The sequence below is a fragment of the Nocardia sp. NPDC050799 genome, from assembly GCF_040654015.1.
Taxonomy (GTDB): Bacteria; Actinomycetota; Actinomycetes; order Mycobacteriales; family Mycobacteriaceae; genus Nocardia.
Genome location: NZ_JBFAHF010000007.1, coordinates 1 through 115,343 on the forward strand (window position 1 = coordinate 1; position 115,343 = coordinate 115,343).

102 protein-coding genes, 3 tRNA genes and 1 other RNA gene (1 of these 106 running past the window's edge) are annotated in these 115,343 nt (G+C 68.2%); 47 read left to right on the forward strand and 59 right to left on the reverse strand.

Features of this window, described 5'->3' with window-relative positions; translation table 11 throughout:
- Nucleotides 1–1,223: NB-ARC domain-containing protein (locus AB0H42_RS09365; protein ID WP_357052298.1), on the reverse strand; the 1,223-nt coding region annotated here is incomplete at its 3' end.
- A gap of 50 nt (nucleotides 1,224–1,273) precedes the next feature.
- Nucleotides 1,274–1,735: a hypothetical protein gene (locus tag AB0H42_RS09370; RefSeq protein ID WP_357052301.1), complete on the reverse strand. Its 462-nt coding sequence runs from the start codon at nucleotides 1,733–1,735 to the stop codon at nucleotides 1,274–1,276.
- Nucleotides 1,736–2,118: 383 nt separating this feature from the next.
- Here AB0H42_RS09370 and AB0H42_RS09375 point away from each other — a divergent pair, with 383 nt between their 5' ends.
- Nucleotides 2,119–2,676, forward strand: coding sequence for a hypothetical protein (locus tag AB0H42_RS09375; protein WP_357052304.1), 558 nt, complete (start codon nucleotides 2,119–2,121; stop codon nucleotides 2,674–2,676).
- A 170-nt stretch (nucleotides 2,677–2,846) separates the two neighbouring features.
- Here the strand turns inward: AB0H42_RS09375 and AB0H42_RS09380 are convergent, their stop codons facing one another.
- Nucleotides 2,847–3,476: a hypothetical protein gene (locus tag AB0H42_RS09380; protein WP_157120272.1), complete on the reverse strand. Its 630-nt coding sequence runs from the start codon at nucleotides 3,474–3,476 to the stop codon at nucleotides 2,847–2,849.
- 358 nt (nucleotides 3,477–3,834) lie between these two features.
- Between AB0H42_RS09380 and AB0H42_RS09385 the strand changes: the two genes are divergently transcribed.
- The gene (locus AB0H42_RS09385; protein ID WP_357052307.1) at nucleotides 3,835–5,133 is read left to right on the forward strand and encodes a hypothetical protein; all 1,299 of its coding nucleotides are present in this window, start codon (nucleotides 3,835–3,837) and stop codon (nucleotides 5,131–5,133) included.
- A gap of 683 nt (nucleotides 5,134–5,816) precedes the next feature.
- Nucleotides 5,817–6,074 carry a helix-turn-helix transcriptional regulator gene (locus tag AB0H42_RS09390; RefSeq protein ID WP_357052310.1) on the forward strand — a complete coding sequence of 86 codons (258 nt, stop codon included), beginning with the start codon at nucleotides 5,817–5,819 and terminating at the stop codon, nucleotides 6,072–6,074.
- A 79-nt stretch (nucleotides 6,075–6,153) separates the two neighbouring features.
- On the opposite strand, the gene AB0H42_RS09395 is transcribed toward AB0H42_RS09390, so the two are convergent.
- Nucleotides 6,154–6,627, reverse strand: a complete 474-nt coding sequence (locus tag AB0H42_RS09395; protein WP_357052313.1) for a DUF1772 domain-containing protein — start codon at nucleotides 6,625–6,627, stop codon at nucleotides 6,154–6,156.
- Between the two features lie 51 nt (nucleotides 6,628–6,678).
- Complete coding sequence (locus AB0H42_RS09400; protein ID WP_357052316.1) at nucleotides 6,679–7,086, reverse strand: DUF4267 domain-containing protein; 408 nt, start codon at nucleotides 7,084–7,086, stop codon at nucleotides 6,679–6,681.
- An 87-nt stretch (nucleotides 7,087–7,173) separates the two neighbouring features.
- Here AB0H42_RS09400 and AB0H42_RS09405 point away from each other — a divergent pair, with 87 nt between their 5' ends.
- Nucleotides 7,174–7,764: a TetR/AcrR family transcriptional regulator gene (locus AB0H42_RS09405; protein ID WP_357052319.1), complete on the forward strand. Its 591-nt coding sequence runs from the start codon at nucleotides 7,174–7,176 to the stop codon at nucleotides 7,762–7,764.
- Between the two features lie 18 nt (nucleotides 7,765–7,782).
- On the opposite strand, the gene AB0H42_RS09410 is transcribed toward AB0H42_RS09405, so the two are convergent.
- A complete protein-coding gene (locus AB0H42_RS09410) occupies nucleotides 7,783–8,169 on the reverse strand; it encodes a DUF1304 domain-containing protein (protein WP_357052322.1) in 387 nt (128 codons plus the stop codon).
- A 308-nt stretch (nucleotides 8,170–8,477) separates the two neighbouring features.
- Between AB0H42_RS09410 and AB0H42_RS09415 the strand changes: the two genes are divergently transcribed.
- Entirely contained in the window at nucleotides 8,478–8,918 is a 441-nt protein-coding gene (locus AB0H42_RS09415; RefSeq protein WP_357052325.1) for a VOC family protein, read from the forward strand.
- Nucleotides 8,919–9,057: 139 nt separating this feature from the next.
- Here the strand turns inward: AB0H42_RS09415 and AB0H42_RS09420 are convergent.
- From AB0H42_RS09420 to AB0H42_RS09440, 5 genes are all read right to left on the reverse strand, one after another.
- Nucleotides 9,058–9,133, reverse strand: a tRNA-Thr gene (locus AB0H42_RS09420).
- 57 nt (nucleotides 9,134–9,190) lie between these two features.
- Complete coding sequence (locus AB0H42_RS09425) at nucleotides 9,191–10,381, reverse strand: DNA polymerase III subunit delta' (protein ID WP_357052806.1); 1,191 nt, start codon at nucleotides 10,379–10,381, stop codon at nucleotides 9,191–9,193.
- A 105-nt stretch (nucleotides 10,382–10,486) separates the two neighbouring features.
- Nucleotides 10,487–10,993: a DinB family protein gene (locus tag AB0H42_RS09430; RefSeq protein ID WP_357052327.1), complete on the reverse strand. Its 507-nt coding sequence runs from the start codon at nucleotides 10,991–10,993 to the stop codon at nucleotides 10,487–10,489.
- A 69-nt stretch (nucleotides 10,994–11,062) separates the two neighbouring features.
- Nucleotides 11,063–13,981 (reverse strand): type I DNA topoisomerase, encoded by a 2,919-nt coding sequence (topA, locus tag AB0H42_RS09435; RefSeq protein ID WP_357052330.1) that lies wholly within the window; start codon nucleotides 13,979–13,981, stop codon nucleotides 11,063–11,065.
- A gap of 950 nt (nucleotides 13,982–14,931) precedes the next feature.
- Nucleotides 14,932–15,138, reverse strand: a complete 207-nt coding sequence (locus AB0H42_RS09440) for a cold-shock protein (protein ID WP_011206895.1) — start codon at nucleotides 15,136–15,138, stop codon at nucleotides 14,932–14,934.
- A gap of 432 nt (nucleotides 15,139–15,570) precedes the next feature.
- Here AB0H42_RS09440 and AB0H42_RS09445 point away from each other — a divergent pair, with 432 nt between their 5' ends.
- Nucleotides 15,571–17,934, forward strand: a complete 2,364-nt coding sequence (locus AB0H42_RS09445) for a DEAD/DEAH box helicase (RefSeq protein WP_357052333.1) — start codon at nucleotides 15,571–15,573, stop codon at nucleotides 17,932–17,934.
- Between the two features lie 211 nt (nucleotides 17,935–18,145).
- On the opposite strand, the gene AB0H42_RS09450 is transcribed toward AB0H42_RS09445, so the two are convergent.
- The 7 genes from AB0H42_RS09450 to ssd form a co-directional block, all read right to left on the reverse strand.
- The gene (locus AB0H42_RS09450) at nucleotides 18,146–18,598 is read right to left on the reverse strand and encodes an Rv3654c family TadE-like protein (RefSeq protein ID WP_357052336.1); all 453 of its coding nucleotides are present in this window, start codon (nucleotides 18,596–18,598) and stop codon (nucleotides 18,146–18,148) included.
- Nucleotides 18,595–18,909 carry a TadE family type IV pilus minor pilin gene (locus AB0H42_RS09455; protein WP_357052339.1) on the reverse strand — a complete coding sequence of 105 codons (315 nt, stop codon included), beginning with the start codon at nucleotides 18,907–18,909 and terminating at the stop codon, nucleotides 18,595–18,597. Before AB0H42_RS09455 ends, AB0H42_RS09450 begins: the two co-directional genes overlap by 4 nt.
- A gap of 92 nt (nucleotides 18,910–19,001) precedes the next feature.
- Nucleotides 19,002–19,202: a DUF4244 domain-containing protein gene (locus AB0H42_RS09460; protein WP_357052809.1), complete on the reverse strand. Its 201-nt coding sequence runs from the start codon at nucleotides 19,200–19,202 to the stop codon at nucleotides 19,002–19,004.
- A 117-nt stretch (nucleotides 19,203–19,319) separates the two neighbouring features.
- Nucleotides 19,320–19,916 carry a type II secretion system F family protein gene (locus AB0H42_RS09465; RefSeq protein WP_357052342.1) on the reverse strand — a complete coding sequence of 199 codons (597 nt, stop codon included), beginning with the start codon at nucleotides 19,914–19,916 and terminating at the stop codon, nucleotides 19,320–19,322.
- A 181-nt stretch (nucleotides 19,917–20,097) separates the two neighbouring features.
- Nucleotides 20,098–20,919, reverse strand: a complete 822-nt coding sequence (locus AB0H42_RS09470) for a hypothetical protein (RefSeq protein ID WP_357052812.1) — start codon at nucleotides 20,917–20,919, stop codon at nucleotides 20,098–20,100.
- The gene (locus AB0H42_RS09475) at nucleotides 20,919–22,118 is read right to left on the reverse strand and encodes a TadA family conjugal transfer-associated ATPase (RefSeq protein ID WP_357052345.1); all 1,200 of its coding nucleotides are present in this window, start codon (nucleotides 22,116–22,118) and stop codon (nucleotides 20,919–20,921) included. Before AB0H42_RS09475 ends, AB0H42_RS09470 begins: the two co-directional genes overlap by 1 nt.
- Entirely contained in the window at nucleotides 22,115–23,221 is a 1,107-nt protein-coding gene (ssd, locus tag AB0H42_RS09480; protein WP_357052349.1) for a septum site-determining protein Ssd, read from the reverse strand. The genes AB0H42_RS09475 and ssd overlap by 4 nt, the downstream gene beginning before the upstream one ends.
- Before the next feature lie 365 nt (nucleotides 23,222–23,586).
- Between ssd and AB0H42_RS09485 the strand changes: the two genes are divergently transcribed.
- The gene (locus tag AB0H42_RS09485) at nucleotides 23,587–24,420 is read left to right on the forward strand and encodes an HAD-IB family hydrolase (protein WP_357052352.1); all 834 of its coding nucleotides are present in this window, start codon (nucleotides 23,587–23,589) and stop codon (nucleotides 24,418–24,420) included.
- Between the two features lie 456 nt (nucleotides 24,421–24,876).
- Here AB0H42_RS09485 and AB0H42_RS09490 read toward each other — a convergent pair whose 3' ends face one another.
- From AB0H42_RS09490 to AB0H42_RS09510, 5 genes are all read right to left on the reverse strand, one after another.
- Nucleotides 24,877–25,623, reverse strand: coding sequence for an oxidoreductase (locus AB0H42_RS09490; protein WP_357052355.1), 747 nt, complete (start codon nucleotides 25,621–25,623; stop codon nucleotides 24,877–24,879).
- 88 nt (nucleotides 25,624–25,711) lie between these two features.
- The gene (locus AB0H42_RS09495; RefSeq protein WP_357052358.1) at nucleotides 25,712–27,355 is read right to left on the reverse strand and encodes an ABC transporter ATP-binding protein; all 1,644 of its coding nucleotides are present in this window, start codon (nucleotides 27,353–27,355) and stop codon (nucleotides 25,712–25,714) included.
- A gap of 37 nt (nucleotides 27,356–27,392) precedes the next feature.
- Nucleotides 27,393–28,355, reverse strand: a complete 963-nt coding sequence (locus AB0H42_RS09500; protein WP_357052361.1) for an ABC transporter permease — start codon at nucleotides 28,353–28,355, stop codon at nucleotides 27,393–27,395.
- Nucleotides 28,356–28,369: 14 nt separating this feature from the next.
- A complete protein-coding gene (locus tag AB0H42_RS09505; RefSeq protein WP_063125523.1) occupies nucleotides 28,370–29,296 on the reverse strand; it encodes an ABC transporter permease in 927 nt (308 codons plus the stop codon).
- Nucleotides 29,297–29,336: 40 nt separating this feature from the next.
- Nucleotides 29,337–30,887, reverse strand: a complete 1,551-nt coding sequence (locus tag AB0H42_RS09510) for an ABC transporter substrate-binding protein (protein WP_357052815.1) — start codon at nucleotides 30,885–30,887, stop codon at nucleotides 29,337–29,339.
- Between the two features lie 340 nt (nucleotides 30,888–31,227).
- Here AB0H42_RS09510 and acs point away from each other — a divergent pair, with 340 nt between their 5' ends.
- The 4 genes from acs (at nucleotide 31,228) to AB0H42_RS09530 (ending at nucleotide 36,330) form a co-directional block, all read left to right on the forward strand.
- On the forward strand, nucleotides 31,228–33,183 hold the full coding sequence (acs, locus tag AB0H42_RS09515; protein WP_357052365.1) for an acetate--CoA ligase: 1,956 nt from the start codon (nucleotides 31,228–31,230) through the stop codon (nucleotides 33,181–33,183).
- Nucleotides 33,184–33,559: 376 nt separating this feature from the next.
- Entirely contained in the window at nucleotides 33,560–34,774 is a 1,215-nt protein-coding gene (gene nhaA / locus AB0H42_RS09520) for a Na+/H+ antiporter NhaA (RefSeq protein WP_357052368.1), read from the forward strand.
- A 37-nt stretch (nucleotides 34,775–34,811) separates the two neighbouring features.
- The gene (locus AB0H42_RS09525) at nucleotides 34,812–35,312 is read left to right on the forward strand and encodes a phage holin family protein (RefSeq protein WP_357052371.1); all 501 of its coding nucleotides are present in this window, start codon (nucleotides 34,812–34,814) and stop codon (nucleotides 35,310–35,312) included.
- A gap of 49 nt (nucleotides 35,313–35,361) precedes the next feature.
- Nucleotides 35,362–36,330, forward strand: a complete 969-nt coding sequence (locus tag AB0H42_RS09530; protein WP_357052375.1) for an alpha/beta hydrolase — start codon at nucleotides 35,362–35,364, stop codon at nucleotides 36,328–36,330.
- A 95-nt stretch (nucleotides 36,331–36,425) separates the two neighbouring features.
- Here the strand turns inward: AB0H42_RS09530 and AB0H42_RS09535 are convergent, their stop codons facing one another.
- The 4 genes from AB0H42_RS09535 to nth form a co-directional block, all read right to left on the reverse strand.
- Nucleotides 36,426–37,619, reverse strand: a complete 1,194-nt coding sequence (locus AB0H42_RS09535) for a MarP family serine protease (RefSeq protein WP_357052378.1) — start codon at nucleotides 37,617–37,619, stop codon at nucleotides 36,426–36,428.
- On the reverse strand, nucleotides 37,616–38,248 hold the full coding sequence (locus AB0H42_RS09540; protein ID WP_357052818.1) for a CoA pyrophosphatase: 633 nt from the start codon (nucleotides 38,246–38,248) through the stop codon (nucleotides 37,616–37,618). The genes AB0H42_RS09535 and AB0H42_RS09540 overlap by 4 nt, the downstream gene beginning before the upstream one ends.
- Before the next feature lie 68 nt (nucleotides 38,249–38,316).
- Entirely contained in the window at nucleotides 38,317–38,976 is a 660-nt protein-coding gene (locus AB0H42_RS09545; RefSeq protein ID WP_357052382.1) for a TlpA disulfide reductase family protein, read from the reverse strand.
- The gene (gene nth / locus AB0H42_RS09550; RefSeq protein WP_357052821.1) at nucleotides 38,973–39,743 is read right to left on the reverse strand and encodes an endonuclease III; all 771 of its coding nucleotides are present in this window, start codon (nucleotides 39,741–39,743) and stop codon (nucleotides 38,973–38,975) included. Before nth ends, AB0H42_RS09545 begins: the two co-directional genes overlap by 4 nt.
- 169 nt (nucleotides 39,744–39,912) lie before the next feature.
- Here nth and AB0H42_RS09555 point away from each other — a divergent pair, with 169 nt between their 5' ends.
- Nucleotides 39,913–40,152: a hypothetical protein gene (locus AB0H42_RS09555; protein WP_081877169.1), complete on the forward strand. Its 240-nt coding sequence runs from the start codon at nucleotides 39,913–39,915 to the stop codon at nucleotides 40,150–40,152.
- A 178-nt stretch (nucleotides 40,153–40,330) separates the two neighbouring features.
- Nucleotides 40,331–41,005 carry a Crp/Fnr family transcriptional regulator gene (locus AB0H42_RS09560; protein ID WP_030524212.1) on the forward strand — a complete coding sequence of 225 codons (675 nt, stop codon included), beginning with the start codon at nucleotides 40,331–40,333 and terminating at the stop codon, nucleotides 41,003–41,005.
- Between the two features lie 180 nt (nucleotides 41,006–41,185).
- Here AB0H42_RS09560 and AB0H42_RS09565 read toward each other — a convergent pair whose 3' ends face one another.
- The 3 genes from AB0H42_RS09565 to AB0H42_RS09575 form a co-directional block, all read right to left on the reverse strand.
- A complete protein-coding gene (locus AB0H42_RS09565) occupies nucleotides 41,186–41,986 on the reverse strand; it encodes an MBL fold metallo-hydrolase (protein ID WP_357052385.1) in 801 nt (266 codons plus the stop codon).
- A gap of 83 nt (nucleotides 41,987–42,069) precedes the next feature.
- Nucleotides 42,070–42,555 (reverse strand): RidA family protein, encoded by a 486-nt coding sequence (locus AB0H42_RS09570; protein WP_357052388.1) that lies wholly within the window; start codon nucleotides 42,553–42,555, stop codon nucleotides 42,070–42,072.
- A gap of 5 nt (nucleotides 42,556–42,560) precedes the next feature.
- Nucleotides 42,561–42,725 (reverse strand): DUF4177 domain-containing protein, encoded by a 165-nt coding sequence (locus AB0H42_RS09575; RefSeq protein ID WP_357052391.1) that lies wholly within the window; start codon nucleotides 42,723–42,725, stop codon nucleotides 42,561–42,563.
- A 168-nt stretch (nucleotides 42,726–42,893) separates the two neighbouring features.
- On the opposite strand from AB0H42_RS09575, the gene AB0H42_RS09580 reads away from it, so the two are divergent.
- Entirely contained in the window at nucleotides 42,894–43,913 is a 1,020-nt protein-coding gene (locus AB0H42_RS09580; RefSeq protein ID WP_357052824.1) for an ArsA-related P-loop ATPase, read from the forward strand.
- Nucleotides 43,910–45,049, forward strand: a complete 1,140-nt coding sequence (locus AB0H42_RS09585) for an ArsA family ATPase (RefSeq protein WP_357052394.1) — start codon at nucleotides 43,910–43,912, stop codon at nucleotides 45,047–45,049. Before AB0H42_RS09580 ends, AB0H42_RS09585 begins: the two co-directional genes overlap by 4 nt.
- Before the next feature lie 97 nt (nucleotides 45,050–45,146).
- Here AB0H42_RS09585 and AB0H42_RS09590 read toward each other — a convergent pair whose 3' ends face one another.
- Entirely contained in the window at nucleotides 45,147–45,470 is a 324-nt protein-coding gene (locus AB0H42_RS09590) for a WhiB family transcriptional regulator (protein WP_030524217.1), read from the reverse strand.
- 349 nt (nucleotides 45,471–45,819) lie between these two features.
- Here AB0H42_RS09590 and AB0H42_RS09595 point away from each other — a divergent pair, with 349 nt between their 5' ends.
- The gene (locus AB0H42_RS09595) at nucleotides 45,820–48,207 is read left to right on the forward strand and encodes a transglycosylase domain-containing protein (protein ID WP_357052397.1); all 2,388 of its coding nucleotides are present in this window, start codon (nucleotides 45,820–45,822) and stop codon (nucleotides 48,205–48,207) included.
- A gap of 22 nt (nucleotides 48,208–48,229) precedes the next feature.
- Here AB0H42_RS09595 and AB0H42_RS09600 read toward each other — a convergent pair whose 3' ends face one another.
- Nucleotides 48,230–48,694 (reverse strand): GatB/YqeY domain-containing protein, encoded by a 465-nt coding sequence (locus AB0H42_RS09600; protein WP_030524219.1) that lies wholly within the window; start codon nucleotides 48,692–48,694, stop codon nucleotides 48,230–48,232.
- A 203-nt stretch (nucleotides 48,695–48,897) separates the two neighbouring features.
- Between AB0H42_RS09600 and AB0H42_RS09605 the strand changes: the two genes are divergently transcribed.
- Nucleotides 48,898–49,860 carry a metallophosphoesterase gene (locus AB0H42_RS09605; protein ID WP_357052400.1) on the forward strand — a complete coding sequence of 321 codons (963 nt, stop codon included), beginning with the start codon at nucleotides 48,898–48,900 and terminating at the stop codon, nucleotides 49,858–49,860.
- 86 nt (nucleotides 49,861–49,946) lie between these two features.
- Nucleotides 49,947–50,020 (forward strand) — tRNA-Pro (locus AB0H42_RS09610).
- 345 nt (nucleotides 50,021–50,365) lie between these two features.
- Here AB0H42_RS09610 and AB0H42_RS09615 read toward each other — a convergent pair.
- Nucleotides 50,366–50,947, reverse strand: a complete 582-nt coding sequence (locus AB0H42_RS09615) for a helix-turn-helix domain-containing protein (RefSeq protein ID WP_357052404.1) — start codon at nucleotides 50,945–50,947, stop codon at nucleotides 50,366–50,368.
- 106 nt (nucleotides 50,948–51,053) lie between these two features.
- Here AB0H42_RS09615 and AB0H42_RS09620 point away from each other — a divergent pair, with 106 nt between their 5' ends.
- Nucleotides 51,054–52,331 (forward strand): FAD-dependent monooxygenase, encoded by a 1,278-nt coding sequence (locus tag AB0H42_RS09620; protein ID WP_357052407.1) that lies wholly within the window; start codon nucleotides 51,054–51,056, stop codon nucleotides 52,329–52,331.
- Nucleotides 52,332–52,892: 561 nt separating this feature from the next.
- Here AB0H42_RS09620 and AB0H42_RS09625 read toward each other — a convergent pair.
- Complete coding sequence (locus tag AB0H42_RS09625; RefSeq protein WP_357052410.1) at nucleotides 52,893–53,084, reverse strand: hypothetical protein; 192 nt, start codon at nucleotides 53,082–53,084, stop codon at nucleotides 52,893–52,895.
- A 600-nt stretch (nucleotides 53,085–53,684) separates the two neighbouring features.
- On the opposite strand from AB0H42_RS09625, the gene AB0H42_RS09630 reads away from it, so the two are divergent.
- Nucleotides 53,685–55,043, forward strand: a complete 1,359-nt coding sequence (locus AB0H42_RS09630) for a serine hydrolase (RefSeq protein WP_357052413.1) — start codon at nucleotides 53,685–53,687, stop codon at nucleotides 55,041–55,043.
- 21 nt (nucleotides 55,044–55,064) lie between these two features.
- Here AB0H42_RS09630 and AB0H42_RS09635 read toward each other — a convergent pair whose 3' ends face one another.
- The 3 genes from AB0H42_RS09635 to AB0H42_RS09645 form a co-directional block, all read right to left on the reverse strand.
- Entirely contained in the window at nucleotides 55,065–56,099 is a 1,035-nt protein-coding gene (locus AB0H42_RS09635; protein ID WP_357052417.1) for an aspartate-semialdehyde dehydrogenase, read from the reverse strand.
- Nucleotides 56,100–56,102: 3 nt separating this feature from the next.
- Nucleotides 56,103–57,368, reverse strand: a complete 1,266-nt coding sequence (locus tag AB0H42_RS09640; RefSeq protein ID WP_357052420.1) for an aspartate kinase — start codon at nucleotides 57,366–57,368, stop codon at nucleotides 56,103–56,105.
- A 179-nt stretch (nucleotides 57,369–57,547) separates the two neighbouring features.
- Nucleotides 57,548–58,129 carry a dihydrofolate reductase family protein gene (locus tag AB0H42_RS09645; RefSeq protein ID WP_357052423.1) on the reverse strand — a complete coding sequence of 194 codons (582 nt, stop codon included), beginning with the start codon at nucleotides 58,127–58,129 and terminating at the stop codon, nucleotides 57,548–57,550.
- Nucleotides 58,130–58,363: 234 nt separating this feature from the next.
- Here AB0H42_RS09645 and AB0H42_RS09650 point away from each other — a divergent pair, with 234 nt between their 5' ends.
- Both AB0H42_RS09650 and AB0H42_RS09655 read left to right on the forward strand, forming a co-directional pair.
- Nucleotides 58,364–58,549, forward strand: a complete 186-nt coding sequence (locus AB0H42_RS09650) for a DUF1918 domain-containing protein (protein ID WP_030524229.1) — start codon at nucleotides 58,364–58,366, stop codon at nucleotides 58,547–58,549.
- Between the two features lie 174 nt (nucleotides 58,550–58,723).
- Nucleotides 58,724–59,182 (forward strand): SRPBCC family protein, encoded by a 459-nt coding sequence (locus AB0H42_RS09655; RefSeq protein WP_357052426.1) that lies wholly within the window; start codon nucleotides 58,724–58,726, stop codon nucleotides 59,180–59,182.
- 88 nt (nucleotides 59,183–59,270) lie between these two features.
- On the opposite strand, the gene AB0H42_RS09660 is transcribed toward AB0H42_RS09655, so the two are convergent.
- The 3 genes from AB0H42_RS09660 to AB0H42_RS09670 form a co-directional block, all read right to left on the reverse strand.
- A complete protein-coding gene (locus tag AB0H42_RS09660; protein ID WP_357052429.1) occupies nucleotides 59,271–60,122 on the reverse strand; it encodes an ion transporter in 852 nt (283 codons plus the stop codon).
- Nucleotides 60,123–60,290: 168 nt separating this feature from the next.
- A complete protein-coding gene (locus tag AB0H42_RS09665; RefSeq protein WP_357052432.1) occupies nucleotides 60,291–61,925 on the reverse strand; it encodes a GMC oxidoreductase in 1,635 nt (544 codons plus the stop codon).
- Nucleotides 61,926–62,024: 99 nt separating this feature from the next.
- Entirely contained in the window at nucleotides 62,025–62,789 is a 765-nt protein-coding gene (locus AB0H42_RS09670) for a sulfite exporter TauE/SafE family protein (protein ID WP_357052435.1), read from the reverse strand.
- 366 nt (nucleotides 62,790–63,155) lie between these two features.
- On the opposite strand from AB0H42_RS09670, the gene leuA reads away from it, so the two are divergent.
- Both leuA and AB0H42_RS09680 read left to right on the forward strand, forming a co-directional pair.
- A complete protein-coding gene (gene leuA / locus AB0H42_RS09675; protein WP_357052438.1) occupies nucleotides 63,156–64,958 on the forward strand; it encodes a 2-isopropylmalate synthase in 1,803 nt (600 codons plus the stop codon).
- 160 nt (nucleotides 64,959–65,118) lie between these two features.
- On the forward strand, nucleotides 65,119–67,476 hold the full coding sequence (locus tag AB0H42_RS09680) for an AAA family ATPase (protein ID WP_357052441.1): 2,358 nt from the start codon (nucleotides 65,119–65,121) through the stop codon (nucleotides 67,474–67,476).
- Here the strand turns inward: AB0H42_RS09680 and AB0H42_RS09685 are convergent.
- Nucleotides 67,470–68,387 (reverse strand): LysR family transcriptional regulator, encoded by a 918-nt coding sequence (locus AB0H42_RS09685; RefSeq protein WP_357052827.1) that lies wholly within the window; start codon nucleotides 68,385–68,387, stop codon nucleotides 67,470–67,472. The genes AB0H42_RS09680 and AB0H42_RS09685 overlap by 7 nt on opposite strands.
- A 93-nt stretch (nucleotides 68,388–68,480) precedes the next feature.
- Here AB0H42_RS09685 and AB0H42_RS09690 point away from each other — a divergent pair, with 93 nt between their 5' ends.
- The 5 genes from AB0H42_RS09690 (at nucleotide 68,481) to AB0H42_RS09710 (ending at nucleotide 74,295) form a co-directional block, all read left to right on the forward strand.
- Entirely contained in the window at nucleotides 68,481–69,452 is a 972-nt protein-coding gene (locus tag AB0H42_RS09690) for an EamA family transporter (protein ID WP_357052444.1), read from the forward strand.
- 189 nt (nucleotides 69,453–69,641) lie between these two features.
- On the forward strand, nucleotides 69,642–71,369 hold the full coding sequence (locus tag AB0H42_RS09695) for an FAD-dependent oxidoreductase (RefSeq protein ID WP_357052447.1): 1,728 nt from the start codon (nucleotides 69,642–69,644) through the stop codon (nucleotides 71,367–71,369).
- A gap of 280 nt (nucleotides 71,370–71,649) precedes the next feature.
- Nucleotides 71,650–72,888, forward strand: coding sequence for a MurT ligase domain-containing protein (locus AB0H42_RS09700; protein WP_357052450.1), 1,239 nt, complete (start codon nucleotides 71,650–71,652; stop codon nucleotides 72,886–72,888).
- On the forward strand, nucleotides 72,885–73,595 hold the full coding sequence (locus AB0H42_RS09705) for a glutamine amidotransferase (protein WP_357052453.1): 711 nt from the start codon (nucleotides 72,885–72,887) through the stop codon (nucleotides 73,593–73,595). Before AB0H42_RS09700 ends, AB0H42_RS09705 begins: the two co-directional genes overlap by 4 nt.
- Before the next feature lie 55 nt (nucleotides 73,596–73,650).
- On the forward strand, nucleotides 73,651–74,295 hold the full coding sequence (locus tag AB0H42_RS09710; protein WP_357052456.1) for a hypothetical protein: 645 nt from the start codon (nucleotides 73,651–73,653) through the stop codon (nucleotides 74,293–74,295).
- 27 nt (nucleotides 74,296–74,322) lie between these two features.
- Here the strand turns inward: AB0H42_RS09710 and recR are convergent, their stop codons facing one another.
- Both recR and AB0H42_RS09720 read right to left on the reverse strand, forming a co-directional pair.
- Nucleotides 74,323–74,931 carry a recombination mediator RecR gene (gene recR / locus AB0H42_RS09715; RefSeq protein WP_357052459.1) on the reverse strand — a complete coding sequence of 203 codons (609 nt, stop codon included), beginning with the start codon at nucleotides 74,929–74,931 and terminating at the stop codon, nucleotides 74,323–74,325.
- Between the two features lie 18 nt (nucleotides 74,932–74,949).
- On the reverse strand, nucleotides 74,950–75,279 hold the full coding sequence (locus tag AB0H42_RS09720; protein ID WP_063125551.1) for a YbaB/EbfC family nucleoid-associated protein: 330 nt from the start codon (nucleotides 75,277–75,279) through the stop codon (nucleotides 74,950–74,952).
- A 140-nt stretch (nucleotides 75,280–75,419) separates the two neighbouring features.
- Between AB0H42_RS09720 and AB0H42_RS09725 the strand changes: the two genes are divergently transcribed.
- Nucleotides 75,420–75,968: a hypothetical protein gene (locus AB0H42_RS09725; protein WP_357052463.1), complete on the forward strand. Its 549-nt coding sequence runs from the start codon at nucleotides 75,420–75,422 to the stop codon at nucleotides 75,966–75,968.
- A gap of 127 nt (nucleotides 75,969–76,095) precedes the next feature.
- Here the strand turns inward: AB0H42_RS09725 and AB0H42_RS09730 are convergent, their stop codons facing one another.
- On the reverse strand, nucleotides 76,096–76,530 hold the full coding sequence (locus AB0H42_RS09730) for an SRPBCC family protein (protein WP_030524247.1): 435 nt from the start codon (nucleotides 76,528–76,530) through the stop codon (nucleotides 76,096–76,098).
- A gap of 388 nt (nucleotides 76,531–76,918) precedes the next feature.
- Between AB0H42_RS09730 and AB0H42_RS09735 the strand changes: the two genes are divergently transcribed.
- Together AB0H42_RS09735 and AB0H42_RS09740 are read left to right on the forward strand one after the other, a co-directional pair.
- The gene (locus AB0H42_RS09735) at nucleotides 76,919–78,355 is read left to right on the forward strand and encodes an FAD-binding oxidoreductase (RefSeq protein ID WP_357052830.1); all 1,437 of its coding nucleotides are present in this window, start codon (nucleotides 76,919–76,921) and stop codon (nucleotides 78,353–78,355) included.
- Nucleotides 78,352–79,668 (forward strand): class I SAM-dependent methyltransferase, encoded by a 1,317-nt coding sequence (locus AB0H42_RS09740; protein ID WP_357052466.1) that lies wholly within the window; start codon nucleotides 78,352–78,354, stop codon nucleotides 79,666–79,668. Before AB0H42_RS09735 ends, AB0H42_RS09740 begins: the two co-directional genes overlap by 4 nt.
- 8 nt (nucleotides 79,669–79,676) lie before the next feature.
- Here AB0H42_RS09740 and AB0H42_RS09745 read toward each other — a convergent pair whose 3' ends face one another.
- The 4 genes from AB0H42_RS09745 to AB0H42_RS09760 form a co-directional block, all read right to left on the reverse strand.
- Nucleotides 79,677–83,336 carry a protein kinase gene (locus AB0H42_RS09745; RefSeq protein ID WP_357052833.1) on the reverse strand — a complete coding sequence of 1,220 codons (3,660 nt, stop codon included), beginning with the start codon at nucleotides 83,334–83,336 and terminating at the stop codon, nucleotides 79,677–79,679.
- A 657-nt stretch (nucleotides 83,337–83,993) separates the two neighbouring features.
- Nucleotides 83,994–86,144 (reverse strand): 3-hydroxyacyl-CoA dehydrogenase NAD-binding domain-containing protein, encoded by a 2,151-nt coding sequence (locus AB0H42_RS09750; RefSeq protein ID WP_357052469.1) that lies wholly within the window; start codon nucleotides 86,142–86,144, stop codon nucleotides 83,994–83,996.
- A gap of 116 nt (nucleotides 86,145–86,260) precedes the next feature.
- Nucleotides 86,261–87,472: an acetyl-CoA C-acetyltransferase gene (locus tag AB0H42_RS09755; protein WP_357052472.1), complete on the reverse strand. Its 1,212-nt coding sequence runs from the start codon at nucleotides 87,470–87,472 to the stop codon at nucleotides 86,261–86,263.
- Nucleotides 87,473–87,769: 297 nt separating this feature from the next.
- Nucleotides 87,770–90,373, reverse strand: coding sequence for a DNA polymerase III subunit gamma and tau (locus AB0H42_RS09760; protein WP_357052475.1), 2,604 nt, complete (start codon nucleotides 90,371–90,373; stop codon nucleotides 87,770–87,772).
- Nucleotides 90,374–90,512: 139 nt separating this feature from the next.
- Here AB0H42_RS09760 and AB0H42_RS09765 point away from each other — a divergent pair, with 139 nt between their 5' ends.
- Nucleotides 90,513–92,792, forward strand: a complete 2,280-nt coding sequence (locus AB0H42_RS09765) for an MMPL family transporter (protein ID WP_357052478.1) — start codon at nucleotides 90,513–90,515, stop codon at nucleotides 92,790–92,792.
- Nucleotides 92,789–93,481: a TetR/AcrR family transcriptional regulator gene (locus tag AB0H42_RS09770; protein ID WP_357052481.1), complete on the forward strand. Its 693-nt coding sequence runs from the start codon at nucleotides 92,789–92,791 to the stop codon at nucleotides 93,479–93,481. Before AB0H42_RS09765 ends, AB0H42_RS09770 begins: the two co-directional genes overlap by 4 nt.
- 1 nt (nucleotide 93,482) lies before the next feature.
- Here AB0H42_RS09770 and AB0H42_RS09775 read toward each other — a convergent pair whose 3' ends face one another.
- Nucleotides 93,483–94,394: a neutral zinc metallopeptidase gene (locus AB0H42_RS09775; protein WP_357052484.1), complete on the reverse strand. Its 912-nt coding sequence runs from the start codon at nucleotides 94,392–94,394 to the stop codon at nucleotides 93,483–93,485.
- A 309-nt stretch (nucleotides 94,395–94,703) separates the two neighbouring features.
- On the opposite strand from AB0H42_RS09775, the gene AB0H42_RS09780 reads away from it, so the two are divergent.
- The 3 genes from AB0H42_RS09780 (at nucleotide 94,704) to AB0H42_RS09790 (ending at nucleotide 97,085) form a co-directional block, all read left to right on the forward strand.
- The gene (locus AB0H42_RS09780) at nucleotides 94,704–94,823 is read left to right on the forward strand and encodes a helix-turn-helix domain-containing protein (RefSeq protein WP_357052836.1); all 120 of its coding nucleotides are present in this window, start codon (nucleotides 94,704–94,706) and stop codon (nucleotides 94,821–94,823) included.
- 166 nt (nucleotides 94,824–94,989) lie between these two features.
- Nucleotides 94,990–95,343: a hypothetical protein gene (locus AB0H42_RS09785; protein ID WP_357052487.1), complete on the forward strand. Its 354-nt coding sequence runs from the start codon at nucleotides 94,990–94,992 to the stop codon at nucleotides 95,341–95,343.
- Between the two features lie 134 nt (nucleotides 95,344–95,477).
- Nucleotides 95,478–97,085, forward strand: a complete 1,608-nt coding sequence (locus tag AB0H42_RS09790; RefSeq protein ID WP_357052490.1) for a DUF2207 domain-containing protein — start codon at nucleotides 95,478–95,480, stop codon at nucleotides 97,083–97,085.
- Nucleotides 97,086–97,142: 57 nt separating this feature from the next.
- On the opposite strand, the gene AB0H42_RS09795 is transcribed toward AB0H42_RS09790, so the two are convergent.
- Nucleotides 97,143–98,420 (reverse strand): ROK family protein, encoded by a 1,278-nt coding sequence (locus AB0H42_RS09795; protein WP_357052493.1) that lies wholly within the window; start codon nucleotides 98,418–98,420, stop codon nucleotides 97,143–97,145.
- Between the two features lie 688 nt (nucleotides 98,421–99,108).
- Between AB0H42_RS09795 and AB0H42_RS09800 the strand changes: the two genes are divergently transcribed.
- The 3 genes from AB0H42_RS09800 (at nucleotide 99,109) to AB0H42_RS09810 (ending at nucleotide 102,061) form a co-directional block, all read left to right on the forward strand.
- Nucleotides 99,109–99,483: a hypothetical protein gene (locus AB0H42_RS09800; RefSeq protein ID WP_357052496.1), complete on the forward strand. Its 375-nt coding sequence runs from the start codon at nucleotides 99,109–99,111 to the stop codon at nucleotides 99,481–99,483.
- Between the two features lie 104 nt (nucleotides 99,484–99,587).
- Nucleotides 99,588–101,357, forward strand: coding sequence for a hypothetical protein (locus AB0H42_RS09805; protein ID WP_357052499.1), 1,770 nt, complete (start codon nucleotides 99,588–99,590; stop codon nucleotides 101,355–101,357).
- Complete coding sequence (locus tag AB0H42_RS09810; protein ID WP_357052502.1) at nucleotides 101,357–102,061, forward strand: ESX secretion-associated protein EspG; 705 nt, start codon at nucleotides 101,357–101,359, stop codon at nucleotides 102,059–102,061. The genes AB0H42_RS09805 and AB0H42_RS09810 overlap by 1 nt, the downstream gene beginning before the upstream one ends.
- 24 nt (nucleotides 102,062–102,085) lie before the next feature.
- Here AB0H42_RS09810 and AB0H42_RS09815 read toward each other — a convergent pair whose 3' ends face one another.
- The gene (locus tag AB0H42_RS09815) at nucleotides 102,086–102,658 is read right to left on the reverse strand and encodes an HhH-GPD-type base excision DNA repair protein (protein WP_357052506.1); all 573 of its coding nucleotides are present in this window, start codon (nucleotides 102,656–102,658) and stop codon (nucleotides 102,086–102,088) included.
- 227 nt (nucleotides 102,659–102,885) lie between these two features.
- Between AB0H42_RS09815 and AB0H42_RS09820 the strand changes: the two genes are divergently transcribed.
- Entirely contained in the window at nucleotides 102,886–103,692 is an 807-nt protein-coding gene (locus tag AB0H42_RS09820) for a methyltransferase domain-containing protein (protein ID WP_357052839.1), read from the forward strand.
- Between the two features lie 18 nt (nucleotides 103,693–103,710).
- Here the strand turns inward: AB0H42_RS09820 and AB0H42_RS09825 are convergent, their stop codons facing one another.
- Together AB0H42_RS09825 and ffs are read right to left on the reverse strand one after the other, a co-directional pair.
- Nucleotides 103,711–104,997 carry an aminotransferase class I/II-fold pyridoxal phosphate-dependent enzyme gene (locus tag AB0H42_RS09825; RefSeq protein WP_357052509.1) on the reverse strand — a complete coding sequence of 429 codons (1,287 nt, stop codon included), beginning with the start codon at nucleotides 104,995–104,997 and terminating at the stop codon, nucleotides 103,711–103,713.
- A gap of 222 nt (nucleotides 104,998–105,219) precedes the next feature.
- Nucleotides 105,220–105,314, reverse strand: an RNA gene (ffs, locus tag AB0H42_RS09830) — signal recognition particle sRNA small type.
- 145 nt (nucleotides 105,315–105,459) lie between these two features.
- On the opposite strand from ffs, the gene AB0H42_RS09835 reads away from it, so the two are divergent.
- On the forward strand, nucleotides 105,460–106,548 hold the full coding sequence (locus AB0H42_RS09835; protein ID WP_357052512.1) for a hypothetical protein: 1,089 nt from the start codon (nucleotides 105,460–105,462) through the stop codon (nucleotides 106,546–106,548).
- 41 nt (nucleotides 106,549–106,589) lie between these two features.
- Here AB0H42_RS09835 and AB0H42_RS09840 read toward each other — a convergent pair.
- A tRNA-Ser gene (locus AB0H42_RS09840) sits at nucleotides 106,590–106,678 on the reverse strand.
- Between the two features lie 145 nt (nucleotides 106,679–106,823).
- On the opposite strand from AB0H42_RS09840, the gene AB0H42_RS09845 reads away from it, so the two are divergent.
- Entirely contained in the window at nucleotides 106,824–107,561 is a 738-nt protein-coding gene (locus AB0H42_RS09845) for a hypothetical protein (RefSeq protein ID WP_357052515.1), read from the forward strand.
- A gap of 24 nt (nucleotides 107,562–107,585) precedes the next feature.
- Here AB0H42_RS09845 and AB0H42_RS09850 read toward each other — a convergent pair whose 3' ends face one another.
- A complete protein-coding gene (locus AB0H42_RS09850; protein WP_357052518.1) occupies nucleotides 107,586–108,929 on the reverse strand; it encodes a wax ester/triacylglycerol synthase domain-containing protein in 1,344 nt (447 codons plus the stop codon).
- Between the two features lie 109 nt (nucleotides 108,930–109,038).
- Nucleotides 109,039–109,296 carry a DUF397 domain-containing protein gene (locus AB0H42_RS09855; RefSeq protein ID WP_357052521.1) on the reverse strand — a complete coding sequence of 86 codons (258 nt, stop codon included), beginning with the start codon at nucleotides 109,294–109,296 and terminating at the stop codon, nucleotides 109,039–109,041.
- A gap of 396 nt (nucleotides 109,297–109,692) precedes the next feature.
- Here AB0H42_RS09855 and AB0H42_RS09860 point away from each other — a divergent pair, with 396 nt between their 5' ends.
- Genes AB0H42_RS09860 through AB0H42_RS09870 form a run of 3 tightly spaced genes read left to right on the forward strand, consistent with a single transcriptional unit; the run spans nucleotide 109,693 to nucleotide 111,957 of the window.
- Nucleotides 109,693–110,244, forward strand: coding sequence for a DUF309 domain-containing protein (locus AB0H42_RS09860; RefSeq protein WP_357052524.1), 552 nt, complete (start codon nucleotides 109,693–109,695; stop codon nucleotides 110,242–110,244).
- A gap of 5 nt (nucleotides 110,245–110,249) precedes the next feature.
- Nucleotides 110,250–111,179: a tRNA glutamyl-Q(34) synthetase GluQRS gene (gene gluQRS, locus AB0H42_RS09865; protein ID WP_357052527.1), complete on the forward strand. Its 930-nt coding sequence runs from the start codon at nucleotides 110,250–110,252 to the stop codon at nucleotides 111,177–111,179.
- 46 nt (nucleotides 111,180–111,225) lie between these two features.
- Nucleotides 111,226–111,957: an RDD family protein gene (locus AB0H42_RS09870; RefSeq protein WP_357052530.1), complete on the forward strand. Its 732-nt coding sequence runs from the start codon at nucleotides 111,226–111,228 to the stop codon at nucleotides 111,955–111,957.
- Nucleotides 111,958–111,969: 12 nt separating this feature from the next.
- On the opposite strand, the gene AB0H42_RS09875 is transcribed toward AB0H42_RS09870, so the two are convergent.
- On the reverse strand, nucleotides 111,970–112,494 hold the full coding sequence (locus AB0H42_RS09875; protein WP_357052533.1) for a DUF4190 domain-containing protein: 525 nt from the start codon (nucleotides 112,492–112,494) through the stop codon (nucleotides 111,970–111,972).
- Between the two features lie 37 nt (nucleotides 112,495–112,531).
- On the opposite strand from AB0H42_RS09875, the gene AB0H42_RS09880 reads away from it, so the two are divergent.
- Complete coding sequence (locus tag AB0H42_RS09880) at nucleotides 112,532–113,305, forward strand: queuosine precursor transporter (protein ID WP_357052536.1); 774 nt, start codon at nucleotides 112,532–112,534, stop codon at nucleotides 113,303–113,305.
- Between the two features lie 313 nt (nucleotides 113,306–113,618).
- On the opposite strand, the gene tgt is transcribed toward AB0H42_RS09880, so the two are convergent.
- Nucleotides 113,619–114,872 (reverse strand): tRNA guanosine(34) transglycosylase Tgt, encoded by a 1,254-nt coding sequence (tgt, locus tag AB0H42_RS09885; protein ID WP_357052539.1) that lies wholly within the window; start codon nucleotides 114,870–114,872, stop codon nucleotides 113,619–113,621.
- Between the two features lie 89 nt (nucleotides 114,873–114,961).
- Nucleotides 114,962–115,343, reverse strand: partial view of an ABC transporter ATP-binding protein gene (locus AB0H42_RS09890; RefSeq protein WP_357052542.1) — the end only. The gene runs 1,526 nt beyond the window's last position; 382 of the gene's 1,908 nt are visible here — the last part of the coding sequence; its start codon lies beyond the right edge, outside the window; it ends in the stop codon at nucleotides 114,962–114,964.

The following is a 115,343-nucleotide window of genomic DNA, read 5'->3' on the forward strand; positions in this document are numbered from 1 at the left end:
AGACCCCGCCAAACAGGCCAGGTGGCCGGGTCTTCCCAGTCGGGTAGCGCAGCGTGCAGGAGGTCGACGGCGCGGGTGTGGGCATTGCCGATCTTTTCGGTACTGCGGTGGGGATCGTCGGGGTCGGGGGTGCGGGCTACCGCTTGGACGAGCCGGTGGATCGATACCGTGGCGGTGGCCGGGTCCGGGGTGATCATGCTGTAGGCGGTGAGCACACCGAGCGTTCCGTCTAGGGCGAGGGGCTCTGCCAAATCTTGGATCAGCGTAAGAGGGATGGCGTCGGGGCTGTACCAGGCCAGGGTGCGGAGGAGGTCGGCGGCGACAGGTTCGGCGGCGGTGATGCGGTCCAGGCCGACTCGCCAGATCCGGGCGATGGTGCGTTCGGCGTCGGCACCGACCGCGGTCCGGTCGTACATAGCGGCCGGGTATTCGGCGAGCAGGCGCAGGTATGTCCGTGGTGTGGTGAGCGGGTTCTGCGCCATGTACGCACCGGCCTGTTCGATGGCCAGAGGCAGGAACCCCAGCTCGGCACACAACTCGGCCGCCCCATCGCAATCGCGGGGGCCGGACGCGGTGAGGATGCCGGTGAGCAGAGCCAGCGCCTCCTGCGCATCGAGCACGTCCAGCCGTACGACCGTGGTGGCCGGCTGCCACCCCGAGGCCAGACGACTGGTGATCACGATGCGGCCGGTTCCGGCGCGGGCCAGGACCTCGGCGATATCGGCGGGGTCGGCGACGTTGTCGAGGATCAGCAGCCACCCGGAATGAGTGGCCAGCCATTGCAGGGCGCGGTCGGCCAGCTGTTCGACCTCCAGCGCTTGTGCCAGGGCGGGTTGCAGTGCGGCAGCGAATTTCGCCAACCCCTGCTCGACACCGGCAGCGGTATCGGCGGTGATCCACCGCACCGGACTGTGACCGTGGAGACGGGTCGCAGCCCAATGCGCGACCAGGGTGGTCTTGCCGATCCCGCCCAGGCCGTGCACCGCCTGCACCACCACCTGGCCCGGAACCGACAACACGGCATCGAGCCGGTCGAGTTCGTGTGCGCGGCCGACGAACTTGGCGCCCGGCTTCACGGGCAGGTTGTCCAAACCTGGCGGGGCGTCGACCTCGGCGATCGGCCGCCACGCCTCCTCCGGCAGATGCACCACCGGCCGAGACCGATCCCCCACCTCCATGAAGGTGACATCGCCATGGAACTGGTTCCCGGTCAAAGAGATCATCGCGCCGCCGCCGGCGGGGGCCGGGGCGGAAGGCGCGGGGGGACCGGGAGTCAGGGCCGCGCCGTATCGGGGTCCGGCGCCTCCGGAAAACCCGCACGCACCCCGCTGATCCTCACCGCCCCCGCGATCTCACTACCGGTCACCCGCACACCGTCCCCGGCAGAAGCGATATCGGAGATCTCCAGCACCGCGGCCACCAGACCGGACACCTCCGCGCCCACCACCTGCGGGTGATGCTGCTGCACCGCCTGCAGGACCGCGACCGCCGACGCCCCCAACTCCGCATCACCGGCCGCGCCGGCATCATCGAGGTCCTCGGCCAGCGACGCCCGCTTCGACTCCGACTCCGGCTTGCGCTCCACCCCCGACACATCCACACCGCGGTACTTACGCGAGATCAAGTCCTTCAACCCGAGGTAGGCGTCCTTCACCACCTGCGCCGCGGTATCACTCACCCCCGCCGCCGCACCCGCCGCGATCGCCGAAACCACCACTGCCGTCACAGGATCCATCCCGCGATCTTCCCATCCACACCACCACCAGACACCGACAAACCAGCACAACGCCCTACGACCACCGCGGCGCGGCCTTGGCAACCAACCACCATGCGACGCACCCTCGATGGTGTCCAGGAAAAGGGCATTTCTGGACGGAGGCGAGGCAACGATGATCGCTGACCAGCGATGATCAGGGCCACAGTGTCCAAGAGCGCATCGTTTTACGACACCCGGCGGCCTCGCACCGCAACGGGCGGGCCCGAGCTCAAAGAAGCGGCCCGGCGGAGGATAGGCGCTCTACCGTGAGGGGCGCGCTCGGCAGCCCGAGCGGATCAGGGCGAAACCCGTTGCTCTACAAGCGTGCCCACGCCCGCGCGTCGACGCTTAGGATTACCGGCATGGCCGCGGTGATCACGACTGTCGGGCTGGCGTTCCTCGGGTACCTGGCGACTTACCTCAACGGCCTACGGCTGGCGCAGAAACAGGCACGGCTGACGCGGGTCAACCTTCAGCTGAGCGAATTCTACGGACCCCTGTTCGCCCTGATGGAGGCCAACAGCCGTGTCTATGACACCTTCTCTGAGCGATACGCCCGACCCGACGGCCGCGATCCCTTCCGTCACGACATCCCGCCGACCGAGCACGAACTCGCCGAGTGGCGCACATGGGCCGGCACGGTCTTCATACCGAACATCCAGGCCATGCGCGATGTGGTGGTCAGCAAGGCCGACCTGCTGATCGAAGAGGAGATGCCGCAGGTTCTGCTCGACCTCTGCGCGCATGTATCCGGGTACGAGATCACCGCCGCCGGCTGGGCGCACGGCAATTACGACGAGCACCTATCGCTCATCCCCTTCCCTGGTCAGGAACTGCGTCGATACACCCGCGAGCGGTTCGCGCTCCTGAAAAGCGAGCAGGCGCGACTCCTGGGTCATCGAACTCGGCCGCGCCGTTGAGCGACCGTCTCCACCTCCACTCAAGTGGGTGTCCATAAAAGGGGGTGTATTTGATCAAATCTCCGGGAAATATATCGATGAACAGCGATTATGCCGGTCTTCAGTGTCCACCAATGCATCGTTTTACGACACCAGGTCGACCAGCTCAGCAGCGGCCGTTCAGCTGGGGCTCAGTAGATAGTGAATACGAACGAATACCAGTCTCCGGAGATACTTTCGAACTGTTGGGTGCCACTCCCCAGTGGCTCGGCGCCAGGTGAGTAGACCCAGCCGGAAACCGTGGAGCCCACATATCCGTCGGCGTCGTAGAAGTAGACGCGTTCATCGGGCGCGCGGTGAACCAAACTGATTTCGAGCCCGGCGAGACTCAAGTCCTGTCGGGTATGTGGTCTATCCTCGCGCAGCATCTCGATCGCGACCTTGTCCATCTCCGGGCGTGCGGAATCGAAGCCCGCCGGCTGAAAGACCGAACCGGCGACCAGCCCCGCGAGCACAATCACCGGCACCACGGCGATCTTCCAGGACCACCGATGCTCCCTGCCGAGCAGATACAACGTCTTGATTGCCCACACCAGCAGGGAAACACCCAGGAGAAGCCCGCCGGCCAACAGGGCAACAAGCTGGTCGGGCCCGGTCAGATTCTGAACGAACGGAGCCCAGTCGAGGTGGACGCACATCAGAACCGCAACACCGAGAGCTGTCCCCGCCAAGACCACGGAACCCGGGGCGGTGGCAGTGCCACGTTCGACCTCGGTATGCCCGAGCTGCGCACCTGATGTTTCGATCGGGGGCCTCCTCACCTCTACGACCGTGACCTCACGCCCGATTCGCGTTCGGCGTCTTCAACCGCACTTTACGGCGGGATAAGCCCACTGACCGGACCGCTACAGGGCAGAGCGTTCGCCCGGCCCCTCACCCTCCGGGTGCTGCTGCGTGCAGCACTCGCTCAACCTCTCACCGACCTGCGCCCGCATCCCGACCTCGACACCACCTGACCACACGAGCTGGACGTGTCTCAAAACCTTGGTATTGAGACGAACTCTCATTCACCGTGCGCGGGGGGTTACGGGCAGACCACCGCGGGGCAGTCCGCTGATGCCCGACCAGGAAATCAGTACTGACGGGCGGAGCGTCGGATGACAGTTGTAGGTTGCGACCGTGGTGATCTACGACGACAACGCCCGCCCCCGGGTCGTAGTCCAGGGGTTCGATTCCTCCCACCCGTTCGCAGCAGTTCTAGAGAAGTATGCCGGCATGGTCGATTACCACGACGGTATGCAGCCTTTGCGTTGGCAGAGTCGTGACGCGCTGGTCAGCATGGGTCGCCCGGACGTCCTTCGCAGCGATTCCAGGCATCTGCGTGTGATTCAAATCGGGGGCACTCCGATAGGTGTGCGGCAGTACGAAAGGAACATGAGCTACCCGGGGATCGATCTGCCGTTCGGCGAGGATACGTCCTACGGTGAGGAGCTTGAGCTCCCTGACGACGTTGAGGGCGAGTGGAGACATCTGACCCGCACGCAGCTCGTGCCGGCGCTCAAAGAGATGAAACAGCGGCCGGGGTTCCGATGGCGAGATGAAGATGAGACCCGCGCCTGTACCCCTTTCGTGCGCGACCTCGACGGTTTAGCCTTCGCGATGCGCTACAGGCCCCACGACGGGCCCCTTGACTGCATCTACCTACCTGAGGACGCGATCGAAGACTTCACGCCTTGGGTTCTCGCTGCATTCAAAGACTGGGCTGTAGACGCACCAGGCATCTTTCCTGCCGAGCCTGAGTGGGTGGCAGATCCCCAGTGGATGACTCCGGCGGAGATAGAGGCGGCGGCCACTCTTGCTGGCTGCCAGGCCGAAGCCTACAGGGTCGCTCAGGAGATGGAACTGAAGGTCACCACCGCCGAAGCGCATTTTACGGAAGCGAGAGAAGCTGCCGACGCCACCACACGAGTGCTTCTGACTGGCACGGGGGACGGTCTCGTCAACGAGCTCGAAGCGCTGTTCACGCGGCTCGGGTTCTCCGTCCTCAACATGGACGGGCAGGGGAACCGGGAGAAGCGGGAAGACCTTCGGGTGAGTTGGGAGTCGTGGACTGCGATAGCTGAAGCCAAGGGCTACACAGCTGGAGGTAAACCGGGCGACCTGCCGAAGATTGAGCGTTTCGCAGGGCTGTACGCCGTGGAAAACCGCGAATTGCCCGCGGCCAAGTGGTACATCGTGAACCAGTTTCGCGATCGTGACCCCAGCACCCGTCGGCCACTCATGCGCAACCACAGCGCAGACGTCGAAGACTTCGCCCAAGGAGGAGGGCTTGTGCTCGACACACGCGACCTGTTTCTTCTCGACAAGGCCGTAACGTCGGGACAGGTCAGCCAGGATGTGGCCCGACAAACCCTCATGAAGTCGGCCGGGTTTTTCGAGCTACCTACCACTCTGACCGAAGGACCCGAGAGCGAGTAGCTCCTGCCCTCGCCGGGTGTCACACCGTAGCGCCCCACGTGGACCGGTGTTAGGGGTCGGGGAACATCGGCGGGAAATCCGGCGCTAAGCAGTTATGGCAGATAGTGACATACTATGTGCGGTAATTCGGACGCCGACCTGGGCGGATGCTCCGCACGGGCGATGCCGACTCCGGAAACTAGGGGTCCCGGTAGTAACCGCCGAAAATTGGGCGGATATGGATACAGTCCCTGGTCAGGGGGGCTGCGGTCATCACCGAGGTGGACCCGGGATAACAGCCCGATATCCGGGGTAGTGCATCTGCCTACCTGCGGCTATAGCGCTCCATCCGTGCGCGAAGCTGCCCCGTTATCTATGCCAAGCCCCATATCCGTTGTTTCTTCGGCGGTTACTACCGGAACCCCGGCAGCCACGGCGAGAATGGGACAGCGGCCGGACGCCGGGGAGGGGTAGTGACGTGCCTTCGATGAGGTCTTTCGTGGTCGGATCGGCTCCGGGTCACGCCCTTCACCCATTCGGCCGCCGGCTTGTCAAATGGTCCATTCAGAGTGGAAATTGTTCTATATGGACTTTCCAGAGCCTCACCCAGGGCCGATGCGTAGATCAGCTTCGGAATCGCGCGAAAGTGACATCGCCCCATCAGACATTTGCATCATGTCCGTTCGGACCTCAGAATAGTCCGTATGGGTTCAAAACAGGCGGCTTCGGCGATCAACCGGGCAGTGGGGGCCGAGCTCCGGGCCGCCCGGGCGCGACGCGACTTCACGCGACAGCAACTCGCGGCGCTGACCGGCCTCGCCGTCAGCACAATCCAGCGATTCGAAAACGGCGAGCGCTCGCCGGATATGCAGCAGCTGCACGCACTGTGCACCGCACTGGAGATTCCGATGCGGGAATTCGTGGAGCTGGCACTCAAGGGAATCGAACCGGCCGGCGAGTGACCGGTCCGGCCGGTTCCGCCGACAAGCGCGGGTGGCCGGGCGGACATTCGTCCCGCCCGGCCACCCGGAAACATCGCACTCAAGCAATGACCAACGTGACGAGCAATGCGACCAGAGCGAGGGCCTGCAGGATCACCCGGGGGTAGAGAATGCTGTCCCACCGATCCTGCAGCGCACGGGCGTTCGGCGGAATCACACCGGATCGAGCGGCGGCCTTCTGTGCCGTATTGATCGGCTTGGCGATCCGCACATAGAGAACGAGCCACACCGCGAGGGCGAGTACGGCGAGCCCCGCGGAAACAGCGGCACCGGCAGCACCGGTCAGGGCGGCGACGACCGCGGCCCCCAGCGCCGCCACCACTCCGGTGACGCCGACCGGCGGCATACGCGAATCCGCGTAGTAATGCCCCCAGCCCGCACTGAACGTCATGGTGGCGTCGTCGAGCCGGCGATAGACCGACCGCATGACCAGCGCACCCAAGACATCGGTGCCGTACACGACGGCATTGGCGAGAACCGCTACGGCGGCGAGGATCTGAATGGACATGGACATGGCGGGCTCCTGGGTCTTACGGATTTCAGCTGGTAATGGTCGATTCGGCAGTTACGCCGGAATGGGGGCGGACGCAGCGGACTCGCGGATGAGCAGCAGTCCGGTGACGCCCACGAGCAGTGCCGTGAGGCCGTGGACCCCGAATGCGGTTGCCGTGGAGCCGTCGTAGGCCAGCACGGTGGCCATATCACCGACCGGGATCAGGGCCACGACAAGCATGACGACCCCCAGCGCGAAACGCTGCCCGAGCGCCAGCAGCGCGAGGAGCAGGATCCCGCTGACCGTGTCGCGTACACCCTTCAGATTCAGGAATGCGGCGGCGTCACCGGTCGGCCGCGCGGGCAAGCCGAATCCGGTGGCGATCGACTCGGGAGCGATCAAGTAGTTGATCCCGATGTAGAGGATGAACGCTGCCCCGATCAGCGACAGTGCGGTGGCGATACGCCGAGTGGTGATCATTGTTGCTCCGAAATCTAGCAGTGCTATGGGATGGAGCAACGATAACTCAGCGCCACCCCCTTGTCTAGCGGTGCTAGAGTTTCGAGCATGAGTATTCAGAAAAGACGGGAGCGGGAGCGGGCGGAACGCCACCGGCTGATCATCGATACCGCGCGCGAACTGGCGGAGACCGAGGGCTGGGACGCGGTGACCGTCCGTAAGCTGGCCGACCGGATCGAATACAGCCAACCCGTCCTCTACAGCCACTTCGCCGGCAAACGTGCCATCGTCACGGCCGTCGCCGAGGACGGCATCGCCGAACTCGCCACAGCCCTGCACCGCGCCCGGACCACCGCCGAGTCGGAGGCCGACGCACTGGCGGCCCTCGCCCGCGCCTACATCGAATTCGCCACCGAGCATCCCGCCGTCTACGACGCCATGTTCGCCATGTCCACCGATCTGAAGTTCGGCCCCGAGGCCACCCAAGTCCTACGCGACGCGTTCGCCGAACTGGTCGCCGCACTGGCCCCCTTCGCCGGCGACCACGACGTGGAAACCTTCACCGAAACCGGCTGGAGCGCACTGCACGGCCTGGCCACCCTCGAACGCGGCCAACGCCTGCGCCCGGGCCTGCGCGAAAACCGGCTGGAAATCCTCAGCCGGCTATTGGAGCAGGCCGGCTCCGCGCAGCACTCGTAACCCGCCGGGACCGTCCGCTCAACCGAAGAGCGCCCAGATCACCCCGAGCGCAACGGTCACCAGCGGCGCCGCCCCCTGCTTGACCGCCGACGCGCGCTTGTCCGGCGACGAGAGCAGCAGCACCAGCGCGGCACCCAGCATCGCCCCGGTACCGGCGAAGATCAACGCCACCCCGATACCTCGGTTCCCGGCTGCCGCCACCACGATCCCCACCGCGGCGATAGTCGCCAGGAACAGGTTGTAGAAGCCCTGATTGAAGGCCAGCTCCCGGGTCGCCGCCGCTTCCTCGGCACTGGTGCCGAACACACCCCGCGCCGCACCGGTCCACGCGAACGACTCCAAATACCAGATGTAGACATGGAGTAGCGCCGAAACCGCCGCGAACACTGCAATAGCGATGAGCACGAGCACCGACACTAGTCCACAAGCCAACCCGACCAGCGGTTATCGCCGCAGCACCACCCAGCGGGTCGGTCGACTGTGGCGCCGGCGAACACCGACGCCGCAGCCATCGCTCCCCTTCCAGGCCGCGGCGCCCCCGGCCACCCTGTCTGAAACGGTGCAAAACGTTCGCCGCAGGGTGATCACGGCTGAGTTCGTCCACAATGTGCACGTGGCATCCAACGAGCCCGCCGGCTGCGGTGTCATGTGCCGGCTCCGTCCCAGGGGCAGATGCGGGCACCGTCGCCGCGCTACACCAAAGGAAACCTGACATGGCGATTCAACGTATGGACAACGTCCTGATCGTGGTCGAGGACTTGGACGCGGCCATCGCGTTCTTCGTCGAACTCGGTATGGAACTGGAGGGCAAAGGACCACTCGAATGGCGTGGGGCGGAACGCGTCATCGGGCTCGACAACGTCCGGCAGGACGTCGCCATGCTGCGGATCCCGGACGGTCCCGGCCGAATCGAGCTGGCCGAGTTCCACAAGCCGAAGGCCATCACCCCCGAACCGAAAGACGCACCGGCGAACACGCTGGGTATCCGTCGCGTCATGTTCGCCGTCGACGATATCGACGATGTCATCGCCCGCCTGCGCCACCACGGCGCCGAACTCGTCGGCGAGGTGGTGCAATACGAGAATGTCTACCGGCTCTGTTACGTCCGTGGCCCCGAAAGCATCATCGTGGGGTTGGCCGAACAACTCAGCTGAAAATTGCCGCGGGGCGCCATCACCGGGTTCGGCCCGCCGAGCGCCTCCAGAGCCTTTGTGAAGGGCCGGCCATGACCCTGCCCGGGCGGACCGGAGACGAAAAAGGCCCTTCCCTGTAACTGGGAAAGGGCCTCTGACCTGGAGCCGCCTAGGAGAATCGAACTCCTGACCTTTTCATTACGAGTGAAGCGCTCTACCGACTGAGCTAAGGCGGCGTGCCTTTCGGCGTGGCGAGTCTATCGTCTCCGACCTGGGAACGCGAAAACGGCTGGTCAGAAGGTTTGGGCGATGAGGGTGGCGGCCATGGCGGCCACCGCGAAACGGGGCTTGACGTTCTGGTCGAGAGCCTCGCGGCAGGCGAGCACGGCGTCGATGGAGCGCAGCAGGCCTTCGGGGCGGACGCGCTGGGCCAGCTCGCGGGCGCGGTCGGCCATATCGGGGTGGGTCATGGTGATACCGGCGGGATCGCCGAAGGCGATGGCGAGGGCGTCGCGGTAGAGGCCGGCGATATCGAGGAGAGCGCGGTCGAGGGCGTCGCGGCCGGTGCGGGTGGCGCGGGATTTCTGGCGGCGTTCGAGGTCCTTGAGGACGCCGGCCGAACCGCGGGTGGCACCGGCGGCGCCTTTACCGGTACCGCCGGCACCGAGGGCGGTGGCCAGTTCTTCGCGTTCGCGTTCGTCGCGCTCGGCGCTGAGCTGTTTCGCCTCGTCTTCGGCGGCCTTCACCAGTTCGTCGGCGGCGAGGTAGGCGGTGCCACGGGCCACCGCGGTCACGACGTCCAGGGCGCGACGGCGGCGGGCGCGGGCCTCGTCGTCGGTGGCGAGGCGGCGGGCGCGGCCGATATGCCCGCCACTCACTGCGGCCGCCCAGTCGGCCGTTTCCGGATCGAGGCCGTCGTGTTCACGCAGGACCTGGGCTATCGCCGGAGCGGAGGGGGTGATCAGGTGGACGTGCCGGCAACGGGATCGCAGGGTGACGGAGATGTCCTCGGGATCCACCGAAGGGGCGCACAGCAGGAACACGGTCCGCTGGGGCGGCTCTTCCACCACCTTGAGCAGTACGTTGCCCGCGGCTTCGGTGAGCCGGTCGGCGTCCTCGATCACCACCACCTGCCAGCGGCCGGTGCTGGGGCGCCGGGCCGCGATCTGCACGATCCCGCGCATCTCCTTGGTGGAGATGCTCAGGCCCTCGGGGACCACTCTCCGGACATCGCCGTGCGTGCCGGCCATGGTGGTGGTGCAGGCGTGGCAACGGCCGCACCCGGGCTGTCCGGGATCGGTGCACTGCAGCGCGGCCGCGAAGCACAGCGCGGCGACCTCACGACCGGATCCAGGAGGGCCCGTGAACAGCCACGAATGCGTCATGGCGCCCTCGGCCACACCGGATCGGCCCGCGACCGCGGCGGCGGTCAGATCGGCGGTCACCGAATCCTGACCCACGAGACGCTCGAAGACACCCACCACGCTCACACCCTAATACGCTCGACCCGGCCACGACCGGCCACCGGGGCACACCAGTACAGGTGCTCCCACCGTCCTGCTCTCGGCTGCCGGAATTCTCCGGCCGGACTACCCGGCGCGCTGCGCGGTGGTGTTCGCCCCGTCCAATTGTTCGCGGATGATATCGGCGTGCCCGCTGTGGTGGGCGATCTCACGGAGGATGTGCAGGATCAGGAACCGCGCGGACCACCACACCCGGCCGGGCACCCACGGGTTGGTGGGTGTGGGAATCGAGGCGTCCAGATCGTCCACGGCGCGGACGATCTCGGCGGTGTTCGCGGCGACGCGCTCCCATTCGGCAAGCAGACCGGTGACCGTCTCGTCGTCCCCGATGACGTATTCGCCCGCGTAGTCCTCGAGCTTCGTTTCGGCGTTCTCGTCCCGCTCGACCAGCACCTTCGTCCAATCCCGCTCACAGCGGATGATGTGGTGCAGCAGGCCGCCGAGGGTCAGTTCGCTGGCGGTGGTCCGCTGCCGCGCCTGCTCGTCGTCGATACCCCGCAGCGTTATCCGGAACATCTCACGCTGTTCGTCGAGCAGTTGGACGAGATCTTCGCGTTCCCGGCTACCGGGCATCGGCGCTCCTTGTCATCGGACGGTATCCGCGCGCGACGTTACTGCGACGGTCCGACAGGCAACCGCCATTTAGTCTTCGCTCTGGGAAGACGACCGGGCCGCGGACTGCTTCGCCGGGGCCTTCTTCGCGGGAGCCTTCTTGGCCGCGGTCTTCTTCGCGGCCGCTTTCGCGGTGGTCGTTTTCTTCGCCGCGGTCGTGGTCTTCTTGGCGGCGGCCTTCTTGGCCGGAGTCTTCTTGGCGGGAGCCTTCTTGGCCGCCTTCTTCACCGGGCCGCGCGCCCGCCGGTCGGCCAGCAGTTCGGAAGCGCGTTCGTCGGTGATGGATTCGACTTCGTCGCCCTTGCGCAGGCTGGCGTTGGTCTCACCGTCGGTCACGTAGGGCCCGAAGCGCCCGTCCTTGATGACCATCGGCTTCCCGGTGGCGGAATCGTTGCCGAGTTCCCGGAGCGGCGCGGCTGCCGCGGCCTGTCTACCTCTGCGTTTGGGTTCGGCATAAAGTTTGAGGGCCTCGTCGAGGGTCACATTGAAGATCTGATCCTCGGTGGCCAGCGACCGCGAATCGGTGCCCTTCTTCAGATACGGCCCATACCGGCCGTTCTGCGCGGTGATCTCCTCGCCGGAGGCCGGGTCGTTGCCGACCACGCGCGGCAGCGACAGCAGTTTCAACGCGTCCTCGAGCGTGACCGTGGCCGGGTCCATCGATGTGAACAGCGACCCGGTGCGCGGTTTCGGCGCGTTCTTCTTCGCGGTCTTCTTGGCCGCTTGGTCCTCGTCGGTCTCCGGCAGGATCTCGGTGACGTACGGGCCGAAACGTCCTTCCTTGACCACGATTTCGTGCCCGTTGCCCGGGTCGTTCCCCAGGGTGCGCCCCTCCTGCGGAGTGGAGAAGAGTTTTTCCGCCACCTCCGGGGTGAGCTCGTCGGGCGGCAGGTCATCGGGGAGATTGGCGCGCTGGGAGGTCGGCTCGGCATCCGGATTGTCGGGGTCGGCGACCATACGTTCCAGGTACGGCCCGTACCGGCCGACCCGCACCACCACATCACGACCCGCGTCGTCGCTGAAGAGCTTGATGGAGTTGATCAGGCGGGCATCGATATCGTCGAGCCGCTCCCCGACCATCCGCTTCAGACCGCCGGACCGCGCGACCGAGCCCTCGGCGCCGTCGTCACCACCGAAGTAGAAGCTGGACAACCAGTTTCCGCGTTGCGCCCGGCCGCCGGCGATGGCGTCCAGATCGTCTTCCATGGCAGCGGTGAAATCGAAATCGACCAGGCGGCCGAAGTACTGCTCCAGCAGCCCGGTCACGGAGAAGGCCACCCAGGACGGCACCAGCGCACTACCGCGTTTGTAGACGTAGCCGCGGTCCAGGATGGTCTTGATGATCGACGAATAGGTGGACGGCCGCCCGATGCCGAGTTCCTCCAGCGATTTGATCAGCGAGGCCTCGGTGTAGCGGGCGGGCGGGTTGGTGCTGTGCCCGTCGGGGTTCAACTCGACGGCGGTGACGCCCTCGCCCTCGGCGAGCTGCGGCAACCGGGTTTCGGCGTCGTCGGACTGGCCGCCGGCCTCCTCGTCGACACTTTCCACATAGGCCTTCAAGAAGCCCGGGAAGGTGATGGTGCGACCCGAGGCGGAGAACACGCATTCCTCGCCGGTGCCGGCGGTACCGGTGATCCGCAGAGTGAGGGTGGTGCCCCTGGCGTCGGCCATCTGCGAGGCGACGGTGCGCTGCCAGATCAGCTCATAGAGCCGGAACTCGTCGTTGTCCAGCCGCGCGTGCAACTGGCCCGGGGTGGCGAAGGTGTCGCCCGCGGGACGGATGGCCTCGTGCGCTTCCTGCGCATTCTTCACCTTCCGGGTGTACTGCCGGGCGGTGGGATGCACGAATTCGGCACCGTAGAGCTGGGTGGCCTGGGTGCGCGCGGCATTGATCGCCGACTCCGACAGCGTGGTCGAGTCGGTTCGCATATAGGTGATGTAACCGTTCTCGTACAGCCGCTGCGCGGTGCGCATGGTGCGTTCCGAGGTGAACCGCAGCTTGCGGCCGGCCTCCTGCTGCAGCGTGGAGGTCATGAACGGCGCATACGGTTTGCGGGTGTAGGGCTTGGACTCGGCGGAGGTCACCACCAGGTCGGCGCCGTGCAAAGCCTCGGCCAGGCGGCGGGCCCGGACCTCGTCCAGGACCAGCGCCCGGGAATCGGCCTTGAGCCGGCCGTCGGACCCGAAATCGCGGCCGGTGGCGACCCGCGAGCCGTCCACGTCGACGAGGCGGGCGGAGAAGACGCGTGGATTGGCGGAGTCGGCTTCGCCGCCGGCATCCAGTCTCGCGGCGATATCCCAGTACTCCGCCGACCGGAACGCCATCCGTTCCCGCTCGCGCTGCACGATCACCCGGGTCGCCACGGACTGTACCCGGCCCGCCGACAGCCGCGGCATGACCTTCTTCCACAGCACCGGACTGACCTCGTAGCCGTACAACCGGTCCAGGATGCGCCGGGTTTCCTGCGCGTCGACCAGGTCGTTGTCCAGGTCGCGGGTGTCGGCGGCGGCCGCGCGGATCGCCGGCTCGGTGATCTCGTGGAAGACCATCCGCCGGACCGGCACCTTCGGCTTCAGCGTCTCCAGCAGATGCCAGGCGATGGCCTCGCCCTCGCGGTCGGGGTCGGTGGCCAGATACAACTCGTCGGCGTCGGCCAGCAGACCCTTGAGTTCGGTGACCTTGCTCTTCTTCTCCGGGCTGACGACATAGATGGGTTCGAAGTCGTTGTTGACGTCCACCCCGAGCCGCGCCCAGTCCTGGCCCTTGTACTTGGCCGGGACATCGGCCGCACCGCGCGGCAGATCCCGGATATGGCCGACCGATGCCTCGACCGTATAGTCCCGCCCCAGGTAGGGCGCGATTTTGCGGGCCTTCGTCGGGGATTCGACGATGACGAGACGACGCACGGGACGACCCGCCTCGGCTGCGTTTCGGTCTCGTGTTGCCACCGGCGAATCCCTTTCCTTCTCGACCCGCTGAACACTGCTCGGTACGCAGGACGCGGCTGATTGAGCAGATGGTGACGCCTTACATCACCACCAGTCACGTTTATACCTCGACGCCGCGCGTGGTCGAACGGTTGCGACCATCGGGCGATGGCGCGTCGATGCCGTTCAGTATGCAGGGCCGCGCCGACAGTCGGCACGCACGGTGCGTCACGAATCCCCGCAGTATCGACTTGACCGGTGTGCGCGGAGGCCGATCCGCCTCCGGTCCGCGCGTGGCGCGGAGCACGTTCGACGGATACGAGTGGCGAGAGATGGGAGTGCCCTGCCCCACGGCGGCACGCCACCCTCCGGTCCCGGTCGGCGCCACACTACCCGCCGAGCATACGGCAGGTGCCGGCCCCGGAAAGCCCGCGTCCACAATAGATACGAAACGTCCCGGAAAGCACGCCGTATGGCACCGCCGCGCGCGGAGAGCGCGGGTTCAGCGGACGCACCGTCACACGGATGTCGCCCCGGTTCGGCTGCGCTGATATGCCGAACGCGCACGGCGGACGGGCCGCCGGGCGATAGACATACCGGCGCGGCGTCCACCCGGGGGCCGCCTGGACTCACGAACGAAGCGTCTACCCGGGGGTCGTTCGATCGCACGACGGGAGCCGATGCCAACGAACGCACGGCCGGAGCGAATGCGGAGGTACGCAAAGAGCGCACGGCCGGAGCGAACGCGGAGGTACGCAAAGAGCGCACGGCCGGAGCGAATGCGGAGGTACGCAAAGAGCGCACGGCCGGAGCGAACGCGGAGGTACGCAAAGAGCGCACGGCCGGAGCGAACGCGGAGGTACGCAAAGAGCGCACGGCCGGAGCGAACGCGGAGGTACGCATACTCCACATATAGTTCGTCCCTCGCTCCCGTTACGGGAGGCGAGGGACGGACTGGGAGGTGGACTCGCTCAGCTGAGCGCGCGAACTCCGGTGGCCTGGGGGCCCTTGGTGCCCTGGCCAACCTCGAACTCGACCTTCTGATTTTCTTCGAGGGTACGGAAACCCGAACCCTGGATCTCGGAATAGTGGACGAAGACGTCCGCAGAACCGTCTTCGGGCGCGATGAAGCCGAAGCCCTTCTCCGCGTTGAACCACTTCACAGTTCCCTGTGCCATTCTGTTCCTTCTCTTTTCTTACTCGGAACGGCGGACAACTGGGTTTCGTCCACCGGGCCTGTTGCGGTCGGCGCTACTCTGGACTCCTATGGGGGCCAACGTATGCCATTCGCAACATCGATCCTGCCAGGGTTAGGACTTTGCATCCGTCCCTCGAACACAGAAGCTTGCGACCGAGAACCAGTGAACCATGTCTTTGGGAAATTCAACAGCGGAGTTACCGACAATTTGCAAAAAAAATGATCTCGCGAATGCGGGGGTAAGGGATAGGCCGCCCGATTCCGAACCTCCGGTATGTTTGCCTTCCGATAACCAGCGTCCGGACCGCGTACCCGGTTGTGACCCAGATCGCTATTGGGTATCGAACCCGCAGGTGACACGAGGCGGACGGTGGTGTTTCACATTGTCCGAAGACCCGGAAGGCGCCCAGGCATGACCCGAGAGACCCGGACCGATCAGTCCTATGGGCGATCGTTGCTGAATCGTGTCCTCGATGGCGTTCCGGCCACTGATTCGCGTCTGACCCATATCGCCGAGGTACCCGGCCGGGCCGCCACACCGGCCGATTGGCCGGCCTGGTCGGCGCCGGAAGTCGTGAACGCGCTGCGCGCGGAAGGTATCGAGGCGCCGTGGAGTCACCAGGCGGCCACCGCCGACCATGCCGCCCGTGGACAGCACGTGGTGGTGGCGACCGGGACGGCGTCCGGAAAATCGCTCGGCTACCAGCTCCCCGTTCTCACCGCACTGCACGAGGACCAGCGGGCGACCACGCTGTACCTCGCCCCGACCAAGGCACTGGGCGCCGATCAGCTTCGAATGGTCGGTGAACTCACCCGGCACGGATCCCTGCGCCGGATTCCCGTCGCCGCCTACGACGGCGACACCCCCACCGAGATCCGGCAGTGGGTGCGCGCCGAGGCCCGCTGGTTGTTCACCAACCCGGACATGCTGCACCTGAGCCTGCTGCGCTCGCATCGCAGCTGGTCACGCTTCTTCCGTCAGCTGCGCTATGTGGTGGTCGACGAGTGCCACGCCTACCGGGGACTGTTCGGTTCCCATGTGGCACTGATTTTGCGCCGACTGCGCCGGCTGGCGGCCCACTACGGCGCCGATCCGGTCTTCGTCCTCTGCTCCGCGACGGCCGCCGAACCGGCCGCGGCAGCGTCCAGGCTGGTCGGCGCCGACTGCGTGGCGGTGACCGAGGACGGGTCGCCGCGCGGGCCGCGCACCGTCGCGTTCTGGGAACCGCCGCTGCTCACCGCAGTGACCGGGGAGAACGGTGCGCCTGTCCGGCTCGGCGCCACCACAGAGGCGGCCCGTATCACCGCCGACCTGGTCCTGGAGGGAGCGCGGACGCTGACCTTCGCGCGGTCGCGCCGGGCAGCCGAGCTGATCGCCGTCCACACCCGGCAGCGCCTCACCGAAATCGACCCCGACCTGACAGACCGTGTCGCCGCCTACCGCGGTGGATATCTACCCGAGGACCGGCGGGCCTTGGAAGCCGGGCTCTCGAACGGGTCCCTGCTGGCCGTGGCGACCACGAATGCCCTGGAACTCGGGGTGGACATCGCCGGGCTGGACGCCGTGGTCCTGGCCGGATTTCCCGGCACGGTCGCCTCGTTCCGCCAGCAGATCGGCCGGGCCGGACGCCGGACGCAAGGCGCACTGGCCCTGCTGGTGGCCCGCGACGACCCCCTGGACACCTATCTCGTGCACCATCCCGAAGCCCTGCTGGACCGCCCGGTGGAAGCGAGCATCATCGATCCCTCGAACCCGTATGTACTCGGTCCGCAACTACTCTGCGCGGCCATGGAATTGCCCATCGCCGACACGGAGGCCCGAGCATTCGGCGCCCCCGGATTACTTACGGAATTAGCAGGTCAGGGGCTTGTCCGGCGACGAGAAGCCGAGGGCGGTAGCCGGTGGTTCTATACGGGCGCCGAACCGCCGCACGACCAGGTCGACGTCCGCGGCGGCATCGGCACCCAGGTCGCGATCGTGGTGGCCGAGACGGGACGCTTCCTCGGCACGGCGGACGCCGGAAGGGCCCCGGCCACCCTGCACGAAGGTGCCGTCCACCTGCACCAGGGCGAGAGCTATGTGGTCGAGGAACTGGACCTCGATGGCGGTGCCGCCCTGGTCCGCGCCGATGCCCCGGGCTGGACCACCAGCGCCCGCCGGATCACCTCCCTCACGCTGGACGCGGTGCGTGAGAGCACGACCTCCGGCGAGGTCACCGCGGCTTTCGCGGACGTGACGGTACGCAGTCAGGTGGTGGGCTACCTGCGCACCCTGGTCACCGGGGAGGTCCTCGACCTGGTTGAACTCGACCTGCCCGAGCAGACTCTGCCCACCACCGCCGTGCTCTACACCGTGACGCCGGAACTGCTGGACCGAGCCGGGATCGACGCCGCGGCGGTACCTGGCGCGTTGCATGCCGCCGAACACGCGGCGATCGGACTGTTGCCGCTGGTGGCGACCTGTGACCGATGGGATATCGGCGGGGTTTCCACAGCTCAGCACGCCGATACCGGTCTGCCTACGGTTTTCGTCTACGACGGGCAGCCCGGCGGGGCGGGGTTCGCCGAGCGCGGCTACACGATGCTGCGGCGCTGGCTCGCCGCCACCCTCGCGGCGGTCGAGGCGTGTTCCTGCCGTAGTGGGTGCCCATCCTGCGTGCAGTCGCCCAAGTGCGGGAACGGCAACGATCCCCTGGAGAAAGCCGGGGCGATCCGGTTGTTGAACGCGATTCTCACCGAGCTGACGGGCCGGGAGCGTCACGACGTTGCCGGGTGAGCCGGAGCGGCCGCAGTAACGCCGGTCAGGCCGTCGAATTTAAAGGATAAGCATCATATTAACTGTATTGTTGCTAAAGGACCGGTCGGTAGCTACAGAGACCCCTTTCGTATCAATTCCGGAACAAAAGATGAATGCGAGTAACGGACCATTAATTGCCGTCGCTAAGTGAATACCGAATTCTTCGTTAACAAAATTCGGTATAGGCCGATCACGTCGCTTCTCCGACCGGCCCGGCTCGCGCAACCGCTCGTATACTCCGCGTCCCGAACGGACCCAACGGTACTTTTTCTTCGACCGTGATCACGGCATCCCAGCCGTCTATCTCGCACCGTGCGAGATGAGCCGCCATTCGCCGGCCGAGTGATTCCGCCGCCGCACATCCGGCTTCCGCGCCATTCCACAGTTCCCCCGCGGCGGCCAGGGCGGCGAGATCCGCCGCGGCCTGCGCCCGGTGCCGCGCCACGACCACCCCACCGAACTGGACGACGAGCACGGTCACCACGACCAAGCCCGCCAGCGCCAGACATGCCGTGACCGTCGCTGAGCCCTCCTCTCCTGCCGGATGCCGTGCCCGATACCCAATACTCGGGGGCCGAGCCGCCCGTTCCGCACGCACGCAGCCCGCACACCGAGTCGGCGACGTTCGGCCTCGGTGGCTCACGGACCCGGATCCGGCTCGGTCGCGGCCACCGCCTCGGCGTGCAGCCGGAGAACGGGTAACAGCGGAGTATCGGACGCTACGACGGCGATCACCCGACCGCCCTCGTAGCGCACCGAGATCTCCGCCCCCTCCGGCGCTACCCGGCGCGCGGCGACCTCCGCGGCACCGCGATCGCCACGGGCCGCCAACCGGGCCGCCTCACGCGCGGCATCCACACACCGCACCTGGGTCACCGCCGCGAGTACCGCGCCGACGCATAACGCGGCGGTCGCGGCGATCGCGGCGAGTGCAATCGCCGCTTCGACGGTCACCGACCCGGTCTCGCCGGTCACCGGGCGCCGGAACGCACCGACGGCCCTCTTGCCGTCGACGGCGACGCCGCCCGGTGAACCGACCGGATACCTCAGACGCTGGTGTTCAGCGCCTTCTCGATGATCCCGGTCAGCGCGTCGGGGATGCTCTCGCCGGTCACCACGGTGTACAACACCGCGCCGAAAGCGGCCGCGGCTATGGTCCCGATCGCGTATTCGACGGTGCTCATCCCCTCCTCCTCCGACACCACGCGCAGCAGCCGGTTGTTCGCCCTTCGCCATGCTCCTCGCATCAGATCCCGTGCGTTCCACATCGTCGTTCGGCTCATCAGCATCCCGACCCCCTCTCTCCTCGGCTCGCACAGCCGTTCCGTACGAGCACATCTCGATATCCGCCGCCGGCCGCGGAGTCACAGCAGGCCCCCGCCGAGCACCCCACCCGCCAAGCCGATGATCACCGGCACTATGCCGAGGCAGATGAACGCCGGTAGGAAGCACAGGCCCAAGGGTCCGCCGATCAGGACGCCGGCCCGTTCGGCCCGCGCGGTCGCCGCTTCCTCCACCAGGGTGCGGCGCTCCTCGGCGAGTTCGCCGATGGCCGCGGCCAGTGACGAACCCGAGCGGGCCGAGCGCCGCGCCAGCCGGGCGAGCGCGTCGAATTCGGGAGCGCTCGGGCCGCCGGCCTCGGCGGGAGCCCACGCCACGGCCGGGTCGGCACCGAGGGCGAGCAGATCGGCCACCCGTTGCAGCCGATCCGACAGCGAATCGGCTGCGGCCGGCGCGACCGCACGCAGCGCGGCGGCGGTCGGCAAACCAGCCCGTAGACAGGCGGCCAGCAGATCGAACAGCGTCGCGATCGCGACCGGATCGGTGGCCGCGACGGGTTTCCGGGATCGCACCCGCCGGGGAGGTATGCCGGGGCTCAACCGGGCAACCGCCGGAGCCGGGGCCGGTACCAGCAGTATTGCTGCCGACAGCAGGAGGAACGGCCAGCCATGGATCGCCATCGCTTTTCCTTTCGGTGGCGTTCGATGAGGACGACCAGGCGGACATCGATCCGCGCAGTCCGTGTCCGCCGAATCGGATTCGGTACATCTGCCCGAGTCGCCACTTCGCATACCGGGGCGTCCCCGCCGGAAGAAGGACCACGTGGCGGCACGTCGGATGGAGTCGGCGGCATGTCCGGGTTCACCGCGGGGCCACCCTCCTGGTGATCTCGTCCGCCCAGAGCAGCCCGGCACAGGCCAGGCCGGCGCCGAGTGGCAGGAGAAAGCGGCCCGCCGGGGCGACGAACAGCACCTGGAGCGGATGGGCACCCATCAACTGCCCCAGACCGATACCCAGCACCGGTAGCACCGCCAGAATCGCCGCGGTGGCGCGAGCACCGGCCAGCGAAGCGTCGGTCCGGGTCCGAAATCTCATCCGGGCGGCGAGATCGGCGCGGGCCGCCGCCAGGAGTTCGGCCAGAGCCAGACCGTGCCGCTCGGCGACCTGCCAGGCATCGGCCACGCGGCCCAGTTCGGCGGCGATCACCGAATCGGGACGGAGCAATCCCTCCGCACCGGACCCACCCAGCCTGCTGCGCGCCGAACCGACCGCGAAGGCCGCCGCCGCGACACCGCCGCTCTCCCGGGCGGCGGCTGCGGCCGCGGCACTCGGGTGCGCGCCCACCCGCAGTTCGGAGACCACGGCCTCGAGCCCGTCGAGGAGGTGCTCGCACTCGATGCGGTGCAGACGAGCCCGACGGGAGCGGCGCAGCCGCACCGCGACAGTGCCCGCGACGAGCAGCGCGGCCAACAGGCTGCCGCTCCCCAGCGCGAACGCCGACACACATCCGATACCACCTGCCCCGCGAACCAACCACCGCATCGGAAGGGCCGGGGCCGTACGGGCTTCGAACACCCTGCCGAATCGCCGCCTGCCCGCGTGACCCGGTACGAACAACAGCGCCAGAGCAGTACATCCCAGTGCCGCCGCGACAGGGCCGACTGCTATCACGACCGGGAACATCACCCGGCCCGTTCCGCGAGTACGGCGTGCAGCACCCCGGCGGCGGGTGCCGGACCGGCCGCGCGCCATGCCGGGCGGATCTCCACCCAGCCGGCGTTGTCCCGCTGCACCACCCCGATTTCCGCGAGATACCGGAACCCGTCGGCTCGCCGCCGGACGTGCAGTACCACGTGCACGGCAGCGGCCAATTGACTGTGTAGCGCCGGCCGATCCATCCCGCCCAGCCCGGCCAGCGCCTCGAGCCGCGCGGTCACCTCCCGGATCGAGTTGGCGTGGATCGTTCCCGCACCGCCGTCGTGCCCGGTGTTCAACGCGGTGAGCAGGTCGACGACCTCCGCACCGCGCACTTCGCCGACCACTATGCGATCGGGACGCATACGCAAGGCCTGCCGGACCAGATCACGCAACGTGATCTCCCCCGCCCCTTCGATATTGGGCGGCCGGGCCACCAGCCGGACCACATGCGGATGCGGCGGTGCGAGTTCGGCCGCGTCCTCGACACAGATGATGCGCTCTTTCTGGTCCACCTCGGCGAGCAGTGCGGAGAGCAAGGTGGTCTTCCCCGCACCGGTGCCCCCGACCACGAGGAAGGCCAGACGAGCGCGAACAATCTGTTGCAGCAGAACTTTCGCGCCGGACGGCACCGCGCCGGATCGGGAGAGCGCATCCAGACCCTGGGTCGCCGGACGCAGGATCCGGAGCGACAGGCAGGTGCCGCCGCGAGCGACGGGGGCGAGCACGGCGTGCAGCCGGACACCGAAGCTCTGCCCCAGTACCAGTTCCCGGCCGGACAGCTGCCCGTCGACCCACGGCTGGGCATCGTCGAGGCGACGACCCGCCGAGAGGGCCAGGCGCTGCGCCAGCCGCCGGACGGCGGCTTCGTCGGGAAAGGTCATCGATGTCCGTTCGACCCCGCGGCCCCGATCGATCCACACCGCGTCCGGAGCGGTGACCAGCACATCGGCGACCGCGGGATCGTGCAGTAGCGGTTCGAGCACGCCTGCTCCGGTGAGTTCGGTCTGTAGCAGCCGCAGGGCGCGCAGCAGATCGGTATCCCCCAGCATGCCGCCGGCTTCGGCGCGGATGGCCGCTGCGACCCGTGCGGGTTCGGGCTCCGCGCGGTCTCCGGCCAGCCGTTCCCGAACCCGTTCCAGCAGTTCGGTCGTCACCACCCCCGGGTGTTCGGTTCCGGCGCTCATCCGGCCCGCCGCGAATCGGGTGGGCTCAGCACCGCCAGTACCGCATCGCAGGCGTCCCGCAAGGGCCCGCGCCGTAACCGCAGACCCCGGCGTTCGAGCCGCGCGGCCAGACCCGGTTGCGCCCGGACCGCAGCCAGCAGCGGCAGTTCCAGCACGGCGGCGATATCGTGGCCACGCAGGTTGCCGGGCGCCGGACCGCGCACCACCAGGCCGCGGTTGGGGTTGCGCTGCGCGATCCATTCCGCCGCGGCACCGGCTGCCGCCACCGCGCGCAACTGCGCGGGCACGACGAGCACCACGAGATCGGCGGCATCGAGTATCCGGTCCGTATGCGAACCGCGCTCGCTGGAGATATCGCACACCACGAGATCGCCCGCGCCCCGGGCGGCTTCGACGACAGCGTGCACGGCGGCCGCGCCGATAGGACCGGTCCGGCCCCGGCCTCGGCCGCTGGACAGCACCGACAGCCCGCCGCCCGCGGCTGGGAGCGCATTGTGCAGTTCCGCGGCGGCGACCCGGCCGTCGTCCACGACCAGATCCGGCCAGCGCAGGCCCGGCGCGCCCTCGATGCCGAGCAGCAGATCGAGGCCGCCGCCGCGGGGCGCGCCGTCGACCAGCACCGTATGCGGCCGGAACCCGGCGGTGGCCGAGCGCAGCGCGGTCGCGGCGGCGAGGACGGACGCCCCGGCGCCGCCGCCCGCGCCGGCCAGGGCGATCACGACTCCGCCGTCGGTGCGCTGTTCTCCGTATTCGGCGAATTTCTCGATGAGCTCTACCGCGGCGGCCGGGAGCGCGATCACCCGTTCGGCGCCGAGCACCGCGGCCGCCTGCCAGTCGGCCAGTCCGGGTTCACCGTCGGTGACGGTGACCACGCCGCTGCGCCGCGGGGGCGCCGTGCTCGCGGACACCACGGCGGCCTCGGTGTCGAGTACCACGAGTGGTGCCGCCGACCAGGGATGCCTGCCGGCCGGCGCCTCGGCTTCGTCGATTCGCCGGCCGGCCGCGGCGGCGACCCGGCGCACTTCCTCGCGTAACCGGTCGTCCCGGATGAGCACCAGCACCGCGGGTGGCTCCCCGGCGGTGGGCGTCGCGTCGTGATCCATGGACCCCAGCCTGGCCCGTTCGGACCTGCTGGAACCGGTGGCTGCGGCGATTGTGGACAACTCGCGGGCTGTGGAGAACTTTTCGGAGCCGGCGATCGTCCCCTGGATAGAGGACGGCCCCAGCCGGGGGGGGAGGAGGCTGGGGCCGTCGGGGTTCAGCCCCGGGGGGTCGGGCTGAACACGCCTGGAACATGTCCAGGTGCCAGCAATACTACACCCAAGAACGGGCCGGAACGCAAGCCCGACGACAAAGAAGTTGCACAGGCCACCCTCACTCCCCTCCGGGTGGGAAAACCGCTGGTCAGTCCGTATACAGGCGCATAGCGGGCACGACACGCGACGCGCTGATGCCTATCCTGGATCGGGTGACGGGCTCCGGTGAAACGACACCATCTCCCGGCGATCGGCACCACGAGAACGGCCGCATCGCCGCCTTCTTCGATCTGGACAAGACGGTGATAGCCAGATCGAGCACTTACGTGTTCAGCAAACCGTTTTTCGACCAGGGCCTGATCAACCGACGGGCCGTACTGGAGAGCAGTTACGCCCACTTCTTGTTCCTGCTCTCCGGCGCCGACCACGATCAGATGGAGCGGATGCGGGCGCACCTCACCGATATGGTCGCCGGCTGGGATGTCGCCCAGATCCGGTCGATCGTGGCGGAGACCCTGCACGAGCTGGTGGACCCGCTGATCTACGCGGAGGCCGTCGACCTCATCGCCGACCACCGCATTCGCGGACACGACGTGGTGATCGTCTCCGCCTCGGGTGAGGAAGTGGTGGCCCCGATCGCCGAAGCGCTGGGCGCCACCCATACCGCCGCGACCCGGATGGAGGTCGTGGACGGCAAGTACACCGGTGCGGTCGATTTCTACTGCTACGGCGAAGGAAAGGTCACCGCGATCGAGAAGCTCGCCGCGGCTGAGGGTTACGACCTCACGCGCTGCTACGCGTATTCCGATTCGATCACCGATCTGCCGATGCTGACCGCGGTCGGGCACCCCACCGCGGTCAACCCCGACCGCGGTCTGCGCCGCGAGGCGACGAACCGGGGCTGGCCCGTACTCGGCTTCTCCAACCCGGTCTCACTGTGGTCACGCTTTCAGTCGCCGTCGAAAACCGTGGCCACGGGACTCGCCGTCGCGGTCAGTGCGCTTGTCGCGGGAGCAGTGACCTACCGACTGCTGCGACGACGATGAACATCCTCACGACCTGGACTTATAGCATAAGACTCCGACCGTTGTGCCCGATTTCCATTTGTTCCACGAAGTTGCGTCAGCCCTTGATGTGAGTGCAGTCACAGTGTAAAAATGGAGGCACGGAAGGAAGGAAGGCCAAGGCGGAGCCGGAAGAGAAGGCTCAGTCTCCCGACCCACCCTTCCCAGCACGGACGCCCGGTACCCACGCGGAGCTCGCCGCTACAAGGGCAGAAGCGTTGTGGGCCTGCGAAATCCGGTCCGTTGCCGGCGATGGCCTCGCATAGCTGCGGGGATGAGCTGCTGCGGAGCCCGGAGGAACGCCGAGGCCGGAGAACACAACCCAATTCAGCACGCATGGTAACCAGGTAGTCCGTGCTCGCGGGCGGTGAGGTCGCACGACCAAGCCGCCCGCTTTGACGTTCGAGGCAGATCTACCCGCGGGCGCATGCGCCCTGATCAGCCGGCAGCGGCGTCCGCTATCGATGTCGCTTCGCGCGCGCCGTCCTCGAGCGCGCCGCAGCAGAAAAGCACCCAGCCGCCGACGCCCTCGGCGGTGCCCGACCCGAATCCGGCCGCCGCGTCCAGATAGGCCTGGCGCCGGCGCAGCCAGAACACCTCGGGCACGCCGAGCGAGCGAGGGTCGAGCCCACTGGCCACCGTCACCAGCCGGGAGGCGGCCCGCGCGACCAGTCCGTCGGCCGAACCGAACGGTTTCAGGGTCAGCAGCTCACCGTGCACCACGGCCGCGGTGACCGGTGCGGGCGCGGAGGTGGTGAGCAGCGTCTGCGCCAGCACGTCCAGGCGCCCGGCGACGCCGCCGTCGGCCCGCGGACGACCCAATTCGTTCTCCTCGGCGACCAGGTCGGCGGCCGCCAGCAGATGCAACCGGGCCAGTGCCTGCAGCGGCGCGCGTTCCCAGATGCCGACCAGGTTGCGCAGCGCGTCGCCGTCGAGTGCCTGCCCCACCCGCAACGCACCGGTCAGGATCGGGTCGCTGATCGCGCCGTCGGCCGGCAACTCCGTACTGCCGCCGGCCAGCGCCGCCGACGAGCGGGCGGCGCGCACCGAGGCCTCGGCGGCGGTGGTGGCCCAGCCGCGGCGGTTCGCCCGGTGCCGGTGGACCTCGGCCAGCGCGTCACGGGCCTTGTCGGCGGCGGCCCGGACCCCGGGCAGTTCGATGAGCGGCGCGAGCGGATCGGTCACGGATCAGCACGCTACCGCCGCCGGATCACGGCTCGAGCGCCGGCCCCGCAGGCGAGAACCGCCTCGCCGGCGGCGGTAGCGGCCCGCTTCAGCCGGTGAGCAGTTCCCGGCCGGGGATGGCCTCGAGCAGGCGGCGGGTGTACTCCTCGCGCGGGGATTCGAAGATCTCCCCGACCGGCGCCGCTTCGACGATTCGGCCCCGGTGCATCACCAGGACCTCGTCGGCGAGCTGACGGACCACCGCCAGATCGTGGGTGATGAACAGATAGGTCAGGCCCAGTTCGTCTTGGAGCCGGGTGAGCAGATCGAGGATGTTCTGCTGGACCAGGACGTCGAGCGCCGAGACCGCTTCGTCGCAGACCAGTAGTTCGGGTTTCAGGGCCAAGGCGCGCGCGATGGCGACGCGCTGCCGCTGGCCGCCGGAGAGCTCCTCGGGATAGCGGTCCAGCACGCTACTGGGCAGCGCGACGTGTTCCAGCAGTTCGCGGACCCGGCTCTGCCGTTCGGCGCGGGTGCCGATCCCGTGGGTTCGCAGCGGTTCGTCGATACAACGATGGATCGAGTACAGGGGGTCCAGCGAGGCGTATGGGTTCTGGAAGATCGGTTGCACCCGGCGGCGGAACCGGGTCTGCTCACGCCCCTTCAGGCGGCCGATATCCCCGCCGTCGAAGACGACCGACCCGGAGCTGGGTTCGAGCAGACCGAGTACCAGTTGCGCGACCGTGGACTTGCCGGACCCCGACTCCCCGACCAGCGCGGTGGTGCGCCCGCGGTGCAGCGTGAACGAAACTTCCTCGACAGCCACGGATTCTCCGGATCGCCACGGCACCGAACCACGGGCCCGATAGCTCTTGGTGAGCCGGTCGGCCACCAGGACGGCATCCCCGGTGGCGAGTTCGCGAACTCGCTCCGGCCGTCGGGCGGACGCCAGGGACGGCGCCGATTCGACCAGTTTGCGGGTGTACTCGTGCCGCGGGTCACGCAACAGTTCCAGTGCGGGCCCCGACTCCACCACCCGGCCGCGATACATCACCACCAGGTGTTCGGCGCGTTCGGCGGCCAGGCCGAGATCATGGGTGATGAGCAACATCGCGGTCCCGAATCGGCCGGTGAGGCTGTCGATATGGTCGAGGATCCGGCGCTGCACGGTGACATCGAGAGCGGAGGTGGGTTCGTCGGCGATCAGGAGCCCGGGGCGTCCCGACAACGCCATCGCGATCAACGCGCGCTGCCGCAGGCCGCCGGACAATTCGTGCGGGTACTGGTCGACCCGCTGCTCCGGGTCCGGTATCCCCGCGGAGCGCAGTAGTTCCACCGCCTGATCCCGGGCGGCGCGGCCGCGGGCGATACCGTTGGCCGCGAGGGTTTCCCGGATCTGGAATCCGATCTTGTGCACCGGATCGAGGTTCGACATCGGGTCCTGCGGAACGAAACCGATTCTCGTACCCCGCACCTCCACCAGTCGTGATTCGGCCGCACCGGTCAGTTCCGTGCCGTCGAATTCGATACTGCCCGCGACGATCCGGCCGGCGCGCGGGAGCAGGCCGATGATCGCGTGCGCGGTGGTCGATTTCCCGGAACCGCTCTCGCCGACGATGGCCACCGTCTCCCCGGGGTACACCGTGAGGTCGACGCCGCGTACCGCGTCCACCCGGTTGTCCCCGTCTCCGAACGCGATCCGCAGATCCCGGATCCGCAGCAGCGGACGCTCCGCCCGGGCGTCGTCGGTCATATCTGCTCCCCGCCTCGAATCCGCTCGCCCACAGTGGTCACCTCGACGCCCGGCCTTTCGGATCCAGGGCGTCGCCGAGTGCGTCACCGAGCATGATGAAACCGAGAACCGTCAGCGCCAGCGCGGTGGCCGGATAGAACAGGATCAGCGAACCGCCGCGCAACTGCTGCTGACCGGTGGCGATATCGGCACCCCAGGAGACCTCGGTGGGCGGCAGGCCGACACCCAGGAACGACAGTGTGGCCTCGGTGACGATGAAGACCCCGAGCCAGATCGCGGTCACCACGATCACCGGGCCCAGCGAGTTCGGGAGCACGTGCCGGACCAGGATGCCGAGGCGGGAGACGCCGAGCGCCCGGGCCGCCAGTACGTATTCGCTGTTCTTCGCGGCGATCACCGCGCCGCGGGCGATCCGGGCCGCCTGCGGCCAGGTGAAACCGGCGAGGGTGACGATCACCAGCCCTACCGTGCGCGTGGTCGACAGCTGCATCAGCACGATGGCGGCGAGCATCAGCGGGACGGCGTACACGATCTCGGAAATCCGGGATATCACCGAATCGAGCAGGCCGCCGTAGTAACCGGCCAGCGCGCCGAGCGTCGCGCCGATCAGCACGAACAGCAGCGCCGCGCCGACCCCGACGAGAACCGAGGCCCGCGCCCCGTAGACGGTACGGGAATAGATATCACAGCCCTGCAGGTCGAATCCGAACCAGTGCGCCGAACTGGGCGGCAGCAGACTGTTGTCGACCACGCAGTAGCGCGGGTCCTGATCGGTGAACAGCCCCGGAAAGACCGCGACCACCAGGACCAGGGCGATGAGCGCCATCGAGACCAGGAACAGCGGATTGCGGCGCAGACCGTGCCAGGCCTGCCCCCAGAATCCCCGCGGCGCGCCCGCCACCCGCACTCGATCGGTGGTTTCGACGGTGACGACGTCCGCCGCGGCGACCCAGCGTTGCCGGTCGGGCCTGATCGGGCGGGCCGGCTTCTCATCGGACATGACCGCACTCCTGTTCAGGCATAGCGAATCCGCGGATCGAGCACGGCGTACAGCAGGTCCACCAGCAAGTTGGCGAGCAGGAACACCACGATCAGGACCGTGACGAACGAGACCACCGTCGGGGCTTCCCCCCGGACGACCGCCTGATAGAGGGTGCCGCCGACGCCCGGGATGTTGAAGATGCCCTCGGTCACGATCGCGCCGCCCATCAGCGCGCCCAGATCGGCGCCCAGGAAGGTGACCACCGGGATGAGCGAATTGCGCAGGATGTGCACCCGGACCACCCGGCGTCGCGGCAGGCCCTTGGCGGTGGCGGTACGCACATAGTCGGCGTCCCGGTTCTCGGCCACGGCGTTGCGGGTCAGCCGCAGTACATAGGCGAAGGACAACGAGCCGAGCACCAGCGCCGGCACGATCAAGCGACCCCAGCTCGCATCGGCACCGACGGTAACCGGCGCGATCCCCCATTCGACGCCCAGCAGGTACTGCGCCAGGAAACCGAGGACGAACACCGGCACCGCGATCACCACCAGGCTCAGCACCAGCATGGTGGAGTCGAACAGCTTGCCCTTGCGCAGCCCGGCCAGCGTCCCGAACAGCACGCCGAACACTGCCTCGAACAGCAGCGCCAGCAACGTGAGCCGGATGGTGATCGGAAAGGCGCGGGCCAGTTCGTCCTTCACCGAACGCCCGGAGAACGTGGTGCCGAGATCGAAGGTGAAGATGCCCTTCAGGTAGTAGAAGTACTGCACCAGGAAGGAGCGGTCGAGGTGGTAGCGCGCCTTCAGCTGCGCCTCCAGCGCGGGCGTGAGGGTGCGGTCACCGGCCAGCGCGGCGACCGAGCCGCCGGAGATCTTGTAGATCAGGAAGTAGATGAGCAGGGTCGCGCCGAAGAACACCGGGATCATCTGCAGCAGCCGCCGCACTACATACCACGCCATGGGCACTCCTGCGGTCGGGGCGAGGATTCGCGGGCGGCGGTCATATCAGCTCGATGTTCTCGAAATCGGCCAGGCCGTTCCAGCCGAAGACCACACCGCGCACCCGCTCGGAGTACCCGGCCGAGTTGACGTAGTCGAAGATCGGGATGGTCGGCATATCGCGCAACAGCAGCGTCTGCGCGCGGCTCACCAGCGCCCACGACTCGGCCTCGGTGGACGCCGCCTCGGCGGCCGCGACGAGCGCGTCGAATTCCGGGTTGTGGTAGTCGAAATCGTTGGTCTCGGAGTTGCTCAGGAAGCCCGGTTCCAGGAACTGCAGCATGGTCGGATAGTCGCCCTGCCAGCCCGACCGGAACGCTTTGCCGACGGTCCGCGTGGTGATCTGATCGCGCAGTTGTTTGAACGTCGGCAGGGCCGCGCCCACGGCTTCGATACCGAGGGTGTTCTTGATGCTGTTGGCGACCGCGTCCACCCACGCCTGATGGTCGCCGTCGGCGTTGTAGGCGATCTCGAAACGCCCGGACCACGGTGCGATCTCGTCGGCCTGCGCCCACAGCCGGCGCGCCTCGTCGGGGTTGTAGTCCAGCAGCTGCGCACCCGGCAGATCACCGTCGTAGCCCGGGAGCACCCGGGAGGTGTAGTCACGGGCGGGGGCGCGGGTGCCCCGGAAGATTTTGTCGCCGATTGCCTGCCGCTGGATGGCCATGGAGAGCGCGTGCCGGCGCAGCCGGCCTTCCTCTCCGCCGAAATGCGGTAGACCCGGCTGGGTCCCGATCCACTGGTTCTGCGCGGTCGGGGCCGAGACCGCCCGCTCCCCCAGATCGTCGTCCACCACGGTCAGCGCGCTGGAGGGGACCGTATCCAGCACATCGAGGTTGCCGGCCAGCAGATCGGCGTAGGCGGCGTCGAAGTCCGAATAGAACACGAAGGTCAGGCCCTTGTTACGGGCCGGACGCCCACCCCGGTAGCTCTCGTTGGGCACCAGGTCCAGTTTCACGTCGTGCTGCCACGCGTCGGCGGCCGCGAAGCGGTACGGCCCGTTACCGATCGGTCGCTGCCCGAACGCTTCCATATCCGGGTACGCCGCCGCGGGCAACGGATAGAACGGGGCATAGGCCAGCCGGGTCCGGAAGTCGATGGTGGGCTCTTTCAGGGCGACGGTGAAGGTGAGATCGTCGAGAACCCGCAGCCCCGACATGGTCCGCGCCCGGGGCGGGTCGGCCTGTACATCCTCGAACCCGGCGATCGGCGCATAGGTGTAGCTCTGCAGCTGCGCATTGGTGATCAGGGCGCCGTAGTTCCAGGCGTCGACGAACGAATGCGCGGTCACCGGGGAACCGTCGGAGAACGTCCAGCCGGGTTTCAGCCGGATCCGGTAGAACTGCTGATCGGTGGTCTCGATGGATTCGGCGACCTCGTCGTGCAGACTGCCGTCCGCCGCGATGCGGCGCAGTCCGGCGAACAACCGGTCCACGATGCGCCCGCCGCCGTTCTCGTTGGTATTCGAGGGGACCAGCGGGTTCTGTGGTTCGGAACCGTTGACCGCGATCGCTTCACCGAGAGCCGGTGTCACCGTGCAGGCCGGAAGCACCGTCGCGCCGACCAGAACGAGTACCAGGGCGGCCGCCCGCAGCACCCACGACGATCCCCTCACACGCCCTCCCGGCTCGTCACGACCACGGCCTCGGCACCCCGCAGAGTTGTCAGCAGACTATAGGGCCCGTTGCGCGTTCCTGCCGGGTTCGTGAACTCTCGTATCGACGGCGCGACCGCCGGGACCGCGCCGCGGGGCGGCCGTTCGTCGGCCGCCGACTGCCGCTCACCGGGCACCGGCGACCATTCGTCCCGGGATCACCTCGACGGGCCGGAGCGAGAGTCTAGGGTCACATATGGCCCCTTATGGTGCAGGTAACGCGAAGGAAGTGACTCAGATGACCGAAACCGCCGATCACCCGGACGCCTACCCGCCGAGTGCGGAGTTCGCTGCCGCGGCGAATGTCGATGCCGGTATCTACGAGCGGGCTGCGCAGGACCGCGAAGCGTTCTGGGCCGAGCAGGCCGACCGCCTGCACTGGCACGAGCGGTGGAACCAGGTACTCGACTGGACCGACGCACCGGTCGCGAAATGGTTCGTCGGCGGCCGGCTCAATGTCGCCTACAACTGCGTGGACCGCCATGTGCTGGAGGGGCGCGGCGACAAGGTCGCGCTGCATTGGGAGGGCGAGCCGGGCGATTCCCGCACCATCACCTATTCCGATCTGCTCACCGAGGTGAGCCGGGCCGCCAACTACCTGACCGAACTCGGGCTGACCGCGGGCGACCGGGTCGCGATCTATATGCCGATGATCCCCGAGACCATCGTGGCGATGCTGGCCTGTGCCCGTCTCGGGCTGCCGCATTCGCTGGTCTTCGCCGGTTTCTCGCCCACCGCGCTGCGCCAGCGGATCGACGACGCCGAAGCGCGCCTGGTCATCACCGTCGACGGTCAGTGGCGACGCGGTAATCCCGCACCGCTGAAAGAAGCCGTCGACGAGGCACTGCTCGCCAAGGGCGATGTGCCCTCCAGCGTCGAACACGTCCTGGTGGTCCGCCGGGTCGGCACCGAGGTCGAGTGGACCGAGGGCCGCGACCTGTGGTGGCACGAGACGGTCGCGCAGGCCGATCCGGTGCACGAGGCGAAGGCCTTCGACGCCGAACATCCCCTGTTCATCCTGTACACGTCGGGGACCACGGGTAAACCCAAGGGCATCCTGCACACCAGCGGCGGCTACCTCACTCAGACCAGCTACACCCACCGGGTGGTCTTCGACCACAAACCCGAAACCGATGTGTACTGGTGCACCGCCGATGTGGGCTGGGTGACCGGGCACAGCTATATCGTCTACGGCCCGCTGGCCAACGGCGCCACCCAGGTGCTCTACGAGGGCACGCCGAATTTCCCCGACGAGCACCGGCACTGGCAGATCATCGAGAAGTACGGCGTCACGATCTACTACACGGCGCCGACGCTGGTGCGCACCTTCATGAAATGGGGCCGCCAGATCCCTGACGCGCACGATCTGTCCAGCATCCGCGTGCTCGGGTCGGTCGGCGAACCCATCAACCCGGAGGCCTGGCGCTGGTACCGGGACGTGATCGGCTCCGGCACCGCCCCGATCGTGGACACCTGGTGGCAGACCGAAACCGGCGCCATCATGATCTCGCCGCTGCCCGGTATCACCGCGACCAAACCGGGCGCCGCCATGACCCCCGTGCCCGGTGTCTCGGCCACGGTGGTCGACGAAGAGGGCAAGACCGTGCGGCGCGGCGAGACCGAAGCCAACGGATATCTGGTCCTGGACCAGCCGTGGCCGTCGATGCTGCGGGGTATCTGGGGCGATATGGAGCGGTACCGGGCCACCTACTGGGATCGTTTCGCCGACCAGGGCTGGTACTTCGCCGGCGACGGCGCCAAACTCGATGTCAACGGCGACCTCTGGGTACTGGGCCGGGTCGACGATGTGATGAATGTTTCCGGTCATCGCATCTCCACCGCCGAAGTGGAATCGGCGCTGGTCGGGCACTCCGGTGTGGCGGAGGCGGCGGTGGTCGGCGCCAGCGACGAGACGACCGGTCAGGGCATCGTGGCCTTCGTGATCCTCACCGCCGAGGCCACCGATACCGGGACCGCGATGGTCGACGAACTCAAGGCCGAGGTGGCCCGCGAGATCAGTCCGATCGCCCGCCCGCGCGAGATCCATGTGGTGCCCGAACTGCCGAAGACACGCAGCGGCAAGATCATGCGGCGGCTGCTGCGCGATGTGGCCGAGGGCCGGGAACTCGGTGACACCTCGACCTTGGTCGATCCGCAGGTCTTCGAATCCATCCGGGCCGGCCGGGCCGACTGACCGAAACCGATCCGGGCGCCCGCCCACGCGAACCTACGGCCTTCTCCGGCCGGTCGGCTTCCGTGGCCGGCGCCCGTTTCGGTTTCGGAACGCGTGCCGTCGACCGTTCACAGAACGGCGACCACCGAGGCCGGCAGCGCCGCGAACCCATCCGGGCCGATCGAAGTGCACATCCACATGCATCTCCTGTCTTCACCGGATGGTCGGCATCCGTAACCGGGGTCCCGAGGGCCCCGATCCGTAGCGCCGGAGGCGACGCCAATAGAATTGCGGAAGGTGTGCCGGGAAGTCTGGTCGGCGAGATTGGGCGCGCGTCTACGGAAGGATTCTTTCACGGCGGGCGCGGTAGACGTCCGTGCGACCGAAAGGTTTCCCCGTGGTCACCAACTCCCGGTTGGAACTCGCCCGATATCTGCGCACCGAAACTGTCGGTGGCGCACTGCTGCTCATCGCGGCCGCGGTGGCGTTGCTCTGGGTGAACTCGCCGTGGGGCCAGAGCTATCTCACGTTCACCGAAACCCACCTGGCCGTCCCGCCGCTGCACCTGGACCTCACCCTGGCGGACTGGGTACAGGACGGGCTGCTCGCGGTCTTCTTCTTCGTGGCCGGTCTCGAACTCAAACGCGAACTCGTCGTGGGCGAACTCGCCGACCCCAGACGCGCCGCGCTCCCGATCATCGCGGCCGTCGGTGGGGTGGTGACTCCGGCGATCATCGCCTACACGGTGGGCTTCGGGGTCGACGGAATGGACCGCGGCTGGGCGATTCCGGTCGCCACGGATATTGCCTTCGCCCTCGCGGTGCTGGCCATGACCGGTTCCCGGATCCCGGCCGGCGCACGAGTCTTCCTACTGAGCCTGGCCGTGGTCGACGATCTGATGGCGATCGTGCTCATCGCGGTACTGTTCACCACCGGATTGGCTTTCACCTGGCTGGCGGCCGCGCTGGCCTGTTGCGCGGGCTGGTGGATCGCACAGCACAAACGGTGGACCTCCCCGCTGATCTATATCCCGTTGGCCCTGGTCTGCTGGTATGCGCTGCACGAAGCGCATATCCATCCGACGCTGGCGGGCGTGGCCTGTGGCCTGCTCACCCGGGTCCGTCCGGACGAGAGCGAAGCCGAAGCTCCGGCCGCCCGCTGGGAACACCGGTTCCAACCCATTTCGGCCGGGCTGTGCGTACCACTGTTCGCGCTCTTCGCGGCCGGGGTGCCGATCAACGCGGAAGTCTTCGGCGATCTGTTCACCGACCGGCTGTCGCTGGCGATCATTCTCGGTCTGCTCATCGGCAAGACCACCGGCATCTTCGGGATCAGCTGGTTGGCCGTCCGCACCGGAATCGCCGAACGGCCTGCGCATCTCGGTTATCGGGACATGTTCGCCCTGTCGGTGCTGGGCGCGATCGGGTTCACCGTTAGCCTGCTGGTGGCGGAACTGGCACTGGAGGACTATCCCGATTCCGCCGAACTCGCCAAGGCCGCGGTCCTGGTGACGTCCATGGCCGCATCGCTGGCCGGTTCGGCGCTACTGTTGCGGCGTGGGCGTGTCCACCGAGCACGGCGCGACGCGGATGCGCTAGAACCAGAACAGTAAGACCGAGCAGGACCGGGACAGGGAGAGGGTCGACCACGTGAGTGTCACACAGGGCGGTAACGGAGACGGTGTACGAGGCGGCACGGTCACCTCGATTCCGCTGTCCGAGATCGACCCGCACGCATCGGCCAGTTTCGGCAGTCTGGTCCGCGACGCCTCCGAGCAGGTCTCGACCCTGGTCCGCGCCGAGGTGGCCCTGGCCAAGGCCGAGGTCACCGGTGAGATCAAGAAGGGCATGCAGGGCAGCGTCTTCTTCATCGGCGCCCTGACCGTGCTGCTGTTCAGCAGTTTCTTCTTCTTCTTCGCCGTGGCCGAGACCCTGGACATCTGGCTCACGCGGTGGGCCGCGTTCTGGATCGTCTTCGCGCTCATGATCCTGGTGACCGCGCTGCTGGCGTTCCTCGGGTACCGCAAGGTGAAGAAGCTGCGCGCGCCGGAGAAGACCATCGATTCGCTCAAGCAGACCCGTACGGTCCTGCCCTCCGGGTTCGGCAGCCACGACGAGCCCAGCGCGCTGGAGAAGACCACGCAGCGGTAGGCGGGACCGGCACACCGCGACGCCCCGGCGTTCACTACGCTCGGACGGCGTGGCGTCGAACTTTCCACCGGACCCGTCCAGCGTGCGCTTCGGCGGCCCCTGGACGCACCGCGATGTGCACGCCAACGGGATACGCCTGCACATCGCGAGTGCCGGACCGGAGCATCCGGACGCGCCGCTGGTCGTCCTGCTGCACGGGTTCGCGGACTTCTGGTGGTCGTGGCGCCATCAGCTCACCGCACTCGCCGAACTCGGCAACCATGTGGTCGCGGTCGATCTGCGCGGCTACGGCGACAGCGACAAACCGCCGCGCGGCTACGACGGCTGGACGCCGGCCGGTGATATCGCCGGGCTGATCCGCGCGCTCGGGCACACCGGCGCGACCCTGGTCGGGCATGCGGACGGTGGCCTGGTCTGCTGGGCGACCGCGGTCCTGCACCCACGGCTGGTCCGGTCGATCGCGGTGGTGTCCTCGCCGCATCCGGCGGCCCTGAAGAGTTCGCTACTCCGGGACAACTCCCAGCGGCGAGCGTGGTTACCGGAGTTCCTGCGCGACCAGCTTCCCCGCTACCCCGAGCACCGGCTCACCCGCGACGACGGTGCCGGAGCCGTGCGGATCCTGGCCGGCCGCGGCGCGCGGTCCTGGGCGCGCACCGCGGAATTCGCCGACAGCGCGAACCGGATGCGTTCGGCCATCCAGATTCCCGGGGCCGCCCACTGCGGGCTGGAATACCGGCGCTGGGCCTTCCGCAGCCAGTGGCGGGCCGACGGTCGCCGGTTCATGGCCGTGATGCGTCAGCCGATCGATATCCCGGTGGTCTCCATGCGCGGCGAATTCGACCGCTACATCCTGCCCGCCACCGTGCACCGCGGCCCGCAGCTGTCGCCGCACCGCCGGGTGGTCACCATCCGGGACGCCGCGCATTTCGCGCATCTGGAGAACCCGGACGCGGTCACCGCGGAGATCGCGAAACTGCTCGCCGGGACGGACCGGCAAAGCCCGGGTCGTTACGCCTGAAGGCTTCGCGGGACCGCCGCGCCTCCGGCGGCGTGCCGGCCGACCAGGCCGGCGTCGTCATGCCGAGGCGCGCCCGACCCGGCCGGCTCCCGGCGTCAGCTCAATACGCAGGGGCCGGTGTCCACCGGCGAACCGGCCGAGGGTGCGATATCGATACGCTCCCGGACCTCGTCGAGGGTGAGCACGTAACCTGTGTCGTCGTCGGTGACGGCAGCGCCGAACACCACGCCCAGTACTCGGCCCTCGGTATCGACCAGTGGTCCACCCGAATTCCCGGCCCGCACCGAGCCGCGCACGGTGTACACCTCACGCTCCACCGTGCCGTCCCGGTAGATGGTGGGGCCGGTCAGGTCCAGCGTCTCGCGCACCCGGGCCGCGCTCGCCGTGTACCGGCCACCGCCCGGATAGCCGAGCACGATCGCGCTCTCACCCGATCCGGCCGGCTCCGGGGCCTGCGGAATGACCGGCGCGACCAACCCGGGCACCGACAGCACCGCGATATCCATGGACGGGTCGAATTCGACGACCGTGGCATCCAGCGGTCCGGCCGCGGAATCCACCGTCACGCTGGTGGTTCCGGCCACCACGTGCGCATTGGTCATCACCCGCTCCGGCGCCACCACGAACCCGGAACCCTCCAGCGCCCGCTGACAGCTCGGTGCCACACCGCGGATACGCAACACGCTCTGCTGCAGGGAACCGGCGACCGGGCTGGCCAGCACACTGGGATCCGGCGGTTCCACCGCGGCGATGGGCGCGCGCCCGAACGGGCCGATCACATCCGGCAGGCCCGAGGTGTTGAGCAGTTTGGAGAACTCGTTGGGTAAGTGGCGCAACCAGTCCGGGGCGACCCGGTTGACGTCGGCGAGTACGCGGGAACTGTTGATCGCCGAGGCGATGGCGGGCTGCGACGAGGTCGCCAGCGGCAGCGCCAGCAGCCAGGCCGTCACCAGCACGGCGCCGGTCTGCAGCACCGCGCCGACCGCGCTGTCGGCACTGCGCGCGAACGGATGGGTCATCCCGCTGCGCGCCGCCCGGCCCAGCACCATGCCGGCGACCTCACCGACGATCACCAGCAGCACGATGAGCAGGACCCCGGCCAGTACCCGGCTGCGGCCCTCGTCGATGTGCACGAGAATGTGCGGGGCGATCAGGATGCCGGCGACCGCGCCGAGCACCACCCCGAGAAAAGCCAGTGCGGACGCCACCGCCCCCTGCCGCCACCCGGAGGAGGCGGCCAGGAGAGCCAATATGACAACCGCTATATCGAGCCACGCCGAGGAGCTCACAACACCATCCCCACCGCGGCCAACGCCTCTTCCAGATCACGCACGTCGGTTCGGTCCCATTCCGATTCCCAGCCCAGTGAAGTCATGAGTCCGGCCAGTATGCCGCCGGTAAGCCCCCAGACCAACATTCCGTCCACCTGGAAGGCCGGACTCCGGTACCCGAGCGCGCTGCGCACCAGGAAGCGGTTGGCCGGGTCGAGGAGGTCCGCCAGCGGAACCCGCACCACGCGATCGGTTTCCGCCCGGTCCACCACCCGCACCTCGCTCGGGGTGCGCCAGTAGGAGATGACCGGGGTGACGTCGAAGCGCGACGGCGGGACGAACAGTTTCGGCAGCGTGGTGATCGGCTGTACGCCGGTCCGCTCCAGGCCGGTTTCCTCCCATGCCTCCCGCAGCGCGGTATCGACCGGGCCGTCGTCGCCGGGGTCCACGGCGCCACCGGGGAACGCCACCTGCCCGCGGTGCTGTCGCATGGTGGACGCGCGCTGGGTGAGCAGGACCTCGGCGTCCGCGGGCAGCCCGCCGGGTGCGGCCGGGTCGCCGGCCGGATCACCCGCGAAGAGCACCAGCACTGCGGCCTCGCGGACTTTGCCCGCCACTGTGCGCCGCAGGATCCGCGTCCGGCCCAGGGTGTCGGAGAAATCGGGCCGGCCCGGCCCCGCCGCCCCACTCAGCCAGGGCGGCACTCGATCGTCGCTCACGGGGCCTCCCTGACTCCCAGCGCGCCTGCCACACTGGCGGCGATATCGTCGGCGTCGCGGAACGGGCGGGCGACATAGTCCGCGATCGAACCGTCCGGGCGGACCAGAACGGTGATCGGCAGGGCCGTCGGGGCCTGTGCGGCGGCGCGGACCCGGGCGTCGGAATCCTGCAGGCCCGGCAGGTGCAACTCGGCGCGTCCCTGCGCCCGCAGATCGTCGTTGAGGGCGGCGAGCAGCGCGAGCGCTTGCGCCTCGTCCGGGTCACTGTGCACGGTGACCACCTGCACCGCGGAGCCCGCCCGGTCGGCGTACTCCTGGAAGTGCGGCAGTTCGGTACGGCACGGCCGGCACCAGTACGCCCACAGGTTGAGCACGACGGGCCGGCCGGTGAGGCGGCCGGGGTACGCCGGCGAGGCATCGGCGAGACAGCTGAGCACCACATCCGTCAGTGGGCCCGGCCGCTCCGCCGGTGCCGAGGCGGTGGGGCATTGCGCGGCCCCGGACGCCGCCCGCAGCGCGGGATCGATCGCCCGGGTGGGCTGCGCGACAGGCCCGGTATTTTCCGAACCACCGCGCGGCCAGAAAGCGATCGCTGCCGCCAATGCCACGATTACCGCCGTCAATGCCCATTTCCAGGAAACCGGTACGCGACTCACCGGCCCACCAGTTCGAGCAGATGCGGCGCCTCGGGTCCCTTCAGGAGTTTGGCCGCCGCTTCCGGATCGGTGGGCCCGGCCCCGAACGAGGGGCAGTCCTTGGCCAGCAGACAGACCCCGCACGCCGGCTTCCGGGCGTGACAGACGCGGCGCCCGTGGAAGATCACCCGGTGCGACAGCATCGTCCACTCCTTGCGCTCGATCAGCGCACCGATCGCGTGTTCGACTTTTACCGGGTCCTCCTCGGCGGTCCACCCCCAGCGACGCACCAACCGGCCGAAATGGGTATCGACGGTGATACCCGGAATTCCGAATGCGTTACCGAGAATCACATTGGCGGTTTTTCGGCCGATGCCCGGTAAACGGACCAGCTCCGCCATCGTGTGAGGTAATTCACCGTCATAGTGTTCGAGAAGTGCCTGTCCGAGGCCGATGAGTGAATTCGCCTTGTTGCGATAGAAACCGGTGGGGCGGATCAGTTCTTCCAGCTCCGCACGGTTGGCCTCGGCATATGCCCGCGCGTCGGGATAGGCGGCGAACAGAGCGGGAGTGGTCATATTCACTCGTACATCCGTGCATTGCGCCGACAGGATGGTGGCCACCGCGAGTTCCAGCGGAGTACCGAAATCCAACTCGCAATGGGCGTCGGGAAATGCGCGCGCCAGAAGCCGGTTCATCCGGCGGGCGCGACGCACCAGACCCAAACGTGTTTCCGCCGGTCGAGTACTGGATTTACGGGTGCGCGCCCCGTCGGCGGCCGGGCGCACGACAGCCGCCTCGGCGGTGCCGGAAATGTCGCTTCCGGCGGTTTCTGAGGGGGAGGTACGCACCCGTCCACCATACGGAACCGTCCGACAACGTTGTCTTCTCAGTTCTACTCCCGTATTCCATCTGAGACCTCGACCGTGTTAACTACCCGGCATGCAAGGACTCGCTGTGGTGCTCTTCCCAGTGGTGTTGATGCTGTTCGCACTCGGCATGGAACGGGTGGAGAACCGTCTGCGCAAACTTCTCGAGCCCGACGAGGAAGTCCAGGCCTACCTGGACAAGGCCAGCAACGCCGAGGTCAACGAGCTGACAAAGCTCGGACTACCGGCGGCGGTCGCGCGTATGCGCCGCCGCCGTAATCGCAGCGAGGAGGCGCGCGAGACCGTCGACATCGCTCGTGCGAGCTGATCGGCATGCCCGTGCGGGCCGATCACACGGGCGGCCGTACCGCCCGGGCTCGTCCACGGTTAACCTTCCTTACGTGGTGTCTGTCACTGCGCGTCGATAAGGCCGCGTAGACTGCACTGTCGGCCGAACCGCATCGGTCCGCCCGACGACTACAGCCATTTCCCTAAGGAGCACATTCGTGGACGAGGCCCTCGCCAGAGCAGGCATCTTCCAAGGCGTTGAGCCCACCGCGGTGGCTGCGCTCGCCAAACAGCTGCAGCCCGTGGATTTCCCTCGCGGCCACGTCATCTTCAACGAGGGCGAACCGGGTGATCGGCTGTACATCATCACTTCCGGCAAAGTGAAGCTGGGCCGCCGGTCCCCGGACGGCCGGGAGAACCTGCTGACCATCATGGGTCCGTCGGATATGTTCGGCGAGCTGTCCATCTTCGATCCCGGGCCGCGTACCTCCACCGCCACCACGGTGACCGAGGTACGCGCGGTGACCATGGATCGGGATGCGCTCAAGTCGTGGATCGATCAGCGACCCGAGATTGCCGAACAGCTGCTGCGGGTCCTCGCCCGCCGGCTGCGCCGGACCAACAACAACCTGGCGGATCTGATCTTCACCGACGTCCCCGGCCGGGTCGCCAAGGCGCTGCTGCAGCTCGCACAGCGGTTCGGCACCCAGGAGGCCGGCGCGCTGCGGGTGACCCACGACCTGACCCAGGAGGAGATCGCCCAGCTCGTCGGCGCCTCCCGCGAGACGGTCAACAAGGCGCTCGCCGATTTCGCGCATCGCGGCTGGCTGCGTCTCGAGGGCAAGAGTGTGCTGATCTCCGATTCCGAGCGGCTGGCCCGCCGGGCTCGCTGACACCGCGGCACCAACTGCCCGGCACGCCCGGGTTCCGCCCGATTGCGGAGAGCGGACCGGCTCCGCCGTCACCGGTTCATACCGGCGCGCTCGGTACTTCCGGCGCTACTACGTAGAACGGGCGGCCCTCCGAGGGTTATCGTCCCCTCGGAGCGCCGCCCGCTGCCGAATGCGCTCGACTCAGTTCTGCGTGTCCCGCTCCGACCGCAGATACGTGAGCTGTGATTCCACCGAACTGCGGGCGGCCGGCCACAGGCTCTCGTCGACGTCGGAGTACACCGTGCGCACCACATCCATGGCGTCCGCGTCGGCACCGAGCTCTGCCAGCGCCGTACGGACCTGTGCGAGCCGCTCGTGCCGATGCGCGATGTAGTACCGCGCCACCGGTTCCACATCCGGATGATCCGGGCCGTGGGCGGGCAGCAGGGCCCGCCCGGCACCGGCTTCGAGCAACCGGTCCATCGACCCCAGATAATCCCGTAGCGTGCCGTCCCGGTCGAGCACCGTGGTGCCGCGGCCGAGAATGGTGTCCCCGCTCAGGACCGCGTCCTCCAGCAGGAAACTCACCGAATCGGCCGTATGCCCGGGAGTGTGCAACACCGTGATCCGCAGCCCCGCGGCCTCGACCACTTCACCGTCGGTCAGCACCGCCACTTCGCCGCGCAGGAACTCCGGGTCCATGGCCCGTACCGGTGTCCCGGTCAGACGCACCAACTCGTCGATACCACCCGTATGGTCGGGATGCCGATGGGTGATCAGCGTGAGCGCCACCGCGCCGCCGGTCGCCTCGGCGATCGCCGCGATGTGCTCCGGGTCGTCGGGGCCCGGGTCCACCACCACACAGTCCGCGCGATCGGGTGATCGCAGGATCCAGGTGTTCGTACCGTCCAGAGTCATCGGTCCCGGATTGTTCGCGAGCAGTACCGACGCCGACGGCGTCACCACACGCAGTTGCCCATAGGCCGGATGGGTGAGTGTCACCACAACACCTCCAATTCGAAAGTCGCCCGTTCGAATCTATGGGCAACGCGGCGGGTCTGCCGAACCGGGAGCGTCCGTGCCGCTCAGCGCACCTCGGCGATGAGTTCGACCTCCACCGGGGTGTTCTTCGGCAGTTCGAAGACGCCGACGGCCGAGCGGGCGTGCGCGCCCGCGGGGCCGAACACCTCACCGAGGAACTCCGAGGCACCGTTGATCACCAGCGGCTGATCGGTGAATCCCGGTGCCGAGGCGACGAACCCGACCACCTTCACGATCCGCACGACCTCGTCGAGGCCGACCAGGTCGTGGACGGCGGCCAGCGCGTTCACCGCGCACCAGCGGGCCGCGGTCACCGCCTCGTCGAGCGAGACCTCGGCCCCGACCTTCCCGATCGCCGACAGCTCACCCGCCACGAACGGCAACTGCCCGGAAGTGTAGACGTGGTTGCCAGTGCGTATCGCGGGCACGTACGCGGCCACCGGAGCCACCACGGGAGGCACCGTCAGGCCGAGCCGGTCGAGGTTGGCCCGCCATTCGGTCCCGGGCCGATTCGATTCGGATTCCGCCATGGCGCTTACTGCTTCGGCCGCTTGAGGTAGGCGACGTGCTGCTCACCGGTCGGCCCGGGCAGCACGGTCACCAGCTCCCAGCCATCGGCGCCCCACTGATCCAGGATCTGTTTGGTCGCATGCGTCAGCAGCGGTACGGTCGCGTATTCCCACCGGGTCACATCGCTCATGCGCACGGAGCCTACTGGGTGCGGCCCGCGAGGCCCACGGCGCGACCTCGGGTCCGGTGATAGAGGGGCGGTCCCGGTGTCTGGTACACCACATCCGCACAAACCGCAGTATGCGGGCATCCGTCCAATGCGAGTTATAGGCTCGCGACCGTGGCAGAACCAACGACGATGTCGGAATCGGCCGAACCGGGCCTGAAGACGGGGTGGCCCGACAGCGCGACGAACGCCCGCCTGCACTACGTATCCGGTAAGGGTGGCACCGGTAAGTCGACGGTGTCCGCGTCCCTGGCACTGGCGTTGGCCGCCGGGGGGCGGCGGGTGCTGCTGGTCGAGGTGGAGAACCGCCAGTCGATCGCCCAGCTGTTCGATCTGCCCCCGCTGCCACCCACCGAGACGAAGATCGCCACCGCCGACGGCGGCGGTGAAGTGGTGGCCCTGGCACTCGATATCGAGCACGCGTTCCTGGAATACCTCGATATGTTCTACAACCTCGGTTTCGCCGGCCGGGCGATGCGCCGGATGGGCGCCATAGATTTCGTCACCACCATCGCGCCGGGCCTGCGCGATGTCATCCTGACCGGCAAGATCAAGGAATGCGTGGTCCGGTCCGACAAGACCGGGCGTCCCGTCTACGACGAGGTGGTCGTCGACGCGCCGCCGACCGGCCGGATCGCCAGTTTCCTCGACGTCACCCAGGCCATGGCCGAACTCGCCAAGGGCGGCCCGATCGCCGCCCAGGCCGACGGGGTGTCCAGACTGCTGCATTCGGACCAGACGGTGATTCACCTGGTGACGCTGCTCGAGGCGCTGCCGGTCCAGGAGACCCTGGATGCCATCGCCGAGCTGCGCGGAAACGATCTGCGTATCGGCAGCGTGATCGTCAACCGCGCCGCGCACAGCCCGCTCGGCGCACAAACCCGGGCCGCCGCGGCAGCCGGTGAACTCGATACCGACGCCGTGCGTGCCGGATTGGAATCCGCCGGGATCACTCTGTCCGCCGCCGACTTCGCGGGTCTGCTCACCGAGACAGTGGAGCATTCGGCCACCCTCGGCGCCCAGGACACCAGCGCGGCCGAACTCCTCGATCTGGAGGTCGCCCGGCTGCTGCTGCCCGCCCTCCCCAACGGTATGGACCTGGGCGGTCTCTACGAACTGGCCGCCCATCTGAGCGAGCAGGGAGTCCGATGAGCACCCGACCGGCCGGTACGGCCCCCCTCGACATCTCGACCATCCTCGGCGACCCGACGGCTCGCGTCGTGGTGTGCTGCGGTTCCGGCGGCGTCGGGAAAACCACCACGGCGGCGGCGATCGCGTTGCGCGCGGCCGAGCAGGGACGCAAGGTCGTCGTCCTCACCATCGACCCGGCTCGCCGACTGGCCCAGTCGCTGGGCGTCGCGGACCTGGACAACAGTCCGCAGCGGGTCGAACTGGGGCCGGAGGCCAAGGGCGAGTTGCACGCCATGATGCTGAACATGCGGCGCACTTTCGACGAGATGGTGCTGGAGCACACCACCGCCGACAAGGCCGAGCAGATCTTCGCCAACCCCTTCTATCAGGCGGTGGCCTCCTCGTTCGGCGGCACCCAGGAATACATGGCGATGGAGAAACTCGGCCAGCTCGCCGGGCGCCGTAAATGGGATCTGATCGTCGTGGACACCCCGCCCTCGCGCAACGCCCTGGACTTTCTCGACGCCCCCAAACGGCTGGGCAACTTCCTGAACGGCCGCATGATCCGGGTGATCATGGCGCCGGGGCGGGGCGTCGGACGGTTCGTCACGGGTGCGATGAGCCTGGCCGTACGCGGGGTGTCGACCATCGTGGGCGGCCAGATGCTCAAGGACGCCTCGAATTTCCTGCAATCGCTGGAATCGCTGTTCGGCGGCTTCCAGGAGCGGGCCAACCGCACATTCGCCATGCTGGCCAAACCCGGTACCCATTTCCTGGTGGTCGCCGCGCCGGAACCCGATGCGCTGCGCGAGGCGTCGTTCTTCGTGGACCGCCTCTCCACCGAACAGATGCCGCTGGCCGGGCTGGTACTCAACCGGACCCATCCGGTGCTGTGCTCGCTGCCCTCGGATCACGCTCTCACGGCCGCCGACGGGCTCGATGATTCGGATCCGCTATCGGCGGGAGTACTGCGCGTCCACGCGCAGCGGGTCGCGACCGCACGGCGCGAACAGCATCTGTTGCACCGGTTCACGGGCGCGCATCCGCGAGTGCCGATCGTCTCGGTGACCGCGCTGCCGTTCGATGTGACCGACCTCGACGCACTGCGAGCGGTCGGGGCGCAATTGGCCGGTACGCAGACTGCCGGGAACCGCTGAACCGTCCGGGCCGGCTCCGCTCGCCCCGACCGGGCAAACCGCCGGGCACTCGAAATCTCGAGTGCCCGGCGGTCGGTAGTCCAATAGGGATTTGGGTTTACATAGCCACCTGATGCTGACGCTGCGCGTGGAAGAAGTCCGACCACGAGGTCACCTCGGGATGCTGTTTGAGCAGCGCCCGCCGCTGCCGCTCGGTCATACCACCCCACACCCCGAACTCGACCCTGTTGTCCAGAGCGTCCGCCCCGCACTCCATCAGAACCGGGCAGTGCCGGCAGATCGTCGCCGCCTTGCGCTGGGCCGCGCCGCGTACGAACAGTTGATCGGGATCCACTTCCTTGCATCGGGCCTGGGCCACCCAGGCGATCCTTGCTTCGGCCTGCTCTACGTCCAATCGAGCGACGGGGGTTGTCATGTGCATTTGGTGTGCCCCTTTGCCAGTCCGAACACCGGGTCACGGCGCTCCGGAATCGCGTCCACAACGCAGCAACCCGAACCCCGCTGCGAAGTGCACCACATTCCACATTGAGTGTTAGCTCTATCACACTGAGCTCTCAATCTAGGTAAAGGTATGCCCATTGCGCAAGACCGAGTGATGACTTTTTGGTACGTCCGTGCCTGCGACCCGGCGGGCGCCACCTGCCCTCCGGCCCGTAAGCGCACGTCAAGAGCCCTGCGCGATACTCCCCGCTCAATACACTGATCAGCTGAGACAACACCCGGCGTCCACACTTCACGAACCCCGAACGGTGACCCTCTACGCTGGTGCTGTGCCGATCACACGTGCGCTCCTCAAGCTGGCGGGCAGCTGTGTACTCGCCTCCGTGCTCGTAGCCGGATTGTTGTTCCCGGTCGCCGGAGGTTTCGGATTCGTCTCGAACCGCGCCGCCGACGCCGTCGACAACGTGTCCGCGGAACTGGTCGAGGGAACCGTCCCGGCCGTGTCCACCATGGTGGACACGGCCGGCAATCCCATCGCCTGGCTCTACGAGCAGCGCCGGTTCGAAGTACCCAGCGACCAGATCTCCAACGATATGAAGCTGGCCATCGTCTCCATCGAGGACAAGCGCTTCGCCGACCACCACGGCGTCGACTGGCAGGGCACCATCCGCGCCTTCCTGACGAACACCAGCAGCGGCGAGGTCCAGCAGGGCGCCTCGACCATCGACCAGCAGTACGTCAAGAACTTCAACCTGCTCGTGGTCGCCAAGACCGACGCCGAACGCCGGGCCGCCATCGAGACCACACCCGCGCGCAAGATCCGCGAGATCCGCATGGCGCTGACCCTGGACAAGGAGCTCACCAAGGACGAAGTCCTCACCCGCTACCTGAACCTCGTCCCGTTCGGTAATTCCTCCTACGGCATCCAGGACGCCGCCCAGACCTACTTCGGTATCGACGCCAAGGACCTGAACATCGCCCAGTCGGCGATGCTGGCCGGAATGGTGCAGTCCAGCTCCAAGCTGAACCCCTACACCAATCCCGAGGGGGTCACCGCCCGCCGCAATACCGTGCTGGACACCCTGATGCAGAACATCCCCAGCCGCGCCGCGGAGTTCCACGCGGCGAAATCGCAGCCGCTGGGTGTGCTGCCCGAACCGAAGGGCCTGCCCCGGGGTTGTATCGCCGCGAGCGACCGCGGATTCTTCTGCGACTACGCCCTGCAGTACCTGGCCGAGGCCGGGCTCAGCAAGGAACAGATCGAGAAGGGCGGTTATCTGATCCGCACCACCCTGGACCCCGCCGTCCAGGATTCGGTGAAACGCTCTGTCAACGCGAACGCCGACCCGCATCTGGAGAACATCGCCTCGCTCATGTCGCTGATCGGGCCCGGCAAGGACAAACACCCGCTGCTGGCGATGGCGAGCAGCCGCACCTACGGCCTGAACCGGGATGCGCACGAAACCCTGCTCGGCCAGCCGTACACGATGGTCGGCGACGGCGCGGGTTCGGTGTTCAAGCTCTTCACCACCGCCGCGGCGATGGAGAAGGGTATGGGCACCAACGCCCAGCTCGATGTGCCGTCCCGATTCGATGCCCGCGGCATGGGTAACGGCGGCGCCCCCGGTTGCCCACCCGAGACGTATTGCGTCGAGAACGCGGGCAACTACCGGTCACCGATGTCGGTGACCGAGGCGCTGGCCACCTCGCCGAACACGGCCTTCGTGAAACTCATCCAGGCCGTCGGCGTGACCCCGACCGTGGATATGGCCGTCCGGCTGGGCCTGCGCTCCTACACCGATCCCGGCACCTCCGGACACGACGACAACCAGAGCCTCGCCGACATGATCAAGGGCCAGAATCTCGGCTCGTTCACCCTCGGCCCACTCGCGGTCAATCCGCTGGAACTGTCGAACGTGGCCGCGACCATCGCTTCCGGCGGAACCTGGTGCCCGCCCTCGCCCATCGCGGAAGTGATCGACCGCTACGGCAAGCCGGTTCCGCTCACCGAACAGGCTTGTGAACAGGTCGTCGAACCGGGTCTGGCGAACACCCTGGCCAATGCCATGGGCAAGGACTCCGCCGGTGGCGGTACCGCCTCGGCTGCCGCCGGAAACACCGGCTGGAACCTGCCTGTCTCGGCCAAGACGGGCACCACCGAAAGCCACCGTTCCTCGGCTTTCCTGGGCTTCACCAATTCGCTGGCGGGCTCGGTCTATGTATACGGCGACAGCCCAACCCCTGGTGAGATCTGCTCCTTCCCGCTGCGAAACTGCCCGGCCAGCGACGCCAACGGCTTGTTCGGCGGTAACGAGCCCGCCCGCACCTGGTTCGGTGCCGTCAAGCCGGTGGTGGGCAACTTCCCGCCCCCGGCCCTGCCGCCGGTCGACGAGAAGTACGTCCGGGGCGCGGAGAACGCACAGGTACCCGATGTCGTCGGCATGACCGCCGGCGAGGCGACCGGAGCGCTCACCGGCGCCGGCTTCAAGGTCACGTCGGTGACCTCGCCCGGTTCGGCGCCCAAGGGGACGGTCACCGGGTCGACACCGAATGGGTCGGCCATTCCCGGATCGCAGGTGACGATCTACCTCAGCGACGGCACCGTCCGCGAACCACCGCCGCCGGGCCGGCCGGCCGCAACGACCCCGAACGCCCCCGGGTTGCCGCTGCCGCCGTTCCTGCCGCCGATCCCCATTCCGGTGCCCATCCCCCGCTGACCCCGGTGGTGCGGGCGCGGTCCTACAGCCGCGCCTTCACCGCCGCCGAGATCCGGGAGCCGTCGGCCTTGCCGGCGGCCAGCCCGGAAGCCACCTTCATGACCTGGCCCATCTGCCGCATCCCGGGTCGTTCGCCGAGTTCCTCGGCCACTTGGGCGATCGCGGTATCGGCCAGGTCGGCGACCTCGGCGTCGGTCAACTGGGTGGGTAGATACTCGTCGATGATCCGGGCCTCGGCGTGTTCGTTGGCCGCCAGCTCACCGCGGCCGGCCTGGGTGTAGATCTCGGCCGATTCGTTGCGTTTCTTCGACTCCTTGGTGAGCACCGCCACCACCTCGGCGTCGGACAGTTCGCGGGCTTCCTTCCCCGCGACCTCGCTCGTCTGGATGGCGGCCAACAGCATCCGCAGGGTGTTCAGCCGCAGCGAATCCTTCGCCTTCATCGCGGCGGTCATATCGGCGCGCAGCCTCGATTTCAGTTCCGACATGGGCAGAACGGTAGCCGCTGCACCCCGCCACGCCCACCGGATAACCCGCGGGGCCGGGCGTGTTCGCTCCTGCGCCGGTCGGTCGTTTCCCGAGGCCACAGGCGTGTCCTCGGCCGCGGGGGTGGGTCATCTGCCCGTCATGTGGCCGAAACTGTGGCTCAACACGCTGCGCGCCCAGCAGCCTGGTCACCTATGCTGGGCAAATGCCCGTGATCTCGACGTCGGTCCTTCGCCGAACCGTATTCGGCGCCGCCGGAGCCGCGGCGGCCGGAGTCGGCTATGCCTCATTGATCGAACGCAATGCCTTTGTCCTGCGCGAAGCCACGATGCCGGTGCTGCGGCCGGGCTCGGCGCCGCTGCGGGTATTGCACATCAGCGATCTGCACATGACGCCCGGGCAGAAGCTCAAACAGCAGTGGTTGCGCGAGCTCGACCGGCTCGAACCCGACCTCGTGATCAACACCGGCGACAACCTGTCGCATCAGAAGGCCGTGCCCGCGGTAGTCCAGTCGCTGGGTGGGCTGCTGTCCCGGCCGGGCCTGTTCGTGTTCGGCAGCAACGACTACTTCGCGCCGGTCCCCAAAAATCCGCTGAAGTATTTCGACAAGAACCACAAACGGGTGCACGGCGCCCCGCTGCCCTGGAAGGATCTGCGCGCGGCGTTCACCGAGCGCGGCTGGCTGGACCTGACGCATACCCGCCGCGATATCGAGGTCGGCGGTATCCGCATCGCCAGCGCCGGCGTCGACGATCCGCATCTGCAGCGCGATCGCTACGACACCATCGCCGGCGCCCCGAACCCGCTCGCCGATCTCCGCATCGGCCTGACGCACTCCCCGGAGCCCCGGGTCCTGGACCGCTTCGCCGAGGACGGCTACGACCTGATCCTGGCCGGGCACACCCATGGTGGCCAGCTCTGCCTGCCGGGGTACGGCGCTTTGGTCACCAACTGCGATATCGACCGGTCGCGGGTCAAGGGCCCGTCCAAATGGGGTGCGCACACCCGGCTGCACGTCTCGGCCGGAATCGGCACCTCCCCGTGGGCGCCGTACCGCTTCTGCTGCCGGCCCGAGGCCACGTTGCTCACCCTCGTCGCCGTCCCGCCCAAACACCCCGCCGCCGATGCCGGCCACGGGGTGTCGGCATCGCGGGCAGTCGCCCGGTAGTCCGCGTCGCTACCGGAAAAGAGGCTCTGAACAGTCGGTTTCTTTTCCGGACCGGACCTGATGTAAGCTATCGCAGGTCCGCTTCACGGGGTGTGGCGCAGCTTGGTAGCGCGCTTCGTTCGGGACGAAGAGGTCGTGGGTTCAAATCCCGCCACCCCGACTCGTGTTGGTCGAGACACGACTAGGCCCCTGACCGTTGGTCAGGGGCCTTTTTCGTATTCCGGGCCGGGTTACACGCCGACGAGTTCGCATCTCGGGCTTCCGGGCTCGTCGAAACGATGACCCGCATAGTTTGCCCACCTTTCGGTTCGATAGCTATCGAACCGGGCCGACATGAGAACCAGCGGTGGTATTCCGCACCGGATGCTCACAGCCGGTGAACGCCGAAGGATTCCGACCTCGCGGCCCCTCGCCCGGACGCAGGATCGGAACGAAGGCCGAAGTCGTCGACGCCCGTGCGTGTCGGCGTTGCCGGAACCGGCCGGGAACTCAGCGTTCCCACGCCCTATCCCGGACGTTCGTCCGAGGTCAGGGCGCTTATCGCCGCTCCCAACCGGGCTCCACTGGGCACTTCCGCGCCCGGGCTGCTCATCCATTGCATCACCAAGCCGTTGAGGATGACGAAGTACAACTCCGCGACGGCCCGTGCCCGGGAACCGTCGAGGCCGGGATAGGACTCGGCGACCAGATCCGCGATCCCGGAGACCGCGGCCTCGTACATCTCCCCCATCCGTGGCTGTTCGCTGGGCGTCCGGTAGATGCGGACCACGTTTTCCATACTTGCCACCAGCACATCCCGATTGCGGTCGAACAGCTCGGCGATACCGTCCCAGATCTCCGGGAACGCCGCGCCCGCCGACCGGCCGGCGGTCGCTCTGATCCGCCTTTCGAGATCGTCACCGATGACCCGGCCGGTCTCGTCGGTGAACGCCTCGGTGAGCAGACGATCCTTCGAACCGAAGTGGTAACCGATGGCGGCCAGGCTTACTCCCGCGGTGGTGGCGATATCGCGGGCCGTGGTGGCGGCGAACCCACGTTCGTAGATGCAGGTACGCGCGGCCGCGAGTAGGTCCTCCTTGTTTCCCATGCCTCCACTCTAACCGCGCATTAGACGTTTGTTCTAGACGTTTGTGCTACATCTGTGTTAGACATACGTCTAAGACATTCGATCCATTCTCTGAGCGAGGACACCGATGACCACACAGACCACCCCGGCCACACTCCGCGTACTCATCTCCGGCGGCGGTATCGCCGGTAACGCGGTCGCCCTGCAACTGCTGCGCGCCGGAATCCGGCCCACGGTGATCGAACGCGCGGCCGCGCCGCGGCCGGGCGGTCAGGCCGTCGACCTGCGCGGACCCAGCCGGGCCGTAGCGGAGCGAATGGGTCTGATGCCGGGCATCCGCCGGCACCAGCTGGACGAACGGGGCATGGTGTACGTGGACTCCACCGGGCGCGAAGCAGCCCGGATGCCGGCCGAACTCTTCGAAGGCAAAGGCGCGGTGGCCGAAATCGAGATCACCCGCGGCGATCTGAACCAGGTCCTGCTGGACGCCCTCGCCGAGGAGACCGCGCGCCCCGGCGCGCCCGGTATCGACTACCGGTACGGCGAATGGATCCACGGACTGCGCGAGCACGCCCACGGCGTCTCGGTAAAATTCGCCTCCGGAGCCACCGAGGAATTCGACCTGGTGGTCGGTGCCGATGGCCTGCACTCCACCACCCGGCGGCTGGCCTTCGGGCCCGAAGAACAGTTCAGCACCTATCTCGGCGGATACACCTCGTACTTCACCATGCCGACCCCGGCGGGGATCCGCCCGCACTGGATGACCGTCCAACTGTTGCCCGGCGGTACCTTCCTCGGGTTCCGGCCGGACGCCGATCCCACGACGGCCAAGGCGATGATCACCATCCGGCGCCCCGCCGACCCCGCACTGCGGCGCGATACGGCGGCCCAGAAGCGGTTGCTGCGCGAAGGTCTCGCGGTCGGTGGCCTGCTGGTCTCCGAAGTCGACGCCGCCATGGACCGGGCCGAGGACTTCTACTTCGACGAACTCGCCCGTATCACCATGCCCCGCTGGACGACCGAGCGGATCGCGCTGGTCGGGGATGCCGGGTACTGCGGGTCACCACTGAGCGGACAGGGCACGGCCATGGCCCTGGTCGGCGCCTACGTACTGGTCGGCGAGATCGTTCGCACACCGGACCGGCCCGCCGCCGCACTGGCCCGGTACGGCGAGATCCTGCGCCCGTTCGTGGAATCCGCCCAGCAGCTCCCGCCCGGTGGGGTGAAGGCCATGACCCCGCGCACCCGAGCGGGTATCCGGGCTTCGCTGGCCCTGGTCCGGCTCACCACCTCCACAATCATGCAGCCACTGATGACCCGCATGCTGTCCGGCACCGACGATTACACGCTGCCCGACTACTCCACCGGCCTCCCCACGGCGGAACAGGGAACTCGGCCGCTGTAACCAGTGGAGAAGGATCGCCGCCGGCGACCGGACCGGCACGGACTCCACCGTGCGCCCTCGGTCCGGAGAACCCGGAGCGGCCGGGCGGCCACCCCACCGGGAGACCTATCTACTGTCGTCTCCACTTTCCCCACCGCAACCACCATCGCCGATTCCTCGAACGGTTACCTTCCGCTGGCAGCGGACCGGATCGACCACACTCGTCGCCGTTTCCGATTCCGCTGCCGAGCATCCGGAAGAGCCGAACTATCGCTCGATGGCCGTCCGAGCCGGTCACCCCGCGAGACCGGCCCGGACGGACGCTGCCGCCCGCCGAGGGGCGGTCTGCCACCTCGCGGGACAGACCGGCCCACCCACCCACACTCCCCGGCTCCCCACCGGTTCCCGCGGCCCCACCCCCAGGGGTTCCGGTGCCTCCCCAGCCCGGAACCGCCTCGCCCCTCCCGGCGGATCCCTCCCCGTATCCGCCCCATCCCCCACCGGGCACTTTCCGGTTCCTCCCCAGGCACCGGTCCGTACCCCACCCCCACCGGCGACGTATCCGGCCACCGCGGCAGCCGGCTACGCCGAGTTCGGTGCGACGACCTGGATCAGGCAGCCGGTCGCTTGCAGGGCGGCGCCCATCTCGCCCGGTTCGGTGCCGCCCGCGCGACCGATCTCCGGCTCGTCGACGCCGAGCAGACCGGCTCGCGCGGCACAGATGGTCGCGGCGCGGTACCGGCTCCGCCCGCCTTGCCGACGGCGACCGCGCACCGCGGCGCGGTCGTCGAATGGGCCGGTGCCGACGACCTCGTCGCCCCTGTTGCCCGGCCGGCCGGAGCGATGCCCGGCTCCTCTTCGGTCGCCGCGGCGGGCTCGGCAGCCGGCGCCACCGCGGCGGTGGCACCGCCCGGAGCGGGCGTGGCGGTCAGCTTGCTGATCATTGCGGGTTCCTCTTCGCGGTGTCCTCGTTACCGGTTGTCCCGGCCTCGACACCAACAATGCGGCCCCGCGCTTGGCAGGCACTTAACGTGAACTTATAACGCTGCGACCACGATTCGTCACAGTGCAGACAAGGTCGGGGCACAGCCGGGGGACCTGCTCCGGGATCGGTGCATCTCGGGCATCATGGAGTTATCCGCTACGACAACAAGTGGGAGTGTGGATGGATACGTTGGTGTTATGGGCCCTGGCCTGTGCGGTCTACTGGTTCGGTCTGCTCTGATCGGGCCCCGCGCCGACAACCCGCCGACACCGCGAGAATCGTGCCGGTAGCTCGCCCCTGAGCCGGTCTTCCGATCGGGCAGGGGCGTCGTGCTGTCCGGGCCCCGAGACAACCGGCCCTGAGGTCGCCCGCCCGTTAGGGTGATCCGCATGGTGCGTTTCGGTGGGCTCCTGGCGGGGGTCACAGCGGTAACACTGATGGCGGGACAGCTCTTCGCGGCGCAGGCACAGGCGATACCGGAAACCGATGGCACGACCGCTCGGTGCGAGGTGTCCTCCGGCCGGGAACCGGCCCGCGCCACGCCGGAACAGGTGGGACTGGACGCGGCCCGGCTGACCGACGCACTGACCTTGGCCGCGGGCCGCAATCGCCTCAACATCCAGGTCTTCCGGCACAACTGCCTGGTCGGTGAGGGCCCGGGCAACGCGCGCACCGGTAATACCCCGTGGAATGTATGGAGCGTGACCAAAAGCGTGGTCTCGCTACTCACCGGGATCGCGGCCGGAGCGGGACGCATCGATATCGAGGCGCCCATCGGCCGGTACCTGCCGCCGGGCCTCGGCGACGCGCAGCGCCGGGCGATCACGGTCGAGAATTTGCTCACCGAGACCTCGGGGATGCGCACCGGCGTGGTCACCGAGGGTCTCACCGGAGCGATACCGCTCGACCCCAACAGCGCGGTCCAGGCACTGGGCGTCCCGCTGGACCACGAACCGGGCACCGTCTTCACCTACAGTCAGCGCACCGTCGACCTGCTGTCGTATGTGCTGGAACTCGCGGTCGGTGAACCGCTACAGGACTTCGCGCAGCGGGAACTGTTCGGGCCGCTCGGCATCGAACGCGGCGACTGGTACTGGGCGCGAGACCGGTCCGGTCACACCTACGGGTACGCGCATCTGCTGATTCCGCCGAACGATCTGGCCAAGCTGGGATTGCTGGTCGCGGGCAGCGGCAACTGGAACGGCCGCCAGATCGTCCCCGCCACGTATCTGTCCCGCGCGACCGCCCCTTCGACGACCAACCCCTGCTACGGGTATCTGTTCTGGACCGGTCCCGGCTGTGCGGAGAACGCGTCGTTCCTGCCGCCGGACACCTATTCGATGGCCGGAATGGGCCTGCAGAACGTCTTCGTGGTCCCGGGCCTGGACCTGGTGGTGGTGTGGACCGGGGTGTTCGGGAACGTGAGCGCCTACGGCCCGGCCGGCGTCATCGCGCACACCGGCGAACTACCGCACGAGTTCTTCCGGCGGCTCATGGCCGCCTTCCTCGAACCTCTGGTCGCCGACCCCGGCCCGTACGTCGAACCGCCGCTGCGCACCGACCCGAACTCCTATATCGATACCGATATCCTGCTCGCGGTCTTCGGCATCGGCGAGTCCGCGTACCCGGGTTGCGATGTTTTCGCCTGCCTCGGGGAACCGCTCGCGGCGCCGTTCGGTGACGCGCCGCCCGGCTGTGTCCTCCTGGTGTGCCTCGGAAACGATCCGCGCACCCCGGGAATCCACTGAGCCGGGCGGCATACCACGCTGTCAGCGATCGGCGAGCAGCACCTCGGCGATCTGGATGGTGTTGAGCGCCGCGCCCTTGCGCAGGTTGTCGCCGGAGATGAACAGTGCCAGCCCACGCCCGTCCGGGACACCCGGATCCTGGCGGATACGGCCGACCAGCGATTCGTCCTTACCGGCGGCGGCCAGCGGCGTCGGTACGTCGACCAGCTTCACCCCGGGCGCCTTGGCCAGGATCTCCTGGGCGCGCTGTACCGACAGCGGATCGGCGAATTCGGCGTTCACCGACAGCGAGTGCCCGGTGAACACCGGCACCCGGACGCAGGTCCCGCTCACCAGCAGTCCCGGCAGACCCAGGATCTTGCGGCTCTCGTTGCGCAGTTTCTGGTCCTCGTCGGTCTCCCCGGAACCGTCGTCCACCAGCGAACCCGCCAGGGCCAGCACATTGAACGCGATCGGGGCGATGTACTTGTTCGGGGCCGGGAAATTCACCGCGCTGCCGTCGTGGGTCAGCTTCTCCGCGTCGTCGATGACCGCGCGGGCCTGCGAGGCGAGCTCCTCGACACCGGCCAGACCGCTACCCGATACCGCCTGATAGCTGGACACGATGAGGCGCTGCAACCCGGCCGCGTCGTGCAGCGGCTTGAGCACCGGCATCGCGGCCATGGTGGTGCAGTTGGGGTTGGCGATGATGCCCTTGACCAGATTGCGGGTCTGCTCCGGGTTGACCTCGCTGACCACCAGCGGGACCTCGGGGTCCTTGCGCCAGGCCGAGGAGTTGTCGATCACGGTGACCCCTGCGGCGGCGAACCGCGGCGCCTGCACCCGCGACATGGTGGCGCCGGCGGAGAACAGCGCGATATCCAGGCCCGCCGGGTCGGCGGTCTCGGTGTCCTCCACCACGATCTCACCGCCGCGCCACGGCAACTTCTTACCGGCCGAACGCGCCGAGGCGAAGAAACGCACCTCGTCGGCAGGAAAATCGCGTTCCTCGAGCAATTTGCGCATCACGGCGCCGACCTGACCGGTCGCGCCGACCACACCTACACGCACACCCATCGCTTATCGCCCCGTTCCGGCGTGAACGACGGCGACCTCATCGCCGCCGAGATCGAACGCGCGATGCAGCACCTGCACGGCGTCGTCGAGTTCGGTGTCCTTGACCAGAACCGAGATGCGGATCTCGGAGGTGGAGATGAGGTCGATATTGATACCGGCCTCGGCCAGCGCCTCACAGAAGGTGGCGGTGACCCCGGGATGGCTCTTCATACCGGCTCCGACCAGCGACACCTTGCCGATGTGGTCGTCGTAGAGCACCTGGGAGAAGCCGATGTCGCTCTGGTATTTGCTCAGCATCTCCACCGCCCGGACGCCGTCGGCCTTGGGAAGGGTGAAGGTGATGTCGGTCTTGCCGGTCTCCACCTTGGAGATGTTCTGCAGGACCATATCGATGTTGATCTCGGATTCGGCCACGTAACGGAACACCTTGGCGGCGTATCCGGGTTCGTCCGGCAGCCCGACCACGGTCACCTTGGCCTCGCTGCGGTCGTGCGCGACGCCCGTCAGGATTGCTTGTTCCAAGGGAATGTCCTCCATCGATCCGTATACGTAGGTGCCCTGCTTGTCGGTATAGGACGAACGCACATGCACGGGCACGTTGTAGCGGCGCGCGTATTCGACGCAGCGCAGCATGAGTACCTTCGACCCGCAGGCCGCCATCTCGAGCATTTCCTCGTAGGAGACCTGTTCGAGCTTCTGCGCATCACTCACGATGCGCGGATCGGCGGTGAAGACTCCGTCCACATCGGTGTAGATCTCACAGACGTCGGCCTCCAGCGCGGCGGCCAGCGCGACCGCGGTGGTGTCGGAACCACCACGACCCAGTGTGGTGACGTCCTTGCTGTCCTGGCTGACGCCCTGGAAACCCGCGACCAGGACGATGGTGCCCTCATCCAGGGCTTCGCGCAGCCGCCCCGGTGTCACGTCGATGATCTTGGCCTTACCGTGCACCGACGTCGTGATGACACCGGCCTGGGAGCCGGTGAACGACCGCGCCTCGGCGCCGAGACTGTGAATGGCCATGGCCACCAGCGCGTTGGAAATGCGTTCCCCGGAGGTGAGCAGCATGTCCATCTCCCGGGCCGGGGGCGCGGGAGAAACCTGCTCGGCCAGGTCGAGCAGTTCATCGGTGGTATCGCCCATAGCCGAGCACACGACGACCACGTCGTGGCCCTGCTTCTTCGTCTCGACGATCCGTTCGGCGACGCGACGGATCCGGTCGGCAGAGGCTACCGAGGATCCTCCGTACTTCTGGACAACGAGTGCCACGAGGGGTCCTCCAATGTCAGCGAACAGGCGATCAGTGCAATAGCGTACCGATGCCGGCCACGCTGTTCCGGAAGTATCCGGCCCGGCTGTGGAATAACACACAGCCGTGTGACGTCACGTTTACCTACTCGCGGACCCGCCGCACGCGCGGGCGGGCCCGACGGGGGCCCGAACGGCTCTTATACCCGATCGAACCAGGTCACCTGCGCTCCGTTGCCGAACTCCTGCCGCCGCACCGGCGTGAACAGCGTGGGCCGGAAAACTCCACCCAGTACGGGGACGCCGCTTCCGGCCAACACTGGATAGCTCTTGAAGACAAGCTGGTCGATCTCCTCGATCAGCGCATTGGCGAGTGTGCCGCCGCCGCAGAGCCAGATGTCCTTGCCCTGCGGCCCCTCCTCCTTCTTGAGCCGCCGCACCAGTTCGACCGGATCGGTGCGCACCAGTTCGATCTCCGGATCGTCTATCGGGTCCAGGCCGGTGGAGACGACATACTGCTTCAGGTGGGCGTAGGGGCTGGTGATCCCCGCCGACAATGCCGGTTCGTAGGTGCCGCGGCCCATGATCAACGTGTCCCAGTGCCGGTTCGGGGCGTCGGCGATACCCGCGTCTTCCCGCATATGCGTGGGGACGGATTCGGGATAGCGCTCGTTGATCCACTCGGCCATATCGGCGCCGAGGGGATAGAAGTCGACCTCTCCGCCGGGACCGGCAATATAGCCGTCGAGGGAGACGGCCACGTAGTAGACGAGCTTTCGCATGAGATACCGCCCTGTTCGTAGTACTACAACTGAAGCGGTTAGAACGTAGTACTACATACGGAGTGGCGTCAAGGGCGGCGCGACTTCGGGCGTATATCGAACCGGCAGCCGATCGAACGAACACGAACACACTCGATAACCGGCGCCCGAATTGATTACGAGCCGCCACCAATAGACCGATAGCGATCCCATCGGGGTTGTGATGCGTGCCATAGGGCTCGAATAATGGGCTGCATGATGGCAAACGTCGGAGACCGGTTGCACGTGCACGGGCACACCGTCGGCGAGGTCGACCACGAGGGAGAGATCGTAGAGGTTCACGGCCGCGACGGAACGCCGCCGTATCTGGTGCGTTTCGACGACGGACACGAGTCCCTGGTCTTCCCCGGCCCGGACGCGACAGTCGAACGAACACCCTGACCTGCCCACGCGGCAGGACAGCGGACCCTGGTTCAGGACCGGCCCCGCAAACATTTGCGGCCGGCATACCCCCCGGCGGAATCACCGCCGCGGCGAACGAGCGTGTTGACGATCACGCGACCCCCGAGGAAGAATCGTGGCCGATTCGTAATAACCGGGGGTGCGAGGGGCAGCATGCGTACGAAGACCGATATCAGATTCGCCGTCGATGCCGACCCCGGCCAGGTGATGGACGCGTTGCTGGCGGTCGAGATGCTGTCCGAATGGTCGCCCGATTTCGAGGACGCGCGCGTGGCGGGCCGCGACGAAGAGGGCCGGCCGCGCCGGGTATTCATCCAGGTCTCGGTCTCCAATACACCGGATATGCAGGTGTGGGAGTTCGACTGGTCGGAGAACCGGATGTCGTGGGAGGTCTCCGACAGCACCCGCGGTATCAGAGGCGGCGGATCCTTCGAGGTCACCGCCGGTGAAACCGGGACTGAGGTGCTCCTGCACGTCGAGCAGTACACGCCGCTGCCCGTGCCCGGATTCCTGGGCAGAAGAGCGGTCCGCAAATCCTATGAGGCCCTGGTGGAGAACTTCGTCGCCTACACCGAGCAGTTCCCCGAATCCGAGACCTACGACCTCGTCTGAGCCCGCCGGACGCGCCCGCGCCGTTGCGCGATCCCGACCGTGCTCATCGGCCGTGAGACTCTGCGGTTCGCGGAGAACCGCGACCACATCAGACATCCCGCTGAGTGATGTGCCGGGCAGTGAGGTGATGCGCGGTCGGACCGTAGGCCGACGGCGACACCTTGACCCCGGTGCGCACAGATTCGCGGATCTGGTCCACGTTCTCCCGGATCATGTCCGATACGAGTTCATCGGTGCGCGGATCGGCCAGCACCTGGAACAGGATCCGGAAGACGGTGTCGGCGACCAGGCGGATGATCTCGTCGTGAAACGGGATGTAGCGGACACGGCCGGTCTGCGGATCGTTCTTGATCATCTCGACGATCATCTCGTCGATTTCACTGCGGTTCTCCTCCAGCGCCGCCGCGATATTGCGAGTGTAGTGCCCGGTCCGCAGGACCGCGGTGACCTCCTCCATGATCGCGATGGTCATCGGGCGCTTGATGACCTCCACGATCGTGCCCACCGAATGGTTGATCACCGCGGCGGTGACGCGATCACCGAACACCCGATCGGCCACACGGGCCAGCCGGACCAGGATCACCACGATCCGCAGCAACCGGAAGGCCCGGAAGAACGGACTGGCCACCGGGATCATGCCGAGGACTTCGTACCAGTAGACGAACGGGAAGGTCCACGGCCAGCCGCCCCGGCGCCAGCGCCACAGGAACTCGATCGCGAAAACGGCGCAGATGGCGTAGTCGACACCGACGATCATCCGGTGGGTCTCGGGCGGGACCTCGAAGAAGGTGATCCAGCACACCAGCACGACCGAGACCGCGGCCAGCGCCAGCATGACGAAATCGGTCCACAGGGCGGGTGGTTTCCGGGGAAAATTCTCGGGCCCGGGGGTTTCGGGCACGTACCCGGGACCGGACTCCGTGGACGACGGTGTTGACACCTGCATTCCCTTCGACGCCGAAAGATCGCCGCCCAGTATTACCCGCCGCCCCGTCACGTCGCCCGCGTACGGCGCCGGTCAGCGGCGGGTGCACCACTCAGCAGGACTTGCCCGGCGAGCGGCCGGGGTATTCCGGTAGCGCGGTCACCGCCGCTGTTCACCCCGGGGTCAGCGGCCCGCGCGGATGATCGCCTCGATATTGCGTTCGGCCAGCGCGGTAATGGTCAGTGACGGGTTCACGGTGCCGGTGCTGCCCGGGATCGCCGCGCCGTCCATGACATACAGGCCCGGATGCCCGTGCACCCGGCCATAGGAGTCGGTCGCCCTGCCCAGCACCGCGCCGCCGAGCGGATGCGCCGTGAACTGGGCGTTGGCGTCGTATCCGAGGGCGCTGTACTCGGCCAGCGCACCGGCCCGCTCGGCGATACGCCGGTCCACCGCACGCGCCGCTGCCGTCACCTCGTCCTGCGCCCGCCGCGGCCAGCTCAACCCGACACCGCCGGAAACGGGGTCGTAGCCGAACCGCGCGCGGGTCGGATCGAGGACCATCGCCAGGGAGGCCAGCGCACCCGTCTCGAACGGAATCCCAGGGATGTACCAGTTCTCCAGGGACAGTGCCGTACCGGTGTCGTCGAAGATCCGGCTGGCGCTGGGCACACCCTGCCCGTTGCCGGCGACCGAACTCCCCCCGCGAGCGAGCACCACATCGCCGTTGGTGCCCCAGCCGTCGCCGATATGTTCGTTGAGCCGCGGCAACGCGCCTGTCTCCCGGGCCCGGACCAGCAGTTCGGAGGTACCCACCGAACCCGCGCCCAGGAACAGTTTGTCGCAGGTGAGGGTCCGGTTTCCGCGAATCGCGCCGGTCGGGGCGAGATAAGTCACCGTGACCACGAACCGGCCGCCGGCTTCCTGGGCGATCGTATCGACGCGGTGGCCCGGGTAGATCTTCGCTTTCCCGGTGGCCTCGGCGTCTTTCAGATAATTCTGGTTGAGGTCGAATTTGGCGCCGTTGGAGTTGCCGAGATTGCTGCGCCCGGCGGTCGCCGAGGCCCGCACGGTCCCCGCCAGTTCCCCGCGCAGCACATTCCAGGTGAAGATCGAGTCGTTGGGCACCGGCCGGTAACCGGCCATGCGCACCTGGTCGTCCCAGGCCCGGGAATGGGTGAACGGCGCCGACCGGTAGATGTCCTCGGGCATCTGGTCGAGCCGCAGTTTCGCGCGCACTCGCGGGTAGTACACGGCGTCCAGTTCGCCGTAGTCGACCACACCGCCGAAGACATGGTCGAAGAACCGGCGTTCGGGGGCGATCATCGCACCGGTGAAAATCACCGAGCCGCCGCCCACCGCGGCGCCGCGCCAAACATCGATCCCCTGGAAACGGGTGCAGTCCAGCACACCGCCGAAATCGGCGAACTGCATCGGTACCTTGGTCACGCCGGTGAAGCTGGTGGTATGCCAGAAACCGCGGCCGTCGGGCAGATCGTCGCCGGTGAAGATTTCCCGCCACGGATCGTTGGGCCAGCGGGAGCCGCGTTCCAGCACTGTGGTCGGGATGCCGGCCTCGGCCAGCCGCAAGGCGCTGACCGCCGCGCCGAATCCGGAACCGATCACTATGGCCTCGGTGTGCTCGGGTGGCGCCGGCACCGGACCGAAGATCTCCGGAACCCACTGCGCGAACAGTTCGTGCCAGATCGGCCCCGCCGCGGCCCGCGGCAGACCCACCTCCGCTCTCGGAACCGCCGACCCCACCACACCGATAAGAGCAGCCGCCCCCGCGGCCTTGAAAAGGGCACGCCTATCCACCCCGGACACCTCTCTGGTAACGCAACAGCGCACGGATGGTACCGAGAATCGACCGGCGTGAACAGTCGTGGCGGCGAAGCCGATTCGGCTACGGGGCCGTTAGCCGAAGATCAACCGGACAACCGCGAGGGTGCCCACGACCACGATCACCGCGCGCAGCACATTCGGCGGCAGCCGTCGCCCGACCTTGGCCCCCAGCTGTCCCCCGATGATCGCGCCGGCCGCGATCAGGGCCACGACCGGCCAATCCACCTCGGCGACCACGATGAAAATGACAGCCGCGAGGCCATTGGTGAGCAGGGCCAGCACATTCTTCACCGCATTGAGGCGCTGGATGTCCTCGTGCACGAACACCCCGAGCAGCGCGAGCAGCAGCACACCCTGGGCCGCGCCGAAGTAACCCCCATAGATACCGGTGCCGAAGATGGCGGCGAGCAGAATCGGGCCGCCGTGCGGGGGCACGTTCTCGGCCTCGCCCTGCCGCTCCCGGACCCACGCCGACAGCCGCGGCTGCACCACCACGAGTACCAGCGCCACGATGATCAGTACCGGCACGATGGCGGCGAACGCGCCGGCGGGCAGCGTCAGCAGCAGGACCGCGCCGAGCGCGGCACCCAGCAGCGACGCCGAGCTGTAGCGCAGCACCCGGCCCCATTGCCCGGACAGTTCCCGCCGGTAGCCGATCGCCCCGCTCAGCGAGCCTGGAACGAGTCCGACCGTATTGGACACGTTCGCGGTCACCGGCGGCAGCCCGATGGCCAGCAGTACCGGGAAAGTGATCAGTGTCCCGGACCCGACGACGGTGTTGATGCCGCCCGCGGCGATACCCGCGCCGAATACGGCCAGCATCTCCAGCCAAGTCATGCTCGAACCCTCGACCTTTCCGGACCGGCGTCCGGTCACTCGCAACCCTGGAGGGGACGCTAGCGGTTGCCCGTCCCGGAGATCGCGACGGGTCCGGGCGACACCGCCGTGCGGAAGTCACGCCCGCCGGGCTCCGATCGGCCGGCCGACCGGGTCGGTGGGGGCGCGCGGCGCACTGTGAAGTACCGGCCCTCCGCACCGCCTCCGCAGGCCCGGCACCAGAGGAGGTAGACTCGCACGGGTCATGCAGCGGGCACTTCTTCTCAGCCGCCGCGACGGGGTCTGATCGGACCGGCTTCCCGTCGCGGGGTTCCGCCACGCCGGTCGACCCAATTCGGGAAACAATCTCACCCACGGAGAAATCGCATGTCACCCGCTGACGCCTTCGTATCCGGCACGCGCACCATCACCGCGCCCGCCAAGCCCGCGCCCGCCGACCAGCCCGCGTGGAACAAGCAGAAGAACTCGTCCCTGCCCGTCTTCCGCTATCGTCCGTTCGCCGAGGAAGTCGAGCCGGTCACACTGCCGGACCGCACCTGGCCGGACAAGGTGATCGACCGAGCGCCCGCCTGGTGCGCCGTCGATCTGCGCGACGGCAATCAGGCGCTGATCGACCCGATGAGCCCCGCCCGTAAGCGCCGGATGTTCGATCTGCTGGTGCGGATGGGTTACAAGGAGATCGAGGTCGGCTTCCCGTCCGCCAGCCAGACCGATTTCGATTTCGTCCGCGAGATCATCGAGGACGGCGCCGTCCCCGACGACGTCACCATCCAGGTGCTCACCCAGTGTCGTCCCGAACTGATCGAGCGCACCTTCGAAGCGTGCGCCGGTGCGGAGAACGTGATCGTGCACTTCTACAACTCCACCTCCATCCTGCAGCGGCGGGTGGTGTTCCGCGCCGACCGCGACGCCGTGCAGAAGATCGCCACCGACGCCGCGCGGCTGTGCCTGGAGACCGAGCAGCGCTACCCGGACACCAACTGGCGTTACGAATACAGCCCCGAGTCCTACACCGGCACCGAGCTGGAGTACGCCAAGCAGGTCTGCGACGCGGTCTCGGAGATCATCGCCCCGACCCCGGACAAGCCGCTGATCATCAACCTGCCGGCCACCGTCGAGATGGCGACGCCCAATGTGTACGCCGACTCCATCGAATGGATGCACCGCAACCTGGCCCGGCGCGATTCGATCGTGCTGTCGCTGCACCCGCACAACGATCGGGGCACCGCGGTCGCGGCCGCGGAACTGGGCTACCAGGCCGGCGCGGACCGCATCGAGGGCTGCCTGTTCGGCAACGGTGAGCGCACCGGCAATGTCTGCCTGGTGACCCTGGGCATGAACATGTTCTCCCAGGGCGTGGATCCGCAGATCAACTTCTCCGATATCGACGAGATCCGGCGCACGGTGGAGTACTGCAACCAGCTGCCGGTCCACGAGCGCCACCCCTACGGCGGCGACCTGGTCTACACCGCCTTCTCCGGCAGCCACCAGGACGCGATCAACAAGGGCCTGGACGCCATGAAGGCGTCCGCCGACGCGGCCGGTGCCGATGTGGACGATATCTCCTGGGAGGTGCCCTACCTGCCGATCGACCCGAAGGATGTGGGCCGCACCTACGAGGCGGTCATCCGGGTCAATTCGCAGTCCGGCAAGGGCGGCGTGGCCTACATCATGAAGACCGATCACGGGCTGGCCCTGCCGCGCCGGCTGCAGATCGAGTTCTCGCAGGCCATCCAGCAGATCACCGACGGCGAAGGCGGTGAGATCACACCCAAGGAGATGTGGGATGCCTTCGCCGACGAGTACCTGACCCCGATCCGGCCGCTGGAGCGGATGCGCCAGAAGGTCACCGCCGCCGAGACCGACGGCGGAACCGATCGCATCACCGCGGTGGTCAAGGTGGACGGGGTCGAACAGGAGATCACCGGCAGCGGCAACGGACCGCTCGCGGCCTTCGTCGACGCCATCGCCGCGGTCGGCTATCAGGTGGAGGTGCTCGACTACTCCGAGCACGCACTGTCCGCCGGCGACGACGCCCAGGCCGCGGCCTACGTGGAATGCGCGATCGGTGACCGGATCGTCTGGGGCGTGGGTATCGCCACTTCCATCACGACCGCTTCGCTGCGTGCCGTGGTCTCGGCCGTGAACCGGGCCGCCCAGAAGCAGTAACCCACGATCGCTGTTCAGGCCGCCGCCACCCGTACCGGTGACGGCGGCCTCATCGGTGGTAAACCGTCCGACATGCGAACCTTCGCGCACCTGCTAGCGTTGGTCCGGACTCCACGCCGCCGAGCTCTCTGCTCGAAAATCCCGAGCAGATGGGGGAACTGTGACTACTGAAGAACACGACCCGACTTCCCAGCCCTGGCCCTCGAGTCAACCGGTGGACACCGCCGGCCGCGGCGGCGATTCGGATGCCGTACCGCCCGAGGCTCCGGCGCGAAATGAACCGGAGCCGCTCACCGAGCCGGGCGAGCCCGCCGAGCAGGTGTCTGCCGAAGCGCCGCCCACGGAAACCGGCCCCGGCGAGACCGATTCGGCCACGGAAACCGAGGCCCCGGACAAGTCCCCGGAACCAGCGGCTTCCGGCGACCCGGAAGCTGCCCGCACCACCGATTTCGCGAATCCGGACCCGGCCGACGGCGGCGCCGAAGGCGGCTACCCGACGGCGAGCCCGGCCGAACCGGGCACCCCACCCTGGCCGGACGGCAACGGGTTCGCGCCCCCACCGCAGGCACCGGCCGACGGCGGCGCCCCCTACGGAAACGCCCCATTCGACCAGTTCGCCCCGCCGGTGCCCGGCGGGGCGTTCAGTGCGCCTGCCCCGGAGCAGTTTCCGGCGCCGGGCAGCGCACAGTTCCCACAGCCGAATCCGAACGAGTTCCAGCCGGCGAACATCGGGCCCGGCGCGGACGCCGCACAGGCGGGACCCGGGCAGTTCCAGGCCCCGAACACCGACTACAGCAGCGCGCAGTTCCCGCAGTTCCAGGCCGGACCGGGCCAGTTCGCGGGGCCGGACGCCGGTCAGTTCGCACAACCGGATGCCGGTCAGTTCCAGGCTCCGCACAGCGAATTCGGCAGCGGGCAGTTCCCGCAACCCGACGCCGGTCAGTTCCAGGCCCCGAACACCGACTACAGCAGCGGGCAGTTCGCCCAACCGGAACCGGGTCAGTTCCAGGCTCCGAACACCGAACACGGAAGCGGGCAGTTCCCGCAACCCGACGCCGGTCAGTTCCAGGCCCCGAACACCGACTACAGCAGCGGGCAGTTCCCGCAACCGGCTCCGGGGCAGTTCCAGCCCGGTGGACCGGGACAGAATCCGCCCGACCCCTTCGCGGTTTCCGGTCCGCCGACCGGGCAGTATCCGCCACAGGACCCGAACCTCTTCCCGGGACAGCGGATTCCGGAACAACCACCGTACGCACCACCGGCCTCCCAGCCCACCGGTGGCTACGCACCGCCGCCCGCGCCCGCGCCGGAGAGCGAATCGGGCGGCCCGGTCTACAGCTGGGCCCCGCCGCCGATGCCGGCCGCGCCGCCACCGGTACCGCAGCCGCAGTACCAGCCGGCACCGCCCCCGGCCGCGCATAATCCGCCGACCGGGCAGTTCCAGCCTCCTGCCTGGGGCGATCCCGGCCGGCCGCCGGCTCCGCAGCAGCAGTACCAGCAGCCCGGCCAACCGGGTCCGCACGGTCAGCCCGGGCAGCAGCAGTTCCCACCGCGCCAGATCCCCGAGCCGGGTCAGCTCGGTAATTCGGTCAACGACCTGAATCTGCTGAAACGAGCTCGTAAGGCGCCGCGCAGCGGTTGGCGGCGGGCGGTGCACAAGGTCTCACGCGGGGCGATCAACCCGGGTGAGTCGGCGTCCGATGTCGTCCACCGGGATCTGGTGGGCCGGGTGAACGCACCGGTCTACGGGGACTTCCGGATCGCGATCCTCTCGCTCAAGGGCGGGGTCGGCAAGACCACCACGACCGTCGGCCTCGGCGCCACTTTCGCATCGTTGCGGGGTGACCGGGTGATCGCGATCGACGCCAACCCCGACCTGGGCACCCTCGCCCACCGGGTCCCGCGCCAGACCCGCTCCACCGTGCGCAACCTGCTGGAAGACCAGAACATCACCCGCTACTCGGATGTGCGCGCGCATACCTCGCAGTCGCCGAGCCGGTTGGAGGTGCTGGCCAGCGAGCAGGACCCGGCGGTATCGGAGGCGTTCAGCGAGGCCGATTATCGCCGCGCCATCGGGATCCTGCAGTCGTTCTACAACATCATCCTCACCGACTGCGGTACCGGACTGATGCATTCGGCAATGTCCGGGGTGCTGGATATGGCGAGTTCGCTGGTCCTGGTGACCTCCCCCGCCATCGACGGCGCCCGCAGCGCCTCGGCCACCCTGGACTGGCTGGATTACCACGGCTATTCGCATCTGGTGCAGCAGACCGTGGTGGTGGTCAACGCGTCCCGGCGCGGGTCCACCTCGGTGAATCTGGACCATCTGCGCCGGCTTTTCCTGGACCGCACGCGGGCCGTCCAGGTGGTGCCCTTCGACGACCATCTCGCCGAGGGCGCCGAAATCGATCTGGAACTGGTGAGCAAACCGACCCGGCAGGCCCTGCTGGAGCTGGCCGCGATGGTCGCCGACGATTTCGCCAATGTGGACGGTTATCCGTACGGCAACCGCTACTGATCGGTCTCGGGCGGCGGTTCGGCGGTAACCCGTCGGGCCGCCGCCGTGAACGAGTCCAGTACCGCGGCGATCGCGGGACGGTTCTCGGCGCGCGGCCTGGTGACCAGGTCGTAGAGGCGGGCCGCACGCACCCCGGACAGTCGCAGCTGGGACAGCCCCGGGTGGGTGACGACGTAGCGGGGCATGAGCGCGACGCCGTATCCGGCGCCGACCAGCGTTTCGATCATTCGGAAATCGTTCAGTCGCTGCACGATTCGTGGTTCCACGCCGGTGATCGTGGCGATCGATCGCAGCACATCGTCGACCGGGAAGCCGCCGCGCACGCTCAGCCAGGCCTCCTCGGCCAGTTCCTCGGCCGTGACCGCGTCCTTTCCGGCCAGCGGATGGTCGGGCGCCACCAGGACGTCGATGGGTTCGCGCATGAGTACCCGGGAACTCACCCGCGGCCCCGCGACCGGTGCGGCGCGTTCGTCGCGATGGGTCAGCACGATGTCGTAGTCGGCGAGCAGGCCGGGTGTCTCGTGCGGCGGCACGTCTTCGTCACCGGCCACGATGTCCACCCCGCTACCGGCCATCGCGGGCAGTACATGGGGCAGGAGCAGCGCACCGCCGGAGGGGAACACTCCCACCCGGACCTGTCCGTGCGGGGACCCGCGATAGTGCGCCATCTCCGCGACGGCGCGCTCCAGTGCGGCCAGGACCTCGTCGGCCCGCACCACGAGCGCGTGCCCGGCGTCGGTGAGGCGGACCCGGCGGCCGCTCGGTTCGAGCAGGGTGACGCCCGCCTCTCTGGTCAGCACTTTGAGTTGTTGTGACACCGCCGACGGAGTCATGGACAGGGCGGCGGCGACCGCGCCGATCGTGCCGCGGTCGGCGAATTCGCGCAGGATGCGGAGCCGCTCCACCGACAGCGAGGAATGCGCACCAACCATTAAGCGATACTAAATCATCAATCCACAACAATTCGGTTGTGCTGACAGGTTGAATCATCCCATGATTATCGGGTGACGTCCCGTGACCGCATGATCGCCCTGACCGTCATCGTCCTGTGGGGTCTCAACTTCCTCGGCATCCGCGTGGGACTCGACCATCTGCCCCCGTTCTTCTTCGCCGCACTGCGGTTCGCGGTGATCGCGATACCGACACTGCTGTTCATCCCGCGCCCCGCCGTACGGACGCGCTGGCTCCTGCTGTACGGCACGGGCTTCGGAACGCTGCAGTTCGCGTTCCTGTTCACCGCCATGCGGGTGGGCATGCCCACCGGCCTGGCCTCACTGGTCCTGCAATCCTCGGCGCCGTTCACGGTATTGCTCGGGGCGCTGCTACTGGGCGAGCGGTTGCGGCCGGTGCAGATCGCCGGACTCGCCGTCGCGGTCGCGGGGATGGCCGTCATCGGCTGGAATCAATTCGCGCACGCCGCTCTGCTGCCGGTGCTGCTCACGCTGGCGGCCGGATTCGGCTGGGCCCTGGGCAATCTCGGCGCACGCCAGGCCGGCGTGGAGGCGCCGGGCGCCAATCCACTGCATCTCACGCTGTGGATCACCGCCGTGCCGGTGCTGCCCCTGTTCGCGCTCTCGCTGCTCTGGGAAGGCCCGGCCACCGGCGTCCGGGCGCTGGCCGGCACCTTCTCGGCCGAGGGCTGGCCCGCACTCGCCGGCCTGGTCTACATCGTGGTGCTGGGCACGATCGTCGGTTCCGGCCTGTGGACGTATCTGATGAGCCGGTACCCGGCGGGCAGTGTCGCGCCGCTGTCACTGCTCGTTCCGGTGGTCGGATTCACCGCCGCCTGGATCTTCCTGGACGAGACACCGGCGCCCGCGAGCCTGATCGGTGGGGTGATCGTGATCGCCGGAGCATTCGCGGCGACGGCCGGAGCCCGGAAGACGACTCCCCCGGAGCCATCCGGCGAGCCGGACGGCCTGCCCGCGACGGCGGATATCGGCGCGGCGCGGACGCTGGAACCGGCCGTCAGGTGAGGCGTCGCCGCATCGATCGCGCGGTCGGTGCACCGGCGCGGCCGGAACCCGTTTAAAGTTGGCGCGATCGAGACAGCTACCCCGGGTTAGGCAGCGGCAGACAACATGGCAGAGCATCGGTGGCCCGCGTCGGGTGCCACAAAGGTTCCAGGTCGGTCTGCCGGGGAGGGCGCGTACACCCGGCGAACCGTGCTCCGCGCCACCGCGGCCGCGGGCCTCGGGGCAGCGGCCGTAGCCGCACTACCCGGCACAACCGCCCGTGCCCGGACCACCGCACGGGTCGCCGTACTCGGTGGCGGCGTCGCCGGGCTCACCGCGGCCCACGAACTCGCCGAACGCGGCTTCGAGGTGACCGTGTACGAACGCCGGGCGCTCGGCGGCAAGGCCCGCAGTATGCCGGTGCCGGGCACCGGGACCGCGGGCCGGCCGGATCTGCCCGGCGAACACGGCTTCCGCTTCTTTCCCGGCTTCTACCAGCATATTCCCGATACCATGCGGCGGATCCCGTTCGAGGGGAACGCGAACGGAGTATGGGACAACCTGGTCGGCGTCCCCGACGCCCGGTTCGCCCGGGCCGACGCCGACGATATCCGCGCGCCGCTCGGCTTCGACCGCGTGGACGCCGCGTCGCCCGAAGGGATGCGGGAAAGCCTGGCCGCGGTCATCGCCACCACACTGAAGATGCCGCCCGCCGAGGGCCTTTTCTTCGCCAACCGGCTGCTGGTCTTCAACACCAGCTGCGACGCGCGCCGCTTCGGCCAGTGGGAGCACACATCCTGGTCGGATTTCGTGGGCGCCCACGCACGGTCGCACGAGTTCCGCGCGCTGGTGTCGCGCACTCTCACCAGTCTGCTGGTCGCGGCCAAGGACGAACTGGCCAGTGTGCGCACGATCGGGTCGATGGGCGAACAGTTCCTGGGCAACCCGATGCAGATCGGCCACGACGGCGACCTGGACCGGGTGCTCAACGGCCCCACCAGTATCGCGTGGATCGACCCCTGGGTGGCGCGGCTGCGCGAACTGGGCGTTCGTTTCGAAGTCGGCGCCGAAGTACGGGGACTGGAGGTCCGGGACCGGCGCATCACCGGCGCCCGGATCGTCACCGGTTCCGGCGCGGCCGAAACCGTGACGGCGGACCACTTCATCGTGGCCCTACCCGCCGAACGCGCCCGGGATCTGTGGAACGCCGACATCCTGTCCGCGTGGCCGCAACTGGCGTCGATGAGCAGGCTGTTCACCGACTGGATGAGCGGTATCCAGTTCTACCTGCGGCGCCGACCCGGACTGGGCAGCGGTCACGCCGCCTATATCGACTCCCCCTGGTCGCTCACCTCCATCGCGCAGAACGCGCTGTGGTCGCGCAAACTGGACCAGTACGGCGACGGGACAGTACTCGACTGCCTGTCGGTGGATATCTCCGACTGGAACACCCCCGGCATCCTGTTCGGCAAGACCGCGAAGGAATGCACCCACGAGGAGATCGCCAGGGAGACGTGGGCCCAGATCCTCGCGCACCTCAACGACCGCGATCAGGTCCTGGCCGACGCCGACCTGCACTCCTGGTTCCTCGACCCCGGGATCACCTGGAACGCCGGACGCGGTGAGAACACGAACGCCGACCCGCTGCTGATCAACACCGCGGGCTCGTGGGAGCTGCGGCCCGAACCGCACGGCGGTATCGAAAACCTCTATCTGGCAGGCGATTACGTGCGCACGAATATCGACCTGGCCACCATGGAGGGCGCCAACGAATCCGCCCGGGCGGCGGTGAACGCGCTCCTGGAGGTCACCGGTTCGGACGCACCCCGCTGCACGACCTACACCTTGTGGCGCGCACCGGAACTCGAACCGCTGCGACGCGCGGACGCCGACGCGTACGCGGCCGGACGACCGAACGCTTTCGATATCCGGTTCTGACAACAGGTCGATCCCGGCCGGGAACGGCTTGTGCGACCCGTGCGCTGCTCGACGGGTCGCACGGGATGCTCACCCGGCCGCGGACTCGCGCCCCGGCCACCGGTACCACGTCGTGGCGCCGGTACTGCTCCCGGCGGGCCGCGATCAGCCCGGATGCGGCGGACGCGGACCGGCAGCCCGAACCGACCTCATCCGAGCACCGAGCGCAGACATGTCACCGCGAGGTGAACTCCCCCGCGCCGCGCGAAGCCGAGCGCGACGGGTCACTAGACTGCGCGACGTGGCAGAGATATCGGTGCGGGGGCGGCTGGCCCTCGGGGTGGCCGGCGCGGCGGCATGGGCCTCCCGCAAGGCGGGCCGTGGCAATGGGTCGATGATCGGCGGGCTGCTCGCGCTGAAGATCGATCCGCAGATCATGAAGCAGCTGGGCCGCGGGCGGCGCACCGTGCTGATCACCGGCACCAACGGCAAGTCGACCACCACCCGGATGACCACCGCGGCGCTGAGCACGCTGGGCGAGGTCGCCACGCAGGCCGACGGGGCCAATATGGACGCCGGGATCGTCTCGGCGCTCAATGTCCACCGGGACGCGCAACTGGCCGCGATCGAAGTGGACGAACTGCATCTTCCGCATGTCACCGACGCCCTCAAACCGGAGGCGGTCGTACTGCTGAACCTCAGCCGCGATCAGCTGGACCGGGTCGGCGAGATCAATATGATCGAACGCCGGCTGCGTTCGGGTCTGGCGCGGCATCCGGACACCGTCGTCATCGCCAACTGCGACGACGTACTGGTCACCTCCATCGCCTACGACCACCCGAATGTGGTGTGGGTTGCCGCCGGCAGCGGCTGGGCGATGGACGCCACCAGCTGTCCGCGCAGTGGGGAGCCGATCCTTTGGGAGGGCACCCACTGGTACAGCACCGGCGCCGATTTCGCCCGGCCCCAGCCGGATTGGTGGCTCGACGGCGACAAACTCTGCGGACCCGACGGCGTCCGGCTGCCGCTGCGGCTGGCACTGCCCGGCCGGGCGAACCGGGGCAACGCGGCCCAGGCGGTGGCCGCGGCGGTGGCGCTGGGCGCCGATACGGAACAGGCCTGCACCGCCACCGGGACCGTGCGCGAGATCGCGGGCCGCTACCGCACCGTCCAGGTCGGCGAACACGCCGCCCGGCTGCTGCTGGCCAAGAACCCGGCCGGCTGGCAGGAAGCGCTGTCCATGATCGACCACAGCGCCTCCGGGCTGGTGATCGCGGTGAACGGCCAGGTACCCGACGGCGAGGACCTGTCCTGGTTGTGGGATGTGCGCTTCGAGCATTTCGAGGACGTGCACGTCGTCGCCGCCGGGGAGCGCGCCACCGACCTCGCGGTACGCCTCACCTACGCCGGGGTCACGCACACCACCGTCGCGGACCCCGTACGCGCCATCGCGTCCTGCCCGGCGGGCCCGGTCGAAGTCCTCGCCAACTACACCGCGTTCCGCGACCTCAACCGTGACCTCCAGGAGCGGAACCGATGAGTGATTCGACCGTACGCATCGGCCTGGTGCTGCCCGATGTGATGGGCACCTACGGTGACGGCGGCAACGCGCTGGTCCTGCGGCAGCGGCTGCGGCTGCGCGAGATCGACGCCGAGATCGTGGAGATCACCCTGCCCGACCCCGTGCCGGACTCACTGGACATCTACACCCTCGGCGGCGCCGAGGACTCCGCCCAGCGCCTGGCCACCCGCCATCTGCTGCGCTACCCCGGACTGCAGAACGCGGCCGGGCGCGGCGCCCCGGTGCTGGCGATCTGTGCGGCGATCCAGGTCCTGGGCCGGTGGTACGAGACCTCGAGCGGCGAACGGGTGGAAGGCGTCGGCCTGCTGGACGCCACCACCACTCCGCAACAGACCCGCGCGATCGGCGAGGTGACAACGAACCCGCTGCTCGCCGGTCTGTCCGCACCGCTCACCGGGTTCGAGAACCATCGCGGTGGCACCACTCTGGGCCCGGACGCCACCGGCCTCGCCCGGGTGACCCGCGGTATCGGCAACGGTGTCGGCGACGGACTCGAAGGCGTGGTGCAGGGCTCGGTCCTGGGCACCTACATGCACGGCCCGGCGCTGGCCCGCAACCCCGAACTCGCCGACCACCTGCTGTGCCGCGCCCTCGGCGTGGACTCCCTGCCCCCGCTCGACCTCCCCGAAGTCGACCGACTCCGTCGCGAACGCTTGCGCGCCTGAGGCCGCCCGGAGCCCGAGGTCTCCGCGTCCTCGGGCAGGGCAATAAACTCCCCTGGTGAGTTACGACCATGTGCTGTTGCCGTCCGGTGTCGCCGCCACTCCCGCGGAGGTCGACGCGTATCTCACCGCTCAGCAGGGGCTCCCCGCGACGGCGGAGATCGCGGCCATCGCGGCCGAACTCGGCGCGCGCAACGCGGAGCTACCCGAGGAGGACAGTTTCCTGAGCGTCACGCCGTTGGCGGGAACACCGACCGGGGCCATGCTTCCCGTGCCCAGCCCCTACGACGCAATCGGTTTCGTCCGGGATCTGCTGTTCCAGTTGGCGACACCGCGGAACTACGCGATCTACGATCCGCAGCTGACCTGGCTGATCGACCCTGCCGGGCATATCCCGGTGGCGGTGACCCACGGCGGGGCGGGGGAGTTCCCGTACCTGACCGAAACTCTCGCCACCCTGTGGACACACGAGCTCATCGATCCCAACCCGTACCTGATCGTGGAACGCGCTCCCGAGATCTACATCCAGACCTACCGGGAATCCGCCGGCGAGTACACCCTCGAATACCGGGACGGTGGAGCCGATCGGCATTTCACCACCAGTGTCTCCGGCCCGGATACGGTGGCCGGTCTCATCTGGGACTGGGCGCGTGAGGACCGCACCCGGCTCGACCGGCTCACCTGGGAACCGCTGACGCTGTGACCGCCGCGACCCCGGTCGCGGCGGTCCTCACAGTGCGCGGCGGCCGGAGAGCGCCCGGCCCAGGGTCAGTTCGTCGGCGAACTCCAGATCGCCGCCCATGGGCAGTCCGGACGCGAGCCGGGTGACGGTGAGTCCGGGGAAGTCACGCAGCATCCGCACGAGATAGGTCGCGGTCGCCTCGCCCTCGGTGTTCGGATCGGTGGCGATGATCACCTCGGTGACATCCACCCCGTCGTCCTGGCTACCGATACGGGTCAGCAGTTCCCGGATCCGCAACTGTTCGGGGCCCACCCCGCTCAACGGGTCGAGCGCGCCACCCAGCACGTGATAGCGGCCCCGGAACTCCCGGGTCCGTTCGATCGCCGGTACATCCTTGGGCTCCTCGACCACGCAGATCATGCTGCGGTCGCGGCGCGGGTCGGCGCAGATCCGGCACAGCTCGCCGTCGGCGACCGTGCCGCACTGCGCGCAGAAGCGCACACCGTCGCGGATCTTCTGCAGTACCGCCTGCAACCGGTCGATTTCGGGCGGCTCCACCTGCAGCAGATGGAACGCGATCCGCTGCGCGCTCTTGGGACCGACACCGGGGAGTTTCCCCAGCTCGTCGATGAGATCCTGAACCGGACCCTCGTACACCGCGATTCCCCGGCGCGATCAGAAGCCGGGCAGACCCGGTGCGCCGCCGCCGGCCAGCGGTCCGAGTCGTTCGGCCGCCAGCTGCTGGGCATTGGCCATGGCGTCGTTGACGGCGCCGATCACCAGATCCTGCAGGGTTTCCACATCCTCGGGGTCGACCGCCTTGGGGTCGATCGTCAGCGACTGCACCTCGCCGGTCGCCTTGATCGTCACCCGGACCAGACCGTTGCCGGCCTGGCCGTCCACTTCGGCCGCGGCGATCTCGGCCTGCGCGGCCATCACCTGCTCCTGCATCTGCTGGGCCTGCTGGAGCAATTGCTGCATATCGAACTGACCATCGGGCTGCACGGGATTCCTCTCTACGGACGGGTCAATTCAGCCTAGACCGCCTCGGCCGCCGATTCCGCCGCCACCCGACGCCGCCCTAAGATCGACTTCGCCGGTGCGATTGCGCCGTGCCGAAAGCTTGATTGTTACTGGAGCAAACTGTGTTCAAGGGATATTTGCTGGGTGCGCTCATCATGGTATCCGGCGTGTTCCGCGCGGCGACCGCCGAAGCGGATCCGCACGAGGTAACCGACCACGGCAACGGCTGCGTCATCGATCCGGCCGCACCGGCGGTCACCGTCCAATCCTTACGTTCGCACTGCACCGCCCGGCAGCACGCCGAGATCTACCTGGCCGCCCAGGCGGGCGCGGTGCCGTCCGGGGTGAAGAACGGCTGGGTGACCTCCAGCTCGGTCGCCGAACCCATCGCGCCCACGTTCTGGCTCGGCAAAACCTTCGACACCGGACCCGAGGGCGGCCGGTTGACCAACCGGGTCACCGGTGCCGATATCGCGGGCTGGCCGGCCGAGGTCTATCTGGCTCCGTCCCGGGAGGACGGTGAACCCACCTGGGTGCTCGACTACACCCCCGCGATCACGCCGCAGGTCTACGACGAGATCCGGGAGGTCGTGCCCGGTGTGTGGCTCGGCTACTCCTGGTGGCGTGGCGAGAACCGGACCCCGGTGATGCTGTCGTTCGTCCTCGCCTGAGGAGGGCCTGCCGGTGGACCGGTCGCGCCTATACCGGTCCGACCGGCCCACCGCGGGCACCGGCCGGACGGGCACCGGCACGGATCGGATATCCGCTGCCGGCGATCGCCCGGCCGGACGCGGCCCGTCAGGCGAGTTCGCGCTTCAGGTTCGCCAGCACCTCGGCCTGGATCTTGCGCAGGCCGAGCGGGGCGAAGATGCCCTCGAAGATGCCCTTGACACCACCGGCGCCCTGCCAGGTGGTCTCCAGGGTGACTGTCGAACCGGATCCGGCCGGGGCCACCGTCCAGGTGTTGACGAGCGAGGAATTGGCGTCCTTCTCGGTGACGACATTGTCGGCGACCGAGACCTGGGCACGGATATTGCGGACTCGTTTCTCGGTGGCCTGCAACGTCCATTCGGCGACGGTGCCGTCGCCCTGCCCACCCTCGACCACCTTGTAATCGCGGTAGTGCGCCGACAGGATCTTCGGGCGCACCTCCGTGTAATCGGTGACCGCCGCCAGCGCGCGCTGCGGGTCTGCGGCGACCTCGATCGAACTGCCGGCTTTGACCTGTCCCACGGTGAGCTCCTTATCGGGATGTGTTGGTGGGTCTATTATCGGCACCGCCTGCGGCGGCGCGGGGTCGAGGGCCTCGCCGAACCCGGCACCGAGAGCCCGCAGCCCCTCGCGCAAGAAACCAGATGCGAGGTCAGCAACGCGGTGAGGTCAGCCGGGGTCATGACGTTCAACCCTCACATTTCACAAGCAAGTCCCCTGAACGTCTCCGTATCCGGTACCTATCCCCTTCGCGCACTAGTTCGTACGAATACCGACAATTCAGGAATAGCGGTCAACCCGGGTGAACAGTTCTTCGAACACGGTGCAACGGATATGTGACATTTCGCCACCGACAATCCCCCCGCTGTGGCCGCTCGAGACCGAGTAGGGCTAGCGTCTAGACGTGGCAATGAGTCTGTTGGGGAAGGCCGGCCACGGTCCGGCCGCATATGAATCCGGGTTCGCTGCATATCGGGCAGGTGTCGATCGCCTGCTCGCGAGCTATCGTGCCATCCCGGATGACGCCGATGTGCGACTGGCCAAGAAGACTTCCAATCTCTTCCGCGCGCGGAAGAAGAACACGGCACCGGGGCTGGACGTCTCGGGCCTCACCCGGGTGATCGAGGTCGATCCGGATGCGAAAACGGCCGAGGTCGCGGGGATGACGACCTACGAAGAGCTGGTGGCCGCCACGCTGCCCTACGGCCTGGCGCCGCTGGTGGTGCCGCAGCTCAAGACCATCACCCTGGGTGGCGCGGTGACCGGACTCGGGATCGAATCGACCTCCTTCCGCAACGGTCTGCCCCACGAATCGGTGCTGGAGATGGAGGTGCTGACCGGGGCCGGCGAGATCGTCACCATCGGCCCGGACGGGGCCGACGCCGAACTCTTCCGCGGTTTCCCGAACTCCTACGGCACGCTCGGCTACACCACCCGCCTGAAGATCGAGCTGGAACCGGTGCTGCCCTATGTGGAGTTGCGCCACCTGCGGTTCCACGATCTGCGGGAACTCGAGTCGGTCCTCGAGCAGGTCGTACTGGAACGCAGCCACGACGGTGACCGGGTCGACTATCTGGATGGGGTCGTGTTCAGCGCCGGGGAGAGCTACCTGACGCTGGGCCGGCAGACCGATGAACCGGGCCCGGTCAGCGACTACACCGGAATGGATATCTACTACCGCTCCATGCAGCACGACGGCCCGGCGCCCAAACGTGACCGGCTGACCGTCCACGACTATCTCTGGCGATGGGACACCGACTGGTTCTGGTGCTCGCGCGCCTTCGGAACGCAGAACCCGAAGATCCGCCGCTTCTGGCCGAAGCGCTACCGCCGCAGCAGCTTCTACTGGAAGCTGATCGCGCTGGATCACCGCTACAACATCGGTGACAAGCTGGCCGCGCGGAAAGGCGAGCCGCCGCAGGAGCGCGTGGTGCAGGACATCGAGGTCCCGGTGGAGCGCACCGCCGATTTCGTGGAGTGGTTCCTGCGCGAGATCCCCATCGAACCCCTTTGGTTGTGCCCGCTGCGGCTGCGCGATTCCGGCACCCCGGACAGCGATCGCCCCTGGCCGCTGTACCCGCTGCGACCCGGTCGCACCTATGTGAATATCGGCTTCTGGTCGGCGGTTCCGAAATCGCCCGGGCAGTTGGATGGCGCGGCGAACCGTGCCATCGAGAAAACCGTCACCGAATTCGACGGACACAAATCCCTGTACTCGGACTCCTTTTACGAGCCCGCGGAATTTGCCGCCCTCTACGGCGGTGAAAGTTACAAAGCATTGAAGAAACGCTACGATCCCGGCCAGCGCCTGCTGGATCTGTACTCGAAGGCGGTGCAACGCAGATGACGACATTCAAAGATAGATCCGATGCTTTCGCGGACCTGGGCACCCGGCTCAGCATCGCCGAGGTTGTCGAGACCTTGGTCGACGGCGATGTTCCCATCAAGCTGACCGCCTACGACGGCAGCACCACCGGCCCGGTGGATTCCGAATTCGCACTCGATATCCGCAACCCGCGTGGAATCAACTATCTCGCCAACGCGCCCGGTGATCTCGGGCTGGCCCGCGCCTACATATCCGGCGATATGGATGCGGCCGGGGTGCACCCCGGCGACCCGTACGCCATCCTCGCCGCCATGACGGACCTGAAGTTCAAACGTCCGTCGGCATTGTCGCTGGTGGCGATCGCCCGCTCGCTGGGCTGGGAGCGGTTGCGCCCGGTCCCGCCACCCCCGCAGGAGACGCTGCCGCGCTGGCGCCGGATCGCCCTGGAGGGACTGCGGCATTCCAAGGCCCGCGACGCCGAGGTCATCCACCATCACTACGACGTCTCGAACACGTTCTACGAGTATGTCCTCGGGCCGTCGATGACATACACCTGTGCGTGCTACGGCGAGCAGGACTGGACGCTGGAGCAGGCACAGGAGAACAAGTACCGGCTGGTCTTCGAAAAACTGCGGTTGAAGGAGGGCGATCGCCTTCTCGATATCGGTTGCGGATGGGGCGGCATGGTCCGGTACGCCGCCGCGCGTGGAGTCCGGGTCATCGGTGCCACGCTCTCGGCCGAGCAGGCATCCTGGGCGCAGCGCAAGATCGCCGAGGACGGCCTCGGTGAGCTGGCCGAGGTTCGCCACTCCGATTACCGCGACATCACCGAAACCGAGTTCGACGCGGTGTCCTCGATCGGACTGACCGAGCACATCGGTGTCCAGAACTACCCGTACTATTTCGGGTTCATCCAGAGCAAGCTGCGTGCGGGTGGCCTGTTCCTCAACCACTGCATCACCCGGCCGGACAACACCCGCACCACCAGGGCCGGCGACTTCATCGACCGGTACGTGTTTCCCGACGGGGAGCTCATCGGCTCCGGTCGCATCATCAGCGATATCCAGAACGTCGGCCTGGAAGTACTGCACGAGGAGAACCTGCGCGAGCACTACGCGCTGACCCTCACCGAATGGTGCAAGAATCTGGTCGCCAACTGGGATGCCTGCGTAGCCGAGGCCGGCGAGGGCACCGCCAAGGTGTGGGGCCTGTACATGGCGGGCAGCCGGCTCGGTTTCGAACGCAATGTGGTACAGCTGCACCAGGTACTGGGCGTGAAACTCGGACCCTCGGGGCGGCCCGAAGTGCCACTGCGACCCTGGTGGCAGCCGTAACCGGCTGTTCAGCTGAGCAGTTCGTCGAGGAAACGGATCGGGACACGGATCTCACCGAGGGTGCGGACCGTGTCCGTTCCGTCCGGCATGGTGACCGGCAGGTCGTCGCGCACCACGCGCAGAATCTCGCGGACCGCGGGCCCGGCATCCAGTAGCGGCCGGGTCCAGCCGAGTTCGGCGCAGGTGGAGACCGCCGGTGCCAGCAGGGCGGCCGATTCGCCCACCCAGCCCGCGGTGGCCAGGCATTCGGCGAGCAGCAGCGACATATCGAGCTGGGCTCGGGGTCGCTGTTGTTCGCCGGTGCGCCCGTAGAGGGCACGGGCATGGCGGGCCGCGCGCTCGTGCTCCTGCCGGTCGCCGGATTCGAGTAGCGCGCGGATCACGGTGACCTCGCCGGCTTCGATGTTCAGCACGGTCGGGGCACCGTCGGGGCCGGGGCCGCGGTCGCGCCCGGACAATCTCGCCAGGCCGCGCGCGGTGCTGTTCGCGGCTTCCGGCCGATCGCCCGGCCCCGGCTGCACTATCCCCAGCCGGATCTGCTCGGCCCGGATATGCGCGGCCAGCCGGGGCAGCTGGTGATCGGCGGCGATCCGCGATCCCTCGGCCAGGCGCACCGCCGCCGCTGTGAGATCACCGCGCAGCGCCTTCACCCGGGCGCCGGTCACAATGGTGGCGATCAGAGAGTCGATCGGGCCGATCCGTGCGACCAGCCGGTAGCTCTCGTCGAACAATTCCTCGGCGGCGCTCAGGTCACCGCGCCGGTACTCCAGTTCACCGAGGAGCCCGGCGACCGCCCGCACGCCGTGCGAGCGTGGCCCGGACCTGCTCTGCGCGATTTCATAGGCCTGCCGGTAGGCGCTCAGCGCGGCGGGGATATCGAGTTGTTCGTAGGCGAGAAGTCCGCGGCCGCACCAGGCGAAGATCTCACCGAGCGGTTCGCGGGACCGCTCCTGAAACGGCCGCGCCCACTCCAGCGTGGCCGCCGCGGCCGGGAAGTCGAATTCGCAGAGCCGGACGTAGGCGCTGATATTCGCCGCGGTCGCCACGGTCCACGCCGGGAGCTCGTCGGGATGCTTCAGTGGTTCGGCGACCTGCTCGAGCACACCGGCGGTGCGGTCGTGGGAGATCTCGTCGGAGGCGGCGAGCACCGCGGCCTGGCAACGCTGGGTGCGTACCTCGCTGTCGTCCTCCGGACTCCGGGACAGCACATTGGACAACCGGTTGAGGGCCGAGCGCGCCGCGGTGGACTGCTGCAGGTTCACATTCGCGCGGGCCACGGCCATCAGCAGTTTCGACCGCGAAGCGACCTGCTGCACCGGCAGTTTCGAGACCGATCCGAGCAGCGTCGCCACCCGCGAACCGTCGATCAGCTCCATACCGCCGTTCTCCAGCAGGTCGAGCGCGGTTTTGAAGTCGGTGCCGGCCAGCGAATGATCCACCGCTCGGCGCAGCAGCTGGTGTTCGGCGAACCAGCGCGCGGCCCGCCGGTGCAGCGTCTTCACCCGGCCCGGCCGAGTCCGTTCCAGTCGCGCCCGCAGGTATTCGGCGAACAGCGGCTGCATCCGGTACCACTCGGGATCCTCGTCGGTGCGGCGCACGAACAGTTCCCGCCGCTCGGCCTGCTCCAGCAGGCGCGGGGCCTCGTCGCTATCGGTGACAGCGGTGGCCAGGGAGCCGTTCGCATGCTCGATCACCGCGAGATCGGACAGGAAGTCCAGCATCTCCGGTTCCAAGGTGTCCAGCACGTTCTCGGCGAGGTACTCGCGGATACCGTGCCCGCCTTCGGACATACGGTTCAGCAGATCGCCGGGGTCCGGGTCGTCGCGCAGCGCGAGGCTGATCAGCTGGATCGCGGCGGGCCAGCCGTCGGTGGCGGCGTACACCCGGTCGAGCTGGCCGGTATCGAGCGAGAAACCGTTGCGCCGCACCAGGATCTCGCCGATCTCGGCGCGGGTCAGGCGCAGCTGCTCGGAATCTATCTGCACCAGCTCATCGTTCATCCGCATGCGGCCCATCGGCAGGTCGGAGGGGTCCCGGCTGGTCACCACGAACCGCAGATGATGGCAGCCACTGTCGAGTAGCGCCGACAACACCCGTAAGGCGCCCGGATCGGTGAGCCGGTGCCAGTCGTCGATGACCACGACCACCGGCTTCCCGCTGGTGTGCAGTTCGTCGATCAGGCTCGATATCGCGAACGCGACGGTATCGGCGGGCCGCTCCTCGAGCATCTGGCCCAGTCCGGTACCGATCTCGGGACGGATCCGGTTGACGGCCTCGATCAGATGGGCCAGGAACCAGACCTCGTTGTCGTCACGGCTGTCGATGCCTATCCAGGCGACCGGGATATCCAGGCCGGCGAGTTCGTCGCGCCATTGTGCGGCCAGCACACTCTTACCGAAACCGGCCGGCGCATGGATCACGGTGAGCCGGCGGCCGACACCTTCACGCAAAATGTTCAGCAAACGCGGCCGGCGCACCGGCTCCCGGGGCGGAGTGGGCGGGCGGAACTTGGTGGCCGGACTGGGCGGCAGCGTGGCCGGTGAATGTTCCAGCGCATGGCCGGCGAGGCGACCCGATGCGCTGCTGTGCGGTCCCGACCCCGACCTGGGATTGCGTGTTACCGGGACACCGAACGCGCTGGGCCCGGCGGCGTCGGCACCCTTCCGACCCGCGAGTGTCGGCGGCAGCAGCGGCCAACTGCGCCGAGCGGTCACCGCCGGCGCCCGGTCGTGCGCGGGCGGCGCGGCATCGACCGCCGTGACCTCGGGATCCAGCAGCGCCATCTCGTCGGGGACCTGGTCGTGTGCGATCTGCACCGCGCGCAGCATCTCACCGAACTCGTAGGCCGACGCCGGCCGTTCCTCCGGTTCCTGGGCCATGGCCTGTTCGATCACCGCCGCCACATCGGCGGGAATGTCCTGATCCCGCAGATCCGGCACCGGTTGGGTGGTGATGCGGAGGAATTGCGCGACCACCCGCTCCCCCGCCTGCCTCTCGAACGCGGCATGGCCGGTGAGCAGGGCGAAAAGGGTCGCGCCGAGCCCGTACACATCGGAGCGGACGGTGGGGTCGGTGCCCTTGAGGACTTCGGGGGCGGTGAACGCGGGCGAACCGGTGATCTGGCTGCTCGACGTGCGGAAACCCCCCGGCATCCGAGCGATCCCGAAATCGGTGAGCTGCGGCTCACCATAGGAGCTGAGCAGCACATTGGCCGGCTTCACATCCCGGTGCAGGATCCGCGTCCGATGCGCGCTCTCGATGGCACCGGCCAGTTTCACCCCGACCCGCAGAGTATCGGCCCAGCTCAGCGGGCCCGTCTCGTGGATGAGCCGTTCCAGCGACCCGTGCGTGGCGAACGGCATCACAATGAACGGCAGTCCGCTGGCGGTCACATCGACCTGCAGGATGTCGACGATATTCGGATGCCCCGACAGCCGGCCCATGGCGTGTTCCTCACGCAGGAACCGCTCCCGGCTCTCGGAATCGAGATCGGAGGAGAGCACCTTCACCGCGACCACGCGGTCCAGGGCCCGCTGCACGCACCGGTACACGATCCCGAAGCCGCCGCGACCGATCTCGTGGGCTTCGGTGAACCCCAGGGCCGCCAGTTCCTCGGCTATCCGTTCCGTTTCCTGCGGGTCGGCTTCCATGGGGGCGGCGACCCCCATGGTGGGCTCGGGCGACGCACTCCGCGCGGCACCGGGATCTTCCGATTCCGTGCCGGATTCGGCCGATTCGGTGTCCTGCGGAACAGCGTGGTTCTCGGGGGCAGCGGAATCCGCCGGACCGGCGGCGTCCGGTGCGACGTAGGCGGTATCCGATTCGCGGCCCCCGGGGCCCGAACGCGTTCGTGGAGTCATCTCACCACCTCGCACTCGTAACGAATCGGCTGCGGTGGCGAATCCCGCCGCGACAACCGTTCCGGTCCTCACTTCCAACGTAGCGCGCCCGATACCCCGATGGGTGGTTTCATCCAGCTCGCGTGTCCTGTTCCGAGGTTCGACGCGCCTTCGCCGGGCCGCCGACGGGGCTCGGCGCCTGGCTGCGAACAGCGCCCTCACGGGCCGCCCCGCCGTGATCACCTGGGCGGGAGGGGCGCGATCATCCACAGGCATCCACAGTATTCCGATGTTGCGCGCGGGCGCAGGCAGCTGGTCCGACCCGACATTCCGGATCTGTTCCGATGCGGTAACACGTGCGCAGCTCAGGGCCCGCGGCGGGCGCGGCTTCCCGCGGAAACGGCACAACCCGCCGCACCTCGCGGTGCGACGGGTTGTGCCGAACGGTTCAGCGCGACCGGCCACCCGGGCCGGCCGCCCCGGGACCTACTTGCGCAGCGAAGCCGGGACCTCGAAGCGCTTACCGTACTTCTTCGCCAGCTCGTCGGCCCGGGCCACGAAGGCCTCCTGGCCACCGGGGTAGCCGACGATGTACTGGTGGACACCACCGGTCCATGCCGGGAACCCGATACCGAAGATGGAGCCGATATTGGCGTCCGCGGTGGACTCCAGAACACCTTCGTCGAAACACTTCTGGGTTTCGAGGGCCTCGGCGAACAGCATGCGGTCGATCAGGTCCTGCAGCGGCACGTCGAAACCGGCGGTGGTCTTGAAGTGCTCGCGCAGCTGCGGCCAGATGTTGAGCCGCTTGCCGTTCTCGTCGTACTCGTAGAAGCCGGCCTTCTCCAGGCGACCCGGGCGACCCTGCTCGATCATGTAATCGATCACGTCGAGGGCGGGGTGCCGTTCGGTGCCCATGGCCGAGTCACCGGCGGCGAGCGCCTCGGCGGTCTCCTTGGCGATCTTCTGCATGAGCTTCATGTTCAGCTCGTCGGTCAGCTGCAGCGGCGGCGCCGGGTAGCCGGCCTGCGAACCGGCCTGCTCGATGGTCGCGGGCTCGATGCCCTCGCCCAGCATGGCGATCGCCTCGTTGACGAAGGTGCCGATCACGCGGGAGGTGAAGAAGCCGCGGCTGTCGTTGACCACGATCGGGGTCTTCTTGATGGCGAGGGTGTAGTCGAACACCCGGGCCAGGGCCTCGTCGGAGGTCCGCTCACCCTTGATGATCTCCACCAGCGGCATCTTGTCGACCGGCGAGAAGAAGTGGATGCCGATGAAGTCGTCCTGGCGCTTGACGCCCTCGGCCAGGCCGGTGATCGGCAGGGTCGAGGTGTTGGAGCCGAGGAGCGCGTCGGGGGTGACGATGTCCTCGATCTCCTGGAAGACCTTGTGCTTGAGCTCGGTGCTCTCGAAGACGGCTTCGATCACGAAATCGACCCCGGCGAAGTCGGCCGCGTCGGCGGTCGGCTTGATCCGATCGAGCAGCGCCTTGGACTTCTCCTCGGTGGTCTTGCCCCGGGACAGCGCCTTGGCCTCGATCTTCTCCGAGTAGCCCTTGCCGCGCTCGGCCGCCTCGACGCTGACGTCCTTGAGTACGACCTCGTAGCCGGCCTTCGCCGACACGTAGGCGATACCGGCGCCCATCATGCCCGCGCCGAGCACGCCGACCTTCTTGATCTCCTTCTTCGGCACATCCTTCGGGCGCGAACCACCGTTGTTGATGGTCTGCAGGTCGAAGAAGAACGCCTGGATCATGTTCTTGGCGACCGGCCCGGTGAGCAGGTGCACGAAGTAACGCGATTCGATCAGCGAGGCGTCGTCGATGCCGACCTGCGAGCCTTCCACCGCCGCGGCCATGATGGCACGCGGAGCGGGCATATTGGCGCCCTTGAGCTGCTTGCGCAGGTTGGCCGGGAACGCGGGCAGGGTCGCGGCGAACGACGGGCTGGCGGGAGTACCGCCGGGGATCTTGAAGCCCTTCTTGTCCCACGGCTGGACGCCGCCCTCGGGGTTGGCCTTGATCCACGCCTTGGCGGCGGGTACCAGTTCCTCGATCGAGCCGACCAGCTCGTCGACCAGGCCGATCTCCTTGGCCTTGGCCGGCTTGTTGCGCTGGCCCTGCAGCAGTACGCCCATGAGCGCATTCTGCAGACCGAGCATGCGAACGGTACGGATGATGCCGCCACCGGCGGGCAGCAGGCCCAGAGTGGCCTCGGGCAGGCCGATCTGGGAGCCGGGAACATCGGCCGCGATCCGGTGGTGGGTCGCGAGCGCGATCTCGAGGCCACCGCCGAGGGCGGCACCGTTGATCGCGGACACGACCGGCTTGCCGAGGGTCTCCAGGCGGCGCAGCGCCGACTTGATCTCGGTCAGCTCGGCCATCAGTTCGGGCCCGTTGTCCGGTCCGACCTGCATCATGTTCTTCAGGTCGCCGCCGGCGAAGAAGGTCTTCTTCGCCGAGGTCAGCACGACACCGGTGATGTCGTCCTTCTCGGCCTCGAGCCGCTCGACCGTCGCGGTCATCGACTTCTTGTAGAGGTCGTTCATGGTGTTGGCGCCCTGGTTCGGGTCGTCCATCGTCAACACGACGATGCCGTCCGAATCCTTCTCCCAACCGATCATGTTGGCTTCGCTCACGGTTTTTCTGTCTCCTGAGGGAATGGGGCGATGTTCACGGGCCCTCCGTGGCCGCACGAGGTGCTGTCGCTGGGACCGGCGTGTTCATCGCGAGGTGAAAAGCGAGTCGGTTGGGATCAGACGCGCTCGATGATGGTGGCCACACCCATGCCGCCACCGATGCACAGCGTGATCAGGGCGTAGCGGGCGTTGCGACGCTCCAGTTCGTCGATCATGGTGCCGGTGATCATGGCGCCGGTGGCGCCGAGCGGGTGACCCATGGCGATGGCGCCACCGTTGACATTGAGCTTCTCGTCCGGAATCTGCAGGTCTTTCTGGAACTTGAGCACCACCGACGCGAACGCTTCGTTGATCTCGAACAGATCGATATCGTCGACGGTCAGCCCGGCCTTGGCCAGCACCTTGCGCGAGGCCGGAGTGGGGCCGGTGAGCATGATGGTGCTGTCCGCGCCGCTGGTGGCGGTGGCGACGATGCGGGCGCGCGGGGTCAGGCCCGAGGCCTTACCGGCTTCCTCGGTGCCGACCAGCACCAGCGCGGCACCGTCGACGATGCCGGAGCTGTTGCCGCCGTGGTGAACGTGGTCGATCTTCTCCACGAAGTGGTACTTCTGCAGCGCCACCGCGTCGAAGCCGCCCATTTCACCGATCCCGGCGAACGACGGGTTCAGCTTGGCCAGGTCTTCCAGGGTGGTACCGGGCCGCATGTGCTCGTCCCGATCCAGCACGGTCAGGCCGTTGATGTCCTTGACCGGGACGATCGACTTGGCGAAGTAGCCGCCGGTGGTCGCCTTGGCGGCCAGCTCCTGCGAACGCACCGCGTAGGCGTCGACGTCCTCACGGGAGAAGCCCTCGATGCTGGCGATCAGGTCGGCGCTGATGCCCTGCGGTACGACGTAGGTGTCGTAGTTGGTGGCCGGATCGAGCATCCAGGCGCCACCGTCGGAGCCCATGGGCACTCGGGACATGGACTCGACACCACCGGCGAGGACCAGATCCTCGAACCCGGAGCGCACCTTCTGGGCCGCCATGTTCACGGCCTCGAGGCCGGAGGCACAGAAGCGGTTGATCTGCACGCCGCCGACCGTCTCCGGCAGACCGGCGGTCAGCACGGTGGTGCGGGCGATATCGGAGCCCTGGTCACCGACCGGGGAGACGACACCGAGGATCAGGTCCGAAATCCGGTCCTCGTCGAGGTTCGGGAAGCGGTTGCGCAGCTCCTGCACCAGCCCGGTGGTCAGATCGATCGGCTTGACCGAGTGCAGCGACCCCTTCTTGTTGCGGCCGCGCGGGGTGCGGATGGCCTCGTAAATGTAGGCCTCTGTGGTCATATCGGAATGTCCCTTCCTAGGAATACGCCCACCCGCACCAGGCGGAGCGGACGCGAGTTACCTCGCCGACCGGCCGTTCGACCGACCGTCCGTATTCAGTTGAGCAGCGCTGACGGGCCGGTCACCCGCGCGGGCATACGCTGTACAAACCACGGCACGGGTCGCCGAGGGGGTACCGAGCAGCCCGTACCTCACGGCCCACCATAGAACCTCGTCTCGCCGAAGTCCGCAGCTACCCGCCCATAGTACCGCCGGATGCGAACTCCGGTTAACTTAACGTGGTCGAGACGGTGCTTGTCAACCGTTCAACAGGGTGGCGCCCAGCTCACTGGCCAGTAGCCGCAGAGCGACCTCGTCCGGGTCGCGCCGATCACCCGGCGCGACCGGCTGCGCCGACTCCGCCAGCATCTCCCGCTCTTCCTCCGGAGTGGACGCGGGCACGCTGCGCGGTGCGTAACCGTGATCACCCGGATCATCGGGCAGGTCCGGGTAGTCCGGGGGCGGGATGTCGTCGTAGGGGCTCGCCGCCGCCGCCCCGGTCTTGGCCTGGCTCGGCCGCGAGAACCGCGGCCGGCGAGCCGGTTCGCCGCCGGCCCGCGCCCCGTTCGCCGATCCACTGCCGGTGGGATCGGCCTGCGGCCCGCCGTCGCTGTCGGCCCGGCGGGGTTCGTCCGGCGCCTCCGTGCCGGCCCGGCTCGGCGCCGGGCGCTGTGGAGCCCCTCGGCGACCGCCGTCGGAATCACCCGACTCCGAGTCACCGGCCCGGCGTCCGCCTCGCTCACGACCACCGGGGCCGCGCGAGACCTGCTGACCCGCGACGACCCAGCGCACCGGATGTTCCCGACCGAGTACAGCGCGCACCGCCAACCGGACCGCCGACAGCGGCTGCGGCTGCGAAAGCCGCTGGACCAGCGCGGCATGGTGGGCCAGCACGATCTCGCCGTCCTGAACCCCGGCCACCGACGCCCCCGAGGTGAGCATCGCGCCGATGGTCGGCCCGAACTCCTTGACCGCGAGCTTGATCTCCGGCCAGGCGGCCTCCACAGCCGCCAGCAACTCCGGATCGGCCGGCGTCGCGCCGGCCTCGGGTCCGGCCGGACCGATCGGATCGGCGCCGGGTCCGGCGGCCGGGTCCGGTTCGGCAGCAGATCCGGCCGCCACCGCCGGTTCGGCAGCAGATCCGGCCGCCGCGGGCGCGGGGGCGATATCGGAACCCGTCCCGCGGTCGGCGGGTTGCCCACTCACCGGCGGACGAGCAGCGGTGTCCGCGCTCGCCGGACTCTCGGCCGGGGTCGAACTCGTACCGCGCGAAGTGTGCGCGCCGGGAACGGTCGAGGCCGGCTCGGGAACCGGGTCCGGTTTCGGCGGCGCCGCGGCCGGTGCGGGACCGGCCGGCGCCGTCTCGGCCGCACGGACGTCGGGTCCGGGAGGCCGCGGCCCGACCGAGCCCCCGGCGACCGCATCCACCGACCCCACGGGGGCAGATGACATCTCCTGGTCCGGACCACCCCGGTCGGGCGCGGGACGCGCCGCATCCGCTGCTCCGGCCGCCGGCGGCTCGGCGGCAGCCGCGCGTTCCGGCGACCGCCCGGTCTTGGACTCCCGCAGGGCGGCCAGGGCTTCGGCCCCCCGGCGGCGGGACGGGTCGGACGCGGCAACCCGCCCCGCGGGTGCCGGGGCGGCTTCGGTGGGACCGGACGTCGGCGTCCCGCCCGCGGGCGCCGCGCCCGGAGCCGCGATCACACCGGCGGCGATCTTCCGTTCCAGCTGTTCCAGCCGTTGCAGGGTCGCGGCCTCGGATTCGTCCGCGGCGGGCAACAGCATCCGCGAGCAGACGACCTCGAGCAACAGCCGCGGCGCGGTGGCCCCCCGCATCTCACCCAGCCCGGCGTGCAAGAGCTCGGCGTAGCGGGTGAGGGCCGCGGGCCCGAGCCGCGCGGCCTGCTCGCGCATCCGGTCCAGCAGGTCGACGGGCGCGGCGACGAGTCCGCGTTCGGTGGCGTCGGGTACGGCCTGCAGCAGGATCAGGTCGCGCAGCCGCTCGAGCAGGTCCACCGCGAACCGGCGCGGATCGTGCCCGGCCTCGATCACCCGGTCGACGGTGCCGAACAGGGCGGCGCCGTCCCCCGCTGCCAGCGCGTCGACCGTGTCGTCGATCAGCGCCACATCGGTCACCCCCAGCAGTGCGACAGCGCGCGAATAGGTGACGCCCTCGGACCCGGCGCCGGCGAGCAACTGGTCGAGCACGCTCAAACTGTCGCGCGGGGAGCCACCGCCCGCGCGGATCACCAACGGGTACACCGCTTCCTCCACCGGCACCTGCTCCTGTTCGCAGATGCCGCCGAGCAGGCCGCGCATGGTGGCGGGGGGCAGCAGCCGGAAGGGGTAGTGGTGGGTGCGCGAGCGGATGGTAGGCAGCACCTTGTCCGGCTCGGTGGTGGCGAAGACGAAGATCAGATGGGCCGGGGGTTCCTCGACGATCTTCAGCAGCGCGTTGAACCCGGCCGTGGTGACCATATGCGCCTCGTCGACGATGAACACCCGATAGCGGGATTCGGCGGGCGCGTAGAAGGCCCGGTCGCGTAGTTCGCGGGTGTCGTCGACACCACCGTGGCTGGCGGCGTCCAGTTCGATCACGTCGAGATTGCCCCCGCCACCCGGGGCCAGCGAGAGGCAGGAGGCGCAGGTGCCGCAGGGCGTGGAGGTGGGGCCCTGCACGCAGTTCAGCGAACGGGCGAGGATCCGCGCCGACGAGGTCTTGCCGCAGCCGCGCGGACCCGAGAAGAGATAGGCATGACTGATCCGGCCGGTGTCGAGCGCGGTACACAGCGGGTCGGTGACATGCTCCTGGCCCACCACGTCAGCGAACGTTGCCGGTCGGTACTTCCGGTACAGAGCCACGGCCAGAGGTTACCGGCGGAGACCGACAACGCGCACCCGGCGGGGGGACCCGCCCACCACGCAGTCCGGCTCGCCTCTTCCCTCCTTGGGTTAACAGCGTTACGCTAACGCCACTAACTTACTGATTCGGGGCCATTACATGTTGATCCGCGTCGCGCAGTTCACCACCAGATTTCCGCGCGCAATACTCCTCGGCGCACTGGCCGTCGCACTGCTGTGCGGGATCTTCGGGGCCACCGCGGCGGCCGGGCTGAAATCCGGCGGATTCGTCTCCGCCGACGCCGAATCCATCCGCGCCGCCCAGCAGCTCATCGACAACTTCGACGGCGCCGCACCCAACTACATCCTCCTCGTCGAATCGCCGGACGGGGTCGACGCGGATCCGGTGCGGGCGCGCGCCCTGCAGGTCATCGATATCGTGCGGGCCCACCCGGACACCGACAGTGTCCAGTCGTATTGGACCGCGCCGTCACCGGCGGTCGCGAGCGTGCTGCGCAGCACCGACGGTGAATCCGGGCTGATCGGGGTCACTTTCGCGGGCGACGAGACCCAGATCCAGGAAGCCGCCGGCGAGCTCGGCGAGCAGGTCACCGGAACGGCCGCCGGGGTGACCGTCCGGGCCGGCGGTACCGCGGCGACGTTCCACGAGGTCAACGACCAGATCACGCACGATCTGGCCGTCGCCGAGACCGCGGCGATCCCGCTCACCCTGGTGGTGCTCGTCCTGGTCTTCGGCAGCCTGATCGCCGCCTCGCTGCCGCTGCTGGTCGGGCTGTTCGCGATCGCCGCCACGCTGGCGATCCTCAAGCTGTTCACCCTGTTCACCGACGTTTCCATCTACGCGATGAATCTCACCACCGCGCTGGGTCTGGCACTGGCCATCGACTACAGCCTGTTCATCGTCAGCCGGTTCCGGGAGGAACTCGCGGCCGGTCGCGACCCGCGCGCGGCCACCGTCCGGGCCCTGCAGACCGCCGGTCGTACCGTGCTGTTCTCCGCGATCACCGTGGCGCTGTCGCTGTCGGCGATGCTCGTGTTCGACCTGTACTTCCTGCGCTCGTTCGCCTACTCCGGCGTCGCGGTGGTGATCGCGGCCGCCGTCGCGTCGATCGTGGTGCTGCCCGCCGCGCTCGTACTGCTCGGCCACCGGGTCAACGCCCTCGACCTGCGGGCGCCCGTGCTGCGCCTGTTCGGCCGCGAACCGAAGCCGCTGGGCGCCATGGTGCCGGAGCAGACCGGCTGGTACCGCCTGGTCAAGCGGGTCATGCGGGCCGCGGTCCCGGTCTCCGTGGTGATCGTGGCGCTCATGCTGGCGCTCGGCTCGCCGTTCCTCTCGGTGAAATTCGGCTACCCCGACGAGCGGGTGCTGCCCGCTTCGGCGGCCAGCCGGCAGGTGGGCGACGAGATCCGGGCGGAGTTCCCGCGCGCCGATCCCGGCGGCAACACCACGATCGTGCTGGACGGATATCGCGACGAACGCGGGGTCGGCGAATACGCCGCCCGGCTGTCCGAGGTCGACAACATCACCGGAGTGCTGTCCGGCGCCGGCGTGTACGTCTCCGGGAACCGGCTCGCCGCCACCCCGCCGGGTATGGCGAACGACACCGGCACGTACTTGACCGTCAACAGCACTGTCGACCCGTTCTCCCCGGCCGGCGCGGAACAGTTGGACGCGTTGCGTGCGGTCGACCCACCCGCCCCGGCCCTGTTCGGCGGCTCGGCCGCGGTGAACGAGGACTCGCTCGACGCACTGGCCGAGCGGCTGCCGCTCGCCGGTCTGCTCATCGTGCTGTCCACCTTCGTGGTGCTGTTCCTGTTCACCGGCAGCCTGCTCCTGCCGCTGAAGGCGCTGCTGTTGAACACCCTCTCGCTGACCGCCGCGTTCGGCGCCATGGTGTGGATCTTCCAGGACGGCCATCTGCAGGGGCTGCTCGGTTTCACCGCCGTCGGCTACCTGGTGCCGACCATGCCGATCCTCATGTTCTGCCTGGCCTTCGGGCTGTCCATGGACTACGAGGTGTTCCTGCTCTCGCGGATCCGGGAGGAATGGCTGCGCCGGCGAGCCGGGCACGGCGGCACGGAGTCGGCACGGGAGGCCAACACCGAAGCCGTCGCGGTCGGAGTGGCCCGCACCGGGCGTATCTTCACCGCCGCGGCCGTGCTGATGGCCATCGTGATCGGCGCCCTCACCACCTCCAAGGTGTCGTTCATCCAGCTGATGGGCCTGGGCCTGACCCTGACCGTGCTCGCCGACGCCACGCTCATCCGGGCCCTGCTCGTTCCGGCGCTGATGAAACTGATGGGCCCGCTCAACTGGTGGGCGCCGAAACCGCTGGCCCGGCTGCACGACCGGATCGGGTTCAGCGAGGAGCCTGTGGACGCGCCGGGGGCCACCGCCGAACCACCGGTGCGAGTATGACTGGGCGGCCACGCTCCCCACGCGGGCACGGAAGCCGGCTGCGCGCGGAGATCATCACCGCCACCCGGGAGCTGCTCGAGCGCACCGGCGATGTCGGCGCGGTATCGATCCGCGCGGTCGCGGGTGTGGTGGGGGTCAGCGCGCCCTCCATCTACCGCCACTTCGCCGACAAGGACGCGCTGATCGAGGCGGCGGTGGCCGAGGTCTTCGAAGCGCTGAACACCGCGATGCAGGCGGCGGTGGATCCGGCGGACCCGCCGGCGCTGCGCCTGCACCGGCTCGGCCTCGCCTACGTACAGTTCGCCCTGGACCACCCCGAGCAGTACCGGCTGGCGACCATCCCGACCACCCATCAGGGTGCGGTGGACATGGTGCTGTCCAGCGGCGCCTTCCGCTACTTCGCCGCGACCGTGGAAGAAGCCATGTCCGAGGGGCTCATCGACCGCGCGGACCCCACCCCGCTGGTGCTCGAACTATGGGCGGCGGCGCACGGGATCGCCTCCCTGCTGCTGGCGAAACCCTATCTGCCCTGGGGTGATCCGATGGCCGTCGCCGAAAGAGTGCTCGACGCGGCATGTTTCGGGCACGTACTCACCGAGCTGATGGGCCCGGACAAGTCGCCCGCCGAAATGACCCAGTGGGCGATGGAACTGCGCTCGCGGATACGCGAACCGGACCCGTCGGACTGATTCAGCTCACCGCGTCGGCCGGCGCGGTGAAAGTGTTGCACTCGGCGGTCAGATTGTGTTCGACGCCCAGGCCGAACCAGCGGCCGCCGTTGTCCGGAGTGCCGTGATCCCGCATATCGCCGTGCTGATCGCCACGATGATCGGCGTCGGTCCGCGCGTCGGTCATCTGCTGGTCGGTGAGCGCACCACCGTCGGCCGAGGAGATCAGGTACATGCCGTCGAAGCAGTTGGCCTGCAGTTCCACTCGCCGCGACAGTTCGAGCCCCTCCGGACTGCGCGCGCCCGCGTCGACCCGGGCACTGTTGGCGGCGAGCAGGATGCCGGACATATTCTGGATGTGATGCCCGTATTCGTGGGCGAACACCGACAGGTAGACCACCCAGTTGTCGTGGTAGTAGTCGGTCTGCAACTGGCTGACCGGCATATAGATGGTCCGGTTGGCCGGACAGTAGAACGCGGCGAAGTTGTCGGTCGAACCGGTGCACGGTGTGGTGATGCCCTCGGTATCCGCCGACACCAGCACCGTAGGTGGCTCGAACGGCAGGCCCGCGTCCGCCAGTACCGGCTGCCAGGCCGACTCCAGGCATTTCTCGGCGCTGTCGAAGAACGCCCGGGCCGTGTCCTCATCCGTCGACCACGGCGCGTACTCGCAGTCCGCGGGGATCAGCGTCGCATCCGGATCGGTGAGCAGCGGATTGGCCCCGGTTTCGGCGGGACCGGTTTCGCCGGTGTCGTAACTGTGCTCCGGCTGTGGGCCCAGCACGTTCAGGCCGTCGGAATTCAACGCGCCCCGCACGAGTGCGGCGACCAGCACCAGGATCAGCGCGAGCACCACCAGCAACGTACTGCCACTGCTGCGCCGGCTACGCGGCCGCGGCGCGTTGGGTACCCGATAGGGCACCGGTGGCGGCATGGGCGGGGCGACGATCGGACGATAACCGGAGATCGGGCCCTGCGGGGGATAACCCGGCGGCGGCCGGTGCGGATAACCCTGCGCGGGAGGGTAACCCGGGCGCGGCCCCGGATAGGGCGGCCGCTGCGGTCCACCGGGCCGGGGACCGTACGGGGGCCGGCCACCGGGTGGTATCGGCTGTCTGCCGGGTGGTACCGGTCCGCGCCCGTAAGGTGGTTGCGTCACTCCCCCGGACCCCCTCGCCTTCTCCGAACACCAACAGCCGCTGACGCAGGATAGCAAGCTGAGATCTCGGATTGCCGGGTTCGGATCGGTGGTAGGCACACCGCGTTCCGGTATTGTCTCGACCCCACCGTCGAGCAGCAGACCGTGCCGGCCCGGCACGCGGGCGCGGCCCGTTCGCCTACAACCAGTGCCTGGCAAGGGTGAAACCGCGCTCACCAGCGGCGGACCGACCCCGACCACCATGTCCCATGGACCCGGTTCGACCTGATCGACGCCTTCAACACCTGGAAGAAATCCGAAGCAGTCGGCCGACTGATCACCGTCGACCCGGCCGGGGTCACCACGGTCGAGGTCACCGGGCTGGCATGGCGTGACCAGGTGTGTCAGCAGGTGTTCGAGGAAGTCGCTACCGACTGCGGCCGCGTTCCTGCATCAGATCACCAACCAACTGGTCAAAACCCACGACCGGCTCGTTGTCGAGGACCTGCATGTGGCGGGGATGCTGCGCAACCGCCGCCTGGCACGGTCGATCGCCGATACCGGCTGGGCCGATTTCGGGCGACTGCTGGACTACAAGCAGCGGTGGCGGAGCGGCACCGTGGTCACCGCCGATCGATGGTTCCCGTCGAGTACAGGCAAGACCCACCACAATCACCGGACCTCCGAGCAAGGGGCCGGGTTACCAATGCCCGCCGACGGGAAGGCGCTGACCGGCACCCGATAAGTGCCGATGCAACCGGCCCGGACGACGCGGGAACGGAGGCTTGTATCCCGGTCGGGGTGTGAGCCGATGACGCCCGGGAAGGGCGGTGTCCGATACCTCATCGAGTTATCGGACGCGCTGTAAGGTAACGAGTCATGCTCACACTTCGGGGGGGTGCACTCGCGCTGCTGCTCGCACTGACCGGACTTCTCGCCGTTTTCGGTCCGAGCATGCCGACAGCTCGGGCGCAGGGACCGGCAGGTTCGATCCTGTACCTGGATATGACATTGAACCGCGAGGGCGTCCTGGAAGTGACCGAGCGCGTGACGGTTCCGCCCGGCGAACGGTTCACCATGACGTTGCCGCTGCGGGTGCAGGTCAGCGAGGACTCCGAACGCCGGTTCGCGGTCACCGACATCGAGACCAGCGGCCCGGGCAGCGCGACGATCGCCGACGATCTGTTCACCGTGGACGCGGGCCCCGGGGAGACCACGGTCCGCTATGCGGTGCGCAATACGGTCAGTGACGCCGAGGGCAGTCAGGTCTTCCGCTGGTTCGGGGTGCTCAATGTCGATCTCGCCGAGATCCATGCCTCACTCATCAGCCCCAGTTTCGAGATGGGCATCGTGGAATGCCTGCTGGGCCCGATCGGCAACACCCGGCCCTGCGCCCAGGTGCGGATCGAACCGGACGGCGTCATGTACCTGGACCAGACGAATTTGCGTAAGGGCGAATCGGTCGACCTGACCCTGCAGATTCCGCCGGGCACCGTACCGCCGAATGCCGATATCACCGGCCCCGGCGATTCACCGTTCGCGGTGACCGGGCCCGTGCTACTGGCATTCGGCCTGCTGGTGGCCGCCCTCGTCGCGCTGGCCGCCTACGTCTTCTGGGTGCGCCGGCAATCCGTCCCCGCCGAGCCGATGGAACCGCTGGTGCGCAGCGGCGGGCGCACCCACTTCAGTTCCCCGGCCGGCATCCTGCCGGGTGAGGCCGGAGTCCTGCTCGACGGTCACACCGATCCGACCGATATCGCCGCCACGGTGGTGGATCTCGCGGTCCGCAACTATCTGTGGATCTCGCGCATCGGCGAGACCCAGTGGCGGCTGACCCGGGTGAATCCGGCCGACGACCAGCTGCGCGCCTACGAGCGGACGGTCTACGACGCGCTGCTGCCGCCCGGTACCGACGCGGTCACGATGGCCGAACTCGCCGCGCCCGGCCGACTGCCCACCGAACCGCTGCGCCGGGCCATGGTCACCGACGCCGTCGACCGCGGCGCCTTCATCGACCCGGTGCGTCGGCGGATCCCGCTATGGCTGGGCGGCGGCCTGATCGTTCTCGGCGCCGCGGTGACCATCCTCGCCGCCCTACTGGCCGGGCACGCCCTGGTCGGTGTGGCGATCGCGCTGGCCGGAGGCGCACTGCTCGCGGCCCAGCGGTTCCTGCCGGTGCGCACCGCCTTCGGCCGGACGCTCACCGCACAGGTCCGCGGCTTGCAGCGAGGTCTGGAACAGGTCACCAGCCGGCAGATACCGCCCGGCGACCGCGAACTCGTGTTCTCCCGCGGTCTGCCCTACATGGTGGTCTGGAGCCGAGCCGACAACTGGGTTCGCACCTTCCGCGATATCGACCCCTCCGCCGACGACGATCCCGGACTGTACTGGTTCGGTGGTTTCGAAGGCGACCGGGACCTGCACCGGTTCGCCGTGCACTTCCCGTATTTCATCACCGCGATCGAATCGCTGTTTCCCGCGAAATAACGTGAAAACCCCGTGCGGCAATCGCCGCACGGGGCACGTCCGGACGCTAGTGACGCCTCATGCCGTGACCCGCCGCAGCGCGGCGAGCGGATCGGCGTACAGCGCGCTCAGCGAGGTGACGACGGCCGCGAATTCCTGCACCTTCGAGGCGTACCCGGTGACCCGGATATCCGTGGGCGGCAGCATCGTGGATTCGTTGAAGGCACGCGCCACATGCGCGAGCCCGGGGCGGTAGGTCGTGAACGCCTGCCCGCCGAGCACCACCCGGTCGGGGTTGAGCATGTCCCGGACCAGTGCCACTGTCCGGCCGAGCACAGTGGCCCGCTCCGCCAGCAGTTCGCGGGCCGGCTCGGAACCGTGGGCCGCCGCCCGGTAGAGGTCGGCGATGCTCGAACTGGATTTGCCGTTGTGCGCGGGGATGATTCCCCGTCCGACGGCGCGCGCGTGGAGCCCACGGTCGCCGACGGTCGCCTCCAAGCAACCGCGCCGGCCGCACGAGCATTCGACATCGGATCCGGTGGGCAGATGCGCGATCGAACCCGGACCGTTGCTCGGCGTGTGCACCCGGCCGTCCAAGGTCACCGAGATCCCGGCGGTCTCCCGGACATAGAAGTAGAGGCTGCTGCCGTGCGCGGCCCGGCCGGAGTCCTCCGCCGCGTCCTGGCTCACGCCCGGCAGCAGCAGTTCCGATGCGGCCATGGCCTCGACGTGCGGGGCGATCGTCACCGGGAGACCGAGCACCTCACTGAACACCGCGCCCACCGGCGCGGCCTGCCAGCCCAGTTTCGAGTGCTCGACGATACCGGTACCGGGATCCACCCGGCCGCCGATCGCGACGCCGACCCATAACGGGGTACGCCGGTACCAGCGCTGCAGAAAGGATTTCGCGCTGTGCGCGACGGTTTTGACCGCGAACTCCTGGCCGGTCTGCGGGGTGGCGATGGTGAGGCCGCCGAGAATCCGGCCGCGCAGATCCGAGACCACGATTCGGGTGGACGCCGCGCCGATGTGCACACCGAGGGTTCCGAATGTGTCGTGGTCGACCTCGAACGGCACCCGGGGCCGGCCGACCGCGCCGGAGGCGGTCAGATCGGCGCGCTCACGCAGCAGCCCGGCGGTGAGCAGCGAGGACACCTGGCGATTGACGGTGGCGATGCTCAGTCCGGTGGCCCGTGCGGTCTTGTCCCGGAATACCGGCCCGGTGGTGGCGGCCCGGAGCACGGCCGCGGCGGGATTGTCCGATAACCGCAGGTCAGGGGGGACGACCGGACGAGGAGCTCGGGTACGAACAGGAGAAGCCTGCGACGCGGTGCGTTCGGCGGTGCGGACAGCCATATGAATTTCCTCGATGAATATCTCCCGCGAAACGGGATATGCCTACAACTGAACCGAGGCGGCTGGGAGATCCAAATCGCTCAACCGCGGCAACGGCGGCAACACAACTCGCGGGTGAGGGGCAGACGCAGACCGAGGGCGGCAGTCACATAGGTGACCTTCCGCGAGTCGGCGCTGCTGGTAGACATAACAAATAAATTAACATCTCCCCGGGCGCAACACCAAGGTTTCGGCGATCTTCGTCTCGCGGAGCCGGGCGTTCGCCCTGCTCGACCCCATGTTTTCACTGCCGCATCGCCCGCCTTCAAGCTGTGCACGGTCATTCTCGACGGCCCGGTGTGTGGTATCGGACTCCCACCGGGCCCGTGGTGAATTCGAAACGTAGCCCGATCGAATTCTCCGTTATCGTCCGGGAAATAAGACCACAGTTGAAACCTGTTATTTTCCGTCGGCGCCCGGGGAATATTCCCCGCCGATCTCCGGAGAATATTCCCCGCACAACCGCGGACAACAATCCCCGCAGCCCGGCGGACACTCGGAGCCCGGCGGCGTGGCCGGACGCTCGGTCCGCTCACCGCGCTGCCCGCGCTCCCGAAGGCGCGTCCGACGGACCGCGAAGACCCTGGTACACGGCATTTTCCGCTGCTATGCTCCGAGCGCACGGTGGGGAGTCCGAAGGGGGAAGACGATGCCCGTACCAGATCTGGGTCAATCGGCAGCCGTCCGCCTGTACGAGGCGGCGCGGGCCGGAGAGTTCCATATGACCGAAGCGGCCGCGCGCGGCCTGGCCGAATCGTGCGACCGGCTCGCGGAGCGAATACGGCAGGCTCGGGTGGACGCGGCCGCCCTCACCGGGGTACAGGGGTTCCCGGACCTGCCGTCGGGCCATGCCCTGACGCGGGGTTTCGCCGCGAAGGGGCAGGAGTACCTGGACACCCTCAGCGCCTTCGAACAGACGGCGCTGCGGCACAAAGCCGCGTATCTGGCGGCCGCCGCTCTTTTTCTCGAGGCCGATGCCGCCAACAGCACGGCCCTCGCCCGCACGGTGGCGGATACCGCATGAGATGCGGCAGTATGTCCAATTACGCAGGGGTGCAGAAAAATTGAAACCATGCGGTCCGATGTGCCGGAGCGGTGCACCGGATCGCACAACCAAGGGGGCCGACAGTGGCGCAGCAGGGGCAGCCGGGTACCGCGGGGGCGGGCACAGACCCGGCCTATGTGCCCGACCGTGAAGTATTCGGCGGGTACACGCATCAGCAGATCTGGGAGCTGGTACACGAAGAACTGGCGCCGGCCGAACTGAGCCGTCTCGCCGATACCTGGGGCCACACCGCGACCGCGGTGGAAACAGCCTTCGACGAATTCGCCCGGGACCTCACCCGGTTCTCCGGTGACTGGTCGGGTCTCGCGGCGGTGGCCGCCGCACGGGCTGCGGCCGCGTTCGTCCGGGCCGGCGACGACGCCGTCGCGGTCTGCCGCGTCGTCGAACAGTTGCTTTCTGCCGATTCCACCGCCGCCGAATCCGTTCGCGCGGCGATCCCGCCACCGTCGGGCCCCTATCTGCCGGATCCGGACCCGGCTGTCGAGGCAGCTGCCGGAGCGCAGCGGCGCACGGCCTACAACACCGCCGCGGCGACCCTGACGGCCGAGGCCCAGGACGCCATGACCTTCGGCTACAACCCGACGATCCCGGCCAGCGGCGACGCCGTCCCCCGTTTCACCGCGCCGGTGGCCGGGGCTCTGCAAGGCGAGCCGCTCGCCGCCGGGCCACCGGCACGGCCGAACACACCCGCGGCGCCGCCGTCCGCGGAATCCGAGCGCAGCCGCACCCCGTCGGAGGAGGCAGTCGCCCCGCCGCAGTCGGCGAGCCCGGCATCCGCGCCGGACGGCATTCCGAAAGAACCGGGCCGAGATCCCGATCCGGGACGCGCCGAACCGGATTCCGGCGCCCCCGTCGCCGTACACGGCGGAGAAAGCGACGATTCACCGGCGGCAACACCGAGGTCGGCCGCCGAGATCGCAGCACCGGACCCTTCTCCCGTGGCACCGGCACCACCTACCGATGCACCCGGGCCCTCTCCCGGTGCACCGACGCCGCTTTCCGGTACACCGGGGCCGCCGTCCGATACAGCAGCACCGCCGCCCGATACGGTGACATCACCTTCCGATACAGCAGCGCTGCCTTTCGGCGCGGCAGGCAATCCGTCCTACTCCCCGCCGGGAGGCGACACTGCCGCTTCGGCGGGTACGGCGACGACCGGCACCACGCCGGCCACGCTGTCCACCGCGCCCACCGTGGACCGCGCCGGTGCGGACAGCACCGGCACCACCGCTCCGCCCCGGACACCGGGCACGCAGATAGCAGGGTTTCCGGACCGAGACGATCCGCACCCCACTGCCGCGGCGATACCGCCCCGATCGCCCGCGGCGGCCGGATGGAGTCCGGCAGAAACAGCCGGCCGCGCCGATACGACCCCCGCCACACCGCACGGCGGTCACCGGCCGGGCCCGGTCGGCTCGGCGACACCGGCCGCACCCCAGTCCGTCCCCACCGCAGCCGATTCCGACGCAGGCGCCGCAACGGCCCAGCGACCCGGTCAGAGCGAACAGATAGCCCGCTCGGTCCCCTCCCGCCCGACCACCGAAGCGGCGCGGGAATCACTCGCTCCCACGGGCGCCGGGACGGACCCGGCGACGAACCAGAGATCCGAACACCCCTGGACCCGGACGGGGCGACCGAGCGGATTCCCGCTGCCGGCCGCCACCGGACCGGTGCCGTCACGCGCACCCGATGGCGAACGCGGCAGTCCGGACTATCTACACAGGCCGAACGAGCAGCTGACCGCTACCCCGCCCGCCGTCCCGCCGGTCTTCGGTGAGTACACCGGGACCGAGGACCCGGACAGAACCCGACCGGGTGACGGGAACCGTTGATGGATTGGGTGTTCACGCCGGACGAGTTCGGTCATATCTGGCAGACCGAGACCGGGCTCGACCGGCGGCCCCACCCCATAGACCTCGCTCCCCGGGCCACCGTCGGCACCGAGAGTGCGCGGGCCGCGCTGGGGCTGGACTCCCGGTTTCCACCCAACAGCGATGCCGATCTCACCGGTACGCTGCGCTTCCTCGCCCGCACCGATGTCACCCGGGTCACCGTCTTCGGCGACGAGTTCGATGGTGACCGGCGCCGACCCGACCCGATCCTCGCGCTCGCCGTCGCCTTCGGAAACTGGGGCGCGGTGATCCACGCACATTCGGGACAGGTGAGCATCACGGCCTGTCACGCCCGGAATATCGGTAAGCACCTCGCCACCACGCTCGGGCCGGCCGCACCCGGAACCCTTTCGGCCATGCGAGAACCACGGGAGGCCGTCCTCTGCCCGGATCCGGGCCGGCCGCCGCCGGGCCGGGCCGAACGGCTGCGCGAGGTCCTGCACCGGCCCATCGACGCACGGGGGTTCTTCACGGTCGCCGTGGCCCCGGAGGACCCCATGTCACCGCCACCGGCACACCGCACCTGGCTGGATTTCACCGGCGACGGCCGCTACCTACTCGCCGCGGGCAGCCATCTGGCGCTGACCCCGGTCGGCGAATCCGAGCTGGCCGCCGAGCTCACCCGGCTGGCGCGAATACGCTGACCCGCTCGCAAGCCGGAGGGCGGGTTATTTCTGCTTGGCGGCAGCCTTCATCTGCTTCTTGAAGGCACGCACCTCGAGCAGAGTCTCGCCGTCGACGATATCGGCCGCCGAGCGTCGCGAACCCGGTTCGGCGTAGTCCCCGGCAGCCGCTTCCCACCCGGCCGGGCGCACCCCCAGTTGCTTGCCGAGCAGTGCCAGGAAAATCCGGGCCTTCTGGTCGCCGTACCCGGGCAGCGCCTTCAACCGTTTCAGTACTTCGCTGCCGTCGGGGTCGCCGGCGGTCCAGAGCGCGGCCACATCCCCGTCGTAGTGCTCGATCACGTACCGGGCGAGGTCCTGGATCCGCCGGGCCATGGACCGGCCGTAGCGGTGGATGGCGGGCGGCGTCGCGGCCAGCTCCTCGAACTCGGCCTGATCCGCGGCGGCGATCGCGTGGATATCCAGTCCGCCCATCCGGTCGGCGAGCTTCTTGGGGCCCCGGAAAGCGTGCTCGATGGGGTACTGCTGGTCCAGGAGCATCCCGATCAGCAGCGCCAGTGAGCTCTCCGAGAGCAGCTCGTCGGCCTCGGGTTCCTGCGCCAGACACAACTTGGCCATGCCCTGCTCCTCACTCTGGACTACCAGCGATGATCCCACGGACGCCGCGCCGTTCTCGGCTAGGCGTACCTCCGCATTCGCTCCGGCCATGCGCTCCCTGCGTACCTCCGCGTTCGCTCCGGCCATGCGCGGTCTGTGGATGGGCTTCCCCAGCTGCACCTATTAGGCTCGCCCCCATGCCAGACACGGCGACAAAGCCACCCACCACACTGGATGGACACGGACCCATGGACAGTTTCGGGTTACGCCCCGACCGTTTCGATGCCGCGGGCCAGGACCAACTGGTCGATATCCGCGATCTACAGGCCACCCTTCCGGGACTCACCCGGCTACGCGACTGGGCACACGAGGCACTGGCGCTGCAGCCGGGTGAGCACGCGGTCGATATCGGCTCCGGCACCGGATCGGAGGTGATCACCTTTGCCGACGCGGTCGGGCCCACCGGTTCGGCGGCGGGTGTGGAACCCGATCCGAACCTGCTCGCCGCGGCCGTCGCGCGCGCCACCGAGGCGCGTTCGTCGGCCACGTTCCATTCCGGTGACGCCTACGGCATCCCGTTCGGGTCCGCCACCTTCGACGCCGTGCTGTGCGAACGCGTGTTCCAGCATCTGACCGCACCCGCCCGGGCCGCGCGCGAAATCGCCCGGGTACTGCGCCCCGGTGGCCGGGCCGTGGTGATGGATGCCGACTGGGGATCGGCCATCGTGCACCCCGGCGAGCATCGCGTGGTCCGCGAGGTCGTGGACACCCTCGTCTCGGCGACGACCAACCCCTACTCGGGCCGCAGGCTGGCAGGTCTGCTGACCGCGGCCGGGCTGGAGGTGGCGAGCACCGGCTCGCAGGCGCTGATCCAGGACCGTTCGATCGGGGCCGGAGCGCTGGTCAGCCGGGTCTCCGCCATGGCGGTCGCCCGGCGGGTGATCACCGAGACCGAACGCGAGAAACTACTCGCCGATCTGGCCCGGGGTGCGGCGGCCGGTGATATCCACCTCTCGGTGACCATGTTCGCCGTACACGTCCGCAAACCCGCCTGACCCCGGACCTTCCGGCTCCTACTTCAGCAGTTTCTCGGTCGCTGCCAGCAGCACGCAGGTCGCCAGGCCGTCCATGGCCTGCTCGAGCTCTGGCAGCGCCGGGAAACTGGGGGCGATCCGAATGTTCTTGTCCTCGACGTCCTTCTTGTACGGGAAGGCCGAGCCCGCCGCGGTCAGCGCGATTCCGGCGTTCTTCGCCAGATCGATCACCCGTGCCGCGGTGCCCTCGACGACATCGAGGCTGATGAAGTAGCCACCCTTCGGTTCGGTCCAGGACGCGACCTTCGACGCGCCCAGCCGCTCCTCGAGAATCCGCAGGACGAGCGCGAACTTCGGTTCCAGGATCGCGCGATGCTTCTGCATATGTGCCCGCACCCCGGCGGCATCGGTGAAGAACCGCAGGTGGCGTAACTGATTGACCTTGTCCGGGCCGATGCTCTTCTTCCCGGCATGGCTCAGGTACCAGTTCAGGTTCTCGGTCGAGGCACCGAAGAAGCTGACCCCGGAGCCGGCGAAGGTGATCTTTGAGGTCGAGGCGAAAACCAGTGGCCGGTGCGGGTTTCCGGCCGCCGCGGCCAGCGACAGGACATCCAGTACCGGCGCCGCGGTATCGGTGAGCGGATGCACCGCGTAGGCGTTGTCCCAGAACAGCCGGAAATCGGGGGCCGCGGCCGGCATCGAAACCAGTTCGCGCGCCACGTCTTCGGAGAAGACGACACCGGTCGGGTTCGAATAGTTCGGCACCGCCCACAGACCCTTGATCTGCGGATCGTCGGCCAGCAACTCGGCGACGACCCGGGTGTCGGGCCCGTTGTGCCGCATCGGCACGGTGATCATCTCGAAGCCCAGCGATTCGGTGATCGCGAAATGCCGGTCGTAACCGGGGCTGGGGCACAGGAATTTCACCGTGGGCTCGTCAGCCCACCGCCGCGGCGAATCGGGTAGCCCGAACAGGGTCGCGAAAACGATGGTGTCGTGCATCAACTCCAGGCTGGCGTTGTTGCCCGCGATCAGATTGTCGACGCCGATTCCGAGCAGTTCGCCGAAGATGGCCCGCAGTTCCGGAAGTCCGTGCAGCCCACCATAGTTGCGGCAGTCGGTTCCGGTGCCGTCGCGGAAGTCACCGTCGCCGGGCAGCGACAGCAGCGCCGAGGAAAGGGCGAGTTGTTCCGGCGAGGGCTTTCCCCGGGTCAGATCGAGGGTGAGCTGAGCAGCCTGCAGCGTCGCGTAGTTCGCGGACTGGAGTTCGTGCTCGGCGGTGAGTTCCTCGGGACTCATCAAACCGATCTGCGTTTGCCGGGGCATCGTGGACTGCCTTTCCACCTGGTGAGTGCTCGCTTACGGACGACCGCTGTATCCGGCCGCCCCGAGCCACGTTACCCGGGCACCCATCACCGCCGGGAGGGGTTGGGAGTCTGCGCGCTGTGCTCGATTTACCCGACCTCGGCCACAGAGATGGCTCTTTCGGAGCAGGAGAAGGCAGAAGGCGAGCGCTGAGCTACGTCTCGAGTAAAAGGCCCCACCTGAATAAGGGGACCCCGCGCACCCGGCAGAGCCCGTTGACCCTTGCTGCCTTCCGGCCCTGGGGGAGTTCACAGGATGCGCGCCGCGCGGGATCCGTCGGCCAGTGTAGCGGCTACCCCCGCTGCGCGCCGCAAGGGGGCCGATACCGCTCACACCGGGCCGGGTACGAGCAGGCCCCGTGCTCGCTACCATTCTTCTGAGTCGGAGGGGAATATTCCCTCACCACACGAGGGGATGGCGAGGATGACCAAGGAGAATCCGCCGGAGCACGAGCGCGCGGAGCAGACGAAGTGGTGGGAGACACCCGGTGGTGGGGCGGGCGAGCCGGGATCGGGCAGCACCCCGGGCGCGGATCCGACGATGGTGAATCCGAACGCCGCCGCGCAGTTCCCCAGCGATCAGAACCCGCACGCGGCGGCGCCGCCGTACTCGAGCGGTCAGCAGCAACATCCGAGCGGTCAGCAGCCGTACTCGAGTGGGCAACAGCCGTACTCGAGCGGGCAGCAGCCTCCGAGCGGTCAGCAGCCGTACTCGAGCGGGCAACAGCCGTACCCCGGCGGACAGCAGCCTCCGGGCGGGCAACAGCAATATTCGAGCGGGCAGCAGTACACCGGTGGGCAACCGCAGTATCCGTCCCCCGGCCCCGCGTGGCAGTCCGGGCCGTCCGGTTTCGGAAGCCCCACCGGATACGGGGCCGCCGCGGCCGCTCGTTCGCGGTCGAAGAACAACACGGCCCTGATCGTGGTCGGAGTGGTGCTGTTCGTGATCCTGTTGATCTGCGGGATCGGGGGGATCGCGCTGGTGAACTCCGACTCGGGCTCCGAGGGGGTGGACGGGGACTACGGCATGGAGAACGTCACCAACGCCTGTGACCTCGTCGACGCCTCCGTCCTGGACCAGTGGGCCGCCACCCGCGATGAGACCACCCATCAGGAGGACGCCCCGGCCAGTTTTGGCGGCGGATCGCTGAACTGCCAGGTCAGCAATGAGGGCACCGGCTCCAACAGTGCCCGCCTCGGCCTCGACGTCACGTTCGACAGCGAGTACGGCTCGTACGGCTACGACGACTGGAAGAAATCCGATACCGACACCACCGGCACGGACTACTCCTCCGGCGCGGTGACCGGACTGGGCGAGGACGCCTACTACTCGGCTCAGATCAACGACTACTCGTCGTTCCAGACCCTGGACTACACGATCGCGGCCAAGGACAGCAATGTCTCGGTCAAGGTGAACATGTACATCACCTACGACGGTGTGGTGGATCGATCGACGGTGGACCGGATATGCCGAGACCAGGTCGGCAAAGTCCTCGACGAACTGCGCAAATGAAACGAGTCCGCCGGTAGCAGGACTGCTACCGGCGGACTCGGTGGCGGAGGATGCGGGATTCGAACCCGCGAGGGCTGTTAACCCAACCCGCGTTCCAGGCGAGCGCCATAGGCCACTAGGCGAATCCTCCGCCGAGCAGCATACCTGCCACCCCGGCGCATCGTGAAAACGCCCGCTCATACCCGGTCCGGGCCCCGGCACACCGACCGGTCTCATAGCACGAATCCCGTTATCCGGCAAGATATCCAGTAGTTTGCCGCGCTGATCACCCAATTGTGACGGCCGTCGCGCCCGCTCGCGCCGACGGTGCCATGATGGGCGCCGTGGATCCCCAGGTGATCGAAGTCGTTCAGAGTTCCCCGGCTTGGTGGCAGTCGTGGCTGCCACTGCTCGGTTCGCTCGTCCTCGGCGGCGCGGCGGTGATCGCGGTACTGGTCAACAACCGGACGAACCGGGATGCGATCGCCGCCGCCGACGAGCGCGCTCAGCGCACCCTGGCCGCGGCCGCCCAGCAACAGAACGACAGCGCGAAACGCCAGGTCGACACGACCCGGCTGCAACTCGACGCCGCCCATCACCAGGTCGAGTCCGCGCACGCGGTGGCGCTCGGGCAGGCCGGTGAGAACTGGCGCCGCGGCACCGTGGTCACCGCGATAGCCGATACGCTGAGCATGTCCGGCCGGATCTGCCAGGCGTTGCGGCGGGACGAGGAGTGGACCGACGAGCTCATCGGCGATCTGATCCACGATCTGGAGGACGGCTCGGAGCGAGCGAACGTACTGCGCCTGGTCGGCTCGGACCAGCACTACAAGCAGTGGCGGCGGCTGGCCGATACGCTCTCCGACGGGCTGCTGGCCGCGCTCACACTGCAGCGCAAGAAACTGCAGGACGCCCCGGCCGAGGAGATCCGCGCCGCGCGCGACCACAAGAACCAGTTGCTCGGCGAGGTCCGGGTGGCCGAACGCGAACTCATCGGCGCCACCCGCGAAGAGCTGGAGATCGAACCGAACTGAGCGATCGACGCGCAGTCGCCCCGCTCAACCGGCGCCACGCACGGCGTGCAATGCCGCACGCAGGTGTTCGGCATAGTCGTCGAGGTCCGGAACGACCGCTGGGTCGGCGTGCAGGGACAGGGTGACGGTGTCCCCCAATCCGTGGAGACCGTGCGTGAGATGCATCACCGTGCCCAGCGCGGGAAAGCCGCCGGTGAATCGGACCGGCGCCGCACCGAAGCGCAGATCGGCCGGGCCGCGGTCGACGCTGGAGACCACGGTATGACCGGTGATCCGCTCCGGCACGAGATCGAGCGGGTGATTCCGTACATCGCGCCGCAGTAGCAGCGGCGGGAGCACCGCGGTCACCGCGTCCTGCGCACCGAGCAGCGGATGGACGGCCCGTTCCCGCCGGGCGGCCAGGTCCGCGGCGATCGCCGCGGCACGCCGCGCCGGGTCGTCCTCGCCGATCGCCAGATCGACGCCGAGGCTGCGGTAATTGTTGCGGACCCCGGGCCGCGGCGGTATCGCCATCGGCACCTGAGCGCCCAGGGCAGCGGCCTCGGCTCCGCGCTGGCGCAGATACCGCTGGAGCGCGAGCGAGATGGCCGTCAGGCCCGCCACGGTGACGCTGCGGCCGGGGATCCGGAAATCCTCCGCTCGGCAGACCAGCATCCGCGCCGAATGACCGGCGACCTCGCCCGGCACATTGAGGGCGCCCGGCGGGTATCCCGGCGCGGCCGGCGGCACCCGCCCGGCGGTGGTGAGCTCCGCGAGTTCGGTTCGGGCCCGGCCGGCGGCGAGCCCGCGCCGGAAGGTCCGCGTGATACCCGGTGGCAGGGCCAGCGCCCCGCGCCCCGCGCGCACCGCCATCCGAGCACGCGATAGCGGGCGTGTGCCCGGCGTCGTTGCGGTGCCGGGGTCGTCGGTGAACAGGGCCCGGGCGATCCGCGACGCGCCGCGGCCGTCGACCAGTGCGTGCGATATCTGCAGCAGCACCACGGTCACCGCCGGATCGGGCGCCGGACTCTCCCGGATACCGCGGAAGATGTGCAGCCGCCATGGATGCCGGGCGGCATCGACTCCGGTGCCCAGTAGCCGTCCCACAACCGCGAGCAGGTCTGGCCAACGCGGCCGGTCGAGCCGGTGCGTCACGAACTGGTCCGATTCGGGGTCGGCGGGAACCCACACCGGATAGGACAGTCCGGTGGGGTCCGGGCGCAGCCTGACCCGCAGCTCGGGGATCGCGGCGCACCGCTGGACGACCGCATCGCGCAGTCGGCTGTTCTCCCAGGGGGATTCGGCGAAACAGTAGAGGAGGAACTGGTCGTTGCGAGTGCGCCGGGAGAGCCAGTACATGGTCGCGTCCGGGGGTGCCAGCGGGATCACCGGCCGACCCTAATGGATGCCGCCGGGCGTGAACCATCCGCGGTGCGCGCACGCAAAGGCCCCGGACCCGACGGGTCCGGGGCCGCCTTGCCTGATATCGGGAAAACCGTCAGGCCCCGTGGAAGTCCGCTGCCGATACTCCGGACAGGAATTCGGCCCACTCGCCCGGCGCGAAGGCCAGCACCGGCCCGCTGCCGTGATCCTTCGTATCACGGACCGCCACGTTGCCGTCTACGAGAAATGCCACCTCCACACAGTTCCCGTCCGGGCCGCTGTATGTACTCTTCCGCCACACAGCACCCGTCATATCCACCTTCACGGCACTGCACTCCTTCGCTGCGTCGATAATGATATTCGATACCTGCATAGTTCCTGACTAGCTGGTATCCGGTGGATACCAGCGAATACACGGATGCACGCGCAGATAGCGAGCAAATATCCGGTATGCCAGGATCGGACTCGCACTTCCGCGAACACATCTGACGCGGTGACCAAAACCCCACGTGAGGGCGGCTCGCACTTCGCACACTAGCAGGTTCACACCAGATTTGCCGCTCTCTTGTGAACTGCGCCAATACGTTTGGCAACACTGCTAAGATGCCGTATTGCTGCGTAATTGCGGACTAATAAGGATGACTTTGCTTCAAAAAGATCCGGGGCGGGTCCACTAATAGCCAAAAGTGATTGTTCTGTGATGGCCTCATTATCATTTGTCAATACCCCTACCGCTCCGGTGACCGTGCCGCAGCGGGATGATGGCGGCATGTCCGAACGCGATCGAGACGAACAGGGGCGCGCCACCAATGCCAGGCCCCGGGATCGACTGGGGCGCCCGCTGCCGCCGGGAAGTCCCGGCGTACCGCGGATACCCGACGACCTGGACCTCGCGCCCGCCGCCGCCCTCGACTACGCCCAGCAGCTGCTGGATCAGGGGCTGGCGTTCAATGCGCACGAAGTACTGGAGTCGGTCTGGAAGAACGGCCCGGATACCGAACGCATGCTGTGGCAGGGTCTCGCGCAGTACGCGGTCGGCCTTACCCATATCCAGCGCGGGAATCCGAAAGGCGCACGTACGCTGCTGGAACGCGCTGTCGGGCGGCTCCGGGCCTTCGATTCGGCCGCCGCCGGGTACCCACCCGGAGAACTGCCCTACGACCTCGACGGACCCGGCCTCATCGCCCACGCCGAAGCCCTGCTGACCGACCTGGCGGCAATCCCCGGAAACAATGACGTCGCCGCCGGACACAAACGCCCCGCGCCACCGGATATCGACCCGTCCGGGCTGATGCCCCGGCTGCGCCGAGACATACCATGACCCGGATGCCGTCCACCACATCCACCACATCCGCGGGGCGGTACGCGCCCAGCCCGTCGGGGGATCTGCACTTGGGCAACCTGCGCACCGCCCTCCTGGCCTGGCTCTTCGCCCGCGGCACCGGCCGCCGGTTCGTGCTGCGCGTGGACGATCTGGACCGGGTGCGCGCCGGTGCCGAGGAACGCCAGCTCGCCGACCTGCGGGCCATCGGACTCGATTGGGACGGACCGGTGACCCACCAGTCCGACCGCCTCGACCACTACGCCGCGGCCGTGGACCGGCTCACCTCCGCCGGACTGACCTACGAATGCTTCTGCACCCGAACGGAAATCCAGCAGGCCGTCACCGCGCCGCACGGACCGCTGGGCGCCTACCCCGGCACCTGCCGTGACCTCTCCCCTGCCGAACGCGCGCAGCGCCGCGCGGCCGGCCGCCCCGCCGCGTTGCGGTTGCGTTCGGCCCGTACGGAATTCGAGATCATCGATCGCCTGCACGGCCGGTACCGGGGCCCGGTCGACGATCTGGTGCTGCGCCGCGGCGACGGAATACCCGCCTACAACCTGACAGTCGTGGTCGACGATGCCGAACGGGGGGTGGATCAGGTGGTACGCGGTGACGATCTGCTTCCGTCCACACCGCGGCAGGCCTATCTCGCCACACTGCTCGGACTGCCGGTACCCGAGTACGCGCATGTTCCGCTGGTGCTCAACACCGCGGGCAAGCGGCTGGCCAAACGCGACGGTGCGGTCACACTGGCCGATCGGCTCGCATGCGGGGAAACCGCGGACCGGGTGGTGGGCAGGCTCGCCGCCTCGCTCGGCCTGGCGGGCCACAGCGCGGCCGAACTGCTCCCCGGATTCGACCCGGCCCGGCTCCCCCGCGACGCCTGGGTGCTCGACCCCGGCAGCTTGGTGGTCGCGGGCCGCTGTCCGTAACCTGGCCTGCGACCAGGTCTTCGGATTTCGAGTTCAGGCAGGCGAGATGACCAGTGGCGGGTACGACCCCAGCAACCACCCCCAGGCCGGGCAGCCATACGGGCAGCCCCCGCAGTATCCGCAGCCCGGGCAGTACGCACCTCAGCCGGGTGGGTATGCGCCACAGCCGGACCCCTACGCTCCCCAGCCGCCGCACTACAACCCGCCGGCCGGACAGCCACAGCCCTACGGTCGGCAGGCCCCGCCCGCCCCTCCGGCCCAGCCCGCTCCCCGCTACCAGCAGACGGTGTTTCCGGAGGCGCAGTACGGCGGACAGCAGTACGGGCATCACCAGCCCGCGTTCGGCGTCCCCGGCAACCTGTGGCCACGATTCGCGGCCCGCCTGATCGACAATCTCATCGTCGCGCTCCCGCTGGCCCTGCTGCTCAACTTCGTCCTCATGCCGAACCTGACCGGTCTCACCGGGCCGGCGGTCAGCTACGCGATCATCTTCGCGGTCACGCTGGTGTACTACGTGCTCATGGAGTGGAGGACCGGCGCCACCCTGGGCAAGAAGATCCTGGGCCTCAAGGTCGTGGCGCCGGACGGGGCACCCACCGTCCCGCCGCTGCTCTCGCTGAAACGCAATATCTTCCTGGCGGTGCTGATCGTGCCCTGTGTCGGCTGGGTGGCCGGGGCCGCGCTCATGCTCTACACGGCCGCCACGCTCGACAAGAACCCGAACCGGCAGGGCTGGAACGACAAACTCGCGGGCGGTACCCAGGTCATCGCGGCCTGAGTACCCGGCGGGTCAGGCCCCCGCGGCGCTCGCGACGATCATCACCACGAACCAGATGAGTCCCAGGGCGATCAGACCCACCCCGATCCAGATACCGGCGAGCGCCATCCCGCGGCCCTCCTGGCCGCTGTCGCGGATCTGGTTGAGCGAGATGACGCCGAGGATGATCCCGACGATCGAGGTGGCGCCGCAGGTCGCGAAACCGGCCAGCGAGGTGACCAGCGAAGCGATGGCCAGGCCGTTCGTACCGCGGTTGGCCGGATAACCGTAGGGCTGGTAGCCCGCCGGATATCCGGCCCCCGGCGCACCATAGGGCGCGTAGGGCGGCGTCCCGGGGTAGGGGCCCGCGGGCGGCGGGGTCGCGTACGACGGTTGTCCGGGCGGCGGTGCGGGGGCCGCAGCCGGGGTGGAGGGGTACTGCGGTGCCGACGGATAACTGGACGGTTCGGACGGATGCTGCCCGGCAGCGGGGTCCGACGAGACGCCCGACCCCCCGTACTGCTTCCACCACTCGTCGGATTCACCGGGGTTCGTCATGACTACAGCCTATTCGAGAGTTTGATTGGATAGTCGGGTGGAAGATTCGAATAAAACCCCCTTACCCGGCAAGTCTGGACACCCCGCGCCCGCACATGCGGCCCACGCACAGGTGGCGCGGGGGTACTACACACCGCTCGTCGTACTGTTCACCGCGACACTCATCGTCTCCAATATCTGCGCGACCAAGGGGGTGCAGTTCTTCGCCGGCAGTTCGCTGACCCTCGGACCGCTGGAGGTCCTGCCGATCACCACCGATGCCGCGTTCTTCCTGTTCCCCCTCGCCTACATCGTCGGTGACGTGCTCAGCGAGGTCTACGGATTCCGTGCCACCCGGCACGCTGTCTTCTATGGTTTCGCCGCACTGCTGCTGACTGTTATCTGCTTCGCCGTCGCGATCCGGCTGCCCGCCGCGGTGTTCTACGAGAACCAGGAGGCCTTCCGCAGCGTCATCGGCACCACACCGCAATTGGTGGCGGCCGGTCTGGCCGGTTATCTGGTCGGTCAGCTGCTCAACTCCGCGACATTGGTACTGATCAAGGAACGGACCCGGGAGAAATATCTGTGGGCGCGGCTGATCGGCTCGACGGTGGTCGGCGAACTCGCCGATACGCTGATCTTCTGTTCGATCGCCGCCACGGCCATCGGTATCGACAGCTGGGGACAGTTCGTCAACTATGTGATCATCGGGTTCCTGTGGAAAACGCTCTGCGAGGTGCTGGTCCTGCCGGTGACCTACCAGGTGATCGCGCTGCTGAAGAAACACGAGCCGACCTACGCCCCGAGCGACGCCGCCCCGCTGCGCTCCTGACCCGGACCTGTGGTGCCCGGCCACCGCGCCGGGCACCACACACTCCGGTCCGCGCTCGGCATCCGCCGCCCGGTACGTCGCACACCTTCTGTGTACTCCGGATGGTCCACCCACATGGTCGGGGCCCGCCCCCGATTCTGGACTGACGGAGCGAGGGAGCGCAGCGACTGAGCGCGTGCAGTCGGCCGTCCAGAGATCGGCGACCTTCGGGCACTGACAATGGTTGTGCACCTCCCCCGGCGGAGCAAGGTGTACGCGAGCACTCATCTACCGTCTCCGGATGACCAGCATCCGCAGTCGGAGGCCGCCGATATTACGGTGCGGTGATCCGGCCCTGCCAGCGGCCGAGCGCTTCGGCGCGGTACTCGTCGAAGTAACCCCCGTCGATACTGGCCCGGATACGGTCCACTAGGCGGATGGTGAAGCGCTCGTTGTGGATGGTGCACAGCGTGGAGGCCAGCATCTCCTTGGCCTTGAACAGGTGGTGAATATAGGCGCGGGTGTAGTTCGCGCAGGTGTAGCAGTCGCAGGTCTCGTCGATGGGCGTGAAATCCCGTTTGAAGCGGAGGGTGTCGATATTGAACCGGCCGGCCTCCACATAGATTCCGCCGTTGCGGCCCACCCGGGACGGATTCACGCAGTCGAAGGTGTCCGCGCCGGCCTCGATCGCGGCGAACATATCCTCCGGTTCGCTGATCCCCAGCATATGGCGGGGCTTGTCCTCGGGTAGTTCGTCGCAGCACCAGCCGACGATGGTGCCGAGATTGTGCTTCTCCAGTGCCCCGCCGATCCCGTATCCGTCGAAACCGCTTCCCGCGGCACCACGGATCTCGGCCAGTTCCCGGGAAGCCTTGCGTCGCAGGTCCTCGTACTGCGCACCCTGTACGACCGCGAAAAGCGCCTGATAGGGCCGGTGCGCGCGCTCGGCGGTGAGCCGCTCGTGCTCATCGATGCACCGCTGCGCCCAGTCGTGCGTGCGCCGCACCGATTTTTCCTGATACCCGCGGGTGTTCATCAACGTGGTGAGCTCGTCGAAGGCGAACATGATGTCCGCGCCCAGCTGATGCTGGATCCCCATCGAGAACTCGGGGGTGAAGCGATGCTTCGACCCGTTCAGATGCGACCGGAAGGTCACCCCGTCGTCGTCCACGGTCGCCAAGCGTTCCTTGCCCTTGGCGATGACGTCGTCGCTGCGCACATCGACGGTTTCCATGGCCAGCACCTTTTTGAATCCCACCCCCAGCGACATCACCTGGAAGCCGCCGCTGTCGGTGAAGGTGGGGCCCGGCCAGTTCATGAAGGCCGCCAGGCCGCCGGCCTCGTCGACGATATCCGGGCCGGGCTGCAGGTACAGGTGGTAGGCGTTGGCCAGCAGCGCCTGCGCCCCGAGTTCCTTCATCGCCTCCGGCAGGACCGCCTTCACGGTCGCCTTGGTGCCCACCGGGACGAAGGCGGGGGTCGCGACGGTTCCGTGCGGGGTACGCAGCACCCCGGTGCGGCCGTGCCGCCCCTCGAGGCGGGTACCGACACTGAACGAGAATCCGACGCCATCCGACACGGCGCACATCCTCTCAGGCAGTACCTATCGGGCATGAGCGAGGGCCCTGCGTGGTTACGCTCCGCTACCGCCGCCGGGCCCGACCCGCTCGTAACCGGTCAGGCCTCGACCGCGGCCGCCGCGAACTGGGCGCTGTAGAGCCGGTAGTAGGCTCCCTCGCGCGCCAGCAGGTCGTCGTGCGACCCGGTCTCCACGATCCGGCCCGCCTCCATCACCACGATCAGGTCCGCGTCGCGGATGGTGGACAGGCGGTGCGCGATCACGAAGCTGGTCCGGTCGCGCCGCAGTTCCGCGGTGGCCTGCTGCACCAGCAGTTCGGTCCGTGTGTCGACCGAACTCGTGGCCTCGTCCAGCACCAGGATGGCCGGTTTGGACAGGAAGGCCCGCGCGATGGTGATGAGCTGTTTCTCACCCGCGCTGACCCCGGTGCCCTCCTCGTCGATCACCGTGTCGTATCCGTCCGGCAGGGCGTGCACGAAA

Bases quoted from the DNA above. Each gene is read 5' to 3' on its own strand.
- AB0H42_RS09370 (WP_357052301.1), bottom strand. From the start codon at position 1,735: ATGGATCCTGTGACGGCAGTGGTGGTTTCGGCGATCGCGGCGGGTGCG.
- AB0H42_RS09375 (WP_357052304.1), top strand. From the start codon at position 2,119: ATGGCCGCGGTGATCACGACTGTCGGGCTGGCGTTCCTCGGGTACCTG.
- AB0H42_RS09390 (WP_357052310.1), top strand. From the start codon at position 5,817: ATGGGTTCAAAACAGGCGGCTTCGGCGATCAACCGGGCAGTGGGGGCC.
- AB0H42_RS09395 (WP_357052313.1), bottom strand. From the start codon at position 6,627: ATGTCCATGTCCATTCAGATCCTCGCCGCCGTAGCGGTTCTCGCCAAT.
- AB0H42_RS09400 (WP_357052316.1), bottom strand. From the start codon at position 7,086: ATGATCACCACTCGGCGTATCGCCACCGCACTGTCGCTGATCGGGGCA.
- AB0H42_RS09405 (WP_357052319.1), top strand. From the start codon at position 7,174: ATGAGTATTCAGAAAAGACGGGAGCGGGAGCGGGCGGAACGCCACCGG.
- AB0H42_RS09415 (WP_357052325.1), top strand. From the start codon at position 8,478: ATGGCGATTCAACGTATGGACAACGTCCTGATCGTGGTCGAGGACTTG.
- AB0H42_RS09430 (WP_357052327.1), bottom strand. From the start codon at position 10,993: ATGCCCGGTAGCCGGGAACGCGAAGATCTCGTCCAACTGCTCGACGAA.
- AB0H42_RS09440 (WP_011206895.1), bottom strand. From the start codon at position 15,138: ATGGCACAGGGAACTGTGAAGTGGTTCAACGCGGAGAAGGGCTTCGGC.
- AB0H42_RS09445 (WP_357052333.1), top strand. From the start codon at position 15,571: ATGACCCGAGAGACCCGGACCGATCAGTCCTATGGGCGATCGTTGCTG.
- AB0H42_RS09460 (WP_357052809.1), bottom strand. From the start codon at position 19,202: ATGCGAGGAGCATGGCGAAGGGCGAACAACCGGCTGCTGCGCGTGGTG.
- AB0H42_RS09465 (WP_357052342.1), bottom strand. From the start codon at position 19,916: ATGGCGATCCATGGCTGGCCGTTCCTCCTGCTGTCGGCAGCAATACTG.
- AB0H42_RS09470 (WP_357052812.1), bottom strand. From the start codon at position 20,919: ATGTTCCCGGTCGTGATAGCAGTCGGCCCTGTCGCGGCGGCACTGGGA.
- AB0H42_RS09475 (WP_357052345.1), bottom strand. From the start codon at position 22,118: ATGAGCGCCGGAACCGAACACCCGGGGGTGGTGACGACCGAACTGCTG.
- ssd (WP_357052349.1), bottom strand. From the start codon at position 23,221: ATGGATCACGACGCGACGCCCACCGCCGGGGAGCCACCCGCGGTGCTG.
- AB0H42_RS09495 (WP_357052358.1), bottom strand. From the start codon at position 27,355: ATGACCGACGACGCCCGGGCGGAGCGTCCGCTGCTGCGGATCCGGGAT.
- AB0H42_RS09500 (WP_357052361.1), bottom strand. From the start codon at position 28,355: ATGTCCGATGAGAAGCCGGCCCGCCCGATCAGGCCCGACCGGCAACGC.
- AB0H42_RS09505 (WP_063125523.1), bottom strand. From the start codon at position 29,296: ATGGCGTGGTATGTAGTGCGGCGGCTGCTGCAGATGATCCCGGTGTTC.
- acs (WP_357052365.1), top strand. From the start codon at position 31,228: ATGACCGAAACCGCCGATCACCCGGACGCCTACCCGCCGAGTGCGGAG.
- AB0H42_RS09570 (WP_357052388.1), bottom strand. From the start codon at position 42,555: ATGGCGGAATCCGAATCGAATCGGCCCGGGACCGAATGGCGGGCCAAC.
- AB0H42_RS09575 (WP_357052391.1), bottom strand. From the start codon at position 42,725: ATGAGCGATGTGACCCGGTGGGAATACGCGACCGTACCGCTGCTGACG.
- AB0H42_RS09580 (WP_357052824.1), top strand. From the start codon at position 42,894: ATGTCGGAATCGGCCGAACCGGGCCTGAAGACGGGGTGGCCCGACAGC.
- AB0H42_RS09585 (WP_357052394.1), top strand. From the start codon at position 43,910: ATGAGCACCCGACCGGCCGGTACGGCCCCCCTCGACATCTCGACCATC.
- AB0H42_RS09590 (WP_030524217.1), bottom strand. From the start codon at position 45,470: ATGCACATGACAACCCCCGTCGCTCGATTGGACGTAGAGCAGGCCGAA.
- AB0H42_RS09600 (WP_030524219.1), bottom strand. From the start codon at position 48,694: ATGTCGGAACTGAAATCGAGGCTGCGCGCCGATATGACCGCCGCGATG.
- AB0H42_RS09605 (WP_357052400.1), top strand. From the start codon at position 48,898: ATGCCCGTGATCTCGACGTCGGTCCTTCGCCGAACCGTATTCGGCGCC.
- AB0H42_RS09615 (WP_357052404.1), bottom strand. From the start codon at position 50,947: ATGGGAAACAAGGAGGACCTACTCGCGGCCGCGCGTACCTGCATCTAC.
- AB0H42_RS09620 (WP_357052407.1), top strand. From the start codon at position 51,054: ATGACCACACAGACCACCCCGGCCACACTCCGCGTACTCATCTCCGGC.
- AB0H42_RS09630 (WP_357052413.1), top strand. From the start codon at position 53,685: ATGGTGCGTTTCGGTGGGCTCCTGGCGGGGGTCACAGCGGTAACACTG.
- AB0H42_RS09635 (WP_357052417.1), bottom strand. From the start codon at position 56,099: ATGGGTGTGCGTGTAGGTGTGGTCGGCGCGACCGGTCAGGTCGGCGCC.
- AB0H42_RS09645 (WP_357052423.1), bottom strand. From the start codon at position 58,129: ATGCGAAAGCTCGTCTACTACGTGGCCGTCTCCCTCGACGGCTATATT.
- AB0H42_RS09650 (WP_030524229.1), top strand. From the start codon at position 58,364: ATGATGGCAAACGTCGGAGACCGGTTGCACGTGCACGGGCACACCGTC.
- AB0H42_RS09655 (WP_357052426.1), top strand. From the start codon at position 58,724: ATGCGTACGAAGACCGATATCAGATTCGCCGTCGATGCCGACCCCGGC.
- AB0H42_RS09670 (WP_357052435.1), bottom strand. From the start codon at position 62,789: ATGACTTGGCTGGAGATGCTGGCCGTATTCGGCGCGGGTATCGCCGCG.
- leuA (WP_357052438.1), top strand. From the start codon at position 63,156: ATGTCACCCGCTGACGCCTTCGTATCCGGCACGCGCACCATCACCGCG.
- AB0H42_RS09705 (WP_357052453.1), top strand. From the start codon at position 72,885: ATGAGTGATTCGACCGTACGCATCGGCCTGGTGCTGCCCGATGTGATG.
- AB0H42_RS09735 (WP_357052830.1), top strand. From the start codon at position 76,919: ATGAGTCTGTTGGGGAAGGCCGGCCACGGTCCGGCCGCATATGAATCC.
- AB0H42_RS09740 (WP_357052466.1), top strand. From the start codon at position 78,352: ATGACGACATTCAAAGATAGATCCGATGCTTTCGCGGACCTGGGCACC.
- AB0H42_RS09745 (WP_357052833.1), bottom strand. From the start codon at position 83,336: ATGGGGGTCGCCGCCCCCATGGAAGCCGACCCGCAGGAAACGGAACGG.
- AB0H42_RS09755 (WP_357052472.1), bottom strand. From the start codon at position 87,472: ATGACCACAGAGGCCTACATTTACGAGGCCATCCGCACCCCGCGCGGC.
- AB0H42_RS09765 (WP_357052478.1), top strand. From the start codon at position 90,513: ATGTTGATCCGCGTCGCGCAGTTCACCACCAGATTTCCGCGCGCAATA.
- AB0H42_RS09770 (WP_357052481.1), top strand. From the start codon at position 92,789: ATGACTGGGCGGCCACGCTCCCCACGCGGGCACGGAAGCCGGCTGCGC.
- AB0H42_RS09775 (WP_357052484.1), bottom strand. From the start codon at position 94,394: ATGCCGCCACCGGTGCCCTATCGGGTACCCAACGCGCCGCGGCCGCGT.
- AB0H42_RS09790 (WP_357052490.1), top strand. From the start codon at position 95,478: ATGCTCACACTTCGGGGGGGTGCACTCGCGCTGCTGCTCGCACTGACC.
- AB0H42_RS09795 (WP_357052493.1), bottom strand. From the start codon at position 98,420: ATGGCTGTCCGCACCGCCGAACGCACCGCGTCGCAGGCTTCTCCTGTT.
- AB0H42_RS09800 (WP_357052496.1), top strand. From the start codon at position 99,109: ATGCCCGTACCAGATCTGGGTCAATCGGCAGCCGTCCGCCTGTACGAG.
- AB0H42_RS09810 (WP_357052502.1), top strand. From the start codon at position 101,357: ATGGATTGGGTGTTCACGCCGGACGAGTTCGGTCATATCTGGCAGACC.
- AB0H42_RS09815 (WP_357052506.1), bottom strand. From the start codon at position 102,658: ATGGCCAAGTTGTGTCTGGCGCAGGAACCCGAGGCCGACGAGCTGCTC.
- AB0H42_RS09820 (WP_357052839.1), top strand. From the start codon at position 102,886: ATGGACAGTTTCGGGTTACGCCCCGACCGTTTCGATGCCGCGGGCCAG.
- AB0H42_RS09825 (WP_357052509.1), bottom strand. From the start codon at position 104,997: ATGCCCCGGCAAACGCAGATCGGTTTGATGAGTCCCGAGGAACTCACC.
- AB0H42_RS09835 (WP_357052512.1), top strand. From the start codon at position 105,460: ATGACCAAGGAGAATCCGCCGGAGCACGAGCGCGCGGAGCAGACGAAG.
- AB0H42_RS09855 (WP_357052521.1), bottom strand. From the start codon at position 109,296: ATGCAGGTATCGAATATCATTATCGACGCAGCGAAGGAGTGCAGTGCC.
- AB0H42_RS09860 (WP_357052524.1), top strand. From the start codon at position 109,693: ATGTCCGAACGCGATCGAGACGAACAGGGGCGCGCCACCAATGCCAGG.
- gluQRS (WP_357052527.1), top strand. From the start codon at position 110,250: ATGCCGTCCACCACATCCACCACATCCGCGGGGCGGTACGCGCCCAGC.
- AB0H42_RS09870 (WP_357052530.1), top strand. From the start codon at position 111,226: ATGACCAGTGGCGGGTACGACCCCAGCAACCACCCCCAGGCCGGGCAG.
- AB0H42_RS09875 (WP_357052533.1), bottom strand. From the start codon at position 112,494: ATGACGAACCCCGGTGAATCCGACGAGTGGTGGAAGCAGTACGGGGGG.
- tgt (WP_357052539.1), bottom strand. From the start codon at position 114,872: ATGTGCGCCGTGTCGGATGGCGTCGGATTCTCGTTCAGTGTCGGTACC.